The sequence below is a fragment of the Streptomyces sp. Je 1-332 genome, from assembly GCF_040730185.1.
Classification (GTDB): Bacteria; Actinomycetota; Actinomycetes; order Streptomycetales; family Streptomycetaceae; genus Streptomyces.
Map to the genome: position 1 here is coordinate 1,915,708 of NZ_CP160402.1, position 112,804 is coordinate 2,028,511.

General features: G+C 70.2%; 98 protein-coding genes and 1 tRNA gene (2 of these 99 running past the window's edge). 43 read left to right on the forward strand and 56 right to left on the reverse strand.

The window, feature by feature from the left end:
- Both uvrB and ABXJ52_RS08945 read right to left on the reverse strand, forming a co-directional pair.
- Positions 1-940 carry the beginning of an excinuclease ABC subunit UvrB gene (uvrB, locus tag ABXJ52_RS08940; RefSeq protein WP_367040719.1) on the reverse strand. 1,199 nt of this gene lie to the left of the window's left edge, so 940 of the gene's 2,139 nt are visible here — the first part of the coding sequence; its start codon is at positions 938-940; the stop codon falls past the left edge of the window.
- Between the two features lie 40 nt (positions 941-980).
- On the reverse strand, positions 981-1,847 hold the full coding sequence (locus ABXJ52_RS08945) for an MHYT domain-containing protein (RefSeq protein ID WP_367040721.1): 867 nt from the start codon (positions 1,845-1,847) through the stop codon (positions 981-983).
- A 248-nt stretch (positions 1,848-2,095) separates the two neighbouring features.
- Between ABXJ52_RS08945 and ABXJ52_RS08950 the strand changes: the two genes are divergently transcribed.
- From ABXJ52_RS08950 to ABXJ52_RS08960, 3 genes are all read left to right on the forward strand, one after another.
- Entirely contained in the window at positions 2,096-3,010 is a 915-nt protein-coding gene (locus ABXJ52_RS08950; RefSeq protein WP_367040723.1) for a glycerophosphodiester phosphodiesterase family protein, read from the forward strand.
- 59 nt (positions 3,011-3,069) lie between these two features.
- A complete protein-coding gene (locus ABXJ52_RS08955) occupies positions 3,070-3,648 on the forward strand; it encodes a methylated-DNA--[protein]-cysteine S-methyltransferase (protein ID WP_367040725.1) in 579 nt (192 codons plus the stop codon).
- A gap of 74 nt (positions 3,649-3,722) precedes the next feature.
- Positions 3,723-5,000, forward strand: a complete 1,278-nt coding sequence (locus ABXJ52_RS08960; RefSeq protein WP_367040727.1) for an MFS transporter — start codon at positions 3,723-3,725, stop codon at positions 4,998-5,000.
- A 14-nt stretch (positions 5,001-5,014) separates the two neighbouring features.
- Here the strand turns inward: ABXJ52_RS08960 and ABXJ52_RS08965 are convergent, their stop codons facing one another.
- Both ABXJ52_RS08965 and ABXJ52_RS08970 read right to left on the reverse strand, forming a co-directional pair.
- Positions 5,015-5,380, reverse strand: a complete 366-nt coding sequence (locus ABXJ52_RS08965; protein ID WP_367040729.1) for a cupin domain-containing protein — start codon at positions 5,378-5,380, stop codon at positions 5,015-5,017.
- An 80-nt stretch (positions 5,381-5,460) separates the two neighbouring features.
- Positions 5,461-5,898, reverse strand: coding sequence for a VOC family protein (locus ABXJ52_RS08970; protein ID WP_367040731.1), 438 nt, complete (start codon positions 5,896-5,898; stop codon positions 5,461-5,463).
- A 108-nt stretch (positions 5,899-6,006) separates the two neighbouring features.
- Between ABXJ52_RS08970 and ABXJ52_RS08975 the strand changes: the two genes are divergently transcribed.
- Complete coding sequence (locus ABXJ52_RS08975; RefSeq protein WP_367048914.1) at positions 6,007-6,948, forward strand: pseudouridine-5'-phosphate glycosidase; 942 nt, start codon at positions 6,007-6,009, stop codon at positions 6,946-6,948.
- Between the two features lie 140 nt (positions 6,949-7,088).
- The gene (locus ABXJ52_RS08980; protein WP_367040733.1) at positions 7,089-8,009 is read left to right on the forward strand and encodes a PfkB family carbohydrate kinase; all 921 of its coding nucleotides are present in this window, start codon (positions 7,089-7,091) and stop codon (positions 8,007-8,009) included.
- Positions 8,010-8,430: 421 nt separating this feature from the next.
- Here ABXJ52_RS08980 and ABXJ52_RS08985 read toward each other — a convergent pair whose 3' ends face one another.
- Entirely contained in the window at positions 8,431-9,231 is an 801-nt protein-coding gene (locus ABXJ52_RS08985; protein ID WP_367040735.1) for a methyltransferase domain-containing protein, read from the reverse strand.
- Positions 9,232-9,376: 145 nt separating this feature from the next.
- Here ABXJ52_RS08985 and corA point away from each other — a divergent pair, with 145 nt between their 5' ends.
- Positions 9,377-10,513, forward strand: a complete 1,137-nt coding sequence (corA, locus tag ABXJ52_RS08990; RefSeq protein ID WP_367040736.1) for a magnesium/cobalt transporter CorA — start codon at positions 9,377-9,379, stop codon at positions 10,511-10,513.
- A gap of 65 nt (positions 10,514-10,578) precedes the next feature.
- Here the strand turns inward: corA and ABXJ52_RS08995 are convergent, their stop codons facing one another.
- Positions 10,579-10,998 carry a CBS domain-containing protein gene (locus ABXJ52_RS08995; RefSeq protein ID WP_367040738.1) on the reverse strand — a complete coding sequence of 140 codons (420 nt, stop codon included), beginning with the start codon at positions 10,996-10,998 and terminating at the stop codon, positions 10,579-10,581.
- A gap of 168 nt (positions 10,999-11,166) precedes the next feature.
- Positions 11,167-11,799: a uridine kinase gene (locus ABXJ52_RS09000; protein ID WP_367040740.1), complete on the reverse strand. Its 633-nt coding sequence runs from the start codon at positions 11,797-11,799 to the stop codon at positions 11,167-11,169.
- 130 nt (positions 11,800-11,929) lie between these two features.
- Between ABXJ52_RS09000 and ABXJ52_RS09005 the strand changes: the two genes are divergently transcribed.
- From ABXJ52_RS09005 to ABXJ52_RS09015, 3 genes are all read left to right on the forward strand, one after another.
- On the forward strand, positions 11,930-12,628 hold the full coding sequence (locus ABXJ52_RS09005; protein ID WP_367040742.1) for a DUF2293 domain-containing protein: 699 nt from the start codon (positions 11,930-11,932) through the stop codon (positions 12,626-12,628).
- Between the two features lie 680 nt (positions 12,629-13,308).
- Positions 13,309-13,788, forward strand: a complete 480-nt coding sequence (locus ABXJ52_RS09010; protein ID WP_367040744.1) for an anthrone oxygenase family protein — start codon at positions 13,309-13,311, stop codon at positions 13,786-13,788.
- A 137-nt stretch (positions 13,789-13,925) separates the two neighbouring features.
- Complete coding sequence (locus ABXJ52_RS09015) at positions 13,926-15,416, forward strand: glutamate synthase subunit beta (RefSeq protein ID WP_367040745.1); 1,491 nt, start codon at positions 13,926-13,928, stop codon at positions 15,414-15,416.
- 34 nt (positions 15,417-15,450) lie between these two features.
- Here ABXJ52_RS09015 and ABXJ52_RS09020 read toward each other — a convergent pair whose 3' ends face one another.
- Both ABXJ52_RS09020 and ABXJ52_RS09025 read right to left on the reverse strand, forming a co-directional pair.
- Positions 15,451-15,666: a DUF397 domain-containing protein gene (locus tag ABXJ52_RS09020; RefSeq protein ID WP_249593092.1), complete on the reverse strand. Its 216-nt coding sequence runs from the start codon at positions 15,664-15,666 to the stop codon at positions 15,451-15,453.
- Between the two features lie 93 nt (positions 15,667-15,759).
- Complete coding sequence (locus tag ABXJ52_RS09025; protein WP_367040747.1) at positions 15,760-16,620, reverse strand: helix-turn-helix transcriptional regulator; 861 nt, start codon at positions 16,618-16,620, stop codon at positions 15,760-15,762.
- A 206-nt stretch (positions 16,621-16,826) separates the two neighbouring features.
- Between ABXJ52_RS09025 and ABXJ52_RS09030 the strand changes: the two genes are divergently transcribed.
- Together ABXJ52_RS09030 and ABXJ52_RS09035 are read left to right on the forward strand one after the other, a co-directional pair.
- Positions 16,827-17,252: an ATP-binding protein gene (locus tag ABXJ52_RS09030; protein WP_367040749.1), complete on the forward strand. Its 426-nt coding sequence runs from the start codon at positions 16,827-16,829 to the stop codon at positions 17,250-17,252.
- Between the two features lie 45 nt (positions 17,253-17,297).
- Positions 17,298-17,750: a hypothetical protein gene (locus ABXJ52_RS09035; RefSeq protein WP_367040751.1), complete on the forward strand. Its 453-nt coding sequence runs from the start codon at positions 17,298-17,300 to the stop codon at positions 17,748-17,750.
- Positions 17,751-17,827: 77 nt separating this feature from the next.
- Here the strand turns inward: ABXJ52_RS09035 and ABXJ52_RS09040 are convergent, their stop codons facing one another.
- The 3 genes from ABXJ52_RS09040 to ABXJ52_RS09050 form a co-directional block, all read right to left on the reverse strand.
- Positions 17,828-18,016 carry a hypothetical protein gene (locus tag ABXJ52_RS09040; RefSeq protein WP_367040753.1) on the reverse strand — a complete coding sequence of 63 codons (189 nt, stop codon included), beginning with the start codon at positions 18,014-18,016 and terminating at the stop codon, positions 17,828-17,830.
- A 116-nt stretch (positions 18,017-18,132) separates the two neighbouring features.
- A complete protein-coding gene (locus tag ABXJ52_RS09045) occupies positions 18,133-18,822 on the reverse strand; it encodes a DUF899 domain-containing protein (RefSeq protein WP_367040755.1) in 690 nt (229 codons plus the stop codon).
- Between the two features lie 192 nt (positions 18,823-19,014).
- Positions 19,015-20,376 (reverse strand): amidohydrolase, encoded by a 1,362-nt coding sequence (locus tag ABXJ52_RS09050; RefSeq protein ID WP_367040757.1) that lies wholly within the window; start codon positions 20,374-20,376, stop codon positions 19,015-19,017.
- A gap of 106 nt (positions 20,377-20,482) precedes the next feature.
- Here ABXJ52_RS09050 and ABXJ52_RS09055 point away from each other — a divergent pair, with 106 nt between their 5' ends.
- Entirely contained in the window at positions 20,483-21,439 is a 957-nt protein-coding gene (locus tag ABXJ52_RS09055) for an endonuclease/exonuclease/phosphatase family protein (protein WP_367040759.1), read from the forward strand.
- Here ABXJ52_RS09055 and ABXJ52_RS09060 read toward each other — a convergent pair.
- Positions 21,436-22,527: a phosphatidylinositol-specific phospholipase C domain-containing protein gene (locus tag ABXJ52_RS09060; protein WP_367040761.1), complete on the reverse strand. Its 1,092-nt coding sequence runs from the start codon at positions 22,525-22,527 to the stop codon at positions 21,436-21,438. The two genes, ABXJ52_RS09055 and ABXJ52_RS09060, sit on opposite strands and share 4 nt — an antisense overlap.
- Before the next feature lie 303 nt (positions 22,528-22,830).
- On the opposite strand from ABXJ52_RS09060, the gene ABXJ52_RS09065 reads away from it, so the two are divergent.
- Complete coding sequence (locus ABXJ52_RS09065; RefSeq protein ID WP_367040762.1) at positions 22,831-23,316, forward strand: DUF3574 domain-containing protein; 486 nt, start codon at positions 22,831-22,833, stop codon at positions 23,314-23,316.
- Between the two features lie 111 nt (positions 23,317-23,427).
- Entirely contained in the window at positions 23,428-24,060 is a 633-nt protein-coding gene (locus ABXJ52_RS09070; RefSeq protein WP_367040764.1) for a DUF4291 domain-containing protein, read from the forward strand.
- A 36-nt stretch (positions 24,061-24,096) separates the two neighbouring features.
- Here ABXJ52_RS09070 and ABXJ52_RS09075 read toward each other — a convergent pair whose 3' ends face one another.
- Both ABXJ52_RS09075 and ABXJ52_RS09080 read right to left on the reverse strand, forming a co-directional pair.
- Positions 24,097-25,380, reverse strand: coding sequence for an SWIM zinc finger family protein (locus tag ABXJ52_RS09075; protein ID WP_367040765.1), 1,284 nt, complete (start codon positions 25,378-25,380; stop codon positions 24,097-24,099).
- A gap of 20 nt (positions 25,381-25,400) precedes the next feature.
- Positions 25,401-28,529, reverse strand: a complete 3,129-nt coding sequence (locus ABXJ52_RS09080) for a DEAD/DEAH box helicase (RefSeq protein WP_367048915.1) — start codon at positions 28,527-28,529, stop codon at positions 25,401-25,403.
- Positions 28,530-28,744: 215 nt separating this feature from the next.
- On the opposite strand from ABXJ52_RS09080, the gene ABXJ52_RS09085 reads away from it, so the two are divergent.
- Positions 28,745-28,963 (forward strand): hypothetical protein, encoded by a 219-nt coding sequence (locus ABXJ52_RS09085; protein ID WP_367040767.1) that lies wholly within the window; start codon positions 28,745-28,747, stop codon positions 28,961-28,963.
- 52 nt (positions 28,964-29,015) lie between these two features.
- Positions 29,016-29,432 carry a RidA family protein gene (locus tag ABXJ52_RS09090; RefSeq protein WP_367040769.1) on the forward strand — a complete coding sequence of 139 codons (417 nt, stop codon included), beginning with the start codon at positions 29,016-29,018 and terminating at the stop codon, positions 29,430-29,432.
- Positions 29,433-29,471: 39 nt separating this feature from the next.
- Here the strand turns inward: ABXJ52_RS09090 and ABXJ52_RS09095 are convergent, their stop codons facing one another.
- The 5 genes from ABXJ52_RS09095 to ABXJ52_RS09115 form a co-directional block, all read right to left on the reverse strand.
- On the reverse strand, positions 29,472-30,653 hold the full coding sequence (locus ABXJ52_RS09095) for a glycoside hydrolase family 6 protein (RefSeq protein ID WP_367040770.1): 1,182 nt from the start codon (positions 30,651-30,653) through the stop codon (positions 29,472-29,474).
- A 315-nt stretch (positions 30,654-30,968) separates the two neighbouring features.
- On the reverse strand, positions 30,969-31,922 hold the full coding sequence (gene pip / locus ABXJ52_RS09100; RefSeq protein WP_367040771.1) for a prolyl aminopeptidase: 954 nt from the start codon (positions 31,920-31,922) through the stop codon (positions 30,969-30,971).
- A gap of 46 nt (positions 31,923-31,968) precedes the next feature.
- Positions 31,969-33,204 (reverse strand): MFS transporter, encoded by a 1,236-nt coding sequence (locus tag ABXJ52_RS09105; RefSeq protein WP_367040773.1) that lies wholly within the window; start codon positions 33,202-33,204, stop codon positions 31,969-31,971.
- Complete coding sequence (locus ABXJ52_RS09110; protein WP_367040775.1) at positions 33,201-34,727, reverse strand: Na+/H+ antiporter NhaC family protein; 1,527 nt, start codon at positions 34,725-34,727, stop codon at positions 33,201-33,203. The genes ABXJ52_RS09105 and ABXJ52_RS09110 overlap by 4 nt, the downstream gene beginning before the upstream one ends.
- Positions 34,724-36,115 (reverse strand): M20/M25/M40 family metallo-hydrolase, encoded by a 1,392-nt coding sequence (locus ABXJ52_RS09115; RefSeq protein ID WP_367040776.1) that lies wholly within the window; start codon positions 36,113-36,115, stop codon positions 34,724-34,726. The genes ABXJ52_RS09110 and ABXJ52_RS09115 overlap by 4 nt, the downstream gene beginning before the upstream one ends.
- A 178-nt stretch (positions 36,116-36,293) precedes the next feature.
- Between ABXJ52_RS09115 and ABXJ52_RS09120 the strand changes: the two genes are divergently transcribed.
- Positions 36,294-36,716, forward strand: a complete 423-nt coding sequence (locus tag ABXJ52_RS09120) for an RNA-binding S4 domain-containing protein (protein ID WP_367040778.1) — start codon at positions 36,294-36,296, stop codon at positions 36,714-36,716.
- Positions 36,717-36,793: 77 nt separating this feature from the next.
- On the opposite strand, the gene ABXJ52_RS09125 is transcribed toward ABXJ52_RS09120, so the two are convergent.
- The 3 genes from ABXJ52_RS09125 to ABXJ52_RS09135 form a co-directional block, all read right to left on the reverse strand.
- Positions 36,794-37,255, reverse strand: a complete 462-nt coding sequence (locus ABXJ52_RS09125) for a DoxX family protein (protein ID WP_367048916.1) — start codon at positions 37,253-37,255, stop codon at positions 36,794-36,796.
- A gap of 142 nt (positions 37,256-37,397) precedes the next feature.
- Entirely contained in the window at positions 37,398-38,090 is a 693-nt protein-coding gene (locus tag ABXJ52_RS09130) for a class I SAM-dependent methyltransferase (RefSeq protein ID WP_367048918.1), read from the reverse strand.
- A gap of 69 nt (positions 38,091-38,159) precedes the next feature.
- Positions 38,160-39,062 carry an acyltransferase domain-containing protein gene (locus tag ABXJ52_RS09135; RefSeq protein WP_367048920.1) on the reverse strand — a complete coding sequence of 301 codons (903 nt, stop codon included), beginning with the start codon at positions 39,060-39,062 and terminating at the stop codon, positions 38,160-38,162.
- 281 nt (positions 39,063-39,343) lie between these two features.
- Here ABXJ52_RS09135 and ABXJ52_RS09140 point away from each other — a divergent pair, with 281 nt between their 5' ends.
- Positions 39,344-39,619 (forward strand): DUF6343 family protein, encoded by a 276-nt coding sequence (locus ABXJ52_RS09140; protein ID WP_367040780.1) that lies wholly within the window; start codon positions 39,344-39,346, stop codon positions 39,617-39,619.
- A 6-nt stretch (positions 39,620-39,625) separates the two neighbouring features.
- Here ABXJ52_RS09140 and ABXJ52_RS09145 read toward each other — a convergent pair whose 3' ends face one another.
- From ABXJ52_RS09145 to rpsA, 5 genes are all read right to left on the reverse strand, one after another.
- A complete protein-coding gene (locus ABXJ52_RS09145; protein WP_367040782.1) occupies positions 39,626-40,018 on the reverse strand; it encodes a tetratricopeptide repeat protein in 393 nt (130 codons plus the stop codon).
- A gap of 84 nt (positions 40,019-40,102) precedes the next feature.
- Positions 40,103-40,486: a DUF3592 domain-containing protein gene (locus tag ABXJ52_RS09150; RefSeq protein ID WP_367040783.1), complete on the reverse strand. Its 384-nt coding sequence runs from the start codon at positions 40,484-40,486 to the stop codon at positions 40,103-40,105.
- A gap of 14 nt (positions 40,487-40,500) precedes the next feature.
- Positions 40,501-41,103 (reverse strand): dephospho-CoA kinase, encoded by a 603-nt coding sequence (gene coaE, locus ABXJ52_RS09155; protein ID WP_367040785.1) that lies wholly within the window; start codon positions 41,101-41,103, stop codon positions 40,501-40,503.
- Positions 41,104-41,156: 53 nt separating this feature from the next.
- Positions 41,157-42,095 carry a PAC2 family protein gene (locus ABXJ52_RS09160; protein WP_367040787.1) on the reverse strand — a complete coding sequence of 313 codons (939 nt, stop codon included), beginning with the start codon at positions 42,093-42,095 and terminating at the stop codon, positions 41,157-41,159.
- A gap of 255 nt (positions 42,096-42,350) precedes the next feature.
- Positions 42,351-43,871 carry a 30S ribosomal protein S1 gene (rpsA, locus tag ABXJ52_RS09165; protein WP_190083195.1) on the reverse strand — a complete coding sequence of 507 codons (1,521 nt, stop codon included), beginning with the start codon at positions 43,869-43,871 and terminating at the stop codon, positions 42,351-42,353.
- 397 nt (positions 43,872-44,268) lie between these two features.
- Between rpsA and ABXJ52_RS09170 the strand changes: the two genes are divergently transcribed.
- Both ABXJ52_RS09170 and hrpB read left to right on the forward strand, forming a co-directional pair.
- Positions 44,269-45,099 (forward strand): class I SAM-dependent methyltransferase, encoded by an 831-nt coding sequence (locus tag ABXJ52_RS09170; protein WP_367040790.1) that lies wholly within the window; start codon positions 44,269-44,271, stop codon positions 45,097-45,099.
- 4 nt (positions 45,100-45,103) lie between these two features.
- Positions 45,104-47,680 (forward strand): ATP-dependent helicase HrpB, encoded by a 2,577-nt coding sequence (gene hrpB, locus ABXJ52_RS09175; RefSeq protein WP_367040792.1) that lies wholly within the window; start codon positions 45,104-45,106, stop codon positions 47,678-47,680.
- On the opposite strand, the gene ABXJ52_RS09180 is transcribed toward hrpB, so the two are convergent.
- The 5 genes from ABXJ52_RS09180 to polA form a co-directional block, all read right to left on the reverse strand.
- Positions 47,670-48,662: a DUF3068 domain-containing protein gene (locus ABXJ52_RS09180; protein WP_367040794.1), complete on the reverse strand. Its 993-nt coding sequence runs from the start codon at positions 48,660-48,662 to the stop codon at positions 47,670-47,672. The two genes, hrpB and ABXJ52_RS09180, sit on opposite strands and share 11 nt — an antisense overlap.
- A gap of 22 nt (positions 48,663-48,684) precedes the next feature.
- Entirely contained in the window at positions 48,685-48,819 is a 135-nt protein-coding gene (locus ABXJ52_RS09185) for an SPW_0924 family protein (protein ID WP_160504431.1), read from the reverse strand.
- 186 nt (positions 48,820-49,005) lie between these two features.
- Entirely contained in the window at positions 49,006-50,709 is a 1,704-nt protein-coding gene (locus ABXJ52_RS09190) for a lytic transglycosylase domain-containing protein (protein WP_367040796.1), read from the reverse strand.
- 200 nt (positions 50,710-50,909) lie between these two features.
- Positions 50,910-51,365, reverse strand: coding sequence for a hypothetical protein (locus ABXJ52_RS09195; protein ID WP_367040798.1), 456 nt, complete (start codon positions 51,363-51,365; stop codon positions 50,910-50,912).
- Positions 51,366-51,732: 367 nt separating this feature from the next.
- Entirely contained in the window at positions 51,733-54,474 is a 2,742-nt protein-coding gene (polA, locus tag ABXJ52_RS09200; RefSeq protein ID WP_367040800.1) for a DNA polymerase I, read from the reverse strand.
- A gap of 122 nt (positions 54,475-54,596) precedes the next feature.
- Between polA and ABXJ52_RS09205 the strand changes: the two genes are divergently transcribed.
- The 9 genes from ABXJ52_RS09205 to ABXJ52_RS09245 all read left to right on the forward strand — a co-directional run bounded on the left by ABXJ52_RS09205 (position 54,597) and on the right by ABXJ52_RS09245 (position 64,542).
- The gene (locus tag ABXJ52_RS09205) at positions 54,597-56,876 is read left to right on the forward strand and encodes an FdhF/YdeP family oxidoreductase (protein WP_367040802.1); all 2,280 of its coding nucleotides are present in this window, start codon (positions 54,597-54,599) and stop codon (positions 56,874-56,876) included.
- Positions 56,877-56,922: 46 nt separating this feature from the next.
- A complete protein-coding gene (locus ABXJ52_RS09210; RefSeq protein ID WP_367040804.1) occupies positions 56,923-57,396 on the forward strand; it encodes a hotdog fold thioesterase in 474 nt (157 codons plus the stop codon).
- Between the two features lie 93 nt (positions 57,397-57,489).
- Positions 57,490-57,888, forward strand: coding sequence for a hypothetical protein (locus ABXJ52_RS09215; protein WP_367040805.1), 399 nt, complete (start codon positions 57,490-57,492; stop codon positions 57,886-57,888).
- A complete protein-coding gene (locus tag ABXJ52_RS09220) occupies positions 57,879-58,508 on the forward strand; it encodes a Tat pathway signal sequence domain protein (RefSeq protein WP_367040806.1) in 630 nt (209 codons plus the stop codon). The genes ABXJ52_RS09215 and ABXJ52_RS09220 overlap by 10 nt, the downstream gene beginning before the upstream one ends.
- Before the next feature lie 255 nt (positions 58,509-58,763).
- Positions 58,764-60,011, forward strand: coding sequence for a branched-chain amino acid ABC transporter substrate-binding protein (locus tag ABXJ52_RS09225; RefSeq protein WP_367040807.1), 1,248 nt, complete (start codon positions 58,764-58,766; stop codon positions 60,009-60,011).
- Positions 60,012-60,161: 150 nt separating this feature from the next.
- Entirely contained in the window at positions 60,162-61,091 is a 930-nt protein-coding gene (locus ABXJ52_RS09230) for a branched-chain amino acid ABC transporter permease (RefSeq protein WP_367040809.1), read from the forward strand.
- 5 nt (positions 61,092-61,096) lie between these two features.
- Positions 61,097-62,941, forward strand: a complete 1,845-nt coding sequence (locus ABXJ52_RS09235) for a branched-chain amino acid ABC transporter permease (protein WP_367040811.1) — start codon at positions 61,097-61,099, stop codon at positions 62,939-62,941.
- Between the two features lie 3 nt (positions 62,942-62,944).
- Positions 62,945-63,829 (forward strand): ABC transporter ATP-binding protein, encoded by an 885-nt coding sequence (locus ABXJ52_RS09240; protein WP_367040813.1) that lies wholly within the window; start codon positions 62,945-62,947, stop codon positions 63,827-63,829.
- Positions 63,826-64,542, forward strand: a complete 717-nt coding sequence (locus ABXJ52_RS09245) for an ABC transporter ATP-binding protein (RefSeq protein WP_367040815.1) — start codon at positions 63,826-63,828, stop codon at positions 64,540-64,542. The genes ABXJ52_RS09240 and ABXJ52_RS09245 overlap by 4 nt, the downstream gene beginning before the upstream one ends.
- 84 nt (positions 64,543-64,626) lie before the next feature.
- Here the strand turns inward: ABXJ52_RS09245 and ABXJ52_RS09250 are convergent, their stop codons facing one another.
- Positions 64,627-65,283 carry a response regulator gene (locus ABXJ52_RS09250; protein ID WP_367040817.1) on the reverse strand — a complete coding sequence of 219 codons (657 nt, stop codon included), beginning with the start codon at positions 65,281-65,283 and terminating at the stop codon, positions 64,627-64,629.
- A 103-nt stretch (positions 65,284-65,386) separates the two neighbouring features.
- On the opposite strand from ABXJ52_RS09250, the gene ABXJ52_RS09255 reads away from it, so the two are divergent.
- The 3 genes from ABXJ52_RS09255 to ABXJ52_RS09265 all read left to right on the forward strand — a co-directional run bounded on the left by ABXJ52_RS09255 (position 65,387) and on the right by ABXJ52_RS09265 (position 68,372).
- Positions 65,387-65,459, forward strand: a tRNA-Leu gene (locus ABXJ52_RS09255).
- A gap of 125 nt (positions 65,460-65,584) precedes the next feature.
- Positions 65,585-66,337, forward strand: coding sequence for a transcriptional regulator (locus ABXJ52_RS09260; protein WP_367040820.1), 753 nt, complete (start codon positions 65,585-65,587; stop codon positions 66,335-66,337).
- Between the two features lie 130 nt (positions 66,338-66,467).
- Complete coding sequence (locus ABXJ52_RS09265) at positions 66,468-68,372, forward strand: alkyl sulfatase dimerization domain-containing protein (RefSeq protein ID WP_367040822.1); 1,905 nt, start codon at positions 66,468-66,470, stop codon at positions 68,370-68,372.
- An 82-nt stretch (positions 68,373-68,454) separates the two neighbouring features.
- Here ABXJ52_RS09265 and pyk read toward each other — a convergent pair whose 3' ends face one another.
- Both pyk and ABXJ52_RS09275 read right to left on the reverse strand, forming a co-directional pair.
- The gene (pyk, locus tag ABXJ52_RS09270; RefSeq protein WP_367040823.1) at positions 68,455-69,891 is read right to left on the reverse strand and encodes a pyruvate kinase; all 1,437 of its coding nucleotides are present in this window, start codon (positions 69,889-69,891) and stop codon (positions 68,455-68,457) included.
- A 195-nt stretch (positions 69,892-70,086) separates the two neighbouring features.
- Positions 70,087-70,800 carry an SIMPL domain-containing protein gene (locus ABXJ52_RS09275; protein WP_367040824.1) on the reverse strand — a complete coding sequence of 238 codons (714 nt, stop codon included), beginning with the start codon at positions 70,798-70,800 and terminating at the stop codon, positions 70,087-70,089.
- 188 nt (positions 70,801-70,988) lie between these two features.
- Between ABXJ52_RS09275 and ABXJ52_RS09280 the strand changes: the two genes are divergently transcribed.
- Positions 70,989-72,794: a 5'-nucleotidase C-terminal domain-containing protein gene (locus ABXJ52_RS09280; protein WP_367040826.1), complete on the forward strand. Its 1,806-nt coding sequence runs from the start codon at positions 70,989-70,991 to the stop codon at positions 72,792-72,794.
- Between the two features lie 10 nt (positions 72,795-72,804).
- On the opposite strand, the gene ABXJ52_RS09285 is transcribed toward ABXJ52_RS09280, so the two are convergent.
- The 6 genes from ABXJ52_RS09285 to ABXJ52_RS09310 form a co-directional block, all read right to left on the reverse strand.
- On the reverse strand, positions 72,805-73,986 hold the full coding sequence (locus ABXJ52_RS09285) for a GDSL-type esterase/lipase family protein (RefSeq protein ID WP_367040828.1): 1,182 nt from the start codon (positions 73,984-73,986) through the stop codon (positions 72,805-72,807).
- A gap of 129 nt (positions 73,987-74,115) precedes the next feature.
- A complete protein-coding gene (locus tag ABXJ52_RS09290) occupies positions 74,116-75,561 on the reverse strand; it encodes a SidA/IucD/PvdA family monooxygenase (protein ID WP_367040829.1) in 1,446 nt (481 codons plus the stop codon).
- On the reverse strand, positions 75,558-76,949 hold the full coding sequence (locus ABXJ52_RS09295) for an aminotransferase class V-fold PLP-dependent enzyme (protein WP_367040830.1): 1,392 nt from the start codon (positions 76,947-76,949) through the stop codon (positions 75,558-75,560). Before ABXJ52_RS09295 ends, ABXJ52_RS09290 begins: the two co-directional genes overlap by 4 nt.
- Before the next feature lie 440 nt (positions 76,950-77,389).
- Complete coding sequence (gene pepN / locus ABXJ52_RS09300; RefSeq protein WP_367040832.1) at positions 77,390-79,915, reverse strand: aminopeptidase N; 2,526 nt, start codon at positions 79,913-79,915, stop codon at positions 77,390-77,392.
- 48 nt (positions 79,916-79,963) lie between these two features.
- Entirely contained in the window at positions 79,964-80,308 is a 345-nt protein-coding gene (locus ABXJ52_RS09305) for a chorismate mutase (RefSeq protein WP_367040834.1), read from the reverse strand.
- Between the two features lie 11 nt (positions 80,309-80,319).
- Positions 80,320-81,228, reverse strand: a complete 909-nt coding sequence (locus ABXJ52_RS09310) for an AraC family transcriptional regulator (RefSeq protein WP_367040835.1) — start codon at positions 81,226-81,228, stop codon at positions 80,320-80,322.
- A 128-nt stretch (positions 81,229-81,356) separates the two neighbouring features.
- On the opposite strand from ABXJ52_RS09310, the gene ABXJ52_RS09315 reads away from it, so the two are divergent.
- On the forward strand, positions 81,357-83,126 hold the full coding sequence (locus ABXJ52_RS09315; RefSeq protein ID WP_367040837.1) for a beta-galactosidase family protein: 1,770 nt from the start codon (positions 81,357-81,359) through the stop codon (positions 83,124-83,126).
- Between the two features lie 80 nt (positions 83,127-83,206).
- Here ABXJ52_RS09315 and ABXJ52_RS09320 read toward each other — a convergent pair whose 3' ends face one another.
- Positions 83,207-86,287, reverse strand: a complete 3,081-nt coding sequence (locus ABXJ52_RS09320; RefSeq protein WP_367040839.1) for an endo-alpha-N-acetylgalactosaminidase family protein — start codon at positions 86,285-86,287, stop codon at positions 83,207-83,209.
- Positions 86,288-86,735: 448 nt separating this feature from the next.
- A complete protein-coding gene (locus ABXJ52_RS09325) occupies positions 86,736-87,533 on the reverse strand; it encodes a serine protease (protein ID WP_367040841.1) in 798 nt (265 codons plus the stop codon).
- A 239-nt stretch (positions 87,534-87,772) separates the two neighbouring features.
- Between ABXJ52_RS09325 and ABXJ52_RS09330 the strand changes: the two genes are divergently transcribed.
- A complete protein-coding gene (locus ABXJ52_RS09330; RefSeq protein ID WP_367040843.1) occupies positions 87,773-88,687 on the forward strand; it encodes a hypothetical protein in 915 nt (304 codons plus the stop codon).
- Positions 88,688-88,778: 91 nt separating this feature from the next.
- On the opposite strand, the gene ABXJ52_RS09335 is transcribed toward ABXJ52_RS09330, so the two are convergent.
- The 3 genes from ABXJ52_RS09335 to ABXJ52_RS09345 form a co-directional block, all read right to left on the reverse strand.
- A complete protein-coding gene (locus ABXJ52_RS09335) occupies positions 88,779-89,627 on the reverse strand; it encodes a pentapeptide repeat-containing protein (protein WP_367040844.1) in 849 nt (282 codons plus the stop codon).
- 113 nt (positions 89,628-89,740) lie between these two features.
- Positions 89,741-91,336 (reverse strand): DEAD/DEAH box helicase, encoded by a 1,596-nt coding sequence (locus ABXJ52_RS09340; protein ID WP_367040846.1) that lies wholly within the window; start codon positions 91,334-91,336, stop codon positions 89,741-89,743.
- A 94-nt stretch (positions 91,337-91,430) separates the two neighbouring features.
- The gene (locus tag ABXJ52_RS09345) at positions 91,431-91,634 is read right to left on the reverse strand and encodes a cold-shock protein (RefSeq protein WP_037661310.1); all 204 of its coding nucleotides are present in this window, start codon (positions 91,632-91,634) and stop codon (positions 91,431-91,433) included.
- Positions 91,635-91,991: 357 nt separating this feature from the next.
- Here ABXJ52_RS09345 and ABXJ52_RS09350 point away from each other — a divergent pair, with 357 nt between their 5' ends.
- Positions 91,992-92,948 carry a tyrosine-protein phosphatase gene (locus tag ABXJ52_RS09350; RefSeq protein ID WP_367040850.1) on the forward strand — a complete coding sequence of 319 codons (957 nt, stop codon included), beginning with the start codon at positions 91,992-91,994 and terminating at the stop codon, positions 92,946-92,948.
- A gap of 28 nt (positions 92,949-92,976) precedes the next feature.
- On the opposite strand, the gene ABXJ52_RS09355 is transcribed toward ABXJ52_RS09350, so the two are convergent.
- Positions 92,977-93,702 (reverse strand): VWA domain-containing protein, encoded by a 726-nt coding sequence (locus ABXJ52_RS09355; RefSeq protein WP_367040852.1) that lies wholly within the window; start codon positions 93,700-93,702, stop codon positions 92,977-92,979.
- Positions 93,703-93,749: 47 nt separating this feature from the next.
- Here ABXJ52_RS09355 and ABXJ52_RS09360 point away from each other — a divergent pair, with 47 nt between their 5' ends.
- Both ABXJ52_RS09360 and ABXJ52_RS09365 read left to right on the forward strand, forming a co-directional pair.
- The gene (locus tag ABXJ52_RS09360; protein WP_367048921.1) at positions 93,750-94,481 is read left to right on the forward strand and encodes a glucose 1-dehydrogenase; all 732 of its coding nucleotides are present in this window, start codon (positions 93,750-93,752) and stop codon (positions 94,479-94,481) included.
- Positions 94,482-94,535: 54 nt separating this feature from the next.
- Positions 94,536-95,435, forward strand: a complete 900-nt coding sequence (locus ABXJ52_RS09365) for a chitosanase (RefSeq protein ID WP_367040854.1) — start codon at positions 94,536-94,538, stop codon at positions 95,433-95,435.
- Between the two features lie 54 nt (positions 95,436-95,489).
- On the opposite strand, the gene ABXJ52_RS09370 is transcribed toward ABXJ52_RS09365, so the two are convergent.
- The 8 genes from ABXJ52_RS09370 to ABXJ52_RS09405 all read right to left on the reverse strand — a co-directional run bounded on the left by ABXJ52_RS09370 (position 95,490) and on the right by ABXJ52_RS09405 (position 107,055).
- On the reverse strand, positions 95,490-95,924 hold the full coding sequence (locus tag ABXJ52_RS09370) for a hypothetical protein (protein WP_367040855.1): 435 nt from the start codon (positions 95,922-95,924) through the stop codon (positions 95,490-95,492).
- 36 nt (positions 95,925-95,960) lie between these two features.
- Positions 95,961-96,326, reverse strand: coding sequence for a hypothetical protein (locus ABXJ52_RS09375; RefSeq protein ID WP_367040857.1), 366 nt, complete (start codon positions 96,324-96,326; stop codon positions 95,961-95,963).
- Between the two features lie 205 nt (positions 96,327-96,531).
- Positions 96,532-97,299, reverse strand: a complete 768-nt coding sequence (locus ABXJ52_RS09380) for a carbohydrate ABC transporter permease (RefSeq protein ID WP_367040858.1) — start codon at positions 97,297-97,299, stop codon at positions 96,532-96,534.
- A 98-nt stretch (positions 97,300-97,397) separates the two neighbouring features.
- Positions 97,398-98,399 carry a sugar ABC transporter permease gene (locus ABXJ52_RS09385; protein ID WP_367040860.1) on the reverse strand — a complete coding sequence of 334 codons (1,002 nt, stop codon included), beginning with the start codon at positions 98,397-98,399 and terminating at the stop codon, positions 97,398-97,400.
- A gap of 5 nt (positions 98,400-98,404) precedes the next feature.
- Positions 98,405-99,703, reverse strand: coding sequence for a sugar ABC transporter substrate-binding protein (locus ABXJ52_RS09390; protein ID WP_367040861.1), 1,299 nt, complete (start codon positions 99,701-99,703; stop codon positions 98,405-98,407).
- A gap of 274 nt (positions 99,704-99,977) precedes the next feature.
- Positions 99,978-101,438 carry a glutamate synthase subunit beta gene (locus tag ABXJ52_RS09395; RefSeq protein ID WP_367040863.1) on the reverse strand — a complete coding sequence of 487 codons (1,461 nt, stop codon included), beginning with the start codon at positions 101,436-101,438 and terminating at the stop codon, positions 99,978-99,980.
- Positions 101,431-106,017, reverse strand: coding sequence for a glutamate synthase large subunit (gene gltB, locus ABXJ52_RS09400; RefSeq protein WP_367040865.1), 4,587 nt, complete (start codon positions 106,015-106,017; stop codon positions 101,431-101,433). The genes ABXJ52_RS09395 and gltB overlap by 8 nt, the downstream gene beginning before the upstream one ends.
- 306 nt (positions 106,018-106,323) lie before the next feature.
- Complete coding sequence (locus ABXJ52_RS09405; RefSeq protein ID WP_367040867.1) at positions 106,324-107,055, reverse strand: VIT1/CCC1 transporter family protein; 732 nt, start codon at positions 107,053-107,055, stop codon at positions 106,324-106,326.
- A gap of 235 nt (positions 107,056-107,290) precedes the next feature.
- Between ABXJ52_RS09405 and ABXJ52_RS09410 the strand changes: the two genes are divergently transcribed.
- From ABXJ52_RS09410 to rbsK, 5 genes are all read left to right on the forward strand, one after another.
- Entirely contained in the window at positions 107,291-108,280 is a 990-nt protein-coding gene (locus ABXJ52_RS09410; RefSeq protein WP_367040869.1) for an ADP-ribosylglycohydrolase family protein, read from the forward strand.
- 86 nt (positions 108,281-108,366) lie between these two features.
- Positions 108,367-109,581 carry an ADP-ribosylglycohydrolase family protein gene (locus ABXJ52_RS09415; protein WP_367040871.1) on the forward strand — a complete coding sequence of 405 codons (1,215 nt, stop codon included), beginning with the start codon at positions 108,367-108,369 and terminating at the stop codon, positions 109,579-109,581.
- A complete protein-coding gene (locus ABXJ52_RS09420; RefSeq protein WP_367040873.1) occupies positions 109,541-110,704 on the forward strand; it encodes an ADP-ribosylglycohydrolase family protein in 1,164 nt (387 codons plus the stop codon). The genes ABXJ52_RS09415 and ABXJ52_RS09420 overlap by 41 nt, the downstream gene beginning before the upstream one ends.
- A complete protein-coding gene (locus ABXJ52_RS09425) occupies positions 110,701-112,086 on the forward strand; it encodes an ADP-ribosylglycohydrolase family protein (protein ID WP_367040875.1) in 1,386 nt (461 codons plus the stop codon). Before ABXJ52_RS09420 ends, ABXJ52_RS09425 begins: the two co-directional genes overlap by 4 nt.
- Positions 112,083-112,804, forward strand: partial view of a ribokinase gene (rbsK, locus tag ABXJ52_RS09430; protein WP_367040877.1) — the 5' portion only. The gene runs 202 nt beyond the window's last position; only the first 722 of its 924 coding nucleotides appear in the window; the start codon lies at positions 112,083-112,085; its stop codon lies beyond the right edge, outside the window. The genes ABXJ52_RS09425 and rbsK overlap by 4 nt, the downstream gene beginning before the upstream one ends.

Below are 112,804 nucleotides of genomic sequence, written 5' to 3' on the forward strand. Positions count from 1 at the left end.
CGCCGGAGCAGGAGCCGATCTGGCGGAGCATCTCCAGGTCGTACGTCGTGCGCATGCGAAGGCGCTGGGCCTCCAGCATCTTGCCCTGCTTCTCCAGCTCGGTGAGGCGCTCGGCGAGCTCCTTCTCGATGCCGGTGACCGCCTTCTCCAGGCGCTCCGGTCCTGCCACGTAGTGCGAGGCCGGGAAGACGTACAGGTGGTCGTCGTCGCTGATGACCTCGCCGGTGAGCGGGTGCAGCGTGGAGAGCGCCTCGATCTCGTCGCCGAACATCTCGATGCGCACGGCCAGCTCTTCGTAGACCGGGAAGATCTCGATGGTGTCGCCGCGGACCCGGAAGGTGCCGCGGGCGAAGGCCATGTCGTTGCGCGTGTACTGGATGTCTACGAAGCGGCGCAGGAGCTGGTCGCGGTCGATCTCGTCGCCGACCTTGAGCGGCACCATCCGGTCGACGTACTCCTGCGGGGTGCCGAGGCCGTAGATGCAGGAGACGGAGGCGACCACGATCACGTCACGCCGGGTGAGCAGCGAGTTCGTCGCGGAGTGGCGCAGGCGCTCGACTTCCTCGTTGATCGAGGAGTCCTTTTCGATGTACGTGTCCGACTGCGGGACGTACGCCTCGGGCTGGTAGTAGTCGTAGTACGAGACGAAGTACTCCACCGCGTTGTTCGGCAGGAGCTCTCGGAACTCGTTGGCCAGCTGGGCGGCCAGCGTCTTGTTCGGCGCCATCACCAGGGTGGGGCGCTGGAGCTTCTCGATCATCCACGCGGTGGTGGCCGACTTGCCGGTGCCGGTCGCGCCGAGCAGGACGACGTCCTTCTCACCTGCGGTGACGCGCCGCTCCAGGTCGGCGATGGCCGCCGGCTGGTCGCCGCTTGGCTGGTAGTTGCTGACGACCTCGAAAGGTGCCACCGTGCGTTCGATCTTGGATACGGGCCGCATGGAACCAACCGTACGACTCCCCACTGACAACGGGGTCGGATCACCAGCTCTGCGGGGTCCTGGGGCCGGGGCGCTGCGAGGGCCTGCGGGCCGCGCGCGGGTCGTGCCGGTCACCCGAGCGGGGCACGGGGTAGGGGGCGTGCTGCCGCTGGGCGGCGCTCTGGAGGTCGGCCTTGCCCATCACCATCAGCGGATCGAACATCACGATCACTCCCGCGAGGAGCAGGAAGGCGAGCGGGCCGATCATCATGGGCGCGAGGATCTCGGCGGCCGAGTCTCCCCCGGTCGGGGCACCGGGCGAGCCGTGCAGATGGACCCTGAGGGCGGCCATCCCGGTGTAGTGCATGCCGCTGACGGCGAGGCCCATGACGAGGCTCGCGCCCAGGCTCCAGAGGAACCCCCTGACCTGCGCTGCCGCCCATAGGGCCGCGGTGGCGGCGACGACGGCGATCACGACGGACGCGGAGACGGTGAGGGTGTTGTACTCCAGCGTCCCGCGCAGACGCATACCGGCCATTCCCAGGTAGTGCATCGAGGCGACGCCCAGACCGGTGATCGTTCCTCCGGTGAACAGCGCCGTCCCGGTCGCGCCGCGGTAACCCACGATGAAGATCCCGACACCGACCATCACGATGGCGACGGCGAGACTCGCGAAGGTCAGCGCCTTGTCGTAGTGGATCGGGGCTTCCTCTACGGAGAAGCCCATCATCGCGATGAAGTGCATGGTCCAGATCCCGGACCCGATCGCCGCCGACCCCAGGGCGAGCCAGCCGGGCCGCCAGGAGTGGGCGACAAGGAGCGACCTGGTGGTGCAGCGCAGGCCGAGCGCACCGCCGAGACACGCCATGAGATACGCCGCTACCGGCGTGACCCATCCGTAGCTGAAACCGTCGACCGTGCCCTGCATGAGCGGTAGCCCTCCGCCTGTTGTATCCAAATGCCCGGGATTGCCCCCAAGTGGCCCCAGCCGACCGTCACCTGACAGGCCATGGGCTGAAGCAGAGAGTAAAGCTCACTCCGGAACTTGCGAACGATTTTCCGGGAAAGAAACCCGGCTGTCTCCGTTCAACCTGTGGCCATCCTGCACCTGTCTCGCGTTGGCCGTGGACTGTCACTCTCATCCGGTCCGTGCCCGCATATCGCGAGGAGTCACCGTTGTACGCACGCGTTGCCGCTGCCGCCACCGCCGCTCTTCTTGGAGCCGGCGCACTAGCTCTCCCCTCCGCTCACGCCGCCGACCAGAAATCGGTGCCGACGTCCTCACGGACGTCCACGCAGACGTCCGTCTCGCACGACGGGCCACTGGTCGTCGCGCACCGGGGCGCTTCCGCCTATGCGCCCGAGAACACTTTCGCAGCCATCGACAAGGCTGCTGACATGGGGTTCCGCTGGGTCGAGAACGACGTCCAGCGCACCAAGGACGGCGAGCTCGTGATCATGCACGACGACACCCTGAAGCGGACGACGAACGTCGAGCAGCTCTTCCCCGACCGCGCGCCGTGGAAGGTCGCGGACTTCACCGCGGCGGAGATCGCCAAGCTGGACGCGGGCAGCTGGTACAGCCCGAAGTACGCGGGGCAGCGGGTGCCCACGCTGAAGCAGTACATGAACCGCGTCTCGCGCAACCACCAGAGTCTCGTCTTCGAGTTCAAGAAGCCCGAGCTGTACCCGGGCATCGAGAAGCAGGGCCTGGCCGTCCTGCGCAGGACGGGCTGGCTGGACAAGCACCACGTCAAGAGCAAGCTCGTCATCCAGAGCTTCAGCGCGGACAGCGTCAAGACGGTCCACAAGCTGCGGCCCGACATCAAGACCGGCTTCCTCGGCACGCCCGCGGTCGCCGATCTGCCCGCGTACGCGAAGTTCTCCGACCAGATCAACTCGACGCACGGCTCCATCTCCCGTGAGTACGTCGCCGCGATCCACGCGCAGAAGGGGCCGCACCGCAAGCGCCTGGAGATCTTCACCTGGACCGTGAACGACGCGGCCGCCGCGCAGCGTGTGGCGGGCTTCGACGTGGACGGCATCATCACGAACACGCCCGATGTCGTGCGCGAGGCCGTCTCCGGCTGAGTCAGGGGCCGAAGCAGCTCCGGGCGGCGTTGTCAGTGCCCGGTCGTACGGTGGTCCACATGAACGCCACAGGGCAGCACGAGCAGGACCCGGCGGGTCACGACGACCCGCGGCAGGTGGTGTGGGCCGTCGTCGAGAGCGACATCGGTCCGCTGCTGCTCGCCGCGACCGACGAGGGGCTGGCCACCGTCGTCTTCCACGCCACGGACGCGGTGCGCGACAGGGCGCTCGAGCGGCTCGGCTCCCGGTTGGGGTCCGAGCCGGTCGAGGCGCCCGGCTCCCCGCTCCTCGCCGAGCCCATACGCCAGCTCGCCGCCTACTTCGCGGGCGAGCGGCACGAGTTCGAGCTGCCGCTCGACTGGTCGCTGATCTCCGGGTTCAACCGCCAGGTGCTGCACGAACTGACCGCCGTTCCGTACGGCGCCGTCGTGGGGTACGGGGACCTGGCCCGCCGTGTCGGCCAGCCCGGCGCGGCCCAGGCGGTCGGCATGGCGATGGGCGCCAATCCGCTGCCGGTCGTGGTGCCCTGCCACCGGGTGGTCGAGAGGGACGGCGGCATCGGCGAGTTCGGCGGCGGCGTGGAGACCAAGCGCCGGCTCCTCGCCCTGGAGGGGGTGCTGCCACAGCCGCTGTTCTGAGGCTCCCGCGCGTGTGCGGGGCGAGCCGTGGAATCCCGGTTTCCCGCGGACAGACGCCCTGGCACACTGCGTCAGTGACTTCGACCCTCGACGCTCCTGACATACCCACGCCAGAAGCGCTGCCCGCGCTGCGCCGCCGTACGACCGCGGTGCTGGTCTCCAGTCAGATACTGGGCGGGCTCGGGGTACCGATCGGCATCGCGCTCGCCCCCATGCTCGCGACCGAGGTGAGCGGCACGGAGGCGCTGTCCGGCCTCGCGCCCACCGCGTCGGTGGCCGGGACGGCGCTGCTCTCGCTGCCGCTCGCCGCCCTGATGACATCGCGCGGACGGCGGCCCGGCCTCGTCCTCGCGTATCTGATCGGCGCACTGGGAGCGGGACTCGTGGTCCTCGCCGCCGTCATCGAGAGCTTCCCCCTGCTGCTGCTCGGCATGGCCGGCTTCGGGGCGGGCTCGTCGGCCAATCTGCAGGCCCGCTTCGCTGCGGCCGACCTGGCCGAACCCGACCGGCGCGGCCGCGCCATCTCCCTCGTCATCTGGGCCACCACGATCGGCTCGGTCCTCGGCCCGAACATCGCGGCGCCCACGAGCCGCGCCTTCTCCGGCACCTCCATACCCGAATCGGCGGGCCCTTTCCTCTTCGCCGCCGGGATCTTCGCGGTCGCCGGTCTCGTGGTGGCCGTACTGCTGCGGCCCGACCCGCTGCTCACCGCCCGCGCGCTCGCCCCGCAGGAGAACCACTCCGCACAGAGCCGCTCGCTGCGGGCCGGTGTCGCCGCCGTGGCCGCGTCCCCGATGGCCCGGCTCGCCCTGGTGACGGTGGCCGCGTCGCACACGGTGATGGTCTCGATCATGGTCATGACCCCGGTCGACCTGGGGCACCACGGGGCGAGTCTGCAACTGGTCGGCCTGGTCATCAGCGGCCACATCGCGGGCATGTACGCGCTGTCGCCCGTGATGGGCTGGCTCTCCGACCGGTTCGGACGGCTCTCCGTGATCGGCCTCGCGGTCGGGCTGCTGTGCTGCGCCGCACTGCTCGCCGGTACGGCAGGCCCCAGCCACGGCCAGACCGCCGCCGGTCTCTTCGTACTCGGCCTCGGCTGGTCCGCGGGTCTTGTCTCGGGCTCCGCGCTGCTCACCGACTCGGTGCCGCAGCCCGCCCGCGCCGCCGTGCAGGGCCTCTCGGACCTGACCATGAACACGGCGGCGGGCATCGGCGGCGCGGCGGCCGGCCTGATCGTCGCGCGGGCGAGCTACGGCTGGCTCAACCTCATCGGCGTCTGCGTGCTGCTGCCGATGGCGGCACTGGCGCTGCGCCGGGCGGTCAAGAAGGCCCCACCGGCGACAACCTGACCGACGACAGGGGGTCAGGCGAGCGTGATGTGGTACGCCTTGCGCAACGTCTCGTGCACGGTCCACGTCGTACGGTCGCCCTCGCGCAGGACGGCCGCGTCTCCGGGGCCGACGTCGATCACGTCACCGCCCTCCACCTCGATGGTGGCGCGGCCGCTGACGACGACGAAGAGTTCGTTCGCCTCGGTGTCGGTGACCACGCCGGGTGTGATCTGCCAGATGCCGCGCAGCTGCTTGCCGTCGGCGGACTCCCACAGGACCTTGCCGGTGACCTCCGGGGTGCCGGAGACGATCTGTTCGGAATCCAGGGGCTCTGCCTCCAGGTCGACATCCGGAATGTGCACGGCAAAGGAGGCGACGGCTTGATCATTCGTGGTCATGGCCGGTCACCTTAGCGGGGCGCGGCGCGGCCGTCCGGCGGGGGTCAGCTCTCCGCCACCGCGGCGCCCTACCGCTCCTCCTACCGCTCCTCTCCGTAGTGGCGCGCTTCGAAGATGTTCCCGTCCGGGTCGCGGAAGTAGAAGCTGCGGCGAGCCTTGCCGCGGGCGCCGAACGCGTCGCGTCCGATGTCCGACACCGGCGTCCCGCGCTCCTCCAGACGGGCGCGCAACGCATCGAAGTCGGTCTCCGCCAAGGCGAGGCAGACGTGGTTGACCGGGTGGCCGGCGCTCTTGTCCGCGTCCGGCACGACGTTCATGCGCTCGGCGAGGGTGAGCGGGGCGAGGTCGAAGATGGTCTCTTCGTTGAGCCGTACGGAGGGGAACGAGATGGTGCCCGCCGTGAACTCGGCGACGCGCAGGGGTTCGAGACCGAGCACCTTCTCGTAGAAGTCGGCTGCCGCCACGGGGTCGCGCACCCACAGGACGACGTGGTCGAGCCGTGTCGTGTTGTCCGTCATGCCGACAGGCTGCTGTCCCGTCCCCGGGGGCGCAAGTGTTTGAGTGGACGCGCCGACCGCCAGGGATGAGGGGAGACCCGACAGCCAGGAGGCAGGCCCGTGGTGCTGATGTCCGACGAGGTGGCGGCCGGCGAGGTGGTGCCCGGCGTGGTGGTGTCCGACGAGGTGCAGGCGGCTGTGGTGAACCAGCGGCCCGTCGTCGCCCTGGAGTCCACGATCATCGCGCACGGGCTGCCGCGCCCCCGCAATCTCCAGGTCGCGCGTGAACTCGAAGAGGTCGTACGGGAGGAGGGCGCCGTCCCCGCGACGATCGCCGTCCTGGACGGGCGGCCCCATGTCGGCCTGGACAAGCGGCAGTTGGAACGTGTCGCGAACGAGGACGGCATCCGCAAGCTGGGCCACCGCGACCTGGCCCTCGCGGTCGCGGCGGGCGCGAGCGGGGCGACGACGGTCTCCGCGACGGCGCTGCTCGCCGCGCGGGCGGGCGTACGGGTGTTCGCCACGGGTGGGCTCGGCGGGGTGCACCGGGAGTGGGCGGTGACCCAGGACGAGTCCGCCGACCTGGCGCTGCTCGCCCGGACGCGCATCACGGTGGTCTGCGCGGGGGTGAAGTCGATCCTGGACGTGGCGGCGACGTTGCAACGCCTGGAGACGCTGGGCGTGGCGGTGGCGGGTTACGGGACGGACCGCTTCCCCGGGTTCTACCTCACCGACTCCGGGCATCCGGTGGACTGGACGCTGCGGACGCCCGCGGAGGTCGCGGCGGTGATGCGGGCGCAGGACGCGGTCGGCGGCCCGGAGTCCGCGCTGCTCGTGGCGAACCCCGTCCCGGAGACGGCCCAACTCGATCCGGCGCTCCACGCGCGCGTACTGGCCGAGTCGTTGGAGGCGTGCACGGAACAAGGCATCACGGGCCAGGCGGTCACGCCGTTCCTCCTGGACCAGTTGATGCGACGCACGGATGGCGCGTCACTCAACGCCAATCTCGCGGCGGTACGGGGGAATGTGCGGCTGGCGGGGCGGATCGCGGGGGCTTGGGGGGAGAGGTGAGTTGGGGTTGGGGTGGGGGTGGGGGCTCGGGTGGGGGCTTCGGGGCGGGGCGCGGTGCGGGCACGGGGGCGGGCTTCGGTTGGGGCGCGGGTGCGGGAGCGGGCTCCGGTGCGGGGCGCGGTGATCGCGTGGGTGGGGCGGTGACTTCGGGGCGGGGTGGGGCGCTGCTTGTCGTGGGCGATGCCATCACCGACATAGTCGCGCGCCACGGGACGCCCCTGGTCCCCGGTACGGACACGGCTGCTGCGATCCGTACCCTGCCTGGCGGCGCGGGTGCCAACGTGGCGTGCTGGGCTGCTTCTTGGGGCTGCCGCGACGTGCGGTTCCTGGGGCGGGTCGGCGCGGACTCGGCGGCGTGGCACGAGGAGGCGCTCACGCGTGCGGGGGTGCGGCCTCGGCTCGTCGTCGACTCCGAGGCGCCTACGGGGACCGTGATCTGCGTGGTCGACGGGGGTGACGGGGGTGGGGCGGAGCGGACGTTCCTGACGGACAGTGGGGCGTCGTTGCGGCTGTCGGTCGCGGACTGGTCGCCGGCGCTCCTGGACGGGGTGGGGTGGTTGCACCTGTCGGGTTACTTGTTCTTCGCGACGCCGAGCAGAGGGGTGGCCGAGGCGGCACTGGCGGCGGCACGCGCGCGTGGAGTGCCGGTGAGTGTGGATCCGGCGTCGGCGGGGTTCCTTGCGGAGCTGGGGGTGGAGCGGTTTCTGGCGGCGGTGGACGGGGTGGATGTGTTGCTGCCGAGTGAGGGGGAGTTGCGGTTGCTGGCAGGGGTGGCGGATGTAGGGGGCCTGGCGGAGGCTGCCGCGAAGTTGAGCCGTCAGTTTCCGGTGGTGGTGGTCAAGCGGGGCGCTGCGGGGGCGTTGGCGGCCCGGGAGGGTGAGGTGCGGGCCGAGGTCCCCGCGCTGCCTGCCGCGGCGCGGGACTCGACGGGGGCGGGGGACGCGTTCACGGGGGCGTTCCTTGCGTCGCGCCTGTCCGACGCGGGGCTCTGCGAGGCTTTGGCGGAGGGGTGCAGGGCGGGAGCGAGGGCGGTCGAACTGGTGGGGGGCAGGCCGGTCTAGGGGTGGGCTCGTGTGCGGGGGCGGGGATGTTGCCGTCTGCGGGAGCGCGTGGGCTACGGAGCGGGCCGTCCCTGGGGACGGGGCCGCGCCGGTATGTCCGTCCTCGCTATCACGGTCCGAACGCCCAGCCACTTCGGCGAACGAGTCCCACGCGCCGTGCTCCGGGCAGACATACCGACACGTCCCCTCGCGTCTCACTGCCGACTGCGGAAGCGTGTGGGTGCTTGTGCCGACCATTTCGCGCCGCGGGGCAATCGGGCGGGTGGGCGGGAAGGGTCTGTTCGGGCAGGGGCGGATGCGGGGTGATCGGGTGGGTGGGTGGGGAGGGGCACGGCCCCCCCTGGGAGGGGTTAGGCCCCCCACCCCGGGAGGGGTTCGGCCCCCACCCCCGGGAGGGAATCGGTTCCCCACCCCGGGAGGGCTACCGCTTGCGGGCCCACGATGAGATCAAGGGAGGCGTCGCGAGGTCCATCGGCTCCGCGGCGATGTTCGACAGGTGCTCGGCGATCTCCGCGTCCGTGACCAGGCCCGCGGACGTCAGAGCCCCGCGGAACTGCTGGATCGTGGCCGTCTCCAGGGCCACGCAGGCGGGCGAGGTCAGGGGAAAGTACGCGTCGGCCTCCACCTGCCGCAGGCCCGCCGCGCGCAGCAGCCGGGGCAGTCCGCGCCCGTACGCGAGGTCGGCCCCGCGCTGGGTGAGCAGCGCGGCCCGCAGACGGTTCGCCAGCTGCTGCGCAGGCCCGTGCTCGTCGGGACAGGCCAGCGGCTGCAGCGCGGGGTCCGTCTCCTCGATCAGCAGCCGCCCCCCGGGCCGCAGAGCCCGGATCATGGAGCCCAGCGCCAGCTCCCGGTCCGCCACCCGCCCGAGGACGAGCCGCGCGTGGACAAGGTCGAAGCCCCCGCCGGGCGGCCCCTCCGCCCCCACGTCGTGGATGCGTACCTCGACCGGCGGTCGAGCGGCCGACGTATGCCAGGAGATGTCCGCGTCGGTCGCGAGGACCCGCCCCGTCGGACCGACGCGCTTCGCCAGCCAGGAGACGACGGAGGTGCCGCCCGCGCCGACCTCCCAGCAGCGCCACCCCGGCCCGATGCCGAGCCGCTCGATGTGCCGGAAGGTCGTGGGGTCGAAGAGCAAGGAGAAGGCCTCGGAGCGCTGTCCCGCACCCGCCCCCTCGACCTGCCGATTCCGATTGCCGGTCAGATAGCCGTCAATGAGCGTCATGCGTCGATTATCGCGATTATCCCGCTTGCTCCCGGGAGGCAGCTCCGATCACCCGGAGCGGAGTCTTCCGTTCCCCCAGGCTCCACAAGCAGCCAGGACGTACTGGCACACTGGCACGTCAAGCAACCAGAACGAGGAGCCACGCATGTCGATGGCAGGCAACCTGCGAAAGGTAGGGAACCTCCGCAAGGCAGGCGGCCTGCGGAAAGTCGCGCGGGTCGCCCAGTTCGTACGGAGGCACAAGCGTGTCGACCTGAGCCACCCCGCCCGCTCCCCCCTGGGCTCGGCGGTGGTCAAGTGCGTGACGTACCGGAAGGGCGTGCGCCAAGAGGACGGCCGCGGCCTCGTCGAGGAGGTCGAGCGCGTCCGCAAGAGTGGTGACGGGTTCGTCTGGCTCGGGCTGCACGAGCCGACGGAAGAGGAGTTCGCGGGTATCGCCGAGCTCTTCGACCTGCACCCGCTCGCCGTGGAGGACGCGGTCCACGCCCACCAGCGGCCGAAGGTGGAGCGGTATGACGAGACGCTGTTCGCCGTGTTCAAGACCGTTTGCTACGTGGAGCATGCCGAACTCACCGCGACCAGCGAGGTGGTGGACACCGGCGAGATCATGGTCTTCGTCGGCAAGGAGTTCGTGATCACCGTGCGGCACGGACGTCACGGCTCGCTCGGCCCGCTCCGTGAGGAGCTCGAATCGGCGCCCGAGCAGCTCGCCCAGGGCCCCGCGGCGGTCCTGCACGCGCTCGCCGACCACGTCGTGGACGACTATCTCGACGTGACGGACGCGGTGCAGGCCGACATAGACCAGGTGGAGATGGACGTGTTCTCCAAGGAGGGAGAGCGCGCCGACCCCGGCCGCATCTATCAGCTCAAGCGTGAACTCCTCGAACTGAAGCGGGCCGTGGTGCCGCTCGGCCGCCCCCTGCAGACCCTCTCCACCCAGCCGATGCGGGTGATCGCCCCGGAGATACAGGCCTACTTCCGGGACGTCGACGACCACCTCAAGCGGGTCACGGAGCAGATCGCCGCCTTCGACGAGCTGTTGAACTCCATCCTCCAGGCCCATCTCGCACAGGTGACGGTCGCGCAGAACGAGGACATGCGGAAGATCACCGCCTGGGCCGCCGTGATCGCCGTGCCGACGATGGTCTGCGGCATGTACGGGATGAACTTCGACCACATGCCCGAACTGCACTGGAAGTACGGCTATGGAATGGTGGTCGGCTTGATCGCCGCCACCTGTTTCGCGCTCTACCGCGGCTTCCGGCGCAACGGCTGGCTCTAGTCCCGACGGACGGGGGTGAGGTCAGCGGACGGGGGGTGGGGTCAGCGGACGGACGGGGGCTGGGGTCAGCTCTTCGCGTACACGCTCTCGACCCAGCTCGCGAGCTGGTTGTCGTCGAGGTGCGTGGCGAGGTCGGCCTCGCTGATCATGCCGACGAGGCGCTTGTTCTCGATGACCGGCAGCCTGCGGATCTGGCTGCCCTTCATCTCCTGGAGGACCTCGTCGACACCCGCGCCCGAGTCGATCCAGCGCGGCGTGCCCTTGGCCAGGTCGCCCGCGGTCACCCGGGCCGGGTCGTGCCCCATCGCCACGCAGCCGACGACGATGTCACGGTCGGTGAGGATGCCGCAGAGCCGCTCGTTCTCGTCGCTGATGGGCAGCGCGCCCACGTCGAGCTGACGCATCAGCTGGGCTGCGCGGTCCAGGGTCTCGTGTGCGGGGATCCACTGGGCGCCGCGGTGCATGATGTCTCCGGCGGTGGTCATGAGGTACCTCCCGGTGCCGGACGGCCGGCGCGGCGCGGAAGCACCGCTAGTCCCGGCGTCCCTCATTCTCGCCGGGCCACCGGAGGCTCGCACTCCGAAGGCGGTCGGCCCTGGCGGGACAGGGCCTCTGACCGAGAAGCCGACGAAAGCCGACGAAAGCCGACGACGTCAGCCGCTCCATGCCGGGTGTCGTGGGTCGTCCGCTCGTACGACCACGTCCGCCACCGCCCCGGGATCCGTCTCCGCCTCGTAGCGCTCGAAAGCGGGCAGGGTCCACCGCTCGCTCTCCGTCGTACGTCGCCGCAGGGCGCCCGGCGAGAGGCTCGTGTGGACCGTCAGGTCGAAGGGGAACCAGTGGCCGAGCAGCAGCGGTCCGTGCAGCAACAGCGGGGTTCCGGGCTGGAGTTGGACGTACGGGCTGCGTGTGGCGCGGTCCGCCCGCGCGTCCCACAGGTCGGGCAGTACCCGCCCCGTGCCGCCCGGGTCCAGTGGCCCGAAGACCTCGCGCCAGAGTGCGCCGGTGTCGTACCAGCCGCTGTAGTACGTCTCCACGTCCTCGCGTCCGTATTCGAGGCGGAGGGAAGCGGGGCGCAGGAAGCCTTCCGTGCCGACGACGAGCGAGGACCGCCCGCGCACCCGCAGCGCCTCGGCCACACTCCGGGCCAGCTCGCCGGGCCTGCCCGCCGGGGCCCCGTCGAAGGCGACGCGGGGCCAGGGGCTCGCGTCCGCCGTCCTCAGGTCGAGCAGCCGGTCGGCGAGGGTGTCCGTGAGCCGGTCCCAGGTGATCGCTTCGAGTCGCACCCGTCCCATGATGCCGGGCTCGCCCCATCGCGTTGCCGGGCCCTCCCCTGCGGTACCACCGGATGCCGCCCTCCCCGCCCTTCCCGCTCTCGCGAAGGTACGCATCTGCCGACCGGGGAATGAATCCTGTATGGCACCAACCCCCCTCGCCCGGAGAGCACTTCTCGCCATCCAGCCCCTCAAGCGCCGCCACTGCGCGGAGTGCCGCGGAGGCCCGCTCGCCCTTCTGGTCGTCGAGGACTCCGAGCCGCGCTGCCTGGACTGCGCCGACCTGGGGCATCTCGTCTTTCTGCCGCGCGGCGACACCGCGCTGACGCGTCGGGCCCGCGAGGGGAGCGGGCTCTCGGCGGTGGTGGTCCGCCTCGACCGGCGTCAGGGCCGTTACGAGCGGCAGGGTGTTCTCGTCGAGGAGGCGGCGCTCGCACGGGCCGAGGAGCAGTGCCTCGCGGACGCGGAGGCGCGGGCGCGCCGCCGGGCGCGGGACGCCGCGCGGCGGGCCATGGAGGACGTCCGCTTCACCGCCGCCTTCGCGGAAGAGATACGGCGGCTCTTCCCGGGGTGCCCCGATGAGCGGTCCCTGGCGATCGCCGAGCACGCGTCCGTGCGGGGCAGTGGGCGGGTGGGGCGCAGCGCGGCGGGCCGGGCGCTGTCCGCTGTCGCGGTGACGGCGGCGGTGGTGGCCGCCGTCCGGCACGCGGAGACGCCGTACGACCGCCTCCTCATGAGCGGCGTCCCCCGGGGCGAGGCGCGTCGCCGGATCGCTCCGGCGGTGGAGGCGGTGCTTCGGGCCTGGCAGGGGCCTGAGCGGAGAAATGACCTGGCGGTCTGATCCGCTGGGCTCTGGGCCTTCGCCCCGACCCCGCGTGGTGGGCTGCGGCCGGCTTGCCCGCCTCGCGTCGCACGTCTCTGGCCCGCCGCTCCGCGGCGGATTTTTTCCCGCCCACCCACCCGATTACCCGGCGGGACAGTCGGGGGGGGGGCGGACGGAGACGGACAGGCGGGCGGCGGGGAGCAATCGGGCGGGTGGGGTGCGGGCTTCGCGACCGGCCGGCGGGTCGCAGCGGTCAGCCGCTAAGCGGCGGGAAGATCCCACCACCGGTGGAGACCACCCGCTGGGCAATCGGGCGGATGGGGTGCAGGCTGCGCGACGGGCGGGCGGGTCGCAGCGGTCAGCCGCTGAGCGGCGGGAAGATCCCACCCCCGGTGGAGGCCAGCCGCTCGTTCGTCCGCGCTTCGACGCAGGGCAATCGGGCGGGTGGGCGGGAGACAACCGCCGCGAAGCAGGCGGGACAGCGGCCCGAAGCCCGGAAGCCTGCGGCGATCGGGGCGGGCGCTGGCTCGCGGCAGGCGCTCCGAGGCCCCCGGCCAGACGCCCGCGCATGCCCCCGCGCGCCCCACGCATGGCCACGCACCCGGCTCGGGCAATTCACTTGTGGTGGGGGGCCGCGCCATGGAGGATCACTGCGGCTCGCTCACCTGACGGCTGCCTTACACAACGCGGGAGTTGCCATGATCGAGGGACCGTATTTTGTGCTCGTCGTCCTGGGCGCGCTCGCCTGCGGCCTCGTCGCGGGCGCGTTCGTCGCGTTCTCGACCTTCGTGATGCGGGGCCTCGCCGCGCTGCCCCCGGCGCAAGGCATCGCGGCCATGCAGTCGATCAACGTCAAGGCGGTCACCGCCGGGTTCATGACCGTGTTCATGGGCGCCGCCGGCCTCAGCGCGGTCGTCGCCGTCGTCACCTTCGTGCTCTGGCCCGACCACGGCACCGTCGAGCTGCTGCTCGGCAGCGCGCTGTATCTGTTCGGGTCGTTCGGGGTGACCATCGCCGCGAACGTCCCCCGCAACGACGCCCTCGCCAAGCTCGACCCGCAGGCCCCGGAGAACGCGGACCGCTGGCGCACGTACGTTCGTGAATGGACCATGTGGAACCACATCCGGGTCGGAGCCTCCCTGGCCGCGGCGGCATCCTTCATCCTCGCCCTGACCTAGCCTCCCGCCGGGCCCGACCCCACTCCGCCCCACCCCGCCCCGCGAGCATGCCGCGCCCGCCCACCCGTCGTACAGTGGCCGAAAGCCTGCGAAACCGCGCGACGAGACACGCGACAAGGCACGCGAGGGAGACGGCCATGGCCGACCCCAAAGGCTTCCTCACCACACCCCGCCAGGAATGGCCGCGCCGACCCGTCGGCGAACGGGTCGAGGACTGGGACGAGGTGTACGTCCCCGGCGCGCTGTTGCCCATCGTCGAGCGGCAGGCCGACCGCTGCATGGACTGCGGCATCCCCTTCTGCCACGACGCCTGCCCGCTGGGCAACCTGATCCCCGAGTGGAACGACCTCGTGTCGCGCGCCGACTGGCACGCCGCGGCGGACCGGCTGCACGCCACGAACAACTTCCCCGAGTTCACCGGCCGCCTCTGCCCCGCCCCCTGCGAGGCGGGCTGCGTCCTCGCGATCAACCAGCCCGCGGTGACCATCAAGAACGTCGAGGTGGCCATCGCCGACCGGTCATGGGCGGACGGCCTCAACACGCCGCGCGCCCCGGACCGGCACTCCGGCAGGACGGTCGCCGTCGTCGGCTCGGGACCGGCCGGGCTCGCCGCAGCACAGCAGCTGACGCGCGCCGGGCACACCGTCGTCGTGTACGAGCGCGACGACCGCGCGGGCGGGCTCCTGCGGTACGGGATCCCGGCGTTCAAGATGGAGAAGCACCACGTGGAGCGGCGCCTGGCGCAGATGCGGGACGAGGGCACCGTCTTCCGTACGTCCGTCGCGATCGGGCAGGACATCGGGGCCGCCGAGCTGCGGACCAGGCACGACGCCGTGGTACTGGCCACCGGCGCCACAGCGTGGCGTGAACTCGACGTGCCCGGGCGGGAGTTGAGCGGCGTGCACCAGGCCATGGAGTACCTCCCGCTCTCCAACCACGTGTGCGAGGGGGACCTCGAAACCTCCCCGCTGTCCGCCGCCGGAAAGCACGTCGTGATCGTCGGCGGCGGGGACACCGGGGCGGACTGCCTGGGCACGGCGATACGCGAAGGGGCCGCGTCCGTCACGCAGTTGGACATCTACGGGCGGCCCGACGACGTACGCGACGAGCTGGCCGAGCCCTGGCCGACGTACCCGAAGGTCTACCGTCTCTCCCCCGCACACGAGGAGGCGGGCGAGCTGCGCACCGCCCCGGCGGCGGACGTGGACGCGCGGCTGTTCGCGGCGTCCACCCTCCGCTTCACCGGCGACGCGGCGGGCCGGGTGCGTGCCCTGCACCTGACCGAGGTCGACGCAGGCCGCCACCCCCGCCCCGGCACCACTCGTGAGCTCCCGGCGGACCTGGTGCTGCTCGCGCTCGGCTTCACCGGGCCCGAGCGGACCGCGGGCGGCCTCATCGAGCAGCTCGGCCTGGATGTCGGTGAGCGGGGGACCCTGGCCCGCGACGCGGACTTCGCGACCAACGTGCCGGGGGTCTTCGCGACCGGCGACGCGGCCCGCGGTCAGTCCCTGGTCGTCTGGGCCATCGCCGAGGGCCGTGCGACCGCCGCCTCGGTGGACCGGTGGCTGACGGGAGCGACCCGGCTCGACGCGCCGGTCGGCCCGTACGACCGGCCGATGACGGCCTGAGACCGCCTCCCCGGCCGCTAAGGACCGGGGCAGCTCACGACAGCAGGAAGTCGGCCTCCCCCGCCTTCGCCCCCTGGATGAACGCGTTGATCTCGCCGTGCGTGTAGATCAGCGCCGGGCCGTCCGGATCCGCCGACTGACGGACCGCCACCCTGCCGTCGGCCAGCTTCATGGCCTCCAGACAGTTGCCGCCGTTGCCGCCGCTCCACGGCTTGTGCCAGCCCTCGCTGCCGAGCTCACGGGCAGGCATGCCGTTGTAGATCCGGGAGTCGTCCCGGGACTCGGGGCGGGACCCGGCTCCGGGTTTGGACCCGGGTCGCGTTCCGGCTCGGTGTCGATCCATTCACAGCTCCTTGCGGAGGTCCCGGAGGATCTCCTTTGTGCGATGTGCCGTCGCGGCCTGCGCCGCCATGCGGTCCATGACCTCGAGATGAGTCGCCACCTCGGTGCGCGCGTCCAGATAGACGGCGCCGGTGAGGTACTCGCTGTAGACCATGTCCGGCAGCTCCGCCATGGCGAAGCGGAAGAGCACGAACGGTCCGTACGTGCCCGGGTGCGGGCCCGCCGAGAACGGCGCGATCTGCAGCGTCACCTGAGGGAGTTCGACGGCTTCGAGCAGCTTGTCGATCTGCTCGCGCATCACATCGGGACCGCCCACAGGTCTGCGCAGGGCGGTCTCGTCCATCACGATCCAGACCCGTGGCGCGTCCTCGCGGGTGAGCAGCGACTGGCGCTCCATGCGCAGCGCCACATACCGCTCGATGTCCTCGGGGCGGGTCTGGCCGATCGCCCCCGAGCGCATCACACCTCGCGCGTACTCCTCGGTCTGCAGCAGACCGGGCACGAAGTGCGGTTCGTAGGACCTGATGAGGCTGGCTGCCCCCTCCAGGCTGACGTACATGCTGAACCAGCCCGGCAGGATGTCGTGGAACCGCTGCCACCAGCCCGGCTTGTTCGCTTCTTCGGCGAGCGTCACGAAGGCGTCCGCCTCGTCGTCCGCGACGCCGTAGGACTTCAGGAGAAGCTGGAGATACGGGATCTTGAGTGCGACCTCGGCCATCTCCATGCGGCGGACCGTGGCGGGGGCCACGCGGAGAATCCGCGCGGCCTCCTCCCGCTTGAGGCCTGCGCGCTCACGCAGGTCCTGCAAGCGACGGCCTAGGACGACCTGGCCGACGGTCGGCGCGGACCGCGGTTCGCTCACGTCCTACCTCCACGTACTCCATGTCATGCCAATTCACTCCGCACCTGGAGCCGTTGCGAGCAGTGTGCCATGTGCCGTCTCGAAGGAACACGCCACTGTGCACTTTTCAGAGTGGGTCTTGCCAAGGTGTTCCCGGCGGGGCGATAGTGGATGGCGTGACTCCGCCCGCGCCGTTACACACCGCTGCCGCCGAGGCCCCTGTTGGCATGACTGCCGACGCTTGGGCCGACGGCGGCTCCGATCTCTGCGTCAGCTTCGCGCTGGTGCCACGTCCGGGCTCCGCATCACAGGCCAGACGGCTCGCGAACGCCCAGCTCCTTGGCTGGGACATAGGCGAGGACTGCCGCGACGCCGCGGCCCTGGTCGTCTCCGAGCTGGTCACGAACGCGATCGTGCATACGGCGAGTCACCGGATCGTCTGCGAGCTCTGCACCAAACCCGGGTCACTGCGCATAGCTGTGCGTGACGACGGATACGGATCGGGTGTCCCGCGGCCCGCCCAGGAAGGGCCCGACGCCGACGAGGAGCACGGGAGGGGATTGCTTCTCGTCGAGGCGGTGAGCAACGCGTGGGGTGTGCGGGACGAGGGTCCCGGTGCGGGCCTCACCGTATGGGCGGAACTGCGGGCATGACGTGGGTGAGGGTGCGGGCGTGACGACAACGTGGACAGGGGGCGTGTGAGCACGGTGACGGTGCGGCGGCTGTTGGATCTGGACACGCTGGTCCGCCTCGAACGGAGGCGGTCCGCCGTCGCCTCTCCACCGGCGCCGACGCGGCTCGCCGTCCCGGCCGGGATGACGCAGCCGCTGGGCTGCGACGCCGTCTCGGTGCCCGCGCGCTTCGGGCCGCGCCTGATGGCGCGGCTGCCTCGTGTCGGGTGTGTGTACGAGGACGTGGAAGCGGCGCGGTGGTGGTGGATCGTCCCGGCGGATTCCGACGTCGCGCTCGAGTGGCCCTCCCCCGCTCATTACGCCGCGGGAGCCGTGGTGCCGGGCGCCCGCCACGCTCCCTCCCTGATCCACAGCCCCTCCGGGGGCGAGGTGCCCTATACGCCGCCGATCCCGCTGTATCTGGCGTGGTGCAGCGCGACGGGGACCACACCGGCGTGGTCGCGCCCCGTGCGGGCATAGCCTCCGGCGGGTTCTTTCCCCCGGTTCCGGCCCCGCCCCCGCCCTCCCGGTTTCCACACTCTCGCAAACGCTGACTCTCAGGCGGCAGCCGCCACCTCGGGGACCTCGCTCTGGCGCACGATCACGAGGAAGGCGTCGGAGGCGAGGTCCATGACGACCTCCGCCCGCTGTCCCTCCGTGCGGCGGGCCCGCGCGAACTCCTCCGCGGGCCACGAGCCTCGCGGCCCACCGGCCGGAAAACGTTCAAGTACCACTCGGCTGTTCATCATCGTCCTTCTGCTCCCCCGTCGGCAGTCCTGGCGGACTCTTGTGGAGTAGAACGCGCCGAGGGGGTGAAAGGACTCGCAACGTGACGGACTTGACACCTGGTTGTGTCGGTCCGTCACATCTCGTACTCGTCGTGGTACTTCAGCCTGCTGCTGCCCGCGGGGGCCCCGAGCCCCGTCGCCCGGCCCTTCGGCTCCTCCCAGTCCTCCTGCCGGCCGAGGGCGGTGAGGTCGAGAAGACTCGAATAGGAGGCGACCCAGTCCGTGCCGCGGTCGTACGTCGAGTACGTGTGGAAGACGCGGTCGCCGTCCCGCAGGAAGCAGCTGAGGCCCGGCTGCTCGTAGGACGTGTCGCCCTCGCCGACGGTGGCGTCGAAGTCGTGGTTGAAGTCGCTGCCGTGGGAGGAGTACCACGGCACCGTCCAGCCCATCCGCGCCTTGAAGGGCAGGATCTTGGTGAAGGGCGCGCGGGAGACGGCGATGAAGTTCGTGCCGCGGGCCCGCAGATGGGCCAGGTGGCCGATCTGGTCGAGGAACGCCGAGCAGCTGCGGCAGCCCGCGTCCCACTCCGGGGCGAACATGAAGTGGTAGACGACGAGTTGGGCGTTCCCGTCGAAGAGGTCGAACAGCGTCGCCTTGCCGTCGCAGCCGTCGAAGAGGTACTCCTTGCCGATCTCGACCATCGGAAGCCGTCGCCGCTCGGCGTTGAGCGCGTCACGCGCCCGTGTCTGCGCCTTCTCCTTGGCGAGCAGTTCCTGGCGCGCGGTGAGCCACTCCTCGCGCGTGACGATGTCGGGAAGTCCCATGGTCCCTCAGTCCCTCCTGCGGACCCGCCCCTCGGATCCGTACTTCTCCGAGGGGTGACCTGCGGGACCGCCGGAACTCATCGGTCGCGGCGAAGAAACTTCGAGGAATCCCGAGGGGAGCGCAAGCAGTCCGGGCGGTCGGCGAGCGCGGCGCGTACGCGTCGTACCGCGTGCCTTCCGCCCTCCCGGCTCTCAGCCCTCGTAGTCCTGGATCCGCTTGCCGTGGCTGCGGTCGATCAGGGCGGGCAGTTCGGCGCCCAACTCCGCGACGACCGACGGCACATCGAGGGTCAGGAGGCGCCGGTCGCGCATCAGGATCCGCCCGTCGACGATCGTCGTGGTGACGTCCGACGCGCGTGCGCTGTGCACGAGCGTGGCCGCGAGGTCGTGGACGGGCTGGGTGTGCGGCCCGTCCAGGCCTACGAGGATGATGTCGGCGCGGCGGCCCGCCGCGAGACTGCCGATCTCCTCGCCCAGGCCGACGGCTCGCGCGCTCTGCAGGGTGGCGTGGTCGAGCGCCTGCCGCGCGGTCAGCCAGGCCGGGTCGCGCTCGGTGGACTTCTGCACGAGGGCCGTGAGCGTCATGGACTCCCAGACGTCCAGGGTGTTGTTCGACGCGGCTCCGTCGGTGGCGAGGCCGACGGGGATGCCGGTCTCGCGCAGGGCACGCACGGGTGTGGTGTCCCAGCCGAACTTGAGGTAGCCGCGCGGCGCGGAGGCCACCGCGACGCGTCCCGCGGCCTGCCGCAGCACGCGCAGGTCACGGTCGAGGATGCCCGTGCCGTGCGCGATGAGGACGTCGACGTCGAGCAGGCCGGCGCGGTGCAGGATCTCGATGGGGGTCAGGCCGTGCCGCTCCAGGCTGTTGTCGGTCTGGGCGCGGTTCTCGGAGGCGTGCAGATGGACCATGAGGCCGTGCTCGCGGGCGAGTTCGGCGGTCGCGGCGAGGTCCGCCTCGTCGACGGTGTACGGGGCGTGCGGGGCGAGCGATGTGGTGATGCGGCCGTCGGCGGCGCCGCGCTGCCGCAGCGCGAACTCCAGGGAAGCGGCGCGGCCGTCGGGCCCCTGCGAGGAGAAGAAGGCCGCGCCGAGATTGGCGCGCAGACCGCTCTCGGCGACGACATCGGCGACGGTGTCCATCGCGAAGTAGTGGTCGGCGAAGGTGGTCACGCCGCCCCGGATCATCTCCGCGCACGCGAGACGCGCGCCGAGCCCGACCACGCGCTCGGTCAGATTGGACTCGATGGGCCAGATCCAGTCGTTGAACCACTCGTGCGCCGGCAGATCCTCCGCGATGCCGCGCAGGGCCACCATCGGCGTGTGCGTATGGCAGTTGATCAATCCGGGCAGGGCCGCCTGACCGCGTGCGTCGATGTGCTCGGCGGCCTGGATCCCGGTGGCCTCGGGAGTGGTGGTGACGGCGTCGATGCGGCCGTCGCGTACGACGATGGCCGCATCGTCGAGGAAACCGACCCGGTCGTCGGCGTCGTGGACGAGGGCCGTGCAGCCCGTGATGACGAGATCGGCGGGGCCGTGCGCGGGAGACTGCGTCATCTCTTCAAGGTACGGGGAGTGCGCATCCCGTGCCCTGTCGCGCCGCCGGTTTCGCGAGCACGCTGACGTCAACCCGCACACCAAGCGAGAACAGTTGGAGCCCGCCATGCTCGTCGGCACGTGGAACCTGGAGAACCTCTACCGGCCCGGCGGCACGTACGGGCCCAAGGACAAGGCCGCGTACGAGGCAAAGCTGGCCTCGCTCGCGGCGACGATCAGGGCGCTGAACCCGAGCGTGCTCGGAGTGCAGGAGGTCGGCGACCCGGAGGCCCTCACGGATCTGGCCGGGATGCTGGAGGGCACCTGGCACACCACGCTCTCGGAGCACACGGACGAGCGCGGCACCCGCGTCGGCTTCCTCAGCCAACTGCCGGTGTCGGTCACGGCCGACGAGGACCGGTTCCCCGGGCCGCTCGGCCCGGTGCAGGTCAGCGACTCGGGCAAGCCGGTGGCACGGGCGGGGCGCGGGGTGCTCGCGGTGACCGTGTCGACGCGCGCCTTCTTCTTCGACGCGGTGGTGTGCCATCTGAAGTCGAAGCTGCTGTCGTTCGGCGGTGGCAGGTTCCAGCCGCGGGACGAGGGCGAGCGGGCCCGCTTCGGGGCGTACGCGCTGTACCGGCGCTCGGCGGAGGCCACGCTGGTGCGGTCCCTGGCGGGGCGTCTCCTGAAGGGCGACGGCCGGCAGCACGATGTCGTGGTGCTCGGCGACCTGAACGACGAGGTGTCCGCGGCGACGACCCAGATCCTGCTCGGTCCGCCCGGCTCCGAGATCGGCACCCCCGGATTCGACAAGCCGGACAAGGGCGACGCGCAACGCCTGTGGAACGTGGCCCCGCGCATCCCCGCCGAGCAGCGTTTCTCCCGTATCCACGCGGGGCGACGCGAGCTGATCGACCACGTCCTGGTGAGCCGCGGCCTCCTGGACCTGGTCACGGCGGCGGGTACGGGCGTGCCGGGCTCGACGGCCACCGCGCTGCCGTCGGTGCGGGACGGGGATCCGGCGGAACGGAGGAACGCGAGCGGCTCCGACCACGCGCCGGTGTGGATACGGATCGAGCGCTAGCCGCGCGGGAGCACTGTCGAGAGGACGCCCGGCAGCGGGTACCAGTCGGACGAGACGATGCTGGCGTGGCCCCGGGCGAGCAGGGCGACGCGGTCACGGGCCTGGGCCTCGGTGGGGTTCACGGAGTCGATGGCCGGGGCGACGTTGTGGGCGTCGGACATGACGACCAGATAGCGCCGGTCGGCGTACCACTTGGTGTCGATCGTGCCGCCCGCGTAGGCGGAGGCGTCGCCGTCGAACAGCACGAACCAGGGGCGGATCGCCGCGTCCGCGTACCGTCCGCGCGGGTCGCCCGCCTCGGCGCCGAGCACGGCGGGGAAGGCGGCGGCCTCACCGAGGCGCCCGGCCGCCGCGAGGTCGCGCAGATGGGTGGCGTACTCGCGGTCGGTCCACAGGGTGTCGGCCGGGTTGCCCTGTTCGACGGTGCCGGGGATGAGCTCGACGATGAACTTGCCCGCGAGGTCGCTCCGCCGGGGCCAGCCGTCACTCCGTACCGCGTCGTCGAGAGTGGCGTGCCCTCCGATGAGCTGCCCGGGGCGGTAGACGGCGTCGCCGAGCTTGCTCTTGAGGAGGGCGTCGAGGTCGGCGGGGCCGCGGCCGTTCCTCCCCTGGAAGCCGTCCTTCAGCTCCACCTTCAGCAGGATGGGGCGGTGGCCGGGGTGGGCGTCGTGCCAGCTCTTCATGTCCGTGAGGCATCCGGCGAGGGTCTGGTTGCGCGGCTTGGTGCGCAGTTCGCCCGGGGTCGCGGCGTTCTCGCAGTTGTTGTCGTTCCCGACCGGGTTGCTGTGCGAGACCCGCCAGCCGCTGCCGAACACATTGGTCCACACGTCGAGTTCCAGCATCCCCGCGCCGGAGTCGAGCGCGTCGGCGAAGTACGGGTACTTCGTCTTCTCGTAGGCGTTGTGGACGCCGACGCCCGTGGTGGCCGCGTACGGCGACTGCGGCGCCGGATCGGCGGCGGCTGAGGCGCCCCCGACGCTCCCGCTCGCGGACCCCGCGGTGCCGAACGCCAGTACGCCCGCCGCCGCGACCGCCATGGCGAGACCTGTACCAGTACGTGCCTTCATGGTCCCAGTACGTGCCTTCATGCCGGCCATCCCCTCCACCGCTTCGGTCAAGTCCTCCGAAACGTAGGGGAGTTGTGTGTCGTATGGGAAGACGGCGACTTACGGGAAAGGGGAGGGCGGAGGAGAGGGGAGAGGAGAGATATCCAGCCGGACGGCCGTACGGGAGGGGGCACGGGGTGTGGCGTGTCGGCTACCGTCTGCGCCCGAAATGGATCAAGTTTGGACCACGTTGTGGATCACGTTCTGGACCACGCCATGGATCACGTCATGGATCACGTCATGGATCACGTCGTGGATCAAGCCACGCAGAGAAAGGGACCCCCCATGCCTCTCGCCCTCTCCCGCATCTCCCGCACCCGCCTCGCCGTGACCGCGGCCGTCGCCACGGTCCTCGCGGTCGGCGCGCCCGCCGCGTACGCCTCGTTCGACACGGACCCGCGCGAGCCCGAGACGACCACCACGTCGCAGGTGGCCCGCGGCAAGGCGTACACCGAGACCCGCCTCTTCTTCGGGACCGAACGCCCGGACGGCGGGCCCGATGTGACGGACAAGCAGTTCATGAGGTTCGTCGACGTCGAGGTCACGCCGTCGTTCCCCGACGGGCTCACCGTGCAGGACGGCCGGGGCCAGTGGCGGGACTCGAACGGCAGGGTCGAGCGTGAGCGTTCGTACGAGCTGATCCTGCTCTACCGGACGTCGCAGGCGCACAAGCTCGACGACGACATCGAGGACATCCGCGAGGACTACGTGAGGAGGTACGACCAGGATTCGGTGGCACGGCTCGACGACCGGCTGCGCGTGGACTTCTGAGACGAGGTGCGCGTCGGGCCTGGGCCCGGCGCGCACCGCGCAGGCGGTCGTGGTGTCGACGAGGCGGGAATTCGCTGGCGGGCGGAGGCCGGCGAGCCGCAAGCTGGCCCCATGAACCGCACCACCGCCGACGACTCCGCCACCACCACTACCGCACCGCCCAGCCACCAGATCCGCGCCCTGCACACGGAATCGACGGTCACCGTCTACCAGGCGTACGCCTCCGAGATCGGTGAGCCCGCGGCCCGCACCGGCCGCTTTCCCGCGGCCTGGAAACGCGACCGCATGACCTGGATCAAGCCGTCCTTCCTCTGGATGATGTATCGCTGCGGCTGGGCCACGAAGGAGGGTCAGGGGACTGTCCTCGCGGTGGAGATCACCCGCGAGGGCTTCGAGTGGGCGCTTCGTCACGCTTGCCTCTCGCACTACGTACGCGGAGTCCACTCCGACCAGGCCGCCTGGAAGCGGGAGTTGAGGCACTCGCCGACCCGGGTCCAGTGGGACCCGGAGCGCGACCTCCAGCTCAACCCACTTCCGCACCGCTCACTCCAGCTGGGCCTGGCGGGAGACGCGGCGCGCCGTTACGCGGACGAGTGGACGGTCTCGATCACGGACGTCACCGACCGTGCCCGCGCCATTCACGAGCGGGTACGCGCCCAGGACCTGGAATCGGCGGCGGCCCTGCTTCCCGCGGAGCGGCCCTATCCCACGCCCGAGGCCCTGCTGGCTCACTTGCGCGCGTGACGTGGCGGCCGCCCGTCCGGCGCACATGAATGCCTTTTACGGGCCGATCGCCGTGCTCAACGCCCCCACCGGATCCGCGTCCGCCTCCCCCTCCGGCCACCAGTCGTCCCTGCCCGGCTCGCTCTGGTAGGGGTACCAGCGGCCGTCGTGGCCGAAGCGGAGTTGCCATGTGCCCTTCGCGTCCGTGAGGTGGTTTCCGCGGATCGTCATGCGCGGGAGGTCCGCCGCGATCAGTGCGCCCCTTGCTCGGTCGAAGGGGCCCGCCGGGGGGTCCCACGGGGATTCCAGAACCGACAGGCCCTCTTCGCCGCCTTGGCGCCAGGCCGCCGCGGCTCGGGCGAGGTCTGCGGGGGTGTGGTCCACCGCCCTTGCCAGTTCGGTGAATTGGCGGCTGAACGTGCGGCGGCCCGTCAGGCCGGGGTGGGAGGCGGCCAGGCGTACCGCGTCGTGCCAGGGGTCGGCCGCGGGGAACGGGTCCGCGCCGGTGGTCAGGTGTGCGTGGGCCCGCGATGCCGTGTCCGTGGCCAGGAACTCCAGGGATGCGGGGTCGGGGGCGCCGGGGAGCGAGGGGAGGAGAGGGGGTTCGCCCGGGTGGGGCGGGGGTGGGAGCGGGGCCGGGAGCGGAGGGCGGTAGGCCGTCGCCAGGATGTCCCGGGCCAGGGTTCCGGGGAGGGAGACGCCGCCGGTCGCGTTCTGCTCGGCCGACGCGGATTGTTCGCGCGCTGCCTGGTGCGCGTTGCGCTGGGCCAGTTCGTCGAGCAGCGCCTGTTCGTCTCCGCCTCGCAGGAGGAGGAGTACGAAGGGGTCGGCGTCCAGCAGTCGGGCCGTCTGATAGGTGAGGGCCGCCGCGTGCTTGCAAGGGCGCCCGTGATCCGGGCAGGTGCAGGACGGGACCAAGTCGCCTGGGCCCGGGAGGAGTTGAACTCCCGACCGTTTTGCCGCGTCCACCAGGGCGTGCGGCATGACCTTGTCCAGGAGCGCCGCGATGTGCGCGGGTTCCGTGGCCACCGCGTCCAGGAACCCGTCCCAGTCCTCCGGCGCGAGGGTGCGCATGCGGATCTCGGCGCGGTAGGGGCGGGGGCGACTGCCGTGCACGTACGCCACGATGCGGCCGGGCGCGACCGTGATCGTGTCCACGTGCCCCTCGCGCGCGTAGGCCCTCCCCCGGGCGAGGCGACCCGCGTCGAGCGATGTCCCCTCCAACGCGCCGATCCAGGCATTGCCCCACCAGGAGGTGACGAACGGGGCCTGGGGGTCGGGGTGTTGCGGGAGCGGGGGGAACACGCGGCTGGCGCCGGTGGCGCGACTGGCGGGGGTCATGGCGCCGCGCCGGCCGCCCCTCATGACGCCCTCCGCAGCGACACCAGGTCCGCCAGTTCCGCGTCCGAGAGTTCCGTGAGCGCCGACTCGCCGCCCTCGCCCAGTACCGCGTCCGCCAACGCCTGTTTCGCCGCGAGGAGTTCGGCGATGCGGTCCTCCACCGTGCCCTCCGTGATCAGGCGGTGCACCTGGACCGGCTGGGTCTGGCCGATGCGGTAGGCGCGGTCCGTGGCCTGTTCCTCCACCGCGGGGTTCCACCAGCGGTCGTAATGGATGACGTGGCCCGCCCGTGTGAGGTTCAGGCCCGTGCCCGCCGCCTTGAGGGAGAGGAGGAACACCGGGGCATCGCCCGACTGGAAGCGGTCCACCATCTCCTCCCGCCGCGCCACGGGCGTACCCCCGTGCAGGAGTTGCGTGCCGATACCGCGCCGCGCCAGATGCGATTCGAGCAGGCGCGCCATCTCCACGTACTGCGTGAAGATGAGGACCGCGCCGTCCTCCGACAGGATCGTGTCGAGGAGTTCGTCCAGGAGTTCCAGCTTGCCCGAGCGCGGTCGGCCCCCGCGCGTCGCGAGCTCGCCGTCCTTCAGGTACTGCGCCGGGTGGTTGCAGATCTGCTTCAGCGCCATCAGGAGCTTCATCACCAGGCCCCGCCGCGCGATGCCCTCGGACGCCTCGATGCGCGCCAGCGTCTCGCGTACGACCGCTTCGTAGAGCGACGCCTGTTCGCGGGTGAGCGTCACCGGGTGGTCCGTCTCCGTCTTGGGCGGCAGCTCCGGGGCGATACCCGGATCGGACTTCTTGCGGCGCAGGAGGAAGGGGCGCACCAGGCGGGAGAGGCGGGCCATCGCCTCGTCGTTCTCGGCGAACTCGCCGCCCTCCGCCAAGCGGGCGTGGCGCGCGCGGAACGACTTGAGCGGGCCGAGGAGGCCGGGGGTCGTCCAGTCGAGCAGCGCCCAGAGTTCGGAGAGGTTGTTCTCCACCGGGGTACCGGTGAGAGCCACGCGCGCCGCCGACGGAATCGTGCGCAGCGCCTTCGCCGTCGCCGCGTGCGGGTTCTTGACGTGCTGCGCCTCGTCCGCGACCACCAACCCCCAGTGGTGGGCGGCGAGTTCGGGCGCGCTCGTACGCATCGTCCCGTACGTCGTCAGGACGAAGCCGCCCTCCAGGTCACCGGCCAGACTGCGACCCGCTCCGTGGAAGCGGTGCACCGGCACCCCCGGCGCGAATCTCTCGATCTCCCGTTGCCAGTTGCCGAGCAGCGACGCCGGACAGACCACCAGCGTCGGCTCCGGGCGCGCCCGGTGCAGATGGAGCGCGATCAGCGTGACCGTCTTGCCAAGGCCCATGTCGTCGGCGAGGCAGCCGCCGAGGCCGAGCGACGTCATCCGGTCCAGCCAGGCCAGGCCACGGAGTTGGTAGTCGCGGAGGGTGGCGGTGAGCGCGGGAGGCGGAGTGATGGGGCGCAGGTCGTCGGTCAGGCGTTCCCGCAGCCGGGCCAGGGCTCCGATCGGGACCGCCTCGACGCGCTCGCCCTCCACCTCCGCCGCTCCCGTCAGCGCGACGGACAGCGCGTCCAGCGGGTCCAGGAGGCCCAGATCCCGCTTGCGTGCCTTGCGTACGAGTTCGGGGTCGACCAGGACCCACTGGTCACGCAGGCGTACGACCGGGCGGTGCGCCTCCGCGAGGATGTCCATCTCCGCCTCGGTGAGGGGGCCACTGCTTCCCCCGCCTTCACCTTCCCCGCCTTCACCTTCCCCGTCGTCGGGTCCCAGCGCCAACTGCCAGCGGAATTGCAGGAGTTGCTCGGTCTTGAAGAAGTCGAAGTTGTCGGCCGCCGTGCCGGGAGCGGGGCGTACGACAGCGGTCGCCGTCAGGCCGCGCGTCAGCTCGCGGGGCCAGTGCACGGCCACCCCCGCCGCGCCGAGCCTGGTCGCCGCCGCGCCGAGCAGTTCGTACAACTCGCCTTCGGTCAGCGGGAGTACGTCGGGGCGAGGCCGCTCCAGGAGGCGGGCCAGCGGCGGCCACACGCGGGCCGCGCGGCGCACCGCGAGCAGTGTGTCCACGCGGGCTCGGGGGCCGAAGTGGTCGACGCCGGACCAGAGTTGGGCCGCGTCCGCCACGAGGGTGGGGTCGGCGAGGCTGTGCACCTGCACGACGGCTGCCGCAGGGCTGGCCACGCTGTCATGGGGGCCGACTTCGGGGGCGGGCGGGCGCTCGTGAGGGTCGGGCGTGCGCTCGCTGTCGTCCCCTGTCCGTCCGCCGTCGGGCAGGTCGTCTGCCGTTCCGTCGAACCCCTCGTGCACCTGCAGGTCGAACACCTCGTGTGCCTGCAGATCGAGCCGCAGCGACACCCGCACCCCGGCGTCCATCCCGGCCGCCACCTCCGCGGCCCACTCCCGCGCGCCCGGCAGCCGCTGCGGCTCCCGTGCCGCGAAGGGCGCGCCGACCGCGTGCGCCGCTGCGGGCGTACGCGGCAGGGTGTCCACCACGGCGTCGACGAAGGCTCTGACGAGGGCGAACGGCTCGGGGAGCAGGAGGGGCCTGCTGCCGGGCAGCGGTACGGCGTGCGCCTCGGCGGGCATGGCAACGGCGATCGCCCGCAGCTGCGTGACGTCGGCGGCGTCCAGCGGTCCGGCGCGCCACGCGTCGAGGTCACCGCCGGTCAGGCCGGGCAGCAGCCTGCCTCGCGCGGCCAGGTGCAGGGCATGCCGGGCCGCGGCGGCCCAGCAGGCCACCGCGGGGTGCGCGGGGGTGGCGAGCAGGAGGAGCGGGAGGGCTTGCGCCACGGGCAGGATCAGGGCGGGGACGGTACGGGTGCGGACGCCCTTGCCGTGGGGGCGTACGACGGCGATCTCGCCCTCGACGGCACCGGGGATGCGGGCCTCGCCGCCGTGATCCCTCTCGCCGTGGTGATCTCCCTCGCCGGGCAACCCGCCCACACCGGACAGCCCCTCCGCTTCGGACCCGGCCCCCGCAAGCCCCGCGGGCACCTTCCCCTCAGGCGCCCAGAACGCGATCCGCCCCTCCCTGGGCACCTCGGCCGGAAGAAAAACGGCAGCACAGGACCGCACGAGCGCCGCGAACCGCCGCCCCTCCGCCGAAGGCGCGGCAGCGGTGGCACCCGTGGGCGCGGCTGCCCCCGCCATCACGTCCACCACCTCGCTCACCCTCACTACCTCGTACGCCATCCCCGCACGCCAGCCTAGGCCAGCTGCCCTGAGGCGAGTGCTGTCAGGAAGCCTTACTGACAGTAATCCGGCGTCGGCCACGGATCGCGGGCGCGGGCGCGGGCGCGGGCTTCAACCAGGATCTGAGGGGCACTTGGAACTCCCTACCTCGGTACGGAAGCAGGGGGAGACACGTGAGGGCATTCGTCGCGGCTTTCACCATCATCGCGGGAATCGCTTTGATAGCGATGAGGAAGAAGTTCGCACAGCGGGCGGTGAACCAGCGGAACGTCTTCGGCCGGGCGAACGCGTCTTCGGGAGAACCGGCGGCTCGCCTCGGCCCGGTCGTCGTCGGATGCTTCATGCTGATCTGTGGCGTCCTGGTGGCCACAGGAGTCGCGGACCCCGCATAGCCCGAGGTAATTCGGGTGCGCGGCAGCGGCCCGCTCCCGCAGGATCGGGCCCATGACCACCACTGGCCGCACCGTCGTGCCCACCCTTTTCCCGCCGCCCGGATACGCCCACGCCGCCGTCGTCGAGGCCGGCACCGCGCTCGCCTTCATGGCGGGGTCGGTGCCGCTCGACCCCGAAGGGAATCTCGTCGGGGAAGGGGACGTGACGCGTCAGACCGAGCAGGTCATCGCGAACCTCGACGAAGCCCTGCGTGCGATCGGCAGCGATCTGACGCAGGTGGTGGCCAGCACGGTGTACGTCGTGAGCGACGAGCCGGGCCCGCTGAGCGGGGCATGGGAGGTCGTCCGCGCCTCCGACCTCCTCGCGAAGGGCCCGCACACCTCGACGCTGCTCGGCACGACGTGCCTCGGCTACACCGGTCAGCTGGTCGAGATCACGGCGACGGCGGTCGTACCCGAGACCACCTGAGGCCCAGGCCCAGCCCCGGCCCCCGCGCCGGCACCAGCTCTAGCCCCGCGCCCTGCTCGCGAGCCCGAGTGCGTACTCCGGCCACCACTGCCCCGCTCTGGGCCCGCCCCGGCAGGTTCCGTCGGACTCGCCGGGGCGTTTGATCCACAGGTAGGCGTCGAGTGCGGGGTCGCCGGTGGCGGAGGTGGGCGGGGTGCCGAGGGCTCGGCCGGGCGGGTTGCACCAGGGCTCGTCGCCGTCGCCGGTGTAGGGGCCGTTGCCGTTGCGGCTGCTGTCCACGACGAAGTGCTTGGCGCCGCCGAGGGCTGCGGCGATGCGGCGCCCGTAGGACAAACTCTCCTCGTTCGTACGGTAGTTGGAGACATTGAGGGCGAAGCCGTCGGCCTTCGCGATCCCTGCCTGCCGCAGCGGGTCGACCAGCCGCCGCTCGTCGGGGATCCAGCCGGAGTTGCCCGCGTCCAGGTAGACCCTGGTGTGGGGGCGCGCCTTGAGGCGGTCGACGGCGTAGGCGAGCAGGCCGTACCGCTCGGCGGCGTCAGCCTTCGCGCAGCCCGCGATCTTGTGGGCGACGGCGTCCGGTTCGACGATGACGTACGCGGCGCGGTCCCCGATGCCCGCGGCGAACTCGTCGACCCACTGCCGGTACTCCGCTGCGTCCCCCGCCCCGCCGTCGGAGTAGTCGCCGCAGTCGCGGTGCGGGATGAAGTAGGCGACGAGCACCGGGGTGCGCCCCTCGGCGGCAGCCGCCTCCGTGGCCGCACGGACCACGGCTCCCGGCCCCGAGCTGTGCAACCAGACGGCTTGCGGACGCCCCGCGATGCGCTGAACGAGCTGAGCATCGCCCACCCGCCCTTGGCTGCGCCATGCGACGACCTGCCGGGCGGCAGCACTGTTCGGATCGACCCAGAAGGTGGGGCCGGGGCCGTCGTTGCCCGTGGGGGTGGGGGTGACGGTGCCCGTCGGGGCGGGGGTGGGGGCAACGTTGCCCGTGGGGGTGGGGACGGGAACGGGCTCCGGCGACACGGAAACGGCGTTGCCCGTAGGGCCGGAGGCGAGCGCGGCCCCGTAGCCACCCCGCACGTCGGCACCGTCACGCACCCCCGCACCCACCGCCTCCGCACCGCCGTACGCCGCCGCCGCGCTCAGCAGGAGCACGGTGGCCAGCAGCCGGGCTAGGCGGGGGCGGGATCGGGCGGGTGATCGGAAGGGCGGCTGGGACACCGGGCACCTCCAGTGACTCGACGCCGGTCCGGCCCGGCGCGTTCCCCGGAGTCTGCGGTCGTCCGGCCCCCGCGATGCCTCGTACACCGCCGGTCGGGCGACAGTTCACCCGAAGAATCACTCCGACGGCGGCGCTCAAGTGCGGGCCTTCGGTGGAGGTTTGATGTTCGGGGGAGGTTTGATGTTGCCGCCGACGCGGCTCGTGGTCGCTCTTCGGCGAGGAGGCGAGGAGGAAGGGGTTGGTCCCTGGTTGATCCCCGAGCCCGCCCCCCCTTCGTCCTCGAACGCCGGACGCGCTCACCTCATGAAGGCGCCCTACCCCGCCCGATACCGATCCGTCGCAGCCACCAACTCGTCCGCGATCCCCCGTGCCCCCGCGTCATGCCCCGCTGCACCGACAAGAATCAACTCGGCGTCGGGCCAAGCCTTTTGAAGCCGCCAGGGGATGCCCAACAGGTTTCCGAAGTCGAGGCTCCCCTGCACCAGCGTTCCCGGGATTCCGGCCAGCGCCCCCGCGTCCCGCAGGACGACCTCGTCGCCGCCGAGCCAGTGGTCGTGGGCGAAGTAGTGCGTGACGGTCCGGGCGAACCCCGCCCGGAAGGTCTCGTCCTCGTACCGGGGAACGGACCGCGGCGGCTGCGAGGCGAAGGCCGTCTCCCAGTCGGTCCATGCTCGCGCGGCGGCGGCCCGGACCCGCGCGTCGGGGGACTCCAGGAGCCGGGCGTAGGCGGCGGCGAGATCCCCGTCCCGCTCCCCCGCCGGGACCCCGTCCCGGAACGCCTTCCACGCGTCGGGGAAGATCTGCCCGAGGCCCCTGGTCATGAGTTCGACCTCGGCCCGGCTTCCCGTGGCGAGCCCGGTGAGGACGAGCTCGGTCACCCGGTCGGGGTACGTCTGCGCGTACCGAAGGCCCAGCACCGACCCCCAGGACCCGCCCCACACCAGCCACCGCTCGATCCCCAGATGCCGCCGCAGCAGCTCGAGGTCGGCGAGCAGATGCCCGGTCGTGTTGACGCTCATGTCGGTACGGGGATCGCTGGCGGGTGGCGTCGAACGGCCGCACCCGCGCTGGTCGAGGAGCACCACGCGGTACGCGTCGGGGTCGAAGTACCGCCGGAAGAACGGCGTGCACCCCGACCCCGGCCCGCCGTGCAGCACGACCGCCGGCTTCCCCCGCGGATTTCCGCAGACCTCCCAGTACACGCGGTTGCCGTCGCCGACTTCGAGCATGCCGTGGTCGTACGGCTCGATCTCCGGATAAAGGCCCATCGGCCGACGATAACCCGCGCACGACGCGCACCACGTGCCTCAGCGGTCACCCGGCCCGCAGCCCCCGCATCCGCCCGTACGCGTACACGCATCCCGCGAGCGCCAGGTCCGAGAGCAGCATGAACCCGATCGAGTACGAGTCCTTGGCGCTGTAGATCGCGCCCATGACCAGCGGCGGGACGAAGCCGCCGAGGCCGCCCACCGCTCCCACGATGCCGGTCACGGACCCGACCTGCGCCTGCGGTGTCACCTGTGAGACGAGTGCGAAGACGCTGCCGCTCGCCGTGCCGAGGCCCGCCGCCATGGCCAGGAAGCAGATCGTGCCGCCCGGGTTCAGGCCCGGTTCGAAGGCCTGCACGATGGCGAAGACGGCGACGACGGCCAGCGCCCAGGAGGTGACCGTCGCCGGGTGGATCCGGTCGGAGAGCCAGCCGCCTACGGGCCGGAAGATGACGGTGACCAGCGCGAACCCGGCCGCCTTGGTGCCCGCGTCGGTGGGCGAGAGGTCGTACCAGGTCTTCAGATACGTGGGCAGGTAGACCCCGAAGGCCACGATGCCGCCGAAGCCGATCGCGTACAGCGCGGACAGCTCCCACGTCACCCGCAGCTTGCCCGCCTCGCCGAGCCGGGTGGCGAGGGGGCTCGTCGGCACCGGCCGGTCGGGGCGGTCGGTGATCAGGAGGGCCGCGAGCACCGCGTACGCCGCGAGCGCGATCGCCACGACGAGGAACGGCAGGTTGTCGCCGTGCTTGGCGATGCGGGGCGTGAAGTACCCGGAGAGGGCCACGCCGCCCATGCCCATCCCGAAGACGCCGAGCGCGAAGCCCCGGTGGGCGGGCGGGAACCAGGAGTTGACCAGCGGGATGCCGATCGCGAACGTCGTGCCGCCGAGGCCGAGGAGGAAGCCGACCGCGAGCATCGCGACGTAGTTGTCCCTGGCCGGGATGATCAGCAGCACCGGGATGATCGTGAGCGCCGAGACCAGCGGGAACATCCGTTTGGCGCCGTAGCGGTCGGTGAGTGCGCCGACCGGGACGCGGCCGAGCGAGCCGACGATGACCGGCACCGCCACCAGCAGGGACTGCGCGAACGAGGAGAGCCCGAGCCGCTCCCCGAAGTCGCTGCCGAGCGGTGCGATCAGGTCCCATGCCCAGAAGGTGAGCGTGAACCCGACCGTGGCCACGGCGAGGTTGCGGTAGGCGGCGGCCGAGGGGCGCGCCGCGGCGGCGGAGGTGTTCGCCGGCGGGTTCGCCGAGGGGGTTGCCGATGAGTTCGTTGTCATGTGAGCGCCGCTCCTAGCGCCACGAAGGCGCAGATCAGTACGAAGAGGATGGCCAGCAGCGGCCAGACGAACCGCAGGTATTTGTCGTAGCCGACCTTCGCGAGCGCGACGCCGCCGATGGTCACGGCGGTCGTCGGCACCCAGAGGTTCATCCAGCCGCTCGCCGCCTGCCAGGCCGTGACGACGACGGAGCGTGAGACCCCGGCGAAGTCGGCGAGCGGGGCGAGGATCGGCATGGCGAGGGTCGCGTGGCCGGAGGTGGACGGGATGAGGAAGGCCAGCGGCAGGTTCACGACGAAGACGATGATCGCGAAGAGGCCGGAGGACGTGCCCTTCACCACGCCCTCGATGGAGTGCAGGACGGTGTCCGTGACCTTCGAGTTGTTCATGATCACCGTGACCCCGCGCGCGAGGACGATGACGAGGGCGGGTGAGATGAAGTCGGCCGCGCCCTGGGTGATCGTGGAGCTGAGCTGCTGCTCGCCCATGCGTGCCACGCACCCGACGAGCACCGCCGCGCAGAGGAAGAGCGCCGCCAACTGCGGGAAGGACCAGCCGAGTTCGAAGCCGTACGGCTTCGCGTCCGCGTCGCCGGTGAGCGCGCTCGACCAGGGCACCACCGAGAAGATCATGAAGGCGAAGACGAGCGCGACCAGGACGAGCACGGCCTTGTGCAGCCGCGTCAGCTCCGGCACCTCGCCCGCGTCGGCGGCGGTCTGCTCACGGTCACCGGGCAGGAAGCCGGAGAGGGAGCGTTCGGGGTTCTTCCGTACGCGCTTCGCGTAGCGGATGACGTAGGCGATGGTGACCGCGGTCAGGACGATCCACATCGCGAACCGCAGCACGATGCCGTCGCCCAGTGAGATGTCCGCCGCGGAGGAGGCGACTCCGGTCGCGAACGGGTTGACGGTCGAGCAGAGCACGCCGACCCCGGCGCCCAGGATGATCGCGCCGACCGCGACCATCCGGTCGTAGCCGAGCGCGAGCATCAGCGGCACGATCAGGCCGTAGAAGCCGAGCGTCTCCTCCGCGAATCCCTCGACCGTGCCGAGGACGGAGAAGACGAGCATCACGCCCGCGATCAGCATCGCGCCGCGCTCGCGCAGCCGGTGGGCGAGGCGGCCGATGCCGCGGTCGAGGGCGCCGGTGGCGAAGACGACGGTGATGAACGCGCCGATGGCGAGCACGAACAGGAACACACCCGCGCTGCCGTACAGCTCGCCTGCCAGGTCGGGCCCGACGACGCCTGACTTCTCGTCCTGGATGCCGTACAGGCCGTTGACCGGGGCCAGGAAGAGGTCGTTGAGGCGGTCGACGAACGTCTGACCGGAGTCGACGCGGTGGTAGCTGCCCTGGACGGGGGCGCCCTTGTCGTTGCGGTCGTAGGCGCCGGAGGGGATGAGGAAGGCGAGCAGCCAGACGGCCACGGTGACGATCGCGAGGATGGTCAGCGCACTGGGGAAGGTGAACTTGCCTTTGCGCCGCGGCTCTTCGGTGCCGGGGTCGGTCGCGGTGGTGCTCATGCGCGGCTCTGCGCGGCACTGTCAGGGCCGGAACCGGAGTCTGCGTCCGACCCGCCGAAGTCGGCGGCGTACTCGCGCACGAAGGCCGCCATGGCGACGACCGTGTTGCGCAGCTCGGAGAAGAGGACGCGTTCGTTCGGGGCGTGCAGATTGCACATGCTGTCCTGGGCCCCGAAGAGCAGGACCTCGGCGCCGGGCGCCGCCTTCGCGAGACCGTTGACCAGCGGGATCGAGCCGCCGGTCGCCACGAACGAGGCGTCCTCGCCCCAGGCCTCCTTCAGCGCGGCGCGGGCCGCGCGGTAGGCGGGTCCGCCGGTGGCGGCCTCGTAACCGGGGCCTGTGTCGCCGGGCGTGACGGTGAGGGGGACGCCGAAGGGCCTGAGCGAGCGCAGGTGGTCGACCAGCTTTCCCTGCGCCTCCTCCGGGTCCTGACGGGGGTGGAAGCGGAGGTTCAACTTGGCGCGCGCGTACGGCACGACCGCCGACGCCGCGTGCTCGACGGTGGGCGCGTCCAGGCCGATGACGGTGATCGCGGGGCCGCTCCACAGCCGCTCGCCGAGGCTGCCGCTGCCGATGAGCGGCGTCCCGTCCACCACCCCGGCCAGCTCGCGGAACTCGTCCTCGGTGTAGCTCGTGCCGGTCCAGTCCTCGCGCCGAAGGCCCTCCACGGCCACGTCGCCGTGGACGTCGTGGAGCGTGGCAAGGGCTTTGAGGAGTACGAGCAGCGCGTCGGGCGCCGCACCCCCGAACTCCCCGCTGTGGCGCGGCTCGTCGAGGGTGCGCACCTCCACGACCACTTCGGACGCGCCGCGCAGGGCGGTGGTGAGGGTGGGGGTGCCCGGCCGGAGGTTTCCGAGGTCGGCGACCACCATGGCATCGCAGGCGAACCGCTCCGGGTCGGTGGGCGGATAGTCGTCGAAGGCGCTGCCGTACTCCTCCTGCCCCTCGATGACGATCTTGATCCCGACGGGCGGACGGCCGCCGTAGGTCCGCAGCATCCCCAGGTGCGCGATCACGTTGGACTTGTCGTCGGCGATGCCGCGGGCGCGCAGGCCCCCCTCGATCGGGGTCGGCTCGAAGGGGGGTGACTTCCACAGGCTCTCGTCGCCGGGGGGCTGGACGTCGTAGTGGCCGTAGAGCAGCACCGTCGGGGCGTCGGGAGCCGGGGGCGGGATCGCCCCGTAGATCACGGGCGCGGTGTCCGGCAGGTCGAGCCGCTCGACGCTCGGCACGCCCGCTTCCCGCAGCAGCTCGACGAGCAGATCGTGCGCCTCGTGCACCGGTGCCGCCGGGAAGCCCGGGAAGGCGATCGACGGGATCGCCGCGAGCCGTTCGAGGTCGGCGCGCAACGCATCCATCAGGTCATCGACGGTGGCTTCGAGCTTCATGGCGGCACCCCTCGGTCTGCATCCTGCTTTGCGACGAATAGCCCGAATTATCGGACTCCGAGGGGAACGGTTTCCGCACGGCTCGCCGTGCGGGAGGGGTTGCCGCACTGCTGCCGCATCGCGCTCGCCGCATCCCGGCCCCCGGCCCACGCCGCCGGGCAGGCACTAAAGTCGGGGTATGGCTACGGAGACTTCAGGCGGTGGCGGGAGTGCGGGAGGTGTCGCGGGCGGGGCTTCCGTGCGCGTCGACGCCTGGATCTGGGCCGTACGTCTGGTGAAGACCCGCCCCATGGGCGCCGCGGCCTGCAAGGGCGGCCATGTGCGGGTCAACGGCGAGCGGGTGAAGCCCGCTTACGGCGTGCACGTCGGCGACGAGGTACGTCTGCGGCATGCCGACGGCCATGAACGCGTCGTCGTCGTCAAACGCCTGATCCGCAAGCGCGTCGGCCCACCGGTGGCCGTCGAGTGCTACGTCGACAACAGCCCTCCCCCGCCGCCCCGCGAGGCCGTGGCCCCCGCCGGCGTACGGGACCGGGGAACGGGACGTCCCACCAAGCGCGACCGCCGGGAGATGGAACGGCTGCGCGGCTTCGAGGGCTGAGCCCTCCCCGTTCCGACGCCCCGCCCCGTTCCGACACCCGGCGCGGGTCGCGTACGCCGCTTCTCACTCCCCGCCTCTCACTCCCCGCTTCTCACTCCCCCGCGTCGCACGAGGAGACGCACGAGCTCCGTCGTCTGCCCGCGCCGGGCCCAGGCGATCCACGCGAGCGGCAGGATCAGGATGAGCGGCGTGGCGGCGTTCTCCCCGCCGAGCGCGGTAACGCTCGCGATGAACGCGCCGATCATCAGCCCGATGAGGGCCGTCGCGCCGACGGAGCCGAGCAGCGGAACCAGCAGCGCGATCCCGCCGAGCACCTCCAGCGCGCCGATCGTGTACATCCCCGGATCGCCCCATCCGAGCTTCTCGAAGACCTCGACCGCCGAGGAGTGCGCGACCAGCTTCGGCGCCCCGCTCGCGATGACGAAGAACAGGGCCAGCATCACCTGGACCGTGCGCAGCGCGATACGGACGGAGCGGCGGCCGGTGGTGGCGGGGGCGCCCGTGGTGGCGGTGGGGATGGTGGAGGCGGCCGTGGTCATGGTGATCTCCTCGGTGAGCAGGGGCTGTTGTGCTGTCACCGTGATAGACCGGAGCGCCCCGCGGAACTCATCGCCGGTCAGCGAGCCATCTCCGCACAGCGCCTCGCCGGCCGGCGAGCCGCCTCCGCACAGCGCCACCCACTCAGCGGACCGGCACGGCCCGCACCCATATCCCGTCCTCCGTCAGGTACTTGTCGACCCTGAGCCCCGCCTCCTCAAGCGCGCTCTCGAACTGCTCCTTCGTGAGCGGCCGGGCGCGGAAGGTCTGGGTCCATACGGCGTCCGGGAAGACGTACTGCGCGTGCACCTCGTTCACCCCGTCACCCACCGGCTTCGCCGACACGATCCGCACCGTGTAACCGCCCGGATCGACGCGCTCCCTCGGCAAGTTCGTGTGGTAGTCGGCGCCCTCCCGCTGGATCAGCACACAGCCGTCGTCCGTCACATGGCTCCGGCAGGCCCGCAGCATCCCGCGCCGGACCGCCAGGTCGCCGGTGTGCACGAGGAACGACGCGAGCGTCACCACCTCGAACCGCTCCCCCAGGTCGAGCTCCTCGATCGGACTCCGGATCGTGCGCACCCTCCCGTCGAGCGCGGCCACCTTCTCCAGCATCTCGGCGGACTCGTCCACCGCCGTGACCCTGAAGCCCCGCTCCAGGAGGGGGCGCGTCACCCGCCCCGCGCCGCTGCCCAGCTCCAGAATGTGCGCGCCGGCCGGCACCGCACCGGCGATGACATCGGGCTCGTCCCCGGCGGACAGGCGCGCGTACAGCTCCACCGCGCAGCCGTCCGGCGTGATCGCTCCGGGGCCCGTCCCCTCGTATCCCTCACGCATCTCGACCTTCATGCCCCCTCAACGAAGCGCTCCGCGGGCCCGTTCCCACCTCTCCTGCGGCCCCACGGTCTACAGCGGAAACCAGCCATGCCCCCCGTACCAGTGACCGCCCGCCCGCAGATGGTCGCCCACGGCCCGCTCCACCCTTGTGCGCCTTGGCAGTTCGGCCACGGGGAGGTCCTGGTCACCGAAGACGAAGGCGACGGGGGTGGTGTCGTCCGGCTCCTGCTCGTATCCGGCCGCCGGGCGGAAGCGCTCCTGGAAGCGGACGATGTTCGAGTCCGACGGCAGGTACTGCTTCAGCTGTGGGTCGAGCAGCCAGGAGTGGCACACGGCTGTCTCATATCGTTCCTCCGGGAAGTGCCGCGCGAAGAACTCCCGCGCCTGGGCCATCGACCGGTCGCAGGCTTCCGGGGACAGCGGCCCCCGGAAGTCGGTGATGTGGAGGTTCAGACAGGCATCGCCCCGGCCCGCGGAATGCCCCGCCGCCGCCACCGCCCCGCCCATCCGCTCTCCCAGGACGGCGCGCTGGAACTGCAGCCGGCCCAGCTGGTAGAGCTCGCCCCGGAAGTGCAGGGAGTTCCACTCCGGATGCAGCAGCCCGGGACCACCGCGCGCCCGGCGGTGCACCGCCATGTGCCGGCCGAGGTCCGCGAGCGTACGCCGTGAGATGTCGTCCGGGATGCCGCGGCTCCGGTGATAGGCGCGTACGTACGGCAGCGACGCCAGGAACACGTAGACGTGGAAGAAGGCCCCAAGCCCGCCCAACTCGGCGGGCAGTGGCGGGTATTGCGGGCCCGCCCCCGCCTTCCCCATGTCCCGCACCGTCCCGTCGACGCCGCGGTCGAGCAGCCATCGCGCCCCCGAGTCGCCCGCCAGCCGGCCGCGCAGGGCCACCAGGTCGTTGATGTCCTCGTGCGGCACGGCCAGGTCGAGAAGCACGTCCGGCAGCTCGTCGGCCGGGGGCAGCACCGCCTCGGCCCGCGGCTCCGGCGCCTCCTCAAGATCCTTCAGCCACGCGGCGAGGCGCTCGTCCTTCCTCGCCCGGTTCCTCAGTACGTCCAGCACAGTCCCGTCCCCGATCGACACTCTTACGATCTTGAACCCTCCGGCCCTTCCGGTCCACCGCCCACGGGTGGATCCTGGAAGGTGGGAGAGCCCGGCAGCCCGGCAGCCCGGCAGCCCGGCAGCCCGGCAGCCCGGCAGCCCGGTGGAGAGAGCAGAGAGGGCGGCGAGAGAGGAGATGACCTCTCATGTTGCGCACAGGCAGTGAACCGGTGACCGCGCGCAGTCCCCTGCGCATGCGCTTGTGGTTCAGCGTGTGGGGCCTGGTCTGGGCCACGTTCGGCACCGTCGCCTTCGCACTCGCGGGACGCCCCGCGTGGGCCGTGGCCTGCGGCGTGCTGTGGCTGATCGTCACCGCCGACCTGGCGATGATCCTGCGCCACATCCATCAGGGCCCGCACTTCCAGCCGGGCCGCGACATCCCGCCGTACGACCCCCCGTACAACCCCCCGAGGGCCCGTTAGCCCGCCTCAGCCCTCGGCGGCGTCGTCCGGGTCGGCGGCGTCGTCGAAGCGTGCCGCCGCCAGATACTCCGGCTGCGGGTCGAGCGCCGCGGCGAGACGGAAGTGGCGCCGGGCCTGGTCGGGCCGCGCCGCACGTTCGTAGGTGCGGGCGAGTGCGAAGTGGGCGAAGGCGTTGTCCGGTTCGCGCTCCAGGACGATGCTGAACTCCAGCTCGGCGGCGCGCAGTTGAGCGGCGGCGAAGAAGGCGCGGGCCCGCAGCAGCCGCGCCGCCGTGTTCTCGGGGTGGGCCGCGATGACCGTGTCGAGCAGCTTCACGGCGCCTCTGGGGTCCCGCGCGGCAAGGAGCTGCTCGGCCGCACGGAAGTCGATGACATGAGTCTCCGGGGTAATTTCGGGCACGCGTGACTCCTTCCCTCGCTGTACTGAGTCAACGCCCGCCGCGCCGCCGCCTATTCCACCCGACCCCACCGGGCACCCGGAGCCTCACAGCGCAAGGACCGTGAGCACGAGACCGAGCGTCAGAACCGCCGCACCCGCCGCCACGAATCCCCGGTCGACGCCCCTGCGCTCATGGCCGAGGACGACGGTCTCCCGGGGGTCATCACTGTCGTACGCGATGCGCACCCGGTCACCCGCGGCGAGCGGGCGCCTGCTGCTCGGCGGCACCGGCGACACCACCTCGACGACACGGCCGTCCCCCGTCTCGAACTGCAGCACGGACCGCTCGGCTCCCGGCGGCACGGCTTTGACCAGGGCCTGCGCCACCTCGCCCGCGGCCGTGATGCGCCGGGTCTGCCGCAGGCCGTAGGCGCCCGCCAGGAGCGCGACCAGGCCGCCAAGGGCGGTGAGAACCGCCAGTACGACCACTCCCCCGCCTCCTTCTAGGCCGCCCGCGCCCGCCGCGTGAGGTCCGCCCACACGGCGGCGACGCGCTGTTCGAGGCCTTCCAGCGGGCCGTCGTTGTCGATCACGATGTCGGCGATCTCCAGGCGCTTGACGCGCGTCGCCTGGGCCGCCATCCGCGCACGGGCGTCCTCCTCGCTCATGCCGCGCAGCCGCACGAGACGGTCCAGCTGGGTCTCGGGGCGCGCGTCGACGACGACCACGAGGTCGTACAGAGGCGCCAGGCCGTTCTCCGCGAGCAACGGCACGTCATGGACGACCACGGCGTCCTCGGATGCCGCGCCCTCCAGCTCGGCGGAGCGGGCGCCGACGAGGGGGTGGACGATCGAGTTCAGGACGGCCAGCTTCTCGGGGTCGGCGAAGACGATCGAGCCGAGCCTCGGCCGGTCGAGCGTGCCGTCCGGAGCGAGGACCTCCCGGCCGAAGGCTTCAACGACCTTCGCCAGACCCGGGGTTCCGGGCTCCACGACTTCCCGCGCGATCTTGTCGGCGTCGATCAGCACGGCTCCGGACGTGACGAGGAGACGCGATACTTCACTCTTGCCGGCGCCGATACCGCCGGTCAGGCCCACCTTCAGCATGACCGGCAGCTTAGGGGTTGGCCTTACTCTCCGCCCCCTGGGCCGGGCATCGTTTACGCGTCGCCCTCGCGCTCGGCGAGGAAACGCTCGAATTCCTGGCCGATCTCGTCGGCCGACGGGATGTCCATGGGCTCCGCCAGCATGTTGCCGCGCGCGTCGGCGCCGGCCGCCGCGTCGTACTGGTGCTCAAGTCCCTGCACGAGGGAGACCAGTTCCTCGTCCCCCTCCTGGATCTGCCGGTCGATCTCGGTCTGGGTGCGGTGCGCCTCGGTACGCAGGCCGTGCGCGACGCTCGGCAGCACGAGGCCCGTCGCGGCGGTGATCGCCTCCAGGACGGTGAGGGCGGCGTCCGGGTACGCGGAGCGCGCGATGTAGTGCGGGACGTGCGCGGCGACACCGAGCACGTCGTGGCCCGCCTCCAGGAGGCGGTACTCGACGAGCGACGCAGCGCTGCCCGGCACCTGCGCCTCGTCGAAGGGGCTCCGGTGTCCCGGTACCAGGTCGGTGCGGTTGCCGTGCGGCGTGAGGCCCACGGGGCGGGTGTGCGGCACGCCCATCGGGATGCCGTGGAAGTTCACCGAGAGGCGCACGCCGAGCCGCTCCACGATCTGCCCGACCGCCGCCGCGAAGCGCTCCCACTCGATGTCGGGCTCGGGCCCGGAGAGCAGCAGGAAGGGCGCACCCGTGGCGTCCTGGAGCAGCCGCACGTCGAGCGTGGGCTCCTCGTAGTCGGTCCAGCGGTCGCGCCGGAACGTGAGCAGCGGACGGCGCGCGCGGTAGTCGACGAGCCGGTCGTGCTCGAAGCGCGCCACCACCTGGCCCGGCAGGCTTTCCGTGAGGCGTTCGACGATCTGATCGCCGGTCTCGCCCGCGTCGATGTAGCCGTCGAAGTGGTAGAGCATGACCAGTCCGGCCGACTCCTGGGCGAGCGCCATGTCGACGACCGCGAGGCCCTTCGGCTCCCATGCGTACAAACCCTGCGGATCAAGCACTGTGACCGCTCCTCGCCCTCTTCGTCGTGACTCGTACAGCAGAACACCCGTCAGCCCAGGGGCATTCCCTGCTTCGCCGCCACCCGGCCTGGTCCATCGACAAACATCCCGATGACGCCGTAGTGCTCTGAAGAGCGCGGGGAACTGCGCGACCAGCCCCCCCCCCCACCGGACCCGCACCGAAACAGAACAGCGGGCCCGCATCCCCGAAGGGATGCGAGCCCGCAGCGTTCAGCTACCGCCTAGGGGCGAGCCTCAGCTCTGGCCACCCGCGAGCTTCTCGCGAAGAGCGGCAAGCGCCTCGTCCGACGCCAGGGCGCCGGAGTTGTCGTCCGACTCCGAGGAGTACGAACCGCCGCCGCCACCGCTGCCACCGGCAGCCGGGGCGCCGGTCGAGGACGCGGGAGCCGCAGCGCCCTCGGCCTCGGCCTGGGCGTCCGCCTCGCGGGACTTGATGACCTGGGCCTGGTGCTGCTCGAAGCGCTGCTGCGCCTCGGCGTACTGGCCCTCCCAAGCCTCGCGCTGGGTCTCGAAGCCCTCGAGCCAGTCGTTCGTCTCGGGGTCGAAGCCCTCGGGGTAGATGTAGTTGCCCTGGTCGTCGTAGGACGCGGCCATGCCGTACAGGGTCGGGTCGAACTCGACGGCCGACGGGTCGGCACCGAAGGACTCGTTGGCCTGCTTGAGGCTCAGCGAGATCCGGCGACGCTCGAGGTCGATGTCGATGACCTTGACGAAGATCTCGTCGTTGACCTGGACGACCTGCTCCGGGATCTCCACGTGGCGCTCGGCCAGCTCGGAGATGTGGACCAGGCCCTCGATGCCCTCGTCGACGCGCACGAACGCACCGAACGGAACGAGCTTGGTGACCTTACCGGGAACAACCTGCCCGATCTGGTGCGTGCGGGCGAACTGCTGCCACGGGTCTTCCTGCGTCGCCTTGAGCGACAGGGACACGCGCTCGCGGTCCATGTCCACGTCGAGAACCTCGACGGTGACTTCCTGGCCGACCTCGACAACCTCGGAGGGGTGGTCGATGTGCTTCCAGGAAAGCTCGGAGACGTGCACGAGACCGTCGACGCCGCCGAGGTCCACGAACGCACCGAAGTTGACGATCGAGGAAACGACGCCGGAGCGGACCTGACCCTTCTGCAGGGTCGTGAGGAAGGTCTGACGGACCTCGCTCTGGGTCTGCTCGAGCCAGGCACGGCGGGACAGGACCACGTTGTTGCGGTTCTTGTCCAGCTCGATGATCTTGGCCTCGAGCTCCTTGCCCACGTAGGGCTGGAGGTCGCGGACGCGGCGCATCTCGACGAGGGAGGCCGGCAGGAAGCCACGGAGGCCGATGTCGAGGATGAGACCACCCTTGACGACCTCGATGACGGTACCGGTGACGATGCCGTCTTCTTCCTTGATCTTCTCGATCGTGCCCCAGGCACGCTCGTACTGAGCGCGCTTCTTGGACAGGATCAGACGGCCTTCCTTGTCCTCCTTCTGGAGAACCAGGGCCTCGATCTCGTCACCAACCGCGACGACCTCGTTCGGGTCGACGTCGTGCTTGATGGAGAGCTCGCGGCTCGGGATGACGCCTTCGGTCTTGTAACCGATGTCGAGCAGGACCTCGTCCCGGTCGACCTTCACGATGACGCCGTCGACGATGTCGCCGTCGTTGAAGTACTTGATCGTCTCGTCGATCGCGGCGAGGAAGGCTTCCTCGTTACCGATGTCGTTGACCGCTACCTGCGGGGTGGTGGCGGTGGTCTCGGTGCTGCTCGTCATGTGGGTAAGGGCTCCGGTACGGACAGTGAGTCGTAGGTACTGCTAGCGCCGGAACCGATTTCGCTCTGAAGAAGCCGGACAGCCTGGGAAGCGCCGATTCCTGTTTCCGAAGAAACGGAAGGCGCCTCGACAACCGAGGGGACATGCAACAGATGCGAGCGCATCCCGCTAGGTCTGAGGACGGCAGGCTCGCAGCGCAACTTGTAGCATACGGGGGCAGCCGGACAGGGTCAATGCGCGAAGGCGCACACCCGGGGCGGAACGCCGCATACCCGGCACAAATGCTGTCGCGTGAGGCCACACGGGCCGCACAGCGCCCTGGCGCGACGCCTTTCCGGCGCCCCGCGACCACCTCACCGCGACGAGCCTCGACGAAGCCAGACGGAAGAGTACGACGATGGAGCCGATCATCCAAGAGTCCGAGCTGCCCGAGACACCCGAACCCGAGGCCACCCGCCGTGACGCAGACGTCACGGAGAGCAGCCGCGCCAACCGCGGCTGGTGGGACCGGAACGCGGACGACTACCAGATCGAGCACGGCACCTTCCTCGGTGACGACCGGTTCGTCTGGGGTCCCGAAGGGCTCGACGAGGTGGAGGCCGAGCTCCTCGGTCCGCCCGAGGAGCTGAAGGGCAAGGACGTCCTGGAGATCGGCGCGGGCGCGGCGCAGTGCTCGCGCTGGCTCGCCGCGCAGGGCGCGCGTCCGGTCGCCCTCGATCTCTCCCACCGGCAGTTGCAGCACGCGCTGCGGATCGGCGGGAGCGTTCCGCTGGTCCAGGCCGATGCCGGGGTGCTGCCCTTCAAGGACGGCGCCTTCGACCTCGTCTGCTCCGCCTACGGGGTGCTGCCTTTCGTCGCCGACCCCGTGATGGTCCTCAAGGAGGCGCGGCGCGTCCTGCGCCCCGGCGGCCGGCTCGTCTTCTCCGCGACGCACCCCATCCGCTGGGCGTTCCCGGACGAGCCGGGTCCCGAGGGGCTCTCCGTGTCGGCCTCCTACTTCGACCGCACTCCTTATGTGGAGCAGGACGAGAACGGGAACGCCGTCTACGTGGAGCACCACCGCACGCTCGGCGACCGGGTGCGGGACATCGTGGCCGCCGGTCTCCGGCTGGTCGACGTGGTGGAGCCGGAGTGGCCGGCGTGGAACACGCAGGAGTGGGGCGGCTGGTCCCCGTTGCGCGGGAACCTGATCCCGGGGACGGCGATCTACGTCTGCGTACGAGACTGAGTGCGTGATCCGTCTCCGTAACGAAGCCCTGGACCTGCCCGTCCGCAGTGCGCTGCCCGCGCTGCGTTCCGCTCTGGAGGGGCCGGGCAGCGCCGTGCTGTGCGCGCCTCCCGGCACGGGCAAGACGACGCTGGTGCCGCTGGCCCTCGCCGGGCTTCTCGGGGACGGCGCTCCCGTACGACGTGTGGTGGTCGCCGAGCCGCGGCGCATCGCCGCTCGGGCCGCCGCGCGGCGGATGGCGTGGCTCCTCGGCGAGAAGGTCGGGGAGAGCGTCGGTTACACGGTGCGCGGTGAGCGTGTGGTCGGGCCACGCGCGCGCGTGGAGGTCGTCACGACGGGCGTCCTGTTGCAGCGGCTGCAGCGGGACCAGGAGTTGAGCGGCGTCGACGTGGTGATCATCGACGAGTGCCACGAGCGGCATCTGGACGCGGACACCGTGGCGGCGTTCCTGGTCGACGTGCGGGCGGCGCTGCGGCCCGAGCTGCGTCTGGTGGCCGCGTCGGCGACGACGGACGCGCCGGGGTGGGCGCGGGTCCTCGGGGATGCCCCCGTGGTGGAGGCGCGGGGCACCTCGCATCCGGTCGACGTCCTCTGGGCGCCGCCCGCGCGTCCGGTGCGGCCGCCGCACGGGATGCGGGTGGATCCGGCGCTGCTGACACATGTGGCGTCGGTCGTGCGGCGTGCGCTCGCCGAGCGGGAGGGGGACGTTCTGTGCTTCCTGCCCGGGGTCGGTGAGATCGCGCGGGTGGCGGGGCAGTTGGGCGATGTTCCCGCGGAGGTGTTGCAGGTGCACGGGCGGGCGTCCGCCGATGTGCAGGACGCGGTGCTTGCGGGCTCATCGGAAGGCGCCCGGCGGGTGGTCCTCGCGACGTCCGTGGCCGAGTCGTCCCTGACAGTGCCCGGCGTGCGGGTCGTCGTCGACTCGGGGTTGGCGCGGGAGCCGCGCGTCGATCACGCGCGCGGGCTGAGCGCGCTGGCGACGGTACGGGCTTCGCAGGCGGCGGGACGGCAGCGCGCCGGTCGCGCCGGGCGTGAGGCGCCGGGGGCCGTGTACCGGTGCTGGGCGGAGGCGGAGGACGCCCGTCTGCCGCGCTTTCCGGCGCCGGAGATCAAGCTGGCGGACCTTGCCGCTTTCGCCTTGCAGACGGCTTGCTGGGGGGATCCGGACGCCTCCGGTCTCGCCCTGCTCGATCCGCCTCCGGGTGGCGCGATGGCGGCGGCGCGTGCCGTTCTGACGGCGGTCGGTGCGCTGTCACCGGAGTCGGGGCGGGTCACGGAGCGGGGCACGCGGATGGCGCGGGTCGGGCTCCACCCCCGCCTGGCGCGGGCCCTGTTGGACGCGGCACCCCTCGTCGGTGCGCGCCGCGCGGCCGAGGTGGTGGCCCTCCTCAGCGAGGAGCCGCCGCGTGAGTACGGGGACGACCTCGCGGCGGCCTGGCGCGTGGCCCGGCGGGGCGGTGACGGGTACGCGGCGCGTTGGCGCACGGAGGTGCGGCGGCTTACCGCCGTGGCGTCGCCACCGGTTGCTGGTACGCCGCCTCCGGCAGCTTCGGCGCAGGACCTTTCCCACCCACCCACCCGGCACTCCGGAGCAGACTCTGACGAGCACGTCGCCGGGCTCGTCGCCGCGCTCGCCTTTCCCGAGCGGGTCGCCCGGAGCCGCGGCGACGGAACGTATCTCATGGTGAACGGGATCCGCGCCGAGCTGCGGCCCGGGTCGGCGCTGACCGGCGCGGAGTGGATCGCCGTGGCTGTCGCGGACCGGCCGGTGGGCGCCGGGCACGCGCGCGTGCTGCTCGGCGGCCACATCGACGAGGACGGCGCCCGGAGCGCGGCCGCGCCCCTCCACAGCGAGGGGGACGAGGTGGCCTGGAGCGACGGGGATCTCGTCGCGCGGCACGTCGAGCGGCTCGGCGCCGTGGAGCTGGTGGTGCGGCCGCTCAAGAAGCCCGCCCCCGGACTCGTACGAGAAGGGCTGCTCGCCGGCCTCAGGGAGGAGGGGACCTCGCTCCTGAACTGGTCCCAAGGAGCGCGTGAGCTGCGGGCGCGCCTCGCGTTCTTGCACCGGCATCTGGGTGCGCCTTGGCCCGACGTTTCCGAAAGCGCCCTGCACGCGCGCGTGGACGAGTGGCTGGAGCCCGAGCTGTCGAAGGCGCGGCGCCGGGCCGACCTGCGGCGCATCGAGGCGGGGCAGGCCCTGAACCGGCTCCTGCCCTGGGCGAGCGGCGAGGCGACGCGTCTCGACGTGCTCGCCCCGGAGAGGGTGGCTGTACCCAGTGGGTCCAGGATCCGCGTCGACTACTCCGACCCCGAACAGCCCGTCCTTGCGGTGAAGTTGCAGGAGATGTTCGGGCTCGCCGAGACCCCGCGCGTCGCGGACGGCGGCGTACCCGTCCTCGTGCATCTGCTGTCGCCCGCGGGCCGCCCCGCCGCCGTCACCGCCGATCTCGCCTCCTTCTGGCGGGACGGCTACCGGGCCGTGCGGGCCGAGCTCCGCGGCCGGTATCCGAAGCATCCGTGGCCTGAGGATCCCGCGGCCGCCGAGGCGACGCGGTTCACCAACGCCCGGCTCAGGCGTTGACCGGTTCCGGTTCGGGCGCGGCCGTCGCCTCCGGTTCGCCGGGCCTGCGGCTGCGGGCCTCCAGCCAGAGGGACAGGGCGAGCAGGAACAGGCCGAGGCCCAGGAAACCCCAGGGGAGATAGGACGTGAGGAGGAGGACCAGGACGCGCTGGGACTTCACCAGGTCGACCGTGTTCTCGATGTAGTCCTCGCGCATCTTCACGTGGCCCGCGAAGACGGTGACCTTGTCGCGGCCGCCGAGGAGGGTGCCGCCGCGCAGCTCGTTCTTCTGGATCTCCTCGCCGTAGACGGGCGCCCCCGTGGTGGGATCGACCCAGAACTTGCGGACCGTGGTGTACCAGCGCGTGGTCCCGGTCTTGGCGAGGGACTCCGGGGTGATGCCCTTGACCGGCATGGTCTTGGGGAAGGGCACCTTGGTCCAGGGGATGGTCTGCTCGAAGTAGTAGACATCGACGCCACGGAAGGTCTGCGTGCCCTTGTAGTGGATGGGCTTGGTGACGCGGGCCTGGGCGTCGAAGTACTCGTAGTCCCGCTTCTCGGTCAGGAAGGGCCATTTGAACTCGATGCCCTCGCGCTTGACCGCGTCGCCGTCGACCATCTCGCCGGTGGCGTGCACCGGTTCCTGGCTGTGCGCGTCGAAGATGTAGCGCTCGGGGACCTTGGAGACCATCTTGCCGTCGGCGTCCTGGACGTAGGAGAGGGCGTCCCAGACGACGACGTCGCGGTCCGCACTCTTCTCGATCTTCTCCGAGGCCTCCACGTTGCCCTTGAGGGTCTGCACGATGGTGACCTTGTCGACCTTCTTGGCCCGCATCGAGCCGTAGTCGATGAGCGTCGGGTTCTTCGCCTCCAGGACCGCCTCCTGGTACTGGCTCGGCGGGATCTTGGCGAGGCGCGGGAAGGCGTACCAGCGCATGAGCGGGGACATCGCCGTGCAGAACACGGCGAAGGCGAGCAGGATCAGGCTGGCCTTGCGGCGCATCGCGGCGGCCCTCCCTACGGAGTCAGGGGTGCTTGGGGACGGTGGTGAGCAGCGGCTCCGGCGAGGTCTCGCCGGGCGGGGCCCCCATCGCGGTGATGGTCAGGACCAGGGCGAGGGCGACGGCAAGACCGGTCGCGGCGGCGATGAGAGCGCGCATGCGGATCCTCCCGAGGCGGGAAATCTGACGGCATCCAGGACGCCGGCCGTGAACTGACAGGGCGTCAGGGCTGGGGCACCGTAGCAACGCGACGGCCAGATGAGAACACGTTGCACACAGACGAACGCCCCTGCGCCGGGCGGGCGCAGGGGCGTTGTGTGCGCGAATGCGTACGGGGGTCCGGGGCTAGGCCGCGGGCGCCGCCACCTTCAGTTCGACCGTGAGCGTCGCGCCGCCCGCGGTGGTGACCCGCATCAGGAACGTGCCCGCGGCGTCGTCGGCGTACATCTTGGGGAGCTTGAGCACGCCGTTGGCGTCCGTCTTCAGGGCCTTGAGGGCGCGGACCGGCTTGCCGTTCGCGTCCTTGAAGTAGGGGCCCTTGTCGTTGGCCGTGGCGTCGGCCGCCGACTTGACCATGGTGGCGGTGGCCGCCACGCGGTCGGCGGCCTCCCCCTTGTAGGTGGCCTTGACCTCGACCTGGTCGGCGAACTCCTTGCCGGGCTCGCAGATCAGTGCCTTGTCGCTGGTCCTGACCAGGGCGTCGGCCTGACGCGCGGTGACCGTCGCCGTGTAGGCGAGGCCGGGCAGCGAGCGGCCGACGACCGTGGCCCTGACCTTGAACTCACCGGTCTTCTCACCCGCCTTGACGACGGGGGCGGTCGCCTTGCCCGACGCGCTCGTGGTGACGGTCGCGCTGGTGGCGCCGCCGGGGAAGCGCGCGTCGGTGTCGCCGACGATCGCGAACCGCACCTTGACTTTGGCCACCGCGGAGCCCGACCTGGACTCCGTGCGCACCTCGACGCGTTCGGCGAAGGCGTCCCCGGCGGTCGCGGCGAGCTTGCCGGTGCCGGCGTCCGCCAGGCTCGCGACCCGCTCGGCGGGCGAGGGGGGCTTCGGGGTCTCGGAGCCGCCGCCGTTCGGCGGAGTGGTCGGGCCGCCGCTGCCGCCGCTGCCGGGCTCGGTGGGCTTTTCGCCACCGGGCTTGTCGTCGCCGGGCTTGGGCGGCTTCGGCGAGGGCGAACCGGATGCCGGGGGCGTGGGCGTCGGGGTCGTGCCGGGGCTGTTGTTGTCGCTGCGGTCGCGCGGCAGGTCGCCCGAGCCGTCGGGGATCTCGCGGATGCCGTCGCGGTAGTGCTCCAGCCACGTCAGGACCGTGTTCAGGTACTCCGTCGAGTGGTTGTAGCTGAGGATCGCCTTGTGCAGGTCGGCCTCGACGGACAGATCGCGGTCGTTCGCGCAGAGGTAGCTTCCGGCGGCGAGCGCTGCGTCGTAGATGTTGTTCGGGTCCGTCTTGCCGTCCGCGTTGCCGTCCTGACCCCAGGTGTCCCACGTCGAGGGGATGAACTGCATGGGGCCGACCGCGCGGTCGTGCGTCCTGTCGCCGTCGTACGCGCCGTTGTCGGTGTCGGTGATCTTCGCGAAGCCGTTGCCGTTGAGGGGCGGGCCGAGGATGTCTCCGACCGTGGTGCCGTTCGCGTCCACGCGGCCGCCACGCGCCTGCCCGGACTCGACCTTGCCTATCGCGGCGAGCAGCTCCCAGGGGAGGTTGCAGCCCGGCTTGGACGTGGCCAGGGACGCCTCGGCCTTCTTGTACGCGTCGAGGACGGTGGCCGGGATCTCCGAGTCGGTTGCGGCGTCGCCGGTGCCGCCGTCGGGCGGTCCGGTCGGCGGGACCGGGCTCTTCAGCTCCGGAAGATCGGTGTAGTAGGGGGAGTTACCGGTCGCGGAGTCCTCGGCCGGCGGTGTGGCGCCGGATGCCCCCGCCCGCTCGTCGCGCGGGACGTCCGTCACGCCCGGGGCCTGGGACGCCGCGAGCGCGGCCACCGCCGCCGCGGCCACCGCGGTGGTCACCGCTCCCCTGCGCAACCGCCTGCCGAATACCGCCGCCATGACCGTGAACCCCTCCCCTTGACGACTGTGCGTGCCGCCGCCCACTCTGCTGTGTTCCCCGTTGTGCTCCCCAGCGGGCCGACTCAGGCGACACTACGACAACTTCCAGCGCCCAGACACCCGTTCGTGCCCGGTTTTCACCGGTTGGCCGCGTCCTGTTCGGGTGGGGCGTCGGTCGGGGCGTCGCAGCGCGCGTCGTTCTACGAGGTGAGCTGCTGCCCTGTCGCGCGGCCCTTGTGGAGAGCGCGGTGCACGGCCCGGGATACGCGTTCGATGGTGCGGGCCGCGTACTTCGTCGTGGGGTGGTCGTGCGAGAGGTCTCGGCCCCAGGCCTGGGCACGGCGCAGGGCCGCCTCCATGATCATGACCTTGGCGACGCTCGCGGTGTCGTAGCGGCGGCTACTGCCGAGGGCGCAGCTGAGGCCCGTGGCGGGGTCGTGGAGGGCGACGGACACGGTGCTCCGCCGGGCGACCAGGGCGGCGCGGAGGTCGCGGATGAGCTGTGCGGCGAGGGTGGGGTCGCTGCGGGCGGCGTGGGAGGCCGCGCGTTGCGCCGCGCTGGCTCGGGCGGCGCTCGCGGGTATCGGCGGGGGGACGAGGGCTGTGGCTAGGGCCGTGGCTATGACCGCCCGGCAGTTTCGCAGGTGAAGGGCCATGCGGTCATCGTGGCCGGGGCGCCTTGGCGGGGCTCGGGGGCGGGGGCCACTAGGGTGAGGCCGGAATTATGTACAAAATGTCCCGAATCACCGCAGGGGTGCCGGATCGCCGCGCGGGTGCCGGATCGCCGCACGACGGCCGGATCGCCGCACGGGGGGCCGGATCACCGCACGGGGGCCGGATCACCGCACGAGGGCCGGATCACCGCACGAGGGCCGGATCACCGCACGAGGGCCGGATCACCGCACGAGGGCCGGATCACCGCACGGCTGCAATGTGCAGCGCGTGCGGTGATCGGGGACGAATCCGGCGAAGCCGGTGCTGCGCGGAGCGCCAGGCCCCCTCCGCTCAAGCCCGGCGCGGCCCTCAGTGCGCGGCGGACTCCCAGTCCGCTCCCACGCCCACCGACACGTCCAGCGGGGCTCGCAGCGACGCCGCGCCCGCCATTTCGCGGCGGACGAGCTTCTCCACCTCGGCGCGCTCGCCCGGTGCGATCTCCAGGACGATTTCGTCGTGCACCTGGAGCAGCATGCGGGAGTCGAGCTTCGCCTCCGTCAGCGCGCGGTGCACGTTCAGCATGGCGATCTTGACGATGTCCGCCGCCGTGCCCTGGATGGGCGCGTTCAGGGCCATCCGCTCGGCCATCTCGCGGCGCTGGCGGTTGTCGCTGTTGAGGTCGGGGAGATACCGGCGGCGGCCCAGCATCGTCTCCGTGTAGCCCGTCGCGCGGGCCTCGTCGACGGCCCGGCGCAGATAGTCCCGGACGCCGCCGAACCGCTCGAAGTAGGTGTCCATCAGCGCGCGGGCCTCGCCCGCCTCGATGTTCAGCTGCTGGGAGAGGCCGAACGCGGAGAGGCCGTACGCCAAGCCGTACGACATGGCCTTGATCTTGCGGCGCATCTCGGCGTCGACGGCGGTGCCCTCGACGGAGAAGACCTGCGAGGCGACCGTGGTGTGCAGGTCCTCGCCGGAGCTGAACGCCTCCAGGAGGCCCTCGTCCTCGGAGAGGTGGGCCATCACGCGCAGTTCGATCTGGCTGTAGTCCGCGGTCATCAGGGACTCGAAGCCCTCGCCGACCACGAAGCCGCGCCGGATCGCCCGGCCCTCGTCCGTGCGGACCGGGATGTTCTGCAGGTTCGGTTCCGTCGAGGACAGGCGTCCCGTCGCCGCGACCGTCTGGTTGAACGTCGTGTGGATGCGGCCGTCCGCGGCGATCGACTTGATGAGGCCCTCGACCGTGACGCGGAGCTTCGCCTGCTCGCGGTGGCGGAGCATGATGACCGGCAGTTCGTTCTCGGTCTGGGCCGCGAGCCAGGCCAGGGCGTCCGCGTCCGTGGTGTACCCGGTCTTGGTCTTCTTCGTCTTGGGGAGGTTCAGCTCACCGAAGAGGACTTCCTGGAGCTGCTTGGGCGAGCCGAGGTTGAACTCGCGGCCCGCCGCCGCGTGCGCCTCCTTCACCGCCTGCTGCACCGCGCCCGCGAACTGCTGCTCCATCGCCTCCAGATGGGCGCGGTCGGCCGCGATGCCGTGCCGCTCCAGGCGGGCCAGGAGAGTCGACGTCGGCAGCTCGATGTCGGTGAGGAGGTTGCCCGCGCCCACCTCGGGCAGCTTCTCGCCGAAGGCCGTGCCCAGGTCGAGGATCGTGCGGGCCTGCGACATCAGTGCGTCGGCCTCGGCACGGTCGTCCTCCTCCGTACCGAAGGCGAGCTGCCCTTCGGCCGCCGACGCGGGCGCGAGCTCCCGGCCCAGGTACTCCAGGGAAAGGGCGTCCAGGGCGAAGGAGCGGCGGCCGGGCTTGACCAGGTACGCGGCGAGCGCCGTGTCCATGGAGACGCCGTCCACCGTCCAGCCGTGCTCGGGGAAGACCCGCATCGTGGCCTTGGCGTTGTGCAGGACCTTGGGCTTCTTCGGGTCGGAGACCCAGGCGGCGAAGGCCTTCTCGTCGGCCTCGTCCAGGCGGGAGGGGTCGAACCAGGCCGCCGCTCCCCCGGCCGCCGCGAGGGCGACCTCGGTCACCGAGCCCATGCCGAGCTGCCAGGTGTCGACCGTGGCCATGCCGAGGACCGCGTTGCCGTGCTCCGTGAGCCACGGGGCGAGCTCACCCGTGCCGATCACCGTGCCGTCCAGCTCCACGCCGGGCTCGGCCGGGGTCTGATCGGCCACCTCGGCACCGGGGTCCACGGCCAGCAGTCGCTCGCGCAGCGAGGGGTTACGGATCTCCAGGGTGTCCAGGACCATGGCGAGGGCCGTGCGGTCGTACGGAGCGCGCTCCAGGTCGGTGACCTGCCTGGGGAGCTCGACGTCGCGGACCATCTCCGTGAGGACGCGGTTCAGCTTCACCGCGTCCAGGTGGTCGCGGAAGTTCTGTCCGGCCTTGCCCTTGACCTCTTCGGCACGCTCGACGAGGTCCGCGAAGGAACCGAACTGGTTGATCCACTTCGCGGCGGTCTTCTCGCCCACACCGGGGATGCCGGGGAGGTTGTCGGACGGGTCGCCGCGCAGGGCCGCGAAGTCCGGATACTGGCTGGGCGTGAGGCCGTACTTCTCCTCGACCTTCTCCGGGGTGAAGCGCGTCAGCTCCGATACGCCCTTGGTCGGGTACAGCACGGTCACGTGGTCGGTGATCAGCTGGAAGGAGTCGCGGTCACCGGTGACGATCAGGACGTCGAAGCCGGCCGCCTCGGCCTGGGTGGCGAGGGTGGCGATGACGTCGTCCGCCTCGAAGCCGTCCACCGCGAACCGCACGGCGTTCATCGCGTCGAGGACCTCGCCGATCAGCTCGACCTGCCCCTTGAACTCGTCCGGGGTCTTGGAGCGGTTCGCCTTGTACTCCGGGAACTCCGTGGAGCGCCACGTCTTGCGTGAGACGTCGAAGGCCACCGCGAAGTGCGTGGGCGCCTCGTCGCGCAGGGTGTTCGCCAGCATCGACGCGAAGCCGTAGATCGCGTTCGTCGGCTGGCCCGTCGCGGTCGTGAAGTTCTCCGCGGGCAGCGCGAAGAACGCCCGGTAGGCCAGGGAGTGCCCGTCCATGAGGAGCAGGCGCGGACGCTGCTCGCCACTCGGCTTCGTCGCGGTCTCGGACTTCTTCTTCGCTGCTTTTTCTGCCACGTCCCCGATCCTGCCACGCCCCACTGACAGTCCGGTCCAACCCTCACCCGCGACCGCGCTGTCAGCGGCGCGTGGGAGGATCGAAGACGTAGCTCACGCACGTGCTCGAAGGGGAGCCGACCATGGCAAGGAAGTCGCCCAAGGGTGATCCGGTCCAGGACGCGCCGCAGGTCGCGCAGGCGCAGCACGCCGCGGCGGGCCTTCCCGCCATCGGTCACTCGCTGCGCATGGCCCAGCAGCAGATGGGGGTGCGCCGCACGGCGCTGACGCTCCTGCGGGTCAATCAGAAGGACGGCTTCGACTGCCCCGGCTGCGCCTGGCCCGAGCCGGAGCACCGGCACGCGGCGGAGTTCTGCGAGAACGGCGCGAAGGCGGTCGCCGAGGAGGCCACGCTGCGCCGCGTCACCCCCGACTTCTTCGCCGCGCACCCCGTGGCCGACCTCGCCACCCGCAGTGGGTACTGGCTGGGCCAGCAGGGCCGCCTCACCCACCCGATGTATCTGGCCGAGGGCGCCGAGCGCTACGAGGCCGTTTCCTGGGAGCGGGCCTTCGACATCATCGGCGAGGAGCTCGCCGCGCTGGAAAGCCCGGACGAGTCCGTCTACTACACCTCGGGCCGCACCAGCAACGAAGCGGCGTTCCTGTACCAGCTGTTCGCCCGCGAGCTGGGCACGAACAACCTGCCCGACTGCTCGAACATGTGCCATGAGTCGTCCGGCTCCGCCCTCACGGAGACCATCGGCATCGGCAAGGGCAGCGTCCTGCTCGAAGACCTCTACAAGTCGGATCTGATCATCGTCGCCGGGCAGAACCCGGGCACGAACCATCCGCGCATGCTCTCCGCCCTGGAGAAGGCGAAGAACAACGGCGCGAGGATCATCACGGTCAATCCGCTGCCCGAGGCCGGCCTGGAGCGCTTCAAGAACCCGCAGACCCCGCAGGGCATGCTCAAGGGCACCGCCCTCACCGACCTCTTCCTGCAGATCCGCCTCGGCGGCGACCAGGCCCTGTTCCGCCTCCTGAACAAGCTCATCCTCGACACCGAGGGAGCGGTCGACGAGGAGTTCGTCCGCGAACACACCCATGGGTACGAGGAGTTCACCGAGGCGGCGCGCGGCGCCGACTGGGACGAGACCCTCGCCGCGACCGGTCTCACGCGCGAGCGCATCGAGGAGGCCCTCGCCATGGTCCTCGCCTCGAAGCGCACCGTCGTGTGCTGGGCGATGGGCCTGACCCAGCACAAGCACTCCGTGCCGACGATCCGCGAGGTCGTCAACTTCCTTCTGCTGCGCGGCAACATCGGCCGCCCGGGCGCGGGCGTCTGCCCGGTGCGGGGGCACTCGAACGTGCAGGGCGACCGCACGATGGGCATCTTCGAGCGGCCCGCCCCGGCCTTCCTCGACGCCCTGGAAAGGGAGTTCGGCTTCGCGCCGCCGCGCGAGCACGGCCTGGACGTCGTCCGCGCGATCAAGGCGCTGCGGGACGGCGAGGCGAAGGTGTTCTTCGCGATGGGCGGCAACTTCGTGGCGGCGTCGCCCGACACGGAGGTGACGGAGGCGGCGATGCGCAAGGCCCGCCTGACCGTCCACGTGTCGACGAAGCTGAACCGCTCGCATGCGGTCACGGGCGCGCGTGCGCTGATCCTGCCGACGCTCGGGCGCACCGAGCGGGATGTCCAGGGTGGCGGCGAGCAGTTCGTGACCGTCGAGGACTCCATGGGCATGGTGCACGCATCCCGCGGCCGCCTGGAGCCCGCGAGCCCGCATCTGCTCTCCGAGCCGGCCATCGTGTGCCGCCTCGCCCGCCGCGTCCTCGGCCCCGAATCGGCCACGCCCTGGGAGGAGTTCGAGAAGGACTACGCCACGGTGCGCGACCGCATCGCGCGCGTGATCCCCGGCTTCGAGGACTTCAACGCGCGCGTCGCCGACCCCGCGGGCTTCGCCCTGCCGCACGCCCCGCGCGACGAGCGCCGCTTCCCCACGGCCACCGGCAAGGCCAACTTCACCGCGGCGCCCGTCGAGTTCCCCGACCTGCCCAAGGGCCGCCTGCTGCTCCAGACGCTGCGCTCGCACGACCAGTACAACACCACGATCTACGGCCTCGACGACCGCTACAGGGGCATCAAGAACGGCCGCCGCGTCGTCCTGGTCAACCCCGAGGACGCCCGTGAGCTGAACCTCGCCGACGGGTCGTACGCCGACCTCGTCAGCGAGTGGAAGGACGGCGTCGAGCGGCGCGCGCCGGGCTTCAGGATCGTGCACTATCCGACGGCCCGGGGCTGCGCGGCGGCGTACTACCCCGAGACGAACGTCCTGGTCCCGCTGGACGCGACCGCCGACACCAGCAATACCCCCGCCAGCAAGTCCGTCGTCGTACGCCTGGAACAATCAGGGACCGACTGAGCGTTCGCTCAGCGACTGGTGAGGACGACGAACGGAGCCGGGCCCCATGGGTGAGCAGCACAGCGTGAAGTTCCCGCAAGAGGTCATCGACGAGTACGCCGCGCTGGGCGTGGACCTGCCCGCCCTCTTCTCCGCGGGCGACCTGGGCACCCGGATGGGCGTCGAGATCGTCGAGGCCTCCGCCGAGCGCGTCGTGGGCACCATGCCGGTCGAGGGCAACACCCAGCCGTACGGCCTGCTGCACGGCGGCGCCTCCGCCGTGCTCGCCGAGACCCTCGGCTCGGTCGGCTCGATGTTGCACGGCGGCAGCACGAAGCTCGCCGTCGGCGTCGACCTGAACTGCACGCACCACCGCGGCGCGCGTTCGGGCCTGGTCACCGGCGTGGCGACGCCCGTACACCGGGGCCGCTCCACGGCGACGTACGAGATCGTGATCACCGACGAGCAGGACAAGCGGGTGTGCACCGCGCGGCTGACCTGCCTGCTGCGTGACGTGCAGCCCGACAGCTCTGCCGCGTAAGGCGGTTGACGGACGCCGCAGGCGGTTCACGGCGGCCGAAGGCGAGCGCCCCACGCATTGTCGGAGCGTGGGGCGCCGGTCTAGCGTCGGTGCATGAGGCACCGGAAACCGCTCTGTGCGCTCGCCTTCGTCACCCTCCTCGCCGCCCCTGTGGCCGCCGGATGCGGGAGTTCACCCTCCGCCGACGCCCCCCGCAGCGAGAGCCCCCGGCCCTCCCCCGCCACCACATCCCCCGAGGACCTCTGCACGGCCCTGATCACCAAGTGGGGGCGGCAGATCTACGACTCGGGCAAGGAGACCTACGGCGACTACCAGTCGATGGGCCTCTCCAACGGTCAGTACATGATCCTGCGGGACACCCTCGACCTGGCCCGCCGCGAGCGCGAGCGCCAAGGGTCCGACGCGGGACGCAAGTTGATCGCCCGTCAGGCCCGTGAGCGCTGCGCGGAGCGCTACCGCCACGGGGTGCCGAGCGGCGGGCCGTGGGCGTGAACGCCATCGGCCCCATCGAGCCCGGCGACGACACCCATGAGACCCGAGCCGCCCGCCCCACGGATCCAACCGCCGCCCCCGCCCGGCCCCGCCCGCTCCTCACCCGGCGCCGCCGCACCCTCCTGGCCCTCGCCGCGGCCATGATCGTCGCCGCCGCCGGTCTCGGCCTCTATCTGACCCGCCCGCGGCCCCCCGAGCCCCCGCCGCCGCTCCACCCGTCGCAGACCGTGTCCGTGACCTACCGGGGCGACATGGCGCACCCACGGGCCGGCGACCGCACGTTCGGCTTCACCGTCGCCCTGCGCCAGGACTCGGGGCCGCCGGTTTCCGTCAGACGGATCACCCAGACGTCGGAAGGACTGTCGGTCACTGTCGCCCCCCATACCCCATTCACTGTGGAAACGGGAACCCCTCGGACGGCACACATCACGATGCACATTCGCGAATGCGGAAAGGTGCAGCGGAATGCCGGACTCCCTTTCCTGGTCGTAACACTGCGTAATGCGCGCGCAATGCAGTTACAGAGCTTCATCCTCGGCGAGAGGTACGCAAAAGATCTTTCCGCGGCCCTGACAGCCGCATGCCCCCCGAACACTGATGTCATGAGTAAAGCACCCTGACAGTCCTGCAAGTTCTCAGCATGCGGGATGCACCGAAGGTGGCCTATTCCGCCCCAACCACCCCCTGAGTTCCAGCCCGGAATACTCCGTGGCATAACAAGAGCGTCACACCTTTGGCCTGACCACTCCACCAGGAACAAAGCGGCCCTTAGAGTCACGGCCAGTCACCGCGCCCACCGGATTCCTGTCAGTTCGGTTCCGCGCTCGACTCGGCCACCCAACAGGGGACGGCCGTGCCAGGGGAAAGGACTGATCGTGCGTCAACGTTCGCTCATAGCCATCACCGCTGCACTCACCGCGGGGGCACTCACCCTCACCGCCTGTGGCTCACGCGACGACAAGGACAAGGAAGACTCCGCGGGCGGCGGCACCACCGTGGTCATCGGCGTCGACGCGCCGCTGACCGGCGACCTGTCCGCGCTGGGCCTCGGCATCCGCAACTCCGTGGATCTCGCCGCCAAGCAGGCCAACGAGAAGAAGTACGTCGACGGCATCACCTTCAAGGTGGAGTCCGCCGACGACCAGGGACAGCCCGCGTCAGGCCAGACCAACGCGACCAAGTTCGTCGCCAACAAGGACATCCTCGGCGCCGTCGGCCCCCTGAACTCCTCCGTCGGCGAGTCGATGCAGAAAGTCTTCGACGACGCGAAGCTCGTCCAGGTCTCCCCCGCCAACACCAACCCGGCCATGACCCAGGGCCAGGACTGGAACGGCGGCAAGAAGGTCCGCCCGTACAAGGCCTACTTCCGCACGGCCACCACGGACGCCATCCAGGGCCCGTTCGCCGCGCAGTACCTCTACAACGAGGCCAAGAAGAAGAAGGTCTTCGTCGTCGACGACAAGAAGACCTACGGCGCAGGCCTCGCCGCCACCTTCAAGGCCGAGTTCACCAAGCTCGGCGGCAAGGTCGCCGGCACCGAGCACGTGAACCCGGACACCAAGGACTTCGGCGCCGTCGCCACCAAGATCAAGAACTCTGACGCGGACGTCGTCTACTACGGCGGCGAGTACCCCGCCGCAGGCCCGCTCAGCAAGCAGATGAAGAAGGCCGGAGCCAAGATCCCGCTCGTCGGCGGAGACGGCATCTACAGCGCCGACTTCGTCAAGCTCGCAGGCAAGGAAGGCAAGGGCGACTACGCCACCTCCGTCGGCCAGCCCGTCGAAGAACTGCCCTCCGCCAAGGAGTTCATCGCCAACTACAAGAAGGCCGGCTACAAGGAGGCCTACGAGGCCTACGGCGGCTACTCCTACGACTCCGCCTGGGCGATCATCGAAGCCGTCAAGAAGGTCGTCGAGGACAACGACGGCAAAGTGCCCGACGACGCCCGCGCCAAGATCGTCGAAGCCATGCAGGACGTCTCCTTCGACGGCGTGACCGGCAAGGTCTCCTTCGACGAATACGGCGACGCCACCAACAAGCAACTCACCGTGTACCAGGTCAAGTCCACCGAGGACCCGACCAAGGGCTGGAAGCCCGTCAAGTCCGGCACCTTCACCGGCTGACCCACCCCGCAGCACGACACCACCGCGCGGGGCGCTGCCTCAGACAGCGCCCCGCGCGGCGTCGCATCCGTCACCTAAGCCGTACGCCCTGCGAGGCCCACCGCCACCGCCCGCAGGCCGAACGACACCGAAAGACTCGGAGGACCTGCGGTGCACGAACTGCCGCAACAGCTGGTCAACGGCCTGCTACTGGGATCCATGTACGGCCTGATCGCCATCGGCTACACAATGGTCTACGGCATCGTCCAGCTCATCAACTTCGCCCACGGCGAGATCTTCATGGTCGGCGGCTTCGGCGCCCTCACCGTCTGGCTGTGGCTGCCCGGCGGCACCAGCATGTGGCTCGCCCTGCCCCTCATGCTCATAGGCGCCGTCATCGTCTCCACCCTCATAGCGGTCGGAGCCGAACGCTTCGCCTACCGCCCCCTGCGCGGCGCACCCCGCCTCGCCCCCCTCATCACCGCCATCGGCCTCTCCCTCGCACTCCAGCAAGCCGTCTGGGCCTGGTACCCCAACGCGAAGTCGTCCCGCACCTTCCCCGAAATGCCCGGCGACTCCATCCACCTGGGCTCCATCACCATCCAGCCCGGCGACATCTTCCTGCTGATCACCGCCCCGATCTGCATGTTCGCCCTCGGCTACTTCGTGATGAAGACCCGCGTCGGACGCGGCATGCAAGCCACCGCACAGGACCCCGACACCGCCAAACTCATGGGCGTCAACACCGACCGCGTCATCGTCGTCGCCTTCGCGATCGGCGCCGCCTTCGCCGGCATCGCCGCCGTCGCCTACGGATTCCGCTACGGAGAAGTCCAGTTCCGCATGGGCTTCCTCTGGGGCCTCAAAGCCTTCACCGCCGCCGTACTCGGAGGCATCGGCAACATCTACGGCGCCATGATCGGCGGCCTCGTCCTCGGCATCGCCGAAGCCATGGCCACCGCCTACATGAACGACATCCCCGGCATGAGCCAGCTCGGCGGGCAGTCCTGGGCCGACGTCTGGGCCTTCGTACTCCTCATCGTCGTACTCCTCGTCAGGCCACAAGGTCTCCTTGGCGAGCGCGTCGCGGACAGGGCGTGACAACCATGACCACACAGACCACCGCGGCCGACGCGCCCACCCCCAAGCAGGACCACACCCCCACCGGCCTCATCGCCATCCCCGAGGGCCCCGCCCGCGCACTGGCCACCGGCGGCGGCATCCTCACCGTCATCTCCACGTTCATGGCATGGACCTGGACCGCGAAATTCCCCGGCGACCTCACCGTCTACGGCTACCCCGGCGGCCTCCAGGTCCTCGTCCTGATCGCCGGAACCCTGACCACGCTCTTCGGCCTCGCCTCCTACGGCGTCAAGGGCATACGCGCACTCGCCCCCGGCGGCGCCGACGCCGCCCTCAAGTACGCGGCCCTCGCCGCCTTCGCCACCACCTGGTACACGATCATCTCGATCAGCTACCAGCTCGGCGGCCTCGCCAACCTGGACCCCGGCGGCTGGGTCGCCGCCATCGCCACCCTGGCCGCCTTCACCGGCGCCCTCGCCCTGCCCTTCGTACGGCCACACACCTACGCGGTCGACCCGGAGGACAGCAGCAGCGAGCAGATCAAACACCACCTGCGCAACGGGATGACCATCTTCAAGGGCGCCTTCGCCGCCCAGGCCCCACCCACGCCCCGCAAACTCCCCAGCTACATCGAGATCCTGATCATCGTCGCCGCACTCGCCGTCGGCCTCCTGGTCTTCACCTACGGCATCGGCACCGAATACGACGAACTCTTCATCGGCTTCCTCATCACCGTGGCCTTCAGCTTCGCCGCGCTGTCCAAAGCCGGACTCGTCGCCCACGTCTCCACCTACACCGCACGACACCGCAACATCACACTCGGCGGCGCCTTCGCCGCCGCCGCGGCCTTCCCGTTCACCCAGAGCGACGACCAGTACGCCACCATCGGCGTCTACATCCTCATCTTCGCCACCGTCGCACTCGGCCTGAACATCGTCGTCGGCCTCGCAGGACTCCTCGACCTCGGATACGTCGCCTTCCTCGGCGTCGGCGCCTACGCGGCATCCATGGTCTCCGGATCCCCCTCCTCACCCTTCGACGTCCACCTGCCGTTCTGGGGCGCCATCCTCGTCGGCGCCGGCGCATCACTCATCTTCGGCGTACTCATCGGCGCCCCGACCCTGCGACTGCGCGGCGACTACCTCGCCATCGTCACCCTCGGCTTCGGAGAGATCTTCCGGCTCGTCGCGATGAACTCCGACGGCACATCGGGCCCCGACATCACCAACGGCTCGAACGGCATCTCCTCGATCCCGAACCTCAAGATCCTCGGCTTCGACTTCGGCATCGAACACAGCATCTTCGGCGTCACCATCGGCCGATTCGCGAACTACTTCTTCCTGATGCTGCTCATCACCCTCGTCGTCGTCCTCGTCTTCCGACGCAGCGGCGACTCCCGCATCGGACGCGCCTGGGTCGCCATCCGCGAGGACGAGACCGCGGCACTCGCCATGGGCATCAACGGCTTCCGCGTGAAGCTCATCGCCTTCGCGCTCGGCGCCACACTCGCCGGACTCGCGGGCACGGTGCAGGCACACGTCACCTACACCGTCACACCCGAGCAGTACCAGTTCGCCAACACGGTCCCGCCCAACTCGGCGTTCCTCCTCGCCGCCGTCGTCCTCGGCGGCATGGGCACCATCAGCGGACCCCTCGTCGGCGCGGCGCTGCTCTACCTCATCCCCAGCAAACTCTCGTTCCTGGGCGACTACCAGCTCTTCGCCTTCGGCCTCGCACTCGTGCTGCTCATGCGCTTCCGCCCCGAAGGCCTCATCCCCAACCGCCGCCGCCAGCTCGAATTCCACGAAGCCGAACTGGCCCCCGGCGACACGCCGCCACCCACAGTCCTCAGCAAGACAGGGGCCTGAGCCATGACCACCGACACCACCACCAGCAAGGACAGCCCCGCCGCGACGCCGGCCGGACAGACCGTCCTGGACGCCCGAGGCGTCACCATGCGCTTCGGCGGCCTCACCGCCGTACGCTCCGTCGACCTCACCGTCAACAGCGGCGAAATCGTCGGCCTCATCGGCCCCAACGGCGCCGGCAAAACCACCTTCTTCAACTGCCTCACCGGCCTCTACATCCCCACCGAAGGCGAAGTCCGGTACAAGGACAAGGTCCTGCCCAGCAAGTCCTTCAAGGTCACCGCGGCCGGCGTGGCCCGCACCTTCCAGAACATCCGCCTCTTCGCCAACATGACCGTCCTGGAAAACGTCCTCGTCGGCCGCCACACACGCACCAAAGAAGGCCTCTGGTCGGCCCTCCTGCGCGGCCCCGGCTTCCACAAGGCGGAAGCCAAGTCCAGGGAACGCGCCCTGGAACTCCTGGAGTTCGTCGGCCTCGCCGACAAGGCCGAACACCTCTCCCGCAACCTGCCCTACGGCGAACAGCGCAAGCTGGAAATCGCCCGCGCGCTGGCCAGCGAACCGGGCCTGCTCCTCCTGGACGAGCCCACCGCGGGCATGAACCCGCAAGAAACCCGCGCCACCGAAGAACTCGTCCTCGCCATCCGCGACATGGGCATCGCCGTCCTCGTCATCGAGCACGACATGCGCTTCATCTTCAACCTGTGCGACCGCGTAGCCGTACTCGTCCAAGGCGAGAAACTCGTCGAGGGCGACAGCGAAACCGTCCAACAGGACGACCGCGTCATCGCCGCCTACCTGGGCGAACCCTTCGAAGGAGCCCCCGGCAGCACAGAAGCCGACGCCACGGGCAACGACTCGACGGGCAACGAGGAGAACAACCGATGACCGCACTGCTCGAAGTCGAAGACCTCAAAGTCGCCTACGGCAAGATCGAAGCCGTCAAAGGCATCTCCTTCAAGGTCGAAGCCGGCGAAGTCGTCACCCTGATCGGCACCAACGGCGCAGGCAAGACCACCACACTGCGCACACTCTCCGGACTGCTCAAGCCCGTCGGCGGCTCCATCAAATTCAACGGGAAAGCACTACGGAAATACCGCGCCGACCAGATCGTCTCCCTCGGCCTCGCCCACTCCCCCGAGGGCCGGCACATCTTCCCGCGCATGACGATCGAGAACAATCTACGGCTCGGCGCATACCTGCGCAGCGACAAGGCCGCCATCGAAAAGGACATCGCGCGCGCCTACGAACTCTTCCCCATCCTCGGAGAACGCAGAAAGCAAGCAGCGGGCACACTCTCCGGCGGCGAACAACAAATGCTCGCCATGGGCCGCGCCCTCATGTCCCAGCCCAAACTGCTCATGCTCGACGAACCCTCCATGGGCCTGTCACCGATCATGATGCAGAAGATCATGGCCACCATCGCCGAACTCAAATCCCAGGGCACGACCATTCTCCTCGTCGAGCAGAACGCCCAAGCGGCACTCTCACTCGCCGACCACGGTCACGTCATGGAGGTCGGCAAGATCGTCCTCTCCGGATCGGGGAACGACCTGCTCCACGACGAGTCGGTGCGGAAGGCGTACCTCGGCGAGGACTAGGACTCCGTCCCGGCATACGGAAATGGCCCGCACCCCGGCTTCGGGGTGCGGGCCATCTCTCGTACGAGTCCTGAGAGCCGTGGACTACTGCCCCTTGGCCGCCTTCTTCTCGTCGGCATCCTCAATGACAGCCTCCGCGACCTGCTGCATCGAAAGCCGCCGGTCCATCGACGTCTTCTGGATCCAGCGAAACGCGGCGGGCTCCGTCAGGCCGTACTCCGTCTGAAGAATCGACTTCGCCCGGTCCACCAGCTTCCGCGTCTCCAGACGCAAGGTGAGGTCCGCGACCTCACTCTCCAGCGTCTTCAGCTCAGCGAAACGCGAGACGGCCATCTCGATGGCCGGCACCACGTCGGTCTTGCTGAAGGGCTTCACCAGGTACGCCATCGCGCCCGCGTCCCTGGCCCGCTCCACCAGGTCACGCTGCGAGAACGCGGTCAGCATGAGCACCGGGGCGATGCTTTCCTCGGCGATCTTCTCGGCCGCCGAGATGCCGTCCATGACGGGCATCTTCACGTCGAGGATCACCAGGTCCGGCTGGTGCTCGCGGGCCAGCTCGACGGCTTTCTCCCCGTCACCGGCCTCACCGACGACGGTGTAACCCTCTTCCTCGAGCATCTCTTTGAGGTCGAGCCGGATGAGAGCCTCGTCCTCGGCGATGACGACACGGGTCGTCAGCGGAGGCACGTGCGACTTGTCGTCGTCATCGGCTACGGGCTGGGGCGACTCGGGGGAAGTCACGGGGGCTCCTAGGTGCGGGGCAGGTTACTGCTTGCCTTGAGCCTACCTAGCTCCTGTATGTTTGAGGCACGGCGGGTCACCGCTAACCTTCGTTCTGAAGGATGCCCCGGTAGCCCAGTGGCAGAGGCAGTGGTCTCAAACACCATCCAGCGTGGGTTCGAATCCCACCCGGGGCACTTTACCTTCGAATCGAAGGTTTGCCAGAAGATTGGCGATCTTCACTCGTCGCAGTGAACGCACCTTCGAATCCTCGCGGGGTCATAAAGATCCGGCCACGCTCAGGCATATGTACGACATCGGCATGCGAAAGCGAGCCCTGACGCTGGTCGGCCAGGGCCGCAGCCTGAACTCCGTCAGCAAGGAAACCGGCATATCGCGTGCCGCGATCCGCTCCTGGCAGACCCGCGTCGAACCGCTCGGTTGGATGCATCGCACAGTTCCGTGCCCAAGGTGCTGCGACGTCCCCAGAGAGCCCGAAGACCCGGCCGCCTACTCCTACTTGCTGGGCCTCTACCTCGGCGACGGCTGTGTCAGTTTCCAGCGGCGAGATGTCTACTCCCTACGGATCGCCTGCGCCGACGCGTGGCCTGGTCTCATCGAAGCTTGCGCCAGCGCCATCCAGTCCGTACGACCGGACAACAAGGTCTGCCGCGTCCAGAGCGGGGGCTGCCAGTACGTCAGCAGCTGGAGCAAGCACTGGCCCTGCCTTCTCCCCCAGCACGGCCCCGGCAAGAAGCACGAGCGCCGCATAGCCCTCGAACCCTGGCAGCAAGAGATCGTCGACGCCCACCCCTGGGAACTCATCCGCGGCCTCATCCACTCCGACGGCTGCCGCACCACCAACTGGACGACCCGCATGATCGGCGGCGAGCGCAAGCGCTACGAGTATCCGCGGTACTTCTTCACCAATCTGTCGGGCGACATCATCCGGCTCTTCACCGACACCCTGGACAGCGTCGGCGTCGACTGGAAGGCAGCGAACCAGCGCAACATCTCCGTCGCCCGCAAGGCCTCGGTAGCCCTGATGGACGTGCACGTGGGCCCGAAGTACTGACCTGAGTACCGCCCCACCCCCACCCACGCAATATGACGCGTCACTCCCCTCCCCCGCCCTCCCTGGGAGCTGCCCCAAATCCCCCGGAAACCCTTGCCCCGCCCCGCACCCCGCTGCGATCTTCGGCCGCATGACTCCCTTGAACCGGCGTACCTTCGTCGCCGCCGCCGCGGGTGCCGCCGCGGCGGCCGTGGCCATGAATCCGCAGACCGCATCCGCCGTCGACCGTGAGGGCACGGGCAAGGGCGGGGACGACTTCGCCGATGCCGACAAGGGGTTCATTGCCGCCCTTACCCCCGGGGTCGTGAAGAACGTCAAGGGCCAGGTCGTCTGGGACAACGACGCGTACGACTTCCTCAAGAAGGACGCCCCGGAGACCGCGCACAAGAGCCTGTGGCGCCAGTCGCAGCTCGTGTCGAAGCAGGGGCTCTACAAGGTCACCGACCGCGTGTACCAGGTGCGTGGCCTCGATCTGTCGAACATGACCCTCATCGAGGGTGACACCGGTGTCGTCGTGATCGATCCGCTGATCTCGGCGGAGACCGCTGCCGCCGCGCTCAAGCTGTACCGCGCGCACCGTGGTGACAAGAAGGTCACCGGGCTCATCTACACGCATCCTCACGTCGATCACTTCGGCGGCTGCCGAGGCGTGCTGCCGGACGGGGCCGGTGATGTGCCGATCCTCGCTCCCGACGGCTTTATGGAGCATGCCGTCTCGGAGAACGTCTACGCCGGGACTGCCATGCAGCGGCGCTCCGGGTATATGTACGGTGCGTTGTTGCCCAAGTCGCCTGCTGGGCAGATTGGTTGTGGGCTGGGGCAGTCTGTTTCCGTGGGGTCGATTGGGCTGATTCCGCCGACCAAGGACATCACCGAGACCGGTCAGGTGGAGACCGTCGACGGGGTGCGGTTCGAGTTTCAGATGACGCCGGGGACCGAGGCGCCGGCCGAGATGAACTTCGTGCTGCCGGATCTGCGTGCGGTCTGTATGGCGGAGAACGCGACGCACACGATGCACAACATCATTACGTTGCGTGGCGCGCAGGTGCGGGATGCCCGGCAGTGGGCGCATTATCTGAATGAGTCTGTCGTGCTCTTCGATGGGCGGGTCGATGTTGCGTTTGCTTCGCATCACTGGCCTACGTGGGGTGGCGGCACGATCGTGGAGCTGCTTGAGCAGCAGCGGGATCTGTATGCGTACATGCATGATCAGACGTTGCGGATGATCAATGCGGGGATGACGGGGCGGGAGATAGCCGAGGAGATCGAGTTGCCGCCGGCGCTTGCGGGGGTGTGGGCGAATCGTGGGTATTACGGGTCGCTGAGTCATAACGTGAAGGGCATTTATCAGCGGTACATGGGGTGGTTCGACGGTAACCCCGCGCACCTGTGGGAGCACCCTCCCGTCGAGGAGGCCAAGCGGTACGTCAGGGCGATGGGTGGTCGTTCGGCGACGGTCGCGAAGGCCAAGGGGTTTGCGAAGGACGGCGATCTGCGGTTCGCGGTGACGTTGCTCAATCATGTGGTGTTCGCCGATCCCCATCACAAGGCCGCCAGGTCTGAACTTGCCCGGCTGTACGTGAAGTTGGGTCAGGCTGCGGAGAATGCTGTGTGGCGGAACTTCTATCTGATGGGTGCTCAGGAGTTGCGGGAGGGTGTGCAGGACTCCCCCACCTCGGTGGTGAGCGCCGACATGTTGATGGCGCTCTCTGTCGAGCAGTTGATTGACTCCGTGGCGATCCGTGTGAACGGGCCGAAGGCCTGGGATCTGAAGCTTCGGATGGACTGGAGTCTTCCGGCGCTCGGCAAGGTGTGGCATCTGACTTTGCGGCATGGGGTGTTGACGTATCGCAGCGATGCGAAGAAGGACCCGGGTGCGGGGGTTACGTTGACGATGACCAAGCCGCAGTTGCTGGCGATGCTGGGCGGTAAGGGGCTTGGTGACATCAAGGTGGAGGGTGACGTCTCGCTTCTTACTGATCTGCTGGGCGTGGTGGATAAGCCTGATCCGAAGTTCGCCATCGTGGCGCCCTAGGCGCGCCCTCACGCCTGAGGGCCCTTCACACGCGAGGGGCCGCTCCCCCGGAGCGGCCCCTCGGTCCGTGCGGACAGTCCTCCTACTGGGGGCTGTCGTCCTCGCCGATGTGGTGGATGCGTACGAGGTTGGTGGAGCCGGCGACTCCGGGCGGTGAGCCTGCGGTGATGACGACGACGTCGCCCTTCTCGCAGCGCCCGTACTTCAGGAGCAGTTCGTCGACCTGGCGGACCATGGCGTCGGTGGATTCGACGTGCGGGCCGAGGAAGGTCTCGACGCCCCAGGTGAGGTTCAGCTGCGAGCGCGTGGCCCGGTCCGGGGTGAAGGCGAGGAGTGGGATGGGCGAGCGGTAGCGCGAGAGGCGGCGGACGGTGTCGCCGGACTGGGTGAAGGCGACGAGGAATTTGGCGCCGAGGAAGTCGCCCATTTCGGCGGCGGCGCGGGCGACGGCGCCGCCTTGGGTGCGGGGCTTGTTCCGCTCGGTGAGCGGCGGGAGGCCCTTGGCGAGGATGTCTTCTTCGGCGGCTTCGACGATGCGGCCCATGGTGCGGACGGTCTCGATGGGGTATTTGCCGACGCTGGTCTCGCCGGAGAGCATGACGGCGTCGGTGCCGTCGATGACGGCGTTGGCGACGTCGCTTGCCTCGGCCCTTGTGGGGCGGGAGTTGTCGATCATCGAGTCGAGCATCTGGGTGGCGACGATGACGGGCTTGGCGTTGCGCTTGGCGAGTTTGATGGCTCGCTTCTGGACGATCGGCACTTGTTCGAGGGGCATTTCGACGCCGAGGTCGCCGCGGGCGACCATGATGGCGTCGAAGGCGGCGACGATGTCGTCGATGTTCTCGACGGCCTGCGGCTTCTCGATCTTTGCGATGACGGGGAGGCGGCGGCCTTCCTCGTCCATGATGCGGTGTACGGCCTCGATGTCGCGTCCGCTGCGTACGAAGGAGAGGGCGATGACGTCGAAGCCTGAACGCAGGGCCCAGCGCAGGTCGGCTTCGTCCTTGTCGGAGAGTGCGGGGACGGAGACGGCGACGCCGGGGAGGTTGAGTCCCTTGTGGTCGGAGACCATGCCGCCTTCGACGACGGTGGTGGTGACGCGGGGCCCGTCGACCGCGGTGACCTCGAGGGTCACTTTGCCGTCGTCGACGAGGATGCGTTCGCCGGGGGTGACGTCTTCGGCGAGGCCGTCGTAGGTGGTGCCGCAGGTCTGTCGGTCGCCTTCGACGCCGTCTTCGACGGTGATGGTGAACTCGTCGCCGCGTTCGAGGAGTACGGGTCCTTCGCTGAAGCGGCCGAGGCGGATCTTCGGGCCTTGAAGGTCGGCGAGGATGCCGACGCTGCGGCCGGTCTCGTCGGATGCCTTGCGTACGCGCTGGTAGCGCTCCTCGTGCTCGGCGTACGTGCCGTGGCTGAGGTTGAAGCGGGCTACGTCCATTCCGGCTTCGACCAGTGCCTTGATCTGGTCGTACGAGTCGGTGGCGGGGCCCAGGGTGCAGACGATTTTTGCTCGGCGCATGCTTCGAGCCTAGGCCTTACCGGCCGGTAGCGAATTGGCTGGGCATGACTACTCAACAACCTTTGCATGAAAGGTTATTGACAAGTGTTGAATTGTGCGGGGCGCTGCTCTGATGAGCGATGTACGGCCCGCCCCGCGACGGAAAGTCCCTTCGTGGCTATGGAGTCTCTCCGTGGCTATGGAGTCTCTCCGCGTCTACAGCTGTGGTGGTGTCATCGTGAAGCGCGCGTTGACTTGTGCGTAGACGTGCTGGCGCTGGGGTTCGAGGTCGAGGGGTGCGGCTTCCTGGCTCATGTCGGCGGCGCCGCCGTAGGCGACGGTGCGCATGGTGGGGGTGGGGCCGCCGTAGCCGTAGGGCTGGGCGTTCTCGGCGCCGATGTCGGCGAGTTCGACGAGGGCGGCGAGGGTGGTGCCCAGTGCGTCCGCGTACTCCCTGCCCCGCTGCACTGCTTCCCTGACGGCCTGCTGTCGGGCGTCGCGGTGGGTGGGTGAGTCGGGGCGCAGGGCCCAGTAGGGGCCGTCGACTCGGGTCAGTTCGAGGTCGGCGAGGCGGGTGGTGAGTTCGCCGAGTGCGGTGAAGTCGGTGAGTTCGGCGGTGATGTGGACGCGGCCGTGGTAGGCGCGGATGCGTTCGCCGCGGCCGTGTTTGGTCAGTTCGGGGCTGATGGAGAAGGCGCCGGTCTCCAGGGTCTCGACGGATTCGCCGTAGGTTTTCACGAGGTCGATGACGCTTGCGTTGCGGCGTGTGAGGTCGTTCAGGGCGTCGCGTCGGTCGGTGCCGCGTGCGCTGACGGTGATGCCGATGCGGGCGATCTCGGGGTCGACTTCGAGGTGGGCTTCGCCCTTGACGGCCAGGCGGGGGGCGCCGGGGGTGCCGTAGGGGGCCGGGGTGGGGGTGGTGTCGTCCATGCGGCCACTCTTGCACTGGGGGGCGGCGCCGGACAGGCATCGGGGCGCGGCACGGGACAGTCATCGGATCGAAACCTGCGGGGTCTGTTGCCGGTGGGCCGGTCGGGGTCAGAATCTACGCGCGTCATCTACGCGCGTTACGTCGGTCGACCAGAGGTGGTCGAGCAGAGGTCCAAGGGGAGTATGAAATGCCGTTGAACCGCCGGAAGTTCCTGGGGAAGTCCGCCGCTGCCACGGGTGTGGCGCTCGCGGGTGGTGTGGCCGCCGCGCCCTCCGTGTCGGCGCAGGCAGCCGGGAAGCCCGCCCGGCGGAAGAAGCGGTATTCGTTCACCGTCATGGGCACGACGGATCTGCACGGCAATGTCTTCAACTGGGACTACTTCACGGACAAGGAGTTCGACGACAAGGACCACAACGACGTGGGCCTGGCGAAGATCTCCACTCTCGTGGACGAGATCCGTGAGGAGAGAGGCCGCCGCAACACGCTCCTGATCGATGCGGGCGACACCATTCAGGGCACCCAACTCTCTTACTACTACGCCAAGATCGACCCGATCACGGCGAAGCGGGGCCCGGTCCACCCGATGGCGCAGGCGATGAACAGCATCGGCTATGACGCGGCGGCGCTCGGGAACCACGAGTTCAATTACGGCATTCCCGTGCTGCGGAAGTTCGAGGAGCAGTGCGACTTTCCGCTGCTCGGCGCCAACGCCCTTGACGCGAAGACGCAGCGGCCCGCTTTCCCGCCGTACTTCATGAAGCGCCTTCGTACTCCGCACGGGCGTGACGTGAAGGTGGCGGTCCTCGGCCTGACGAACCCTGGCATCGCGATCTGGGACAAGGTGAACGTCCAGGGCAAGATGACGTTCCCGGGGCTTGAGGAGCAGGCGGCGAAGTGGGTGCCGAGGCTGCGTTCCATGGGCGCGGACGTCGTGATCGTCTCGGCGCACTCCGGTTCCAGCGGCACGTCCTCGTACGGTGATCAGCTCCCGCACATCGAGAACGCGGCGGGTCTGGTGGCGGAGCAGGTGCCCGGTATCGACGCGATTCTGGTCGGGCACGCGCACACGGAGATCGCCGAGTATTTCGTGGAGAACAAGGAAACGGGCAAGAAGGTCGTCCTGTCAGAGCCGTTGAAGTGGGGCCAGCGCCTGACGCTGTTCGACTTCGACCTGGTGTGGTCCAAGGGCCGCTGGACGGTGGAGAAGGTCGGCGCGCAGGTCCTCAACTCCAATACGGCGGCGGAGGACAGGAAGATCACGCGGCTGCTGGCGGACGAGCACAAGAAGGTCGTCGCTTACGTCAACCAGGTCATCGGTACGTCGACGCAGGCGATGAGCACGGCCGAAGGCCCGTACAAGGATGTCGCGATCATCGATCTGATCAGCCATGTCCAGGCGGAGACGGTCAAGGAGGCGCTCAAGGGCGGCCAGTACGCGGCGCTGCCCGTGCTGTCGCAGGCTTCGTGTTTCTCGCGGACGGCGGGCATCCCGGCGGGCGAGGTGACGATCAAGGACGCGGCGGGGCTCTACCCGTTCGAGAACACCCTTGAGGCGCGGCTCGTCACGGGTGCGCAGCTCAAGGAGTATCTGGAGTTCTCGGCGCGCTACTACGTACAGACCGCGGCCGGCGCCCCCGTGGACCCGGCGAAGCTGACGAACGCGGACAGCATTCCGGACTACAACTACGACGCGCTGTACGGCGTGACGTACGAGATCGACATCGCCAAGCCCACGGGTTCCCGAATCGCGAAGCTCAGCTTCGACGGCAAGGAGGTCGATCCGAAGGCGGAGTTCGTGCTGGCGGTGAACAACTACCGCGCGAGCGGCGGCGGCAACTTCCCGCATGTGGCCGCCGCCAAGCAGCTGTGGGCGAACTCGGACGAGATCCGCAACACGATCATTCAGTGGGTGCAGGCAAAGGGGACGGTGGACCCGGCCCAGTTCGCGTCGGTGGACTGGAAGCTGACCCGGGACGGTACGCCGGTGTTCTGACCGTGTTCGGCTAGGCCTTCAGGGCCGCCAGGTCGACGGCGTCGGCGAGGGCCCGCGCGCCGGCGTCGTTGACGTGCAGGCCGTCGCCGCTGTCGTAGTCGTCGTGGATCCGGTCGGGGTCGGCGGGGTCCGCGACGGCGGCGGCGAGGTCGGCGTAGGCGTCGTAGGGGCTGTCGGCGCCTCGTATCCAGTCGTTGACCTGGCGGGCGACGGCGACGCCCTCGGGGGTGGAGTAGCCCTCGAAGATGGTGTCCTTGAACGGGCCGACGGTGGTGGCGACGGCGGTCAGTCCTGCCGCGTGGATGCGGTCGGCGAGGGCGGTGAAGCCCGCGATGAGGTCCTCGGCGGGGGGGATGGGCGCGGCCTGCGGGTATGCCTCCTGGCCGGGGATGCCGAGGTCGTTGAGGCCGAAGTGGACCAGGACGTGGGTGACGCCGGGCACGTCCAGGGCGTCGCGGTCGAGGCGGGCCAGGCCATGCTGGCCGATCTCGTCGGTGAGCAGCCGGTTCGCGGAGATGCCCTGGTTCACCACCCATCCGGTGTGTCCGACGGCGCGCAGGCGCTCGTTCAGGAGGTCGGGGAAGCGGTGGTCGGTGTCGGGGGTGGTGCCGGTGCCCTCGAACCAGGAGTCACCGAAGGCGACGGCGACGGGGGTCGCGCGCGGGGCGAGCACGTCGATGCCGGTGATGAAGTGGCGTGTCGCCAGCTCCTCTATGCCTTCGATGCCGTCCAGGGTCGGCGCGGTGAGGGCGTTGCCGGGCACCGCGTAGCCGGTGCGCAGGGGCACGGCCGAGTAGGTGGACAGGCCGGTGTCCTCGGGCAGCCAGAGGCTGAGGGCCAGTTCGTCTCCGGCGGCGACGGCGCCCTCGATGGGGTCGCTCACGATCTCCTCCCCGTCTGGGACGGTGAAGTCCTCGGCGCCGCCGAAGCGCACCGGGACATCGCTGCCGGATGCGATGCCGCTGCCTTCGGTGCGTCGGGCGAGGCGGGCGCCGCCGATGTGGAGGGGCTCTTTGCCGTAGCGGTTGGTGAGCCGGACGCGCACGGCTTCGCCGCCGCCGTCGAGGCGGAGTATCTGGCGTACGGTCTGGCCGGCGAAGCCCCGGAGTTCGAAGAGGTCGATGTCTTCGTGGGGGCTGACGACGGCGGAGCGGAAGGCGGCGGTCCAGGAGGCCTTGGGGTCTGTGGTCATGATCGGCTGAACAGGGTCGGCGGGGCTGGTATTTCGCTGGGCGGCGTATTGCGTGCAGGAATATTCGCCGCTGTGGCGGCGCTTGGGGGCGGACCATCCCTCCCAAAGTATGCGGAGGGGAGGGCTCGGTCAGTTCTTGAGGCGTACGAGGTTGCTGCCGCGCTGCTCGCCGATCAGGCCCGTGGCGCGGCTGGACGGGGTTTCCTGGAGGCCGAAGCTGGTGAACGCGGTGCGTTGCGGGAGCGGGTAGGGGGGTGTTTCCGTGAGGGAGTTGAGGATGGTGGCGCTGCGCCAGGCGGCGAGGCCGAGGTCGGGGGCACCGACGCCGTGGGTGTGGCGTTCGGCGTTCTGTACGTAGATGTGGTTGCCGGTGGCGGTGATGGCGGGGTCGAGGACGAGGCGGTACTCCTCGTCGATGCGGGGGCGTTCCGAGGAGTCCCGGCGCATGTAGGGGTCGAGGCCGGCGAGGAGCTGGTCGAGGGGGCGCTCGCGGTAGCCGGTGGCGAGGACGACGGCGTCCGTGGTGAGGCGGGAGCGGGTGCCCTGCTGGAGGTGTTCGAGGTGGAGTTCCACGCGGGTGGTGGCGACGCGGCCCGCGGTGCGTACGCAGACGCCCGGGGTGAGGACGGCGTCGGGCCAGCCGCCGTGGAGGGTGCGCTGGTAGAGCTCGTCGTGGATGGCGGCGATGGTGTCGGCGTCGATGCCCTTGTGGAGCTGCCACTGGTGGGGGACGAGGCCGTCGCGCACGGATTCGGGCAGGGAGTGGAAGTAGCGGGTGTAGTCGGGGGTGAAGTGTTCCAGGCCGAGCTTGGAGTACTCCATGGGTGCGAAGGCCTCGGTGCGGGCGAGCCAGTGGATCTTCTCGGCGCCCACCGGGCGGTGCTTGAGCAGGTCGAGGAAGACCTCGGCGCCGGACTGGCCCGAGCCGATGACGGTGACGTGGTCGGCGGCCAGGAGCCGGTCGCGGTGCAGGAGGTAGTCCGCGGAGTGGATCACGGGGACGGCGGGTGCGTCCGCGAGGGGCTTCAGGGGCTCGGGAATGTGGGGTGCGGTGCCGACGCCCACGGCGATGTTCTTCGTGTAGGTCCGGCCGAGTGCCTCCGCCTCCCCTTCGGCGTCGAGCTGGGTGAAGTCGACTTCGAAGAGGTCCCGTTCGGGGTTCCAGCGGACGGCGTCGACCTGGTGTCCGAAGTGCAGGGCGGGCAGGTTCTCGCTGACCCAGCGGCAGTACGCGTCGTATTCGGCGCGCTGGATGTGGAATCGCTCGGCGAAGTAGAAGGGGAAGAGCCGCTCTCGGGTCTTGAGGTAGTTGAGGAAGGACCAGGGGCTCGCCGGGTCGGCGAGGGTCACCAGGTCGGCGAGGAAGGGTACTTGGAGGCTCGCGCCGTCGATGAGGAGCCCGGGGTGCCAGTGGAAGCCCGGCCGCTGTTCGTAGAAGGCGGCGTCGAGTCCGGTGAGGGGCTGGGCGAGGGCGGCGAGGGAGAGGTTGGAGGGGCCGATGCCGATGCCGACCAGGTCCCGGGGGTCCTCGGGGGTGGTGAGCGGCGGGGCGGGCTTGTCGTTCTGGCCGGTCATCGGGGGGTGGTTCCTTCCACGAGCTTCAGGAGCTCGGCGAGGTCGCCGGGCCGGGTGTGCGGGTTGAGCAGGGTGGCCTTGAGCCAGCGGCGTCCGTCGATCGTGGCCCGGCCGAGCACGGCACGGCCTTGGGCGAGCAGTTCCCGCCTGACGTAGGCGATGTGGTCGTCGTCGGCGTCGACGGGCCGGAAGAGGACGGTGCTGATGACGGGCCGGTCGTACAGCTCGAAGCCGGGGTGCGCGGCGACGAGGGCGGCGAACTCGTGTGCCTGGTCGCAGACTTGGTCGACGAGTGCGCCGATCCCTTCGCGGCCGAGCGCCTTGAGGGTGACGGCGATCTTGAGTGCGTCGGGCCGGCGTGTGGTGCGCAGGGAGCGGCCGAGGAGGTCGGGGAGGCCTGCTTCGGTGTCATCGCCCGCGTTGAGGTAGTCGGCGTGGTGGCCGAGCGCGGTGAGGTCGTGGCCGTCACGGACCAGGAGCAGACCGGCGGCGACGGGTTGCCAGCCGAGTTTGTGCAGGTCGAAGGTGACGCTGTCGGCGCGTTCCATGCCGTGCAGGAGGTCTCTTCTTACGTCGCTGAAGAGCAGCGGGCCGCCGTACGCGGCGTCGATGTGCAGGCGGGCGCCGTGGGCCGCGCAGAGGCCGGCGATCTGGTCGAGGGGGTCGATGAGTCCGGCGTCGGTGGTGCCGGCGGTGGCGGCGACGAGGAAGGTGCCGGGTGGGCCGTTGAGTTCGGCCAGGGCTTCGTCTAGCGCTGCCGGGTCCAGGACGCCTGCGGGCGCGGGGATGGTGACCGGTTCCGGCATGCCGAGGAGCCAGGCCGCGCGGCCGAGCGAGTGGTGGGCGTTCGCGCCGGTGATGAGCTGGACGGGGCCGTGCGCGGCGGTGCGCTCGCGGGCGAGGAGCAGGGCGAGCTGGTTGGACTCCGTGCCGCCGGTGGTGACGAGGGCGTCTGCGCTTCCGGGTCCGTACGCCTCGGTCGCGAGGGCGCGGGTGACCAGGGTTTCGATCTCCGAGGCTGCGGGGGCCTGGTCCCAGGAGTCCATGGAGGGGTTGAGTGCGGAGGCCGCCAGGTCGGCGGCGGCGGCCAGGGCGAGGGGTGGGCAGTGCAGGTGGGCTGCGCAGAGGGCGTCTGCGGGGTCGGCGGCGCCTTCCGCCAGTGCGTGGACCAGGGTGCGCAGGGACGCTTCGGCGCCTTCGCCTCTGGCGGGCAGTACGTCGCCGGTGGCCTCGCGGACCCGGGCCGCGACCGCGGTGGGGCCGCCCGCGGGGAGCGGTCCGCCGCGGGCGGTTGTTCCGGTGCGCAGGGCGTCGAGGGTGGCGGTGAGCAGCGGGCGTAGCGCGTCGGGTCCTTGGGCTCCTCCGGCGAGGGGCGGCGGAGTGCTCATGGGCGACGTCCTTCGGGTGCGCGTGGGCGGGGACGACCAGCCTGTCCGCCGAGTGGACGGCACGCCCGGAGAGCTCAACGATCCGAACCCGAAAGTGGTACTGCTGCGGGGAGAAGGCGCGGGGTGCGGCGGGGGCCTGCTAGGCGGGGGCGCTGGCCGCCGGCTGGGCGGAATTCGGCTGCGGGTCCGCCGTGGTTGCTCGCGCCGTTCCCCGCGCCCCCTACGGGGCGGACCCCGCCGCGGAAATCCCGCGGGTGCATTGTCGTTGCTCGCGCCGTTCCCCGCGCCCCCTACGGGGCGCCACCCGCCGTCGACATCCCGCGGGTGCATTGTCGTTGCTCGCGCCGTTCCCCGCGCCCCCTACGGGGCGCCACCCGCCGTCGACATCCCGCGGGTGCGTTGTCGTTGCTCGCGCCGTTCCTCGCGCCCCCTTCGGGGCGCTAGGCGGTCCTCGTCTCCCGGACTCGCAATGCCCTTGCCAAGTCGTCCAGTTGGTCGGTGAGCTTGCGGCGTAGGGCGGGGGTTAGGGCGGCGTTGTTCAGGCATTGCTTGCCCAGGTGGAGTGTTTCGGCGTCCACCGAGGAGGCGGGGAAGGCCCAGCGGCCGACGGCGTCGGCGATGGCGGGGCCTCGGCGGGCCGCTACGGCTACCGCGTCCTCGTAGTAGCGGGGGATGTACTCCCGTACGAGGTCGGCCTGTTCGGGCTGCCAGAAGCCCTGAGCGGTGGCGGTGAAGAGGTAGTTGGAGAGGTCGTCGGAGGCGAACATCGCCTCCCACGCGCGCGCTTTGGCCTCCGGGTCGGGCAGCGCGGCACGGCAGCGGGCGGCGCCCTCCTGTCCGGTGGCGCTGGGGTCGCGCTCCAGTTCGGCGGCGATCGCGGACTCGTCGGCCGCGCCGAGGACCGCGAGGCGGGTCAGGACGCGCCAGCGCAGCTCGGGGTCGAGCTCGGGGCCGCCGGGAACGGTGCCCTCGGTGAGCCACTCCTGGAGCGGGTCGGGGCGCGTCGCCACGTCGATGAAGCCGCGTACGGCGGTGAGCCGCAGGCCCGCGTGGGAGCCGTCCTCCGTGCGCCTGATGAGGTCGCGGCACAGCTCGGTGAGGGTGGTGAGGGCGACGTTCCGCAGCGGCGCCGGCAGGTAGCGGCCCGCGATGTGGGTGGTGGCGAAGGCGAGGACGCCCTGGACGAGGGCGAGGTCGGTCTCGGCGGGCAGATGCGCGCGGGCGGTCTCCAGGTAGGTCATGCCGTCGAGTTCGCCGTCGCGGACCATGTCGCGCAGGCTGTTCCACAGGACGGCGCGGGTGAGCGCGTCGGGCACGCGGGAGAGGCTGCGCAGGGCCGTCTCCATGGAGACCTCGTCGAGGCGGATCTTGGCGTATGTGAGGTCCTGGTCGTTGGGGACGATCAGGGCGGGGCGGCCGCCGTCGCGCGGCGCCGGGGCACCGGAGTGGGGGACGTCCCGCTCGTGGCGCTCGCGCAGGACCAGGCCCTGGCTGTCGGTGAGGTCGCGGTCGTACACCCCGACGGCGACGCGGTGGGGGCGGCTGCCTTCGCGGTCGATGTCGAGCGTCCACTCCCGGGTGTCGTGCGTGACGTTCGAGGTGAGCGTGTCGACTCCGGTGGTGCGCAGCCAGGCGTCGGCCCAGCCGTGTACGTCGCGGTCGGTGGCGTGGGCGAGGGATTCGATGAAGTCGGCGAGGGTCGCGTTGGCGAATTTGTGCCGGGCGATGTGGGTGTTGATGCCGGCGAGGAAGTCCTTCTCGCCGAGCCAGGCGACGAGTTGGCGCAGGGCGGATGCGCCCTTGGCGTACGAGATGCCGTCGAAGTTGAGCATCGCGGACGCGGTGTCGGGCACGGCGTCCGGGTCGGGGGCGACGGGGTGGGTGGAGGGGCGCTGGTCGGCGTCGTACCCCCAGGACTTGCGGGCGACGCCGAAGTCCGTCCAGGTGTCCACGAAGCGGGTGGCTTCGGCGGTGGTCTGGAAGCCCATGTACTCGGCGAAGGACTCGTTCAGCCAGATGTCGTCCCACCAGCGCAGGGTGACGAGGTCGCCGAACCACATGTGGGCCATCTCGTGGGCGATGACCATGGCGCGGGTCTGCCGCTCGGTCTCGGTGACGGCGGAGCGGTAGATGAACTCGTCGCGGAAGGTGACGAGTCCGGGGTTCTCCATGGCGCCCGCGTTGAACTCGGGGACGAACGCCTGGTCGTAGGAGTCGAAGGGGTAGGGCTCGTCGAATTTTTCGTGGTAGCGGTCGTAGCACGCGCGCGTGACGTCGAGGATCTCGTCGGCGTCGGCGTCGAGGAAGGGGGCCAGGGAGCGGCGGCAGTGGATGCCGAAGGGCAGGCCGCGGTGTTCGGTGCGCAGGGAGTGCCAGGGGCCCGCGGCGACAGCGACGAGGTAGGTGGAGATCGGCGGGGTGGCCGCGGCCCGCCATGTGCCGTCGCCGACGTGCTCGGTGACGCCGTTCGCGAGGACCGTCCAGCCTTCGGGGGCGGTGACGGTCAGCTCGAAGACGGACTTCAGGTCGGGCTGGTCGAAGGCGGCGAAGACGCGCTGCACGTCCTCCATGAACAGCTGCGTGTACGTGTACGTCTCGCCGTCCGTGGGGTCGGTGAAGCGGTGCATGCCCTCGCCGGTGTGCGAGTAGCGCATGGCCGCGTCGACGCGCAGTTCGTGCTCGCCCGCGGTGAGCCCGGTGAGCGCGAGCCGGTTCTCGACGAGGCCCCGCGGGTCGAGCGCCTTCCCGTCGAGGGTGACGGAGCGCAGCTCGGCCGGCTTGAGCTCGACGAAGGTGTCCACCGTGGCCGCGCGAGCGTCCGCGGGCTGCCCGAGCGCCGTGAACCGGATGACGGTGCGGGAGTCGAAGGTCTCGGCTCCGCGGGTGAGGTCGAGCTCGACCGTGTACCGCTGGACGTCGATGAGCCGGGCTCGGGTCTGCGCTTCGTCGCGCGTCAGTACGGGCATGCGTCCATGCTGCCTGATGTCACTGACAAGCGGCCCTGCCGCTCCCCGTTACGACGACTTGGCGATCGTCTCGTGGTGGCGGATGACCTCCGCGATGATGAAGTTCAGGAGCTTCTCGGCGAACGCCGGATCCAGTTTCGCGTTCTCGGCGAGCTCGCGCAGCCGGGCGATCTGGCGGGACTCGCGGTCCGGGTCGGCGGGCGGCAGGTGGTGGTTGGCCTTGAGATGGCCGACCTGCTGGGTGCACTTGAAGCGTTCGGCGAGCATGTGGACGACGGCGGCGTCGATGTTGTCGATGCTGTCGCGCAGGCGGGACAGCTCGGCGCGCACGGCTGCGTCCGTGGTGTCCCTGGCCCCGGCGCCGTTCGCGTCACTTGTGTGGCTGGTGGTCATGGTCCACGAGCCTACGTTGCCGCGCCTTCGCCGCCGACGGCGGAAGAGCGCAGCATCGGCGGGTGGTCCGGGTCGGGAACCTGCTGCGACCAGCCGCCGGGGACCGCGCGTCCCTGCTGCTCACGGAAGCGGACGGGTGCCATGCCCACGCGGCGTGTGAACAGGCGCGAGAAGTAGGCGGGGTCGTCGTAGCCGACGCGGCGGGCGACGGCCGCCACCGGCAGCTCGGTGGCGGCGAGCAGCTCCTTGGCGCGCCCCAGGCGGATGCCGAGGAGGTAGTCCTTGGGGCTGCAGCCGGCGCCTCTGCGCACCGCTGTGCGCAGCTCGGCGGGGGTCATGCCGTGGCGTGCGGCGTGCTCGGCGACGGAGTGCGGCTGGAAGGCGTCGCGGGCCAGCGCCTGGAGGACGGGGTCGCCGTCGGGGGCGATGTCGGCGCGGGCCCTGCGCAGCGCGACGAGGAGTTCGTGGACGGCGGCGCCCGTCTCGACCTCCAGGAGCGGGTTGCCGCGCCGTGCGGCGCGCGCGATGCGCCCGACGGCGGCCCGCGCGCCGGTGGCGTCGGAGAGCGGCACGACGGGCCGGGTGGGTTCTATGTAGCCGAGTTCGGTGTACGTCGCCGTGGCGGGCCCGGTGAAGTCGACGAAGCACTCGTCCCAGCCGGTCTCCGGGTCGGGCCCGTAGTGGTGGCGCACGCCGGGGGTGAGCCAGATCAGCGCGGGCGCCGTCACCGTCGTACGCCTGCCGTCGGGTCCCTGGAACCAGCCGCCGCCCGCGGTCACGACGACGGCGACGTGGTGGTCGAGGGTGCGTGGGCCCACGGTCGGCAGGAGGCCGTGCTGCAGGCCGACGCCGAGGCAGGCGAGGCCGAGGCGGTGGTGGGCCGGGGCGGGCGTGAAGAACCGCATCCATGTGTGGTACATCCGCTGGTGCCCCTCTCGTCCGGGCCGCTGCCCGCTCGCTGCGTCCAACCCGCCTAGATCTTTGTCCATGGACCCTGCCGCCCGCCAGAGGTGATCGTGACGGAGCAGTACGTGAGCGAGAGGACACGATGAACGGCTTCAGGGTGGGCGAGGACGATTTCGAACTGGACGGGCGGCCCGTACGGCTGCTCTCCGGGGCGCTGCACTACTTCCGGGTGCACGAGGCGCAGTGGGGTCACCGTCTCGCGATGCTGCGCGCGATGGGGCTCAACTGTGTGGAGACGTACGTCCCGTGGAACCTGCACGAGCCGCGCCCCGGGGAGTTCGGCGACGTCGAGGCGCTCGGCCGTTTCCTGGACGCCGCGCGGGAGGCGGGCCTGTGGGCGATCGTGCGGCCCGGTCCGTACATCTGCGCCGAGTGGGAGAACGGCGGTCTTCCGCACTGGCTGACGGGCGCGGTGGGTGCACGCGCGCGTACGCGCGATGCGGAGTATCTGGGGCACGTGGACCGCTGGTTCGGCCGTCTCCTGAGGGAGGTCGTGCCGCGCCAGCACGACCGGGGCGGTTCGGTGATCATGGTGCAGGTGGAGAACGAGTACGGCAGTTACGGCTCGGACCAGGTCTACCTGCGTCATCTCGCCGATCTGCTGCGCGCCGAGGGTGTGACCGTGCCGCTGTTCACCTCCGACGGGCCCGAGGACCACATGCTCACCGGCGGGTCCGTGCCCGGTGTGCTGGCGACGGTCAACTTCGGCTCGCAGGCCCGCGCGGGCTTCGGGACGCTGCGGGGGCACCGCCCCAAGGGGCCGTTGATGTGTATGGAGTTCTGGTGCGGCTGGTTCGACCACTGGGGTGCGGAGCGTGTCGTACGGGACGCCGCCGACGCCGCGGAGGCGTTGCGCGAGATCCTGGAGTGCGGGGCCTCGGTCAACCTCTACATGGCGCACGGTGGCACGAACTTCGCCGGGTGGGCGGGGGCGAACCGGGGTGGCGGCGCCCTGCATGACGGGGTCCTGGAGCCGGACGTCACTTCGTACGACTATGACGCGCCGATCGACGAGTTCGGGCGCCCCACGGAGAAGTTCTGGCGCTTCCGTGAGGTACTCGCCGCGTACGCGCAGGGCCCGCTGCCGGAGCCGCCCGCGCCGCTGCCCTCGCTCGGGGAGCGCGCTGCGGCCGACCTCACGCAGTGGTCGCCGCTGTCCACCGTCATGGAGTCGCTCGGCGGGCCCGTGGCGCAGTACGCCGTACCGCCCACCTTCGAGGAGCTCGACGTCGACCGCGGCCTGGTCCAGTACACGCTGACCGTGCCGGGCCCGCGGCAGCCGTACCCGCTGCGGGTGCGGGGGCTGCGGGACCTGGCCGTGGTGTACGTGGACGGGGTGCGGGCGGGTGTCCTGACCGAGGAGGAACCTGCTCTGGCGGAGCCCGTCGCGGGGCACGCGCGCGTGGAGCTGTGGGTGGAGTCCCTGGGGAGGGTCAACTACGGGCCGCGGACCGGCGAGGCGAAGGGCGTCACGGGCGGGGTGCTGCATGAGCGGCAGTACCTGCACGGTGTGGGGGCGAGGGGGCTGCGGCTGGATGCGTTCTCCTCGGCGGATGCCGTCAGGAGGGTGCCCGCCTCTGAGGCCGAGGGTGGGCGGCGGGGGCTGTACCGGGGCTCGGTCGTCGTCCGTGGCGCGGGGGACGCGGTGCTCGAACTGCCCGGCTGGGCGCGGGGGTTCGTGTGGGTGAACGGGTTCAATCTGGGGCGGTACTGGGAGGTGGGGCCACAGTCCTGCCTGTACGTTCCCGGGGCGGTGCTCCGGGAGGGGGAGAACGAGGTGTGGGTGCTCGAGCTGGCGGGAGCGGCCGGGTCGGCGGGAGCGGTTGCTCTCTGCCCGATCCCGCCCGGCTGAGGACGTGGGACGGGCTGAGGATGTGGGACGGGCTGAGCGCCGGACGGGCTGAGGGGGGATCAGCCCGTCCGACGGAACCGTCAGACCTCTCGTACCTCGAAGGCGTCCAGGGCGAACTCGGCGGTCCCGTCGTCCCCGCTCTTGCGCAGCCCGACCCACGCCTCGCCCTTGGCCGGGGCGGTGAACTCGTAGGTCAGAACGGTGGGTTCGGTCGCGACCGGCAGCTCCTTGCGGTCGATCTCACGGGCCGCGGGCTCGTCCACGGCGGTGACCCACGCGTACTGGCCCGCCTTCTCGTTCTCGTAGCGGAAGGTGACGCGGTAGCGCTTGCCCGCCTCGAAGCGGGCGGTGTGCGGGACGGTGCGGTAGACGAGCCCGGTGTTCTCGCCGCGGGACTTGAGGGACTGCGAGCCGTCGATGACGTCGTCGATGGCCTTGCCGTTCCAGCCGCGCTGCGTGTACGGGGCGTGCCGTTGCGCGATGTGGGTGCGCGGGTCGGTGACATCCCCCGCGTCACCCTTCACGAACGGCCCCCAGCCCTGCGGCACATGCTCGAAGTCCTCCAAGACGAGCCTGCCCTCTCCGGGGGCGCCACCCCGCGTGGTGGAGACGATGCGTACGTTGTCGAAGCGCACGCGCGCGTGGCCCGCGTCGGCCCGCAGCCTCAGCTCGGCCGAACCGCCGCCGTCGGGGACGGTGAAGGGGACGAACATCCGCTGGAAGCGGGTGCCGTGCTTGCGGTCGGCGGCCACGTAGTTGCCGGCCGTTGAGGTACGCGTCCAATTGGCGGCGGTGACGCCGTCGGCGGTACGCACCTCCAAGCTGGCCTTGCGCTCGTCGCCCGCCTTCTCCCCCACCTCGACCTGCACGGAGGCGACGTACGCCCCTGCCTTCAGACGGCGCAGCCGCTGCCCGACGGCGGCCTTGCCGCCCGAGCCGATGACCAGTTCGTAGTCACCGAGCTCGCTGAGCTCGACGGAGGCGGGCCCGGAGACCTTCCAGCCCCGCAGGGAACCGGAGTTGAATCCGGGGTCGTGCAGCGGGGTGGCCTGGCCCCAGCCGGGGTCGGGCAGCGCGGCGGCGCGCCTGCGGTAGAGGACGTAGGGCTGTTTGGCCTCGGCGTCGAGGGTGACCTTTCCGCCGCGCACCGGGACGTCGGCGACGAAGACCCGCCCTTGGTCGGTGAGCCGGTACAACGCGACCTTGGAGAGCCCGGCCCAGCCGCGGGGCAGCGCCCAACTTCCCTTACCGCCCCCCGGGTTGTAGTGGTAGAGCTTGGCGGGATCGGTGGCCTTACGGGGCTCCCAGGGCAGCAGATAGCTCCCCTTGTCGTAGACGACCCGGCCGTCGGTCACGATCCGACGGTCCCCATCGGCATCGGAGACGAACGTCTCCGTCCCCCCGAAGAAACTGATCTCGTGCTCGCCCCAGGACTTGATGGGATAGGCCTGGAGATACTTCGCGGGAAGCGAGTCGGTCCAGATCAGATCGTAGAAATAGGCCCAGTCGGTCTTCCCGACCCACCCCTCGAAATTGCCCATGCGGGCAATGCCCAGAAGCGTCGGCCACTTGTCGGCGAACACGTCCTTCTGATGGTTCCGGATGAAGCGGATCAGCCGGGAGTTGATGCCGCGGGACGTGTCAGGGCCGTAATCCGGCTCCGACGCCCAGTGCGACCAGACGGACGAGCGCTCGAAGCCGTGACCCCACTCGCTGGTGACGATCCAGCCCTGCTCGCGCAGGGCGCGCTGCAGCCGGTCGGAGGTCCACCCGGACTCGCGGAACACGTCGATGTAGAGGGCGTTGAGCGCGCCGTCGGCTTCGCCCCGAAGATCACCGAACCTCTTGACGATGTCACCCGACACCAGGTCACGCCGCTGATCGATGCGGTAACTCTGATCGAGCCAGTCCCACTGCTCATCGGCCTTGTCGACGAGCTTCTCGGAGAACGCGTGCGCAACGGGATACGACTCCGTGGCGTTCACATGCACGCTGAAGTCGCTGTTCCACTTCTTGCCTTCCCTGACCAGGGTGTTGAGGTCGTCGAGGCCGCCCGCACGCGTGTTGTAGTTGCCCGCGTAGTCGGGGTGCGCCGAGTCGTGTCCCTCGGACTGATATCCCTTGAGCAGCGTGTACTGCCGCAGTCCGTCCGTGGCCAGGTGGATCCGCTTGACGTTGTCGAGGGTCGCCAGGAACGGATTCGTGGCCTGCGAGGCGAAGTTGAACGGAATGTGCGGGACGACCCGCAGATGCTGCTCGTCCGCGCCGAGCGGCTTCACCATGATGTCGCGGAACGCGATGGCGGCGTCCTGCCAGTCGACCTTGCCGTCGCCGTTGCGGTCGCCGGTGATGACTACGGTGGCGTACGGCAGGGGCTCGGTGTCGCCGACGGCGGCGGTGGCGGCGCGGTAGGTCCACTCCCCCGGGGTCAGCCGTGCCTCGACGTGCCCGCCCCTCCTGACGGTCTCCCGCCACAGCCGGCCGTTGTCCCAGGTGGTCCCGGCCTCGGTGGTGGGCTTGTCGTAGACGGTGTTGGTCTCGACGGCGCCGCCCAGCGTGTCGTGCGCGACGACGGCGTAGGCGCATCCGGTGGCCGCTTCCGCGGCGGTGTCCGGGACCAACTTGACCTCGGTGTCGCCGCTCTTGGCCTTGTCGAGCTGGACCTTGGCGGCGAGGAGGGTGGCGCCGGGCTGATCGCTGCGTACGGAGAGGAGGGCGAGGCCGGGGATGCGGAGCCTGCCGACGCGCAGGGCGTCGGAATCGTCGATCCCCTTCACCCGCCACCGGACGTGGCGCCCTTCGACGGCGATCTCGACGGTGAGGGTGGTCTTCCCGCCGGCGAGCCCGAGCACGTACTCGATCCGACCGCCGCCGCGCCTCTTGCTGGTGACCGTCGGGGTGTGCGTGACGTCGTCCACCAGGAGCGTGGTGACGGCCTCCGGCTGTGCGTGCAGGACCGCTTTGGAGGCGCGGTCCGTGTACGAGACGACGCGGGGGAAGTCGGTGGCGACCCGCACCTCGAGCTCGGCCGAGCGGAGGACGGCTTCGCCCGGCGCGGCGGTCGCGACGCCCCCGAGGCCGACGGCGGCGCCGACCCCGGCGAGCGCGCCCGTGGCGACTACGGCTCTGCGGCTTGGACCGGACGTGTCTGACGGCTGCATGGCACCCCTCCGTGGGACGGATCTCGGTGCGGTCACCCTGCGCCGGGAGGGCCGTGCGGGCCCATGGACAAAGGGGATCCAGAACTTGGACTAACGGCACCGCGGCAGCCCGCTGGCCGAACAGGCCTCTCCCACCCACCCGCCCGTAACCCCGCATCCACCCCTGACCGAACAAGCCTTTCCCGCCCACCCACCGATTGCCCCGCAGCGACCATCGATCAGCCATCGATCGGCCGCAGTCGGCGACGCGCGCGAGGGGACGTGCCGGTATGTCTGCCCGGAGCACGGCTCCCGAAGGCTCCGGAGCCGAAGCACCCAAGCGGCCACCGGACGATAGCGAGGACGGACATACCGGCGCGGCCCCGCACCCACACACGAACCCAACCCGCGGCACGAACAAAACGCGGGGCCCGACCAGCACTGGTCAGACCCCGCGTCCAGCGGACCCTCAGAGTTCCGAAGCCGCCTTCTCTATGTCACCCGCGAACGTCGACACCTCGGTGTAGACCCCGGGGAACTTCGGCTGCGCACAGCCATTGCCCCAGCTCACGATCCCCACCTGGATGTACTCCCCGGCCTCGTCCTTGCGGAACATGGGGCCACCGGAGTCACCCTGGCAGGTGTCCACGCCGCCCTCCGCCAGCTTCCCGGCGCAGAGCTCCTCACCGGGCGTGAGGTCGCCGCCGTACGCGGCCTCGCAGTCCGCGTCGCTCACGAAGGGAACCTTCGCCTTGAGGAGGTAACGCTGCTGCGCGCCACCCTCCTTGTCGGCACCCCAGCCGGCGATGTCGAACTCGCCCTCGTTGTACTTGGTGTCCTTGGCTATCTTCAGCGTGGGCTGGTCGATCGGCTTGGCCAGCTTGATGAGCGCCCAGTCCTTGCCCTTGCCGTTGTAGCCCGGCGCCTGCAAGACCTTCGTGGACTTCACCTTTATCGCGTCCGGGCTCTCCAGGTCCACGACACCACCGGTGGCGGTGATGCTCGTGTTGTCGCCCGAACCGTCCACACAGTGGGCGGCGGTCAGCACGATGTCCTTGGCGTACAGCGAACCGCCACAGCCCATCGACAGACGGACCATGAACGGGAATTCACCCTGTTCGGCGGGGGTGCCGCCGACCACGCGCTCACCCGGGGTGGGGCCGGGGTGCGGGGCCGCGGACGCGGCGACGGGCTGGAGACTGACGGCGGCGAGGGCGATGGCACCGAGGGTGGCGGCTCTCTTGACTCCACGCAGCTTGGTGTTCAACGGGCTTCCCTTCGTGGGGGGTTCGTGGGGGGTTGCACGCGACAGCGGGACCCACACCACCCCACGACGAACGCGAGAATGGCATGAGCCCGCCAAAGCGTTGGGTCGGATTATGGAGATCGGTGTCCGCATAGAGCAAGGGGCGGTTTTCGGCCAACACCCGCCGCATGGCCCGGTTCTGCCGACAGGCACCGCCTTACAGTGGAGGCCGGTCAGGAACGTCTCCAGGGGGTGCCGGCATGGCGGACGGCGGGCCGGTGGTGCACGGCTACCCGCACCTGGAGACGGTGCGCTCGGCGATCACCGCGCTCTACAAACGCCTGTCGTACGACGGCGTCCACACCTTCGACACCAGCATCGTCCCCGCCGACGTCGCGTTCTGCGACCAGGACGACCTGCATCTGGGCGTGCAGCGCGTGGCCCGCGAGATGGTCCGCCACCTCCGCCTCCCGGACGCCCGCATGATCGTCGGTTTCCGCGAGATGGAACACGCGGCGAACGTCGAACTCACCGCGGGGCCCGAGTACTTCATCGAACTCAACGACCGGTTCCGTACGCACCGCAGGGACATCGGCGCGGCGCTCGCCCACGAGGTCATGCATGTGTATCTGCACCGGCTTGATCTGGTGTTCCCCGGCACGCGCGACAACGAGATCCTCACGGACACCGCCACCACGTATCTGGGTGCGGGGTGGCTCCTCCTGGACGCCTACCGCGAGGACGGCGCCTCGTCCCAGAAGCTCGGGTATCTCACGCCGGAGGAGTTCGGGTACGTACTGGCCAAGCGGGCCATCGCCTTCAGTGAGGCGCCGGAGACCTGGTTCACCAGCGCGCAGGCGTACACCGCCTATACGAAGGGTCTCGCACAGGCCCGCCGCGACGAGCAGCAGCCTCCGCTGACGGCTGCGGGCTGGGCGGGCCGGCGGCGGTATGCGAAGGACCGGCGGCAGGCGCTGGATCAGGGCTCCGGCGGGGCGGGGGCTTCACCCGGGGGCGAGGCGTACGCGTTCTCCCGCGGGCCGGGCGGGGCCGCCGAGCCGCTGCGGGTGTCGTTCCCCTGCCCCACCTGCCGGCAGCGGATCCGGCTGCCTGCCCGGGGGCGGGTGCGGGCGCGGTGCACGCTGTGCCGGACGGTACTGGAGTGCGATACGTGAAGTCCCCGATCCGGGGCCGGAGTTGGACGACCCGGGGCCGGAGTTGGACGATCCGGGGCCAGGGTTGGACGACCCGGGGCCGGAGTTGGACCTAGCTCCAGTGCGCCGGGCGGGCCAGGGCGGACGGCAGCTTCGTCCCGTCGTCTCCCTTGGCCGCGTTCACCTGCGACTGCGTCAGGAAGATGCTGCCGGTGAGGTCGGCGCCCCGCAGATCCGCGTCCCGGAAGTCCGCGCCGATCAGGTCGGCCTGGCGGAGGTCCGCGCCGTGGAGATCGGCGGCGATGAGGCAGGCGCCTCGGAGCGAGACACCTCGGAGGTCGGCGCCGCGGAGGCGGGCGCCGAAGAGGTCGGCCCCTCGGCGGTCCTTCTTCTTCCGGCGGATGTCCGCGCGCACGAGATCGCTGGTGCGCAGGAGGAGGACGTTCACGTCCGCGCGGTGCGCGGCCACGTCCGTCTCGGCCACGGCGGCGGGGGAACCCTGGGCGAGCTGCTCGGTCTCGTCCAGGGCGCGCCGCAGTTCCGCGTTGATCGGCCGGGTCTGGGGCAGGGCGAGCGCCTCGGTCAAGTACCAGAGCAGTTCGTGCAGTTGGCGCATGACGGGGAAGACATCGAACATCTGGCGGGCGGAGTCCGGGTCCTGACGCCAGTCGATGCCGCCGTAGGTCGCCTGGGAGACCCGCTGGCCGGCGCCGAAACAGTCGTAGACGGTGCACCCCGAGAAGCCCGTCTGCCGCAGCTTCTGGTGGATGCCGCAGCGGAAGTCCTGCTGGAGGTTGGTGCACGGGGTCCCGGCCGCCTTGTCGACGGGAAAGTCCGACGACTTAGAGAGGGTGAGGGCCACACAGCAGAGCCCGAAGCAACTCCCGCAGTCGGCCCGCAGGTCCTGCTGGCCGTCGCCCTCTGCGAGGGGCAGCAGTTGACGCTCACGCTTCTCAGCCATCGGGGCCTCCTCGGGCGCTCACCGGTGCTGCGGGGCAAACGGGCGGGTGGGTGGGAAAGGCCTGTTCGGCGCCCCCGGCAGCGGGGCACAAACCCCGCCGCCGGGCACGAGTACTACGCCGCCTTACGCCCCGCACCCCCGGAGGGGCGCCCACCGCGTCGAGCGCGACCCCCGCCGGCTCCGCCCCCGGAGGGCCTGCCGCCCTGCGACTGCGACCGGGGCTGACCCTGGCCGCCGCCCTGGGACTGCGACTGACCCTGGGGGCGCGAACGCCGCTGGCCGCTCCCCTGCCCGGCAGGGCGTCGCCGCGCCCGCTGCGGCGAGGCCTGCTGCTGCTGCGGAACCTCGATCACCACCGGCACCCCGGACGGCTCACGCGCCCCGGTGATACGGGAGAGCTCCTCGTCCGTGGACTTCACCCGCGCCGTCTTCGGGTTGATCTCCGCGTCGGACATCAGACGCGTCATCTCCCGCTTCTCGTCCGGCAGGACGAGCGTGACGACACTGCCGGACTCACCGGCACGCGCCGTACGCCCACCGCGGTGGAGGTAGTCCTTGTGGTCGGTGGGCGGGTCGACGTTCACCACGAGGTCGAGGTCGTCGACGTGGATGCCACGCGCCGCGACGTTCGTGGCGACGAGCGCGGTGACCTGCCCGGTCTTGAACTGGTCCAGGGTGCGGTTGCGCTGCGGCTGCGAACGGCCGCCGTGCAGTCCGGAGGCCCTTACACCGTTGGCGAGCAGCCGCTTGGTGAAGCGGTCCACGGCGCGCTTGGTGTCCAGGAACATGATCACGCGACCCTCGCGGGCGGCGATCCGCAGGGCGACGGCCTTCTTGTCGGTCTCGTCCTGCACGTACAGGACGTGGTGTTCCATCGTCGTGACCGCGCCCGCGGACGGGTCGACCGAGTGCACCACCGGGTCGGTGAGGAACATCCGGACCAGGCGGTCGATGTTCTTGTCGAGCGTCGCGGAGAAGAGCATCGTCTGACCGCCCTGCTCCACCTGCTTCAGGAGCGCGGTGACCTGCGGCATGAAGCCCATGTCGGCCATCTGGTCGGCCTCGTCGAGGACCGTCGTGCGCACCTGCGAGAGATCGGCGTCGCCGCGCTCGATGAGGTCCTTGAGACGGCCGGGCGTCGCCACCATGATCTCGGCGCCGCGACGGAGCGTCCCCGCCTGCTTGGTGATGGACAGGCCGCCGACGACCGTCGACATGCGCAGGTTCACGGACGTCGCGTACGGGGTCAGGGCGTCCGTCACCTGCTGCGCGAGCTCACGCGTGGGGACCAGGACCAGGGCGAGGGGCGAGCGCGGCTCGGCGCGACGGCCCGCGGTGCGGGCGAGGAGCGCGAGGCCGAAGGCGAGGGTCTTGCCGGAGCCGGTGCGGCCACGGCCGAGGATGTCGCGGCCCGCGAGGGAGTTGGGGAGGGTGGCTGCCTGGATCGGGAAGGGCTCGGTCACGCCCTGCGCGGCCAGCGTCTTCAGGAGGGCCTCGGGCATGTCCAGGTCGGCGAACGCCTCGACCGCGGGCAGCGCCGGCTCGATGCTCTCGGGCAGCGCGAATTCACCGCCGACGGGCCTCGGCTTGGCGCGGCCCGGCTTCTTCGCGGCGCCCTTCGCCTGGCCGCCGCCGGCCACCGGGGCCTTTCCGCGTGCGTTCGTGGAGCGCCTGCGGGCAGGACGCGCAGGGCGTTCGGAGCGATTCATACGGAAATGCCTTCCTGGACCTGGTGACAGCACAAGCCGGGACCCGCACCTTTCCGGTGCGGGCCCCGGCTATGAGGTTCGCGTGCTACGACGTTCAGGCGGGAACGATGTTCTCGGCCTGCAGGCCCTTCTGGCCCTGCGTGACGTCGAAGGAGACCTTCTGGCCCTCGAGGAGCTCACGGAAGCCCGAGGACGCGATGTTCGAGTAGTGGGCGAAGACGTCGGGGCCGCCGCCGTCCTGCTCGATGAAGCCGAAGCCCTTTTCCGAGTTGAACCACTTGACGGTGCCGGTTGCCATATCAATCTCCTATAACAGGGGCAGAGTAAGGAAAACCACGGAATTGTGGATTCCAAGCGCTGCAATGACCCCCATCCCGGAGAGACCGGAGAAAAACAATAATGCGCCCTCGGAGCATTCCCGTCAGGCGCACATAAAGTTCATGGGTACCAAAACTGCGACGCATGAGCCTAACACGGACGAGGGACCCGCCCGCCTCGGGGCTGCCACGAGGCGGCACAGCGCCCCGGCACCGCCCCCGCAGATGCCTGCCGCACACACCTTCCTCCTGTCAGGGCGCCCCGCTACCTTCAACCAAACAATCGCTTGGTTGAGCGACGAGTGGCCATGGCGACCGCTACCGAGGAAGGCGGCCCAATGCGCATCACCCGTACACGTACAGCAGTCGGAGTCGCGCTCTCCGCGCTGGCCCTGGGCACCCTGCCCGCCTGGGCGGCCCACGCCGAACCCGCCGGATCCACCGCGCCCGATCGCGGCACGGCCCGGCACGCCCCGCTCCACCCCCGCCCCGCATCGGACGGCGTACGCCAGATACCTCTCCAAGGAGCCGTCAACGTAAGGGACTTGGGCGGCTACCGCACCTACGACGGCGATCGCGTCCGCTACGGCCAGGTCTACCGCGCCGACGCGCTCGCGAAGCTCACCGACGCCGATGTCGCCACCCTCGCCGGGCTGCGCCTGAAGAAGGTCGTCGACTTCCGGGTGCCCGCCGAAGTCCAGTACGACGGACCCGACCGACTGCCCGCCGGGCTCACCCCGACGGCGCGGCCCGTCAGCGACAACGGCCTCTTCGCGACGCTGATGACCGTGATCGGCTCCAGGGACCCGGTCAAACAGGAGGAGATGCTGGGCAACGGCAAGGCGGACGCCTTCATGCGCGACGTCTACCGCAGCTTCGTCACCGACGGCCCCAACCGCGCGCAGTTCGCGGCCACCCTGCGCGACATCGCCCGGGGCAGCAAGGCCGCACCGCTGCTCTACCACTGCACGGCGGGCAAGGACCGCACCGGCTGGACCAGCTATCTGCTGCTTCGCGCCGTCGGCGTCCCCGAGCGCACCGCCGTCGGCGACTTCCTGGCGTCCAACACCTACCGGGCCGCGTACGACGCGAAGGTGCGCGAGGGCTTGAAGCAGAGCGGCCTGATGCAGAACCCCGATCTGCTGATCCCGCTCCAGGAGGTCCGCACCGGCTATCTGGAGGCGGCGCTGACCGAGGTGACGAAACAGTACGGAAGCTTCGCCAACTATCTGAGGAAGGGACTCGGGCTTGATACGCGCACGATTCTCGCGCTGCGGGAGCGGATGGTCGACTAGGGGACCCGGCGGGCGGGTGTCACGGGGGTCAGGCGGTCACGATCCCCTGCGCCCGCGCCGCCGCGAGCCAGGCCGGGAACTCCCCCACCAGTTGGTCGTACAGACGGTCGTCCGGGACGGCGCGCGGGTCATGCCCCGCGTGGAAGAAGCCCGCGTTGTCGACGGCGCGCTTGGCGGGGACGGCGAGTTCGTCGAGCTTGCGGAGGTAGTCGAACTGCCTGCTCTTCGCGTCACCGAAGCCGATGAACTGCCAGAACAGCGGCAGCTTCGATGCCTTGCACAGATAGCGCTCGGCGGCGAGCTTGTTGATGGGGCCGCCGTCGGTCTGGAAGACGACGAGGGCGGGCGCCGTGGAACCGCTGTCCACATAGTGGTCGATCACGGCGTCCATCGCCAGGTGGTAGCTGGTCTTGCCCATGTGACCGAGCCCGGCGACGAACTCGTCGATCCGCCCGTGGTGACGGTCGAGGGCGATCTCCGTGACGGCGTCGACATCCGTGGAGAAGAAGACCGTGGGTACGGTGCCGTCGTCGTCGAAGTGCGCGGACAGACCCAGTACGCGGTCCGCGAGAGCCTGGACGGTGCCGTCCTTGTAGTACGGCTTCATGGAGCCGGAGTAGTCGACGACGAGGTAGACGGCGGCGCGTTGGCCGTCCAGGCCGTGCTTGCGCAGGCTGTCTCCCGCGGTCTTGTAGAGGCTCACGAGGGCGGGCGCCGCCTCTTCCACCTTGCTCAGGCTGATCGCCGGTCCCATGTGCGGCCCCATTCCCCTGGCTCCTGTCCGCTCTTGGCGGTCACGTGATCTCTTACGGCCTTGAGGGCAAGACGGTACTGATCACCGGTGCGGGCCGTGGACAGGGGGCCGCCGAGGCTCGGCTCTTCGCGGCGGCGGGGGCGCGGGTCGTGGTGACGGACGTCCGCGAGGAGGAGGGGCGGGAGGTCGCCAAGTCCCTTGGCGCGCAGGGTCTTTTCGTACGGCATGACGTCACGGACGCGGAGAGCTGGGCGTCGGCCGTGGCGGCGGGGGTGGCGGCCTTCGGCCGACTGGACGCGCTCGTGAACAACGCGGCGCTGTGGCGGACGGCGTCCGTGGAGGAGGAGACGTACGAGAACTTCGAGGCCCTGCTCCGGGTCAATCTCCTCGGTCCGTTCCTGGGCATCCAGGCGGTGCTGCCCGCGCTGCGGGAGGCCGGCGGCGGCTCGATCGTGAACGTCTCGTCGACCGCGGGTCTTGTGGGGATACGGGGGCATGCGGCGTACGGCTCGACGAAGTTCGGGTTGCGGGGGCTGACGCGTTCCTCCGCGCTGGACCTCGCGGGGAGCGGGGTGCGGGTCAACTCCGTTCACCCGGGGGCGATCGACACTCCGATGATCTCCTCCGCCTCCGCCGGGCGGGACTGGTCCCACCTGCCGCTGGGGCGGATGGGCCGCCCCGAGGAGGTCGGGGAGCTGATCCTCTTCCTCGCGTCGGAGGCGTCGTCGTACATCACGGGGGCGGAGTTCGCGGTGGACGGGGGGTCTACGGCGGGTTAGGGCTCCGAGATGCGGAAGGCGCGCTACCGCGAAACCGCACGTACTCTTGTGCGAATGAAACGTGCAGGCCTCCTCCTTCTCGCCGTCGCCCCGGTCGCCACGGTCGCCGTCTACCTCCTGGGCGGGGACTCGGACAGCGATGCCGCCGCAGGTCAGAGCGGGCCCGGCAGCCAGCGTCCGTACGACAAGGACAAGTCGGCGTCCGAGATCGAGGCCGACGACAAGCTGATCGCCCAGCTGCCCCCGGGCCTCGCGACGTCCGCCAAGAAGGAGCTGGCGCAGAAGCTCGTGACGAGCGCGGAGAACTCCACGCTGAACTGGCGCGGTCAGTACCGCTACATCGAGGACATCGGTGACGGGAACGGCTACACCGCGGGCATCATCGGCTTCTGCACCGGCACCAACGACCTGCTGACCCTCGTCGAGCAGTACACCAAGGACCACCCGGACAACGGCCTCGCCCGCTATCTGCCCGCCCTGCGCAAGGTCGACGGCACCGACTCGCACGAGGGCCTGGACCCCGGCTTCACCGAGGCGTGGAAGGCGGAGGCCGCGAAGCCCGCGTTCCGCAAAGCCCAGGACAGGACGCGTGACCGCGTCTACTTCGACCCGGCGGTGCGCCTGGCCAAGCTCGACGGGCTCGGCACGCTCGGCCAGTTCATCTACTACGACGCGATGGTCCTGCACGGCCCCGGCACGGGCGCCCGCGGGTTCTACGGCCTGCGCGAGGCGGCGCTGAAGGAGGCGAACACGCCGGCCCAGGGCGGCAAGGAGAAGGCGTATCTGGACATCTTCCTCGACATCCGCACCCAGGCGATGAAGGAGAAGAAGGCCCACCGCGACACGAGCCGCGTGGAGACGGCGCAGCGCCAGTTCCTCTACGACGGCAACTTCGGCCTGAAGACACCGCTGACCTGGAAGGTGTACGGGGAGACGTTCAAGGTCCCCAAGTAGGGCATACAACGGTGCGGCACGACCCCGCCGGGGCCGTGCCGCACCGGTACGCGTTCAGCTCGTCTTGGCGTAGACGCCCGGACCCTGCATCTCAGGCGCCTCGACGTTGTCGCTCACCATGTTGAACGCTTGGAAATAGATGGTTTTGTTCTCCGCGATCTCGTCGGCGAAACTGCAGGAGGTCCATCCGGCGTCGGAACCCAGATGGTCACTGCAGCTTCCCTCCCACACCAGTTCCGAGCCCTTGTAGGTCCAGTACACCCTGGGGAACCAGCCATCCTTCCCCGTGTCCTTCACCCAGAACTTGTCACCGGACTTCTCGAAACATGCGTGTGTGCCTCGTCCCTGCGAGCACGGGGCGCCTACCGGAGGGCCGACCCTGGCACCTTGCTCAGCAGTGTCATCACTTGCGGCTGCCGTTCCGCTCAAGCAGAACACAGCACTGACAGCGAAGCCGAAAGCGGTACCAGCGACACTTTTCCACTTCATGAGAATTTCCTTCACTTCAGGGGAACGACGGGCCTGTCAGTCGCTGCTCCACGACCACACGACGCCACCTGACGATACGATTCCGTCGCCTTCCATGGTGTCGGCGCGGAACCAGACCTTGCTGTGCTCAGGAATCTCGCTGGAAAAATCGCAGTACATCCAGCCGACATCACTGCCCGATTTGTTGCGACAGATCATGTCGCCCTGGAAGATCGGCCCCCAGGAGGCCAGCATCGCGGAATAGTGCCCGTCCGCCTTTGTGTCCTTGACCCAGAACTTGTCGCCGCTCTTCTCGAAGCAAGCATGCGTTCCCGCGGTCTCGGAACAAATCGCTCCGACCGGCGGTCCGGCAGCCCGGACCGCATCGACATCGGAATTCTGCGCCTGTGCGACACCCGACATCGCTGACGACGCGAGAAGGAGCGCACTTACGGACACGGAGACTCTGAGAATCGACGTTCTCAACCTTCCCCCTCATTGAACGTGTCGCCGCAGCACTGGTCAGTCGCTGCGATCAAGGAAAGGCTAGGGGCGCCTCCGCATAGCGGTCAACCCTTCGGCGAAACTATCGGTGCACATTGAAATCAGTGACCCACAAGATGAGGTGTCACCCCTTCACGGCGCCCGCCGCCAGACCCGACGCCAAGCGCCGCTGCACGACAACGAAGAACAGCAGTACCGGGAACGTGATCAGCGTCGAAGCGGCCATTACAGGGCCCCACGCCGTCGAATTCTCGCCCGCGAACTGGAAGATTCCCACCGCCGCCGTGTATTTCGCGCTGTCCTGCATGAATACATAGGCGAAGATGAATTCGTTCCAGGCCGTGATGAAGGCGAAGATACTGGTCGCCACCAGACCCGGAGCGACAAGCGGCAGCAAAACGGACCAGAACATGCGGCTCCAGCCGCAGCCGTCGATGTACGCGGCCTCCTCCACTTCCTTGGGCACCGTCGCGACGAAGCCACGCAGCGTCCAGATGGCGAAGGGCAGTGAGAGCGCGATGTACACGATGGTCAGGCCGAGCAGCGAGTTGAGCAGCTCGTAGTCGCGCATTTGCAGGAACAGTGGGATGACCAGGGCCTCGAGCGGGACCATCTGCACGATGAGGACCATGATCAGAACCAGGGTGCGGAACCGGAACTTGAAGCGCGCCACAGCGATGGCGGCGAACAGCGAGAGGACCGCCGCGGCCAGGATCGTACCGAAGCCGACGATGGCCGAATTCAGCAGGAAGGTACCGAAGTTGCCCTTCTCGAAGACGACGGTGAAGTGTTCGAAGGTGAGGCCGCTCGGCAGGACATCTGCCCCCCGGGTGTTCGCCGTCGGGTCGAGGGCCGTCGAGACCATCCAGTACACCGGGAACAGGGTGAACAAGAGCAGCGCCGCGACCGCGAGCGGAAGCCCGAGGCGGCCTCCCACTCCGCGACGACGAGCGTCCCCTCGGCGCGGTGGGGCCGAGATCTTGAGCGTGGTCACAGGTCCTCCTCACCCTGCTTGAACAGCGTACGGACGTAGAAGACGGTGATCGCCAGCAGCAACAGGGTGAGCAGGACAGCTGCCGCGGCTCCCTTGGCGTAGTCGTTCTTGGCGAAGGCCTGGATGTATGAGTAGACGCCCAGGTTGTAGACATCGGGGTTGGCGCCGTTACCGCCCGGCATCAGGAAGATCTGGGTGAAGACCTTGAAGTCCCAGATGGTCGACAGAATCGTCACCACCAGGAAGACAGGCTTGATGGTCGGCACGGTGATCTTCCAGAACCGTTCCCAGGCGTTGGCTCCGTCGATCATGCCCGCCTCGTAGAGCTCCCTGGGGATCGTCAAGAGGCCCGCGAAGATGGTGATGGCGACGAACGGGAAGCCGTGGTGCACCACGTTCACCGTGGCGATCGCGTAGAACGGGATCCGCTCGGTGAACCAGTTGGTGGTCTCCGGGTCGATCAGGCCGAGCGAGCCCGCAACCTGGCTGATCATGCCGTCCTGTGGCTGGAACAGCCAGATCCACACGTAGGTGCCGGTGACGGCCGGCATGGCCCAGGCGGACAGGATCGAGATGGAACAGATCAGCCGCCAGACCGGCCCGAGCCGGTTGAGCAGCAGGGCGACGAGTGTGCCGAGCACGACGGTGAGCCCGACACAGGCGACGGCGAAGAACAGTGTGTTCGGAAGCACCGTCTTCCACAGCAGCGAGCTGGTCAGCAGGTCCGCGTAGTGGTCAAGTCCGGTGAACCTGCCGACGCCGCCACCGAACTTGACCTCGTAGTCCTGCAGTGACAGCTTCCCGACTTGCACCAGCGGCCAGAGCAACAGACCGGCGAGGACCAGAAGCGCGGGGGCGAGCAACAGCCACGGGCGGGCGACACTCACCAGGCGCTTGCGACGCAGAGCGGCCAGGTTCTCGGAGGAGGGGCCTTCGGGCGATGGGTGGCGGACCGCGGTCTCGGTCTGCGGTTCGCCACCAACGAGTGTGTCCTTCACCGCCGTTACTCGCTCTTGGCGAAGATGGCGTCCATGTCCTTGGCGGCCTTGTCGGCGGCCTCCTGAACGGTCGCCTTACCGTTCAGGATGGACTGGACCATGCCGGTGACCACCTGAGACGCCTGGATCTCGCCGTACGCCTTGGTCTTGGGGACGGTCGCGCCGGCCTCCAGCATCTGCTTGGCGAACGGCTCGACCAGCGGGTCCTTCTTCGCCTCGATCTTCTTCAGCTCGGAGTTCTGACCCGGGAAGTAGTTGGTCTGGCCGGCCCACTTGGCGGCGAAATCACCCGTGGTCAGCATCTTCACGAACTCCCAGGAGAGGTCCTTCTTGTCCGTGTTGAACGTGGACAGGTAGGAGCCGCCGAGGAAGGACTTGCTCATGCCGCCGTTCTGGCCGGGGATCGGCACGGCGCCCAGCTTCCCCTTGAGGTCCGGGTTGGCCTCGACGATGGCCTTCGGGGTCCAGTTGCCGTTGACGGACATCGCGACCTGGCCCTTGCCCCAGGCGTCGCCGACCTCCTTCTCCGTCCAGGTGTTCACCTTGGCCGGGGAGACCTTGTCCTTGGTGGCGAGGCCGGTGTAGAACTCGATGCCCTTGACGGCCTCGGGCGAGTTGATGCCGGACTTCCACGTGCCGCCCTGCTCGGTGGCGAGTTCGCCTCCGGCGCCCCAGATGAAGGGGGTGGCGAACATCTCGGCGCCGCCGGCGACCGGGAAGGGGATCATCCCGGGCTCCTTGTCCTTCAGCGTTTTCGCCGCGGACTGGAGCTCCTTCCAGGTGGTCGGGGCCTTCAGCTTGTGCTTCTCGAAGACGTCCTTGCGGTAGACGATGCTGCGGACGCCCGCGTACCACGGCATGCCGTACTGCTTGCCGTCGAGCGTGCCCGCGTCCGCGAGGCCCTCGACGAGGTCGTCGTTCAGGCCCGACTTCTTGACGTCGTCGGTCACGTCGACGAGGGCGCCGGTCTCGGCGAACTGCGGGACCCAGGTCGTGCCGACCTCGGCCACGTCCGGGACCTGGTCCTCGCCGCCCTCGATGGCGGTGGTGAACTTCTTCTGCGCGGTGGCCCACTGCTGGTACTCGACGTGGATCTTGGCGCCGGTCTTCTTCTCGAAGGCCTTCCCGGCCTCCTTGAAGAAGGGCCTGGCGTCGGGGTTGGTGCCCTCCATGATCCACACGGTGAGGGTCTTGCCCTTGCCGTCGGTCGCCTTGCCGCCGTCGCTCCCGTCATCGCCGCCGCATGCCGTCGCGGTCAGTCCGAGCGTCATGGCGATACCTGCCGCGATGACCCGTCGCTTCATACCGGCCCCCTCATGGGTACGTGCTGTAACTGCGCCGTTCCGTTGTGGGAGCGATTGTGGTCACAGGGACTCGACGCGGTCTAGACCCATTCGGCTAAGCGGGGCCGAAACGTAATTTGCGTTGCAAGCAATGAGCATTGCGCAGGATGCAACGCCTGCGACGCCACGGCGCCCGCCTTGGTCCGGTCGGGGACGAGGCGGGCGCCGCATCAGTTCCGTACGCCGTTGTACGGGACGTATGAGGGGTCGTACGAGGAAAACCGTACGGGAAGGATCAGACCATCAGCGAACGGTCGGTCGGGCGGATCGGCGACGGGAGGTCGCTCGCCCCGGTGAGGAAACGGTCCACGCCACGTGCGGCCGAACGGCCCTCGGCGATCGCCCAGACGATGAGCGACTGGCCACGGCCCGCGTCACCGGCGACGAAGACGCCGGGGACGTTCGTCTGGAACTCGGCGTCGCGGGCGACGTTGCCCCGCTCGTCGAGGTCCAGGGAGAACTGGTCCACCAGGCCGTTCTCACGGTCCGTACCGGTGAAGCCCATCGCGAGCGTGACCAGCTGGGCGGGGATCTTGCGCTCCGTGCCCGGCTTCGGCGTCAGCTTGCCGTCGGTGAACTCGACCTCGGTGAGGTGCAGGAACTGCACGTTCCCGTCCTCGTCGCCCTCGAAGTGCGTGGTCGAGACGGCGTAGACCCGCTCGCCGCCCTCCTCGTGCGCGGAGGTCACCTTGTAGAGCATGGGGAAGGTCGGCCACGGCTGGTGCGGGGCACGGTCCTCGCCCGGCTTCGGCATGATCTCCAGCTGCGTCACGGACGCCGCGCCCTGGCGGTGCGCCGTGCCCACGCAGTCCGCGCCGGTGTCGCCGCCGCCGATGACGACGACGTGCTTGCCCTCGGCCGAGACCGGGGTCGTGACGTAGTCGCCCTCCTGGACCTTGTTGGCCAGGGGCAGGTACTCCATCGCCTGGTAGACACCCTTGAGCTCACGGCCGGGGACCGGGAGATCGCGTGCCATCGTGGCGCCCGCGGCGATGACCACCGCGTCGTAGCGCTTGCGCAGCTTCGCCGCGTCGATGTCGCGGCCGATCTCCACACCCGTACGGAACTTGGTGCCCTCCGCGCGCATCTGCTCGATGCGGCGGTTGATGTGGCGCTTCTCCATCTTGAACTCGGGGATGCCGTAGCGCAGGAGGCCGCCGATACGGTCCGCCCGCTCGTACACGGCGACCGTGTGGCCCGCCCGCGTCAGCTGCTGCGCCGCGGCCAGACCCGCCGGGCCCGAGCCGATGACGGCGACCGTCTTGCCGGAGAGCCGGTCGGGCGCCTGCGGCTTGACGTCGTTCGCGTCCCACGCCTTGTCGATGATCGAGACTTCGACGTTCTTGATGGTGACGGCCGGCTGGTTGATGCCGAGCACGCACGCCGACTCGCAGGGCGCCGGGCACAGGCGGCCCGTGAACTCCGGGAAGTTGTTCGTGGCGTGCAGCCGCTCGGAGGCGGCCGACCAGTCCTCGCGGTACGCGAAGTCGTTCCACTCGGGGATCAGGTTGCCCAGCGGACAGCCCTGGTGGCAGAACGGGATACCGCAGTCCATGCAGCGCGACGCCTGCTTGGAGATGATCGGGAGGAGGGAGCCGGGAACGTAGACCTCGTTCCAGTCCTGGACGCGCTCGCCGACCGGGCGGGTCTGCGCGACCTCGCGGCCATGGTTCAAAAAGCCCTTGGGATCAGCCATTGGTCGCCGCCTCCATCATCTTCTCGGTGATCTCGGTCTCGGAGAGACCGGCTCGCTCGGCGGCGTCCTTGGCGGCGAGCACTGCCTTGTACGTGCTGGGGATGATCCTGCTGAAGCGCTCCACGGCGGAGTCCCACTCGGCGAGCAGCTTCTCGGCGACGGTCGACCCGGTCTCCTCCTGGTGGCGGCGCACGACGTCGTGCAGCCACTTCTTGTCGGAGTCGTCCAGGGCCTCCACGGCGCCCAGGTTGCCGGGGTTGACGTTGTCCCGGTCGAGGTCGATGACGTACGCGATGCCGCCCGACATGCCGGCCGCGAAGTTGCGGCCCGTCTCGCCGAGGACCACCGCGTGGCCACCGGTCATGTACTCGCAGCCGTGGTCGCCCACGCCCTCGGACACGACCGTCGCACCGGAGTTGCGGACGCAGAACCGCTCGCCCGTGCGGCCACGGAGGAACAGCTCGCCGCCGGTCGCGCCGTACGCGATGGTGTTGCCGGCGATCGTCGAGTACTCGGCGAGGTGGTCGGCGCCGCGGTCGGGGCGGACGATGACGCGGCCGCCGGAGAGGCCCTTGCCGACGTAGTCGTTGGCGTCGCCCTCCAGGCGGAGGGTCACGCCGCGCGGCACGAACGCGCCGAACGACTGGCCCGCCGAGCCGGTGAAGGTGATGTCGATGGTGTCGTCGGGCAGGCCCGCGCCACCGAACTTCTTCGTCACCTCGTGGCCGAGCATGGTGCCGACCGTGCGGTTGATGTTGCGGATCGCGACCTGTGCGCGGACCGGCTGGGCGTCGGTCGCGCCGGCGGCGGAGAGGGCGTCGGCGGCGAGCTTGATCAGCTCGTTGTCGAGTGCCTTCTCCAGGCCGTGGTCCTGGGCGGCGATCTGGTGGCGCACGGCGCCGCCGGGCAGCGACGGCACGTGGAAGAGGGGCTCAAGGTCCAGACCCTGCGCCTTCCAGTGCTTGACGGCGCGCTCGGTGTCGAGGAGCTCGGCGTGGCCGACGGCCTCCTCGATGGTGCGGAAGCCCAGCTCGGCGAGGATCTCGCGGACCTCTTCGGCGATGAACTCGAAGAAGTTGACGATGTACTCGGCCTTGCCGGAGAACCGCTCGCGCAGCGCCGGGTTCTGCGTGGCGATGCCGACCGGGCAGGTGTCCAGGTGGCAGACGCGCATCATGACGCAGCCGGAGACGACGAGCGGCGCGGTCGCGAAACCGAACTCCTCGGCGCCGAGCAGCGCGGCGATGACGACGTCACGGCCGGTCTTGAGCTGACCGTCCGTCTGGACCACGATGCGGTCGCGCAGGCCGTTGAGAAGCAGCGTCTGCTGGGTCTCGGCGAGGCCGAGCTCCCAGGGACCGCCCGCGTGCTTGAGCGAGGTGAGCGGCGAAGCACCCGTACCGCCGTCGTGGCCGGAGATCAGGACGACGTCCGCGTGGGCCTTGGAGACACCCGCGGCGACCGTGCCGACGCCGACCTCGGAGACCAGCTTCACGTGAATCCGCGCCTGCGGGTTCGCGTTCTTCAGGTCGTGGATCAGCTGGGCCAGGTCCTCGATGGAGTAGATGTCGTGGTGCGGCGGCGGGGAGATCAGGCCCACGCCCGGCGTCGAGTGACGCGTCTTGGCGACCCACGGGTAGACCTTGTGGCCGGGCAGCTGGCCGCCCTCGCCGGGCTTGGCGCCCTGCGCCATCTTGATCTGGATGTCGTCCGCGTTGACCAGGTACTCGGAGGTCACACCGAAGCGGCCGGAGGCGACCTGCTTGATGCTGGACCGGCGGGCCGGGTCGTACAGGCGGTCCGGGTCCTCGCCGCCCTCACCGGTGTTGGACTTGCCGCCCAGCTGGTTCATGGCGATGGCGAGGGTCTCGTGCGCCTCGCGGGAGATCGAGCCGTACGACATGGCGCCGGTCGAGAACCGCTTGACGATGTCGGCGGCCGACTCGACCTCGTCGACGGAGATCGAGGGGCGGTCCGACTTGAGGTTGAACAGGCCGCGCAGCGTCATCAGGCGCTCGGACTGCTCGTTCACGCGGTCCGTGTACTGCTTGAAGATGTCGTAGCGGCGGTTGCGCGTGGAGTGCTGCAGGCGGAAGACCGTCTCCGGGTCGAAGAGGTGCGGCTCGCCCTCGCGACGCCACTGGTACTCACCGCCTATGTCGAGCGCGCGGTGCGCCGAGGGGACGCCGGAGGCGGGGTACGCCTTGGCGTGCCGGGCGGCGACCTCCTGGGCGACGACGTCGATGCCGACTCCGCCGATCTTGGAGGTCGTGCCGACGAAGTACTTCGCGACGAAGTTCTCCTGCAGGCCGACGGCTTCGAAGACCTGTGCGCCGCGGTAGGAGGCGACGGTCGAGATGCCCATCTTGGACATGACCTTCAGGACGCCCTTGCCGAGCCCGTAGATCAGGTTCCGGATGGCCTGCTCGGCGTCCATGCCCGGCAGGAACGTGCCTGCCCGGACGAGGTCCTCGACGGACTCCATCGCGAGGTACGGGTTGACGGCCGCGGCGCCGTAGCCGATGAGGAGGGCCACGTGGTGGACCTCGCGGACGTCGCCCGCCTCGACGAGCAGGCCCACCTGGGTGCGCTGCTTCGTGCGGATGAGGTGGTGGTGAACGGCCGCGGTGAGCAGCAGCGAGGGGATCGGCGCGTGCTCGGCGTCGGAGTGCCGGTCGGAGAGCACGATCAGGCGGGCGCCGGCCTCTATGGCGGCGTCGGCCTCGGTGCAGATCTCCTCGATACGGGCGGCCAGCGCGTCGCCGCCGCCGCCGACGCGGTAGAGACCGGAGAGGGTCGCCGCCGTCATGCCGGGCATGTCGCCGTCGGCGTTGATGTGGATGAGCTTGGCGAGCTCGTCGTTGTCGATCACCGGGAAGGGCAGCGTGACGCTGCGACAGGTCGCGGCGGTCGGCTCCAGGATGTTGCCCTGCGGGCCGAGCGAGGAGTGCAGCGAGGTGACGAGCTCTTCACGGATGGCGTCCAGCGGCGGGTTCGTGACCTGCGCGAACAGCTGCGTGAAGTAGTCGAAGATCAGCCGCGGACGCTCGGAGAGCGCGGCGATCGGGGTGTCGGTGCCCATGGAGCCGAGCGGCTCGCCGCCGGTCTTGGCCATCGGCGCGAGGATGATGCGCAGCTCTTCCTCGGTGTAGCCGAAGGTCTGCTGGCGGCGCGTGACGGAGGCGTGCGTGTGCACGATGTGCTCGCGCTCCGGCAGGTCGGAGAGCTCGATCTCGCCGGCTTCCAGCCACTCCTGGTACGGGTTCTCGGCGGCGAGGGCGGCCTTGATCTCGTCGTCCTCGACGATGCGGTGCTCGGCGGTGTCGACGAGGAACATCCGGCCAGGCTGCAGGCGGCCCTTGCGGACGACCTTCGCGGGGTCGATGTCCAGGACGCCGACCTCGGAGCCGAGGACGACGAGGCCGTCGTCGGTGACCCAGTAGCGGCCGGGGCGCAGACCGTTGCGGTCGAGAACGGCGCCGACCTGGGTGCCGTCGGTGAAGGTGACACAGGCCGGGCCGTCCCAGGGCTCCATCATCGTGGAGTGGTACTGGTAGAAGGCGCGGCGGGCCGGGTCCATCGAGCCGTGGTTCTCCCACGCCTCGGGGATCATCATCAGGACCGAGTGCGGAAGCGAACGGCCGCCGAGGTGGAGGAGTTCGAGCACCTCGTCGAAGGACGCCGAGTCGGACGCGTCCGGCGTGCAGATGGGGAAGACGCGGTCGAGCTTCTCGGTGCTGTGCTCGCCGGCGGAGGCGAACAGGCCCGAGGCGAGCTGCGACTCACGCGCCCGCATCCAGTTGCGGTTGCCCTTGACCGTGTTGATCTCGCCGTTGTGCGCGACGAAGCGGTAGGGGTGTGCGAGCGGCCAGCTCGGGAACGTGTTCGTGGAGAAGCGCGAGTGGACGAGCGCGACGGCCGTAGCGAAACGGCGGTCGGACAGGTCGGGGAAGAACGGCTCCAGCTGGCCGGTGGTCAGCATGCCCTTGTAGACGATGGTCCGGGCGGAGAGCGAGGGGAAGTACGTCGCTGCCTCACGCTCGGCGCGCTTGCGCAGTACAAAGGCCTTGCGGTCGAGCGCGACGCCGGTGCTCTCGCCGTCGGCCACGAAGATCTGCCGGAAGACCGGCATCGTCGAGCGGGCGGTGGAGCCGAGCAGCTCGGGGGCGACGGGAACGTCGCGCCAGCCGAGGACCGTCAGGCCCTCCTCGGAAGCGATCGTCTCGATCTGTGAGACGGCGCCGTCGGTCGTGCCCGCGGTGTCGACCGGCAGGAAGGCGATGCCGACGGCGTACGAGCCTGCCTCGGGGAGCGCGAATCCGGCGACCTCGCGCAGGAAGGCGTCAGGCACCTGGAGCAGGATTCCGGCGCCGTCGCCGGAGTCCGGCTCGGAGCCGGTGGCGCCACGGTGTTCGAGATTGCGCAGTACGGTCAGCGCCTGTTCGACCAGCTCATGGCTGGCTACACCGGTGAGGGTGGCCACGAACCCGACACCACAGGCGTCGTGTTCGTTACGGGGGTCGTACATGCCCTGAGGGGCGGGGCGACCGTCCATGGGCGACCAGGCGTGCGTACGCATTGGCTCTCCCGTCGTCGTCGTGGCATAGGCAAAAAGCGAGGGACGACGTTGGCCCAGGCAAAATTTCGAGCAGGTTACATGATGGAACGCTTCTCGAAAAGCGGATAGCTCATTCCACCATGTGGACACCGCCCAGAGGCGTGAAGAGCGGCGGGGGACCCCGTGCGGACAGATCGATGACCGTAGGCCCGAGAGCGGCACAGGCCTCATTGCCCGCAGCGCTTACGGCTCATGCCCGGTGGTCATGGATTCGAAACCGCCGAGTAACGGCTAGTTATGCAGGGCCCCGCATAGGACTGCAAGGGTTCATCCTACGGCGGTACCGAACAAGCTGCCCAGGGCGTACGTCACACCGGCCGCCGCTCCGCCGAGCGCGAGCTGCCGAAGTCCGCTGAACCACCAGGATCGCGCGGTCACCTTCGCCACAACGGCACCGCAGGCGAAGAGCCCGACGAGCGCGAGCAGCAGCGCGGGCCAGAAGGTGTCGGCGCCGAGCAGATACGGCAGTACGGGAAGCAGGGCGCCGAGCGCGAAGGCACCGAAGGAGGAGACCGCGGCGACGGTCGGCGAGGGCAGATCGCCGGGGTCGATGCCCAGCTCCTCGCGCGCGTGGATCTCCAGGGCCTGCTCCGGGTCCTTGGACAGCTGCCGGGCGACCTCACGGGCCAGGCCCGGCTCGACGCCGCGCGAGACGTAGAGCGCGGCGAGCTCCCGCTCCTCGTCCGCCGGGTGCTTGCGCAACTCCCGCCGCTCCACGTCGAGTTCGGCCTGGACGAGCTCACGCTGCGAGGCGACGGAGGTGTACTCACCGGCGGCCATGGAGAAGGCGCCCGCGGCGAGACCGACCAGACCCGTGACGACGATGGTCTGCTGCGAGACGGCTCCGCCCGCGACACCGGTCATCAGGGCCAGGTTGGACACCAGGCCGTCCATGGCGCCGAAGACTGCGGGCCGCAGCCAGCCGCCGTTGACGTCGCGGTGGGTGTGGTTGTCGCGGTGCGCCTCGTGCAGTACCGCTTCGGTCTCGATGATCGCCATGGTGAGCCCCCTCAGTGCTTGGACGATCTCGAAAGTACGCGCGAAAAATCGCTCTCGCCAGCAAGGAAGGCCGTACTTACCTGCGCTTGTGCGCATGTGAAAGTGCCGGGAACGGGGGTTCCTCGAACCGGTGAGCGCATGGGGCGGAGGGGTGACGTCGACGGTCCGGATGCTCGCGTCGGGGGTGCCGCGTGGCAGGGATATCCGCAACGTCTCGGCATCACGGAGGCACGGCATGACGAGCTCGACCGGTGTGACAGGAGTGACCGGCCTGAGAGAGCGGGCGCGTGGCGCCCTTCTCGGCCTCGCGGTCGGCGACGCGCTGGGCGCGCCCGCCGAGAACATGAAGCCCTCCGAGATCCGCCGCCGCTGGGGACGCATCACCGGATACGTCGCCGAGCACCCCTCGGGCACGGACGACACCGAGTACGCGATCTTCTCCGGGCTCCTCCTGGCCCGGCACGGCTCCGCGCTGACCGTCGCGCACGTCGAGGCCGCCTGGCACGAGTGGATCGCAGACCTCGACGAGGGCCCCTTCCGGGGTGCCGGCTTCAGCGAACGCGGCACGCTGGAGAACCTGCGCCGTGGCCTCGCGGCGCCCATCTCGGCGCAGCACCGGCACGCGTGGAGCGACGGCCTCGCGATGCGGGCCGCGCCGTTCGGGGTCTTCGCCGCGGCAGAGCCCGCCGAAGCCGCCCGGCTCGTCGCGATCGACGGCTCCGTCAGCCATGACGGCGAGGGCATCTACGGCGGACAGGCGGTGGCCGCGGGGGTCGCGGCGGCGATGGACGGGGCGCCGGTGGACTCCGTGGTGACCGCGGCCCTGTCCGTCATCCCGGAGGACTGCTGGACCTCCCGCTCGCTGCGGCGGGCGGTGGCGGCGGCTCCTCGCGGCGAACGCGCGGTCCGCTCCGCGGTGGTGATCGGCGGCTACCCCTGGACCGACCTCGCCCCCGAGGCGGTGGGTCTCGCCTTCGGGGCGTACGCGGCGGCCTCCGGGGAGTTCTCCGGTGCGGTGCTCACCGCCGTGAACATGGGGCGGGACGCGGATACGACTGCCGCGGTCGCTGGGGCGCTGGCGGGGGCGACGTGTGGCGCCTCCGCGATCCCACCTCCATGGGCGGCCGCGATCGCCCCGGCGCGGGGCAGTTGCCTTCCCTCGATGCGGGGGCATCACGTGCTGGACGTGGCGGAGTTGCTTGTTTCTGACCTGGGGGTCTCATGACGGAGAACAAGCCCGCCGCTTCGCGGCGGATCTCCCCCACCCACCCACCCGTTTACCCCGCAGCTGCTCCCGCTGCTGTGCCCACGATGCAGGGTGCAGATCAACAAGGCGTCCAGCAAAGCGAGGCATCCGCAAGTCACATCGAGGGCCTCCTCCTAGGCCTCGCGGCAGGCGACGCCGCAGGCTGGCCCGCAGCCAAGCACCGCGCAGCCCGCATGCCCGAGTGGACAAGAAGACTCACCCGCGAACTGGACACCTTCGCCGAGCAGAACGCGACGACCACCCTCCCCGTCCCCATCGCGCTCAATCAACCCCCGGAACCCCTCCGCCTCGGCCCTTCGGACGACGCCGAATGGGCGGCCTTCGCCGCCGAGTCACTGCTCCGCGCGGCGGACGGAACGCTCGACCCCCAGCTGTCCCGGGACCGCCGGGTCCGCGCGGCCCTCGACCTGGCCTGGAACACCCTCGCCAGTGAAATCGCCGCGGCAGCGGCCCGCGCCCCCGAGGTCGAGTCCGCGGTACTCCCCCTCCGCGCCCGCATCTCCGTACGCGCGGGCCTCGGCAATCTCGCCACCGGCCTGCGCCCGCCCGCCACCGGCCACGACAACCCCCACTTCTTCGACGACGCCGCCTGCGTACGCGCCTGCGTCCTCGCCCTCGTCCACCCGGGCGACCCCGAACAGGCCGCCGCCCTCGCCGAGTTCGATGCCCGCTACACCCAGGACGGCGACGGCGTGCACGGCGCCCGCGCCATGGCCGCGGCGATCGCGGCGGCGCTCGGTGGCGCCGACGTCGAGACGACCGTGGACGCCGCCCTCGCCCAGCTCCCGGAGCACACCGAGATCGGCCGCAACGCCTGGCACGCCGTGAAGCTCGCCCGCACCCAGACCACCGAGGACGGAGCCTTCGGTCTAGTCCCGCTCCTGGAACACCAGATCGTCGACCACGTCTACAGCTACGGCATCGCCGCCGCCGAGACCGTCCCGGTCGCCCTCGCCCTGACCACCGCGGCCCGCGGCCGCATCCGCGACGCGGTGCCCGCCGCGGCCTGCCTCTCCCGCGTCGCGGACTCCGCCCCCGCCCTGGCCGGCGCGCTGACCGGCGCGCTCGGCACGGCCACCGCCATCCCCGACTCCTGGCGCGACGCCTGCCGCACCCTCTCCGGCTGCGCGCTCCCCCGCCTCGCGGGCACCGACCTGGTGGAACTCGCCGGGCACCTGGCAGCCACGGAACTGACCGCTCCGGGAGGACAATTCCGGCATGAAGGCATCAATGGAACCAACGGGCCCGGATCTCCCTGACCGCATCACCGCATGTCTGGTGGGAGCGGCGGTCGGCGATGCCATCGGCGGCCCCGTCGAGGGTTACTCCCCCGAGCAGATCGTCGAACGGCACGGCGGCCGCGTACACGGCATCGTCGGCCCCTGGAACGGCGACCAGTGGCGTACCGCCCGCCCCATCGCGCCGTACCACAAGGGTGATGGACACATCACCGACGACACCTTGATGACGCACGCGCTCATCCGCGTGTACGCCATCGTCCGCGACCACCTGGACGCCTACGCGGTGGCCGACCACCTGGTCCCCGACCTCATGACGAACCCCCGCTGGATCCCGGAGATGGAGACGGAGACCATCCCGCTCCACCGCGTCTTCCTCGCCGAGAAGTGGATCGTCGCGCGCCTCCACTACGGCCACGTCGACCCGCGCGAGGCGGGCACCGGAAACATCGTCAACTGCGGTGCGGCGATGTACATGGCACCGGTCGGTCTGGTCAACGCGGCGAACCCGGAGGGCGCGTACGCCGAGGCCCTCGACATCGCGGGCGCGCACCAGTCCTCGTACGGACGTGAGGCGGCCGCGGTCTTCGCCGCGGCGGTGGCGGCGGCCTGCACGCCGGGCGCGACGCCGACTTCGGTGATCGACACCGCCCTCTCCCTCGCGAAGGACGGAACGCGGGCGGCGATCGAGTCGGCGGTCGAAGTGGCCTCCCACCACCGGGACTTCGAGTCGGCGCTCGACCCGCTGCGCACCGCCGTCATCCCCTTCGACACGGTCGGCCCGGACTACCGCGCCCCGTCCCTCGGCGCCCGCCGCCCCTCCCGCCTGCACTCCATCGAGGAACTCCCGATCGCGCTCGGCATGCTCCTGGTGGGCGACGGCGACTACCGCCACACGGTGCTCGGCTCGGTCAACTACGGCCGTGACTGCGACTCCATCGCGACCATGAGCGGCGCACTCGCGGGCGCCCTCGGCTCGGAGGCCCCGCCCGAGTGGTCGAAGACGGTCGCGGAGGCGAGCCGCCTGGACCTGCACGCCCCCGCGGCGACGCTCGCGGAGGTCACCCGGGAGATCTTCACCCGAGACGTACGACGCCGCCGAGCCCACGAGGCGGCATACGCGGCCCTGACGGCCACCCCATGATCCGCCTCACCTGGGTCCAGCCGGAGGACTTGATCGGCCACGAACTCCGCCAGTCTGAGGAGGAGGGCAAGGACGTCAGCTCCGTACGTTCTCGCTGGCTGAAGGCAGGCGGCCACCTGGCGCCACCAAGAGCAGGCGCGTCCCCGACACCCCCCGCTCCCCACCTACGGGCTCTGGCGGAGGAACTCCTGACCGAACTGTCCCAGCCGCCATCGTTGTGCCCACCCGCACCAGTGAACAAGGCCCCGCTGCAGGCGGTTTCGGGAAGGGGCGGGCTTGGGGAAAAAGAAGCCCTACGTCACCGCCTGCACGCCGCCTGGCTAGGCAGAGCAGCAGGCTGCCTCCTGGGCAAGCCGGTAGAAAAGCTCCCGCTGGAAGCCATCCGCAGCCTCGCCAAAGCAACAGGCAACTGGCCCCTATGCACCTGGTTCACGGAAAAGGGCCTCCCCCAGGACCTCAAGAACACCCACCCCTGGAACAAACGCTCCGCGCACACCTCCCTCGCCGAGAACATCGACGGCATGCCGGAGGACGACGACCTCAACTACCCCCTCCTCAACCTCCGCCTGCTCCAACGCCACGGCAAGGACTTCACCACCACGGACGTGGCAAGGCTCTGGCTGGACGAGCTCCCCGCGGCCCGCACCTTCACCGCCGAACGCATCGCCTACCGCAACCTCCTCACCGGTATCGAGCCCCCGCACACCGCCACCCACCACAACCCGTTCCGCGAATGGATCGGCGCCCTGATCCGCGCCGACGTCCACGGCTGGACGAACCCGGGCGCACCCACGGCCGCCGCCGGCCAGGCCCGCCGCGACGCAAGCCTCAGCCACACCGCCAACGGCGTGTACGGCGCGATGTTCGCGGCGGCCACCATCGCGGAGGCGGCGGCGGGCACCGGAGACGTCCACCACTGCCTGCGCACGGGACTGACCGTCGTACCGCGGGACTCACGCCTGGCCCACGCGATCCACCACGGCATCCAACTGGCCCAAAGCACACAGCACTTCGACGACGTCGTGGACGACCTGCACGCCGCCCACGGCCACCACCACTGGGTACACGTCATCCCCAACGCCGCCCTCCTGTCCGCCGCCCTCACCCACGCCGACGGCGACTTCACAGGCTCCATCACCCGTGCCGTGTCCGGCGGCTGGGACACCGACTCGAACGGCGCTACCGCCGGTTCGATCGCGGGCCTGCTCGCGGGCCACCCGGGCGCGCTGCCCGACCGCTGGACCTCCCCGCTCAAGAACCGCCTGGCCAGCTCCGTCCCCGGCTTCGACGGCATCGGCTTCGACACCCTCGCCGACCTCACCACCGAACTCGCCGCACCATCCGAACTCGCCCAGGAGACCCAGGAGAGAGCCCACCCATGACCCACATCGCCGTGCTCGGCAGCACGAACATGGACCTCGTCGCGTACGTCAGCAAGGCACCGCAGCTCGGGGAGACCGTCACCGGGCGCGAGTTCCGTACGCTCCCCGGCGGCAAGGGCGCCAACCAGGCCGTCGCCGCGGCCCGCGCGGGCGCCGACGCCGTGTCGATGATCGGCGCGGTCGGCGCCGACGCCTTCGGCACCCAGCTGCGCGCAGCGCTCGAACACTCCGGTGTCGACATCGACCTGCTGCGCACCGTCGACACCGCGGCCACCGGCACCGCGCACATCGTGGTCGACGACGAGGGCGGCAACGCGATCGTCGTCATCCCCGGCGCCAACGGCACGCTCACCGCACTCGCCCCGGGCGACGAGGGCCTGATCGCCTCCGCCGACGCCCTCCTGCTCCAGCTGGAGATCCCCGTCGACGGGGTGCTCGCCGCCGCACAGGCCGCCCGCAGACACGGCGTGCGCACCATCCTCACGCCGGCCCCCGCTCAGCCGCTGCCCCCCGAACTCCTCGACTCCATCGACCTGTTGGTGCCCAACGAGTACGAGGCGGCCACCCTCACCGGCCTGACCGATCCGCACGACGCCGCCCGTTCGCTCCTCTCCCAGGTCCCCGAAGTCGTCATCACACTCGGCTCACGCGGCAGCCTGTACGCGGCCAGGGGCGCCGAGCCGGTCATGGTCGAGGCCCCGCACGTCACCGCCGTCGA

Excerpts from the sequence above, each read along its gene's own strand:
- ABXJ52_RS08945 (WP_367040721.1), bottom strand. The coding sequence starts at position 1,847 with ATGCAGGGCACGGTCGACGGTTTCAGCTACGGATGGGTCACGCCGGTA.
- ABXJ52_RS08955 (WP_367040725.1), top strand. The coding sequence starts at position 3,070 with ATGAACGCCACAGGGCAGCACGAGCAGGACCCGGCGGGTCACGACGAC.
- ABXJ52_RS08965 (WP_367040729.1), bottom strand. The coding sequence starts at position 5,380 with ATGACCACGAATGATCAAGCCGTCGCCTCCTTTGCCGTGCACATTCCG.
- ABXJ52_RS08970 (WP_367040731.1), bottom strand. The coding sequence starts at position 5,898 with ATGACGGACAACACGACACGGCTCGACCACGTCGTCCTGTGGGTGCGC.
- ABXJ52_RS08975 (WP_367048914.1), top strand. The coding sequence starts at position 6,007 with ATGTCCGACGAGGTGGCGGCCGGCGAGGTGGTGCCCGGCGTGGTGGTG.
- ABXJ52_RS08985 (WP_367040735.1), bottom strand. The coding sequence starts at position 9,231 with ATGACGCTCATTGACGGCTATCTGACCGGCAATCGGAATCGGCAGGTC.
- corA (WP_367040736.1), top strand. The coding sequence starts at position 9,377 with ATGTCGATGGCAGGCAACCTGCGAAAGGTAGGGAACCTCCGCAAGGCA.
- ABXJ52_RS08995 (WP_367040738.1), bottom strand. The coding sequence starts at position 10,998 with ATGACCACCGCCGGAGACATCATGCACCGCGGCGCCCAGTGGATCCCC.
- ABXJ52_RS09005 (WP_367040742.1), top strand. The coding sequence starts at position 11,930 with ATGGCACCAACCCCCCTCGCCCGGAGAGCACTTCTCGCCATCCAGCCC.
- ABXJ52_RS09010 (WP_367040744.1), top strand. The coding sequence starts at position 13,309 with ATGATCGAGGGACCGTATTTTGTGCTCGTCGTCCTGGGCGCGCTCGCC.
- ABXJ52_RS09015 (WP_367040745.1), top strand. The coding sequence starts at position 13,926 with ATGGCCGACCCCAAAGGCTTCCTCACCACACCCCGCCAGGAATGGCCG.
- ABXJ52_RS09020 (WP_249593092.1), bottom strand. The coding sequence starts at position 15,666 with ATGCCTGCCCGTGAGCTCGGCAGCGAGGGCTGGCACAAGCCGTGGAGC.
- ABXJ52_RS09030 (WP_367040749.1), top strand. The coding sequence starts at position 16,827 with ATGACTGCCGACGCTTGGGCCGACGGCGGCTCCGATCTCTGCGTCAGC.
- ABXJ52_RS09040 (WP_367040753.1), bottom strand. The coding sequence starts at position 18,016 with ATGAACAGCCGAGTGGTACTTGAACGTTTTCCGGCCGGTGGGCCGCGA.
- ABXJ52_RS09045 (WP_367040755.1), bottom strand. The coding sequence starts at position 18,822 with ATGGGACTTCCCGACATCGTCACGCGCGAGGAGTGGCTCACCGCGCGC.
- ABXJ52_RS09050 (WP_367040757.1), bottom strand. The coding sequence starts at position 20,376 with ATGACGCAGTCTCCCGCGCACGGCCCCGCCGATCTCGTCATCACGGGC.
- ABXJ52_RS09055 (WP_367040759.1), top strand. The coding sequence starts at position 20,483 with ATGCTCGTCGGCACGTGGAACCTGGAGAACCTCTACCGGCCCGGCGGC.
- ABXJ52_RS09060 (WP_367040761.1), bottom strand. The coding sequence starts at position 22,527 with ATGAAGGCACGTACTGGGACCATGAAGGCACGTACTGGTACAGGTCTC.
- ABXJ52_RS09065 (WP_367040762.1), top strand. The coding sequence starts at position 22,831 with ATGCCTCTCGCCCTCTCCCGCATCTCCCGCACCCGCCTCGCCGTGACC.
- ABXJ52_RS09070 (WP_367040764.1), top strand. The coding sequence starts at position 23,428 with ATGAACCGCACCACCGCCGACGACTCCGCCACCACCACTACCGCACCG.
- ABXJ52_RS09075 (WP_367040765.1), bottom strand. The coding sequence starts at position 25,380 with ATGACCCCCGCCAGTCGCGCCACCGGCGCCAGCCGCGTGTTCCCCCCG.
- ABXJ52_RS09080 (WP_367048915.1), bottom strand. The coding sequence starts at position 28,529 with ATGGCGGGGGCAGCCGCGCCCACGGGTGCCACCGCTGCCGCGCCTTCG.
- ABXJ52_RS09090 (WP_367040769.1), top strand. The coding sequence starts at position 29,016 with ATGACCACCACTGGCCGCACCGTCGTGCCCACCCTTTTCCCGCCGCCC.
- pip (WP_367040771.1), bottom strand. The coding sequence starts at position 31,922 with ATGGGCCTTTATCCGGAGATCGAGCCGTACGACCACGGCATGCTCGAA.
- ABXJ52_RS09105 (WP_367040773.1), bottom strand. The coding sequence starts at position 33,204 with ATGACAACGAACTCATCGGCAACCCCCTCGGCGAACCCGCCGGCGAAC.
- ABXJ52_RS09110 (WP_367040775.1), bottom strand. The coding sequence starts at position 34,727 with ATGAGCACCACCGCGACCGACCCCGGCACCGAAGAGCCGCGGCGCAAA.
- ABXJ52_RS09115 (WP_367040776.1), bottom strand. The coding sequence starts at position 36,115 with ATGAAGCTCGAAGCCACCGTCGATGACCTGATGGATGCGTTGCGCGCC.
- ABXJ52_RS09120 (WP_367040778.1), top strand. The coding sequence starts at position 36,294 with ATGGCTACGGAGACTTCAGGCGGTGGCGGGAGTGCGGGAGGTGTCGCG.
- ABXJ52_RS09125 (WP_367048916.1), bottom strand. The coding sequence starts at position 37,255 with ATGACCACGGCCGCCTCCACCATCCCCACCGCCACCACGGGCGCCCCC.
- ABXJ52_RS09130 (WP_367048918.1), bottom strand. The coding sequence starts at position 38,090 with ATGCGTGAGGGATACGAGGGGACGGGCCCCGGAGCGATCACGCCGGAC.
- ABXJ52_RS09140 (WP_367040780.1), top strand. The coding sequence starts at position 39,344 with ATGTTGCGCACAGGCAGTGAACCGGTGACCGCGCGCAGTCCCCTGCGC.
- coaE (WP_367040785.1), bottom strand. The coding sequence starts at position 41,103 with ATGCTGAAGGTGGGCCTGACCGGCGGTATCGGCGCCGGCAAGAGTGAA.
- rpsA (WP_190083195.1), bottom strand. The coding sequence starts at position 43,871 with ATGACGAGCAGCACCGAGACCACCGCCACCACCCCGCAGGTAGCGGTC.
- ABXJ52_RS09170 (WP_367040790.1), top strand. The coding sequence starts at position 44,269 with ATGGAGCCGATCATCCAAGAGTCCGAGCTGCCCGAGACACCCGAACCC.
- ABXJ52_RS09180 (WP_367040794.1), bottom strand. The coding sequence starts at position 48,662 with ATGCGCCGCAAGGCCAGCCTGATCCTGCTCGCCTTCGCCGTGTTCTGC.
- ABXJ52_RS09185 (WP_160504431.1), bottom strand. The coding sequence starts at position 48,819 with ATGCGCGCTCTCATCGCCGCCGCGACCGGTCTTGCCGTCGCCCTCGCC.
- ABXJ52_RS09190 (WP_367040796.1), bottom strand. The coding sequence starts at position 50,709 with ATGGCGGCGGTATTCGGCAGGCGGTTGCGCAGGGGAGCGGTGACCACC.
- ABXJ52_RS09195 (WP_367040798.1), bottom strand. The coding sequence starts at position 51,365 with ATGGCCCTTCACCTGCGAAACTGCCGGGCGGTCATAGCCACGGCCCTA.
- ABXJ52_RS09205 (WP_367040802.1), top strand. The coding sequence starts at position 54,597 with ATGGCAAGGAAGTCGCCCAAGGGTGATCCGGTCCAGGACGCGCCGCAG.
- ABXJ52_RS09210 (WP_367040804.1), top strand. The coding sequence starts at position 56,923 with ATGGGTGAGCAGCACAGCGTGAAGTTCCCGCAAGAGGTCATCGACGAG.
- ABXJ52_RS09215 (WP_367040805.1), top strand. The coding sequence starts at position 57,490 with ATGAGGCACCGGAAACCGCTCTGTGCGCTCGCCTTCGTCACCCTCCTC.
- ABXJ52_RS09235 (WP_367040811.1), top strand. The coding sequence starts at position 61,097 with ATGACCACACAGACCACCGCGGCCGACGCGCCCACCCCCAAGCAGGAC.
- ABXJ52_RS09240 (WP_367040813.1), top strand. The coding sequence starts at position 62,945 with ATGACCACCGACACCACCACCAGCAAGGACAGCCCCGCCGCGACGCCG.
- ABXJ52_RS09245 (WP_367040815.1), top strand. The coding sequence starts at position 63,826 with ATGACCGCACTGCTCGAAGTCGAAGACCTCAAAGTCGCCTACGGCAAG.
- ABXJ52_RS09260 (WP_367040820.1), top strand. The coding sequence starts at position 65,585 with ATGCGAAAGCGAGCCCTGACGCTGGTCGGCCAGGGCCGCAGCCTGAAC.
- ABXJ52_RS09265 (WP_367040822.1), top strand. The coding sequence starts at position 66,468 with ATGACTCCCTTGAACCGGCGTACCTTCGTCGCCGCCGCCGCGGGTGCC.
- pyk (WP_367040823.1), bottom strand. The coding sequence starts at position 69,891 with ATGCGCCGAGCAAAAATCGTCTGCACCCTGGGCCCCGCCACCGACTCG.
- ABXJ52_RS09275 (WP_367040824.1), bottom strand. The coding sequence starts at position 70,800 with ATGGACGACACCACCCCCACCCCGGCCCCCTACGGCACCCCCGGCGCC.
- ABXJ52_RS09280 (WP_367040826.1), top strand. The coding sequence starts at position 70,989 with ATGCCGTTGAACCGCCGGAAGTTCCTGGGGAAGTCCGCCGCTGCCACG.
- ABXJ52_RS09285 (WP_367040828.1), bottom strand. The coding sequence starts at position 73,986 with ATGACCACAGACCCCAAGGCCTCCTGGACCGCCGCCTTCCGCTCCGCC.
- ABXJ52_RS09290 (WP_367040829.1), bottom strand. The coding sequence starts at position 75,561 with ATGACCGGCCAGAACGACAAGCCCGCCCCGCCGCTCACCACCCCCGAG.
- ABXJ52_RS09295 (WP_367040830.1), bottom strand. The coding sequence starts at position 76,949 with ATGAGCACTCCGCCGCCCCTCGCCGGAGGAGCCCAAGGACCCGACGCG.
- pepN (WP_367040832.1), bottom strand. The coding sequence starts at position 79,915 with ATGCCCGTACTGACGCGCGACGAAGCGCAGACCCGAGCCCGGCTCATC.
- ABXJ52_RS09305 (WP_367040834.1), bottom strand. The coding sequence starts at position 80,308 with ATGACCACCAGCCACACAAGTGACGCGAACGGCGCCGGGGCCAGGGAC.
- ABXJ52_RS09310 (WP_367040835.1), bottom strand. The coding sequence starts at position 81,228 with ATGTACCACACATGGATGCGGTTCTTCACGCCCGCCCCGGCCCACCAC.
- ABXJ52_RS09315 (WP_367040837.1), top strand. The coding sequence starts at position 81,357 with ATGAACGGCTTCAGGGTGGGCGAGGACGATTTCGAACTGGACGGGCGG.
- ABXJ52_RS09320 (WP_367040839.1), bottom strand. The coding sequence starts at position 86,287 with ATGCAGCCGTCAGACACGTCCGGTCCAAGCCGCAGAGCCGTAGTCGCC.
- ABXJ52_RS09330 (WP_367040843.1), top strand. The coding sequence starts at position 87,773 with ATGGCGGACGGCGGGCCGGTGGTGCACGGCTACCCGCACCTGGAGACG.
- ABXJ52_RS09335 (WP_367040844.1), bottom strand. The coding sequence starts at position 89,627 with ATGGCTGAGAAGCGTGAGCGTCAACTGCTGCCCCTCGCAGAGGGCGAC.
- ABXJ52_RS09340 (WP_367040846.1), bottom strand. The coding sequence starts at position 91,336 with ATGAATCGCTCCGAACGCCCTGCGCGTCCTGCCCGCAGGCGCTCCACG.
- ABXJ52_RS09345 (WP_037661310.1), bottom strand. The coding sequence starts at position 91,634 with ATGGCAACCGGCACCGTCAAGTGGTTCAACTCGGAAAAGGGCTTCGGC.
- ABXJ52_RS09350 (WP_367040850.1), top strand. The coding sequence starts at position 91,992 with ATGCGCATCACCCGTACACGTACAGCAGTCGGAGTCGCGCTCTCCGCG.
- ABXJ52_RS09355 (WP_367040852.1), bottom strand. The coding sequence starts at position 93,702 with ATGGGACCGGCGATCAGCCTGAGCAAGGTGGAAGAGGCGGCGCCCGCC.
- ABXJ52_RS09365 (WP_367040854.1), top strand. The coding sequence starts at position 94,536 with ATGAAACGTGCAGGCCTCCTCCTTCTCGCCGTCGCCCCGGTCGCCACG.
- ABXJ52_RS09370 (WP_367040855.1), bottom strand. The coding sequence starts at position 95,924 with ATGAAGTGGAAAAGTGTCGCTGGTACCGCTTTCGGCTTCGCTGTCAGT.
- ABXJ52_RS09375 (WP_367040857.1), bottom strand. The coding sequence starts at position 96,326 with ATGTCGGGTGTCGCACAGGCGCAGAATTCCGATGTCGATGCGGTCCGG.
- ABXJ52_RS09390 (WP_367040861.1), bottom strand. The coding sequence starts at position 99,703 with ATGAAGCGACGGGTCATCGCGGCAGGTATCGCCATGACGCTCGGACTG.
- ABXJ52_RS09395 (WP_367040863.1), bottom strand. The coding sequence starts at position 101,438 with ATGGCTGATCCCAAGGGCTTTTTGAACCATGGCCGCGAGGTCGCGCAG.
- gltB (WP_367040865.1), bottom strand. The coding sequence starts at position 106,017 with ATGCGTACGCACGCCTGGTCGCCCATGGACGGTCGCCCCGCCCCTCAG.
- ABXJ52_RS09405 (WP_367040867.1), bottom strand. The coding sequence starts at position 107,055 with ATGGCGATCATCGAGACCGAAGCGGTACTGCACGAGGCGCACCGCGAC.
- ABXJ52_RS09410 (WP_367040869.1), top strand. The coding sequence starts at position 107,291 with ATGACGAGCTCGACCGGTGTGACAGGAGTGACCGGCCTGAGAGAGCGG.
- ABXJ52_RS09415 (WP_367040871.1), top strand. The coding sequence starts at position 108,367 with ATGCAGGGTGCAGATCAACAAGGCGTCCAGCAAAGCGAGGCATCCGCA.
- ABXJ52_RS09420 (WP_367040873.1), top strand. The coding sequence starts at position 109,541 with ATGAAGGCATCAATGGAACCAACGGGCCCGGATCTCCCTGACCGCATC.
- ABXJ52_RS09425 (WP_367040875.1), top strand. The coding sequence starts at position 110,701 with ATGATCCGCCTCACCTGGGTCCAGCCGGAGGACTTGATCGGCCACGAA.